This is a genomic window from Bacillus sp. OTU530 (genome assembly GCF_038440375.1).
Window position 1 is genome coordinate 1 of sequence record NZ_JASATP010000020.1, and the last position, 105,120, is coordinate 105,120.

Below are 105,120 nucleotides of genomic sequence, written 5' to 3' on the forward strand. Positions count from 1 at the left end.
GTCTTGTTAGCTAAATTGATTCAAATTTATAAATCTCAATCAGGAGATAACAAAAGTCTTACCTTTACAATTATCTCTTATAAAAAACTCATGAATTATATCGATATTACTGACCAAAGGACTTTTCGTGATTGTTTAGATAGATTGTACAAAAATGAATTGATTACAAATGAAATAACCAGATTGCCGAGGAACGGAAAATTGACAATCTCACTTTCATCAACCGTAATTCCTGATTTAAATGAAAAGCAGTTGTTTACACAACTTGAATATGGAGTTATAAGCATGTCGGTTATTGAAAAGGTAGGACATACGGGGGTCAGGATACTGTATTACCTAAAAAGTTGGATGAATTATAAAGTAAAAGGAAAAGACCACTGCTACGCTTCTGTAGAACGTATGTCAAAGGATATAGGTGCTTCCGAAAAAACATTTATCAAGTATATAGGAATTCTTGAAGCGGCTAAATTTATTAAGGTTGTAAGGCATAATATACATTCGGAACATCAAGCAGATAAAAATGGGAATGAAAATTTGTTGCTGGATCGATGGAATAATCACTACCACATAAAGCACGAAAATATAAAAAAGTTTATAGAAAAAAGTGTCTCATTAGTAGGCTAAAAACCCACTAAAACACCTACATGTAAAAAATGCATTTAACAAAGAAGATTATGCATTTATAAAATAAAAAATTGCGTTTACTGAAGAAAAGTTTGCTACATAATTTACACACCAGTAAGAGTAACAAGAAGATACAATAACATACAAATAACATAAATATAAGATACAGTATTTACAATTCGCAAAACAAGTTTGCTCATTGGGGCAATCATCCGTTTATTGTTTTGCTCATATTCGAATTTTACATAGTTTACTTTTTACATAGTTTCACAATTAATCAATTACACAGATAGGGGATAAATAATATGACAAACTACAAATTTATAGGGGATATTAACGAATCATACAAAAATAACTGGGCTGGAACAAGTAAATATTACATTTGGGATGAAATCGAATATGCTAAACTTGTCATACAAAATGGGAAGAACATTAGCAATCACATGTTTAAGGATGTTTTTCTCTTAGCTAAATATTATCATCATGTTGAGAAGGTAGATGATGATAAATTAATAAAAATAAGATTAGAGAAACTGATAAGGATTGAAAGGTTTCCATTTGATGTACGCTTGAAGTTTAAGGAACTGATAGATGGTGCTATTAGCGGATCTAAAAAACAGCTCATGAAGATTTGTCATGAAATTAGGATTACTGAAAATGAGATTGAATTAATTAATAACTTACCAGATAATACAACACGAAAAATTGCGTTTACAATGCTTTGTATGTGGAAAGCAAATGGAAATAAACCATATAGAGCATCTATTCATCAGATTGCCAATGAAATAAGCGTTAAAGCCAATGGGAAAAAGTTGGGTAGTATTTTTCATTATTTACTCACTGAAGGTTACGTCTATCGATACAATAAAAAAGCTGAACGTAGAAGACAGATATTAGAAAAAATGATTGAAGTAGATAGTCAATATGGTCAATTGTTTATCCCGTACGACTCGCTTAAATATGCTGAACACTTGTTTAGACCAACTAGGAAAAGTAGCATAGCAATATGGAGGTATGAGCAAGATTATTACGAAACGCCTTATTTAAAGCTCCCAAGTTATTATGAAAATATGACACCAGCACAGAAAGAGGAATATAAAGCCAATCGTTATAGAGTTATTAAACATGAGCATTACGGTGATGTTGAGTACGATGAGTTTTTTGATCGGATTGATCGGGCATTTATAATTGAAAATATTGAATTGATTACACATTGTTGGTTAAAGGATGACTTCGCACATCTTATAGGTGGAGATGTGTTTTACGAGGAGCATGGAGCACATGACAAAATAAAGGTATTGGTTGTTGATAGCGATTGTTCAGATGGGATATTGATTAATGTTAATGAGTTGTCAAGAGAGTATGATAAGTTGTTTGGAAGCAATAAAGTGATATTTGGTAATTGTACTGAATGTGGATGCAAGATCGTTAAGAGAAGTAACAAGACAAAATACTGTGATGAATGTAAGGGTAAAGTGCGTAATCATAAAGTCAAAATGAATATGCGTAACATGAGGAGTAAAGAAAAAGAAAATTAGTTAAAATGTTATCAAATAGAAGTATGTATTCTATAGGTGGATACCTATGGATGATGAAATAAACATTCAAAAATGTGTGAAAATGCAATAAAAAGTGTTCAAAAAACGGCTGAAAGCCTTGATACATAAGGGTTTTCACGGTGTATATATAGTAACAGATTAGAGCGTATTTATCTAGGTGATACCAAGAAATGTAACGCAGAATTGATGGTGAGTTACAACATGATTTTTAATATCCTTCAGAAAAGGTTGATATATCAAGGTTTATCGCATGGAGGATCAATTGGAGATAATAGTCTATAAGGGGAAAGGGAAATCCAAAGTTTAGAAAGTGGTCATAATTCCTTATCCATCAAAGGAATAAGAGAAAACAGCGAAAAATGTCCTAGTTTAGAAACCTAGCAAACCCTTGATATCACTACATTCTTCTCTAACTTTGCAAAACGTGAAACTCTACATCCTTAGAGCCGCAAGGGATTCAGTGATTTTTAATGAATCCCCGTTAAAGGAAAGAAAACTCGATGTTCCAGTTGTTCTTAAAAATCCTTTAATATCAAGGCTTCTAGGCTATGGAATAATTAGAGATAATCCCCTTTAAAGGAGAAGAAGTGGTCATTGCTCATAAATGAAGTTCTTAGCGTGACACATTTTCACACTATAAAGCGTAAACTCTTGATATACAAGGCTTTGTGAGGTTTATATTTAAAAAATGAGATAATCCTCTTTTTAGGAAGAAAAAAGAATATATATTGCAATGGGTCTCATCCACCCAGTGTTAGTAGTGCTGACTACAGTCTAATTAGACTGTAGTCTTTTTTGCGTTACTAATATTTTGATGAGGCTGATTGGAGTGTATAACCAGATGATTATGCACTACTAACAAAAATAAAGGATGGATATTGATGAATAATAAATCACCAAAATACGAAGATGTAAAGCACGAAATGTTGCCACTTAGAGGATATAGTATTTATGCTGTTCACCCATATTTAGGGAAAATTTATAATAAGAAAACGAATAGATGGTTATTATCTAAAAACCCAAAAGGTGTAGGTGATAAGGGGTATTTACTAACAAAATTATTACATGATAACGGAGAATGGATTCCTCTATATGAGCATGAAGTTGTTTACGCTGCTGTTTGGGGTGAAGAAGTTAAGAGCTGGCGACTGTACGGTGAAAAACTAGAAATTGACCATATTGACAAGGACGTAAGGAATAATAATATCGAAAATTTACGATTAGGGACATCCGAGGATAATAAAAAGAATCGCAGTTATGATGTTGAAAAGAATAGGCTAACATTAGAAAATGCTCAAACGGTTAGAGATGAATTGGCAAAATGGAAAGGTAAAAAGACTGATTTCTATAAAACTATGGCTGAACGTTTTAATGTAACGAAAAGAACCATTCAGAATGCTGTTTTATCAGTTACTTACACGGTAAATCCAAATGAAGGATAATACTTACGAAAACAATGATGAATACATAAGTGGTACAAAAAAGGTTAAGAGTTACATAGTCAATGGTTCTGGAGTAGTTATAATTGTTACATACGAGGATGAAGAAAATTAATACATAATTTACATAATACCTCATAGGTCTTACACTACTTATGAGGTGATTTATTTTGGATGATAAGACAATACTTAGAACAAATGAACTTGAAAATGCAATTGATTACTTAGGAAAAGCTGCTTATTACTTCAATAATCGTGAAGATAGTTATTGGTTTAAATGGCTGATGATCTCATTACATGGTGCTCTGTACGGTTTTGGTGTTTGTGCTATTAAAGGGACTAGTCCTAGTTTGAGGGTTTTAGATAAACCGAGTACTAAGAAAATAAAAGAACTTATACCTTTACTAAGTGAGCGATCTTTAGGTATGGAAGATCCTATTCCTAAAGATCATCTTGCGGTATTAGCTGATGAACATTTATTATCAGTCATTAATATTCTTGCTGAAAATAACTTGAATAAAATATGGGACATATTAGATAAATGTGAAAATCCAGACTATATGATTCAGTATACTGATAGCAAAGTCTTAAAAAGAACAGATCTACAATCAGAAGCAATTCAAAAGATGGTTGATTACAGAAATGATTTTGCTCACTTTAAACCAAAAGGTTTATCGATATTGATTGAAAGTGAAGAATGGATTGCTAAAGAAGTTGTAGATGTGATTAAGTTTCTTGCATTAGAATCAGGAAATGTTAATTATTTTGATGAGGGTAATCTTGATAAGGTAAAACTACTCTTTGAAAAGTTTTAAGCAGGAAGATCCTTTTGTATATCGAACTATAGGGATAGATGGGAGGTGGAATTATTGAATTTATTTTTAATTAGATATTCCAACGATAAGTATGTTGTAGAAGCCGATACAGCACAAGAAGCAATATCAGCTTGGATTGATACAAAAAACAAAGAAGAAGCAGATGTTTATGAATCCAAAAGAAAATTCAAACCTAATAACTTTAGCGTTGAAAGAATTGGAACATATCATGGAGTTATTAAAGCATCCGAATAGCATCGGGTGCTTTTTATTTTTGTATAGGAGTCGATATCTATGTACGAAGAAACAAAAGCCCATGTTATTAGGGATAAAGCTTATGAGGCTATAAAGAACGGAGAAAAAGTTTATAAATCAATATTCACAGAAGAGTATGCTGCTCTTGACGAAGACGAGAAGGCTTATGTGGCTGGTAGTATCATGTCTGATTTTGCATGGGATTTCAAGGGTTTTGTGGATTTGTGTATCAGTGAACGTACAGGTTCATCTTTATCAAGTACTTCTGTTGTTGTAAAGTAATTAGCGCGTTAGACAGTAATTGTTAAGAAATAAAAAGAACCTAGCTTGTGCTAGGATTAAAGACGTTCTCCGTACAGATTCTTCTCTATAGTAGGATGATTAAGAGCAAAAGACTGTGCGCAGAATACGAATCTTTCATTGACAGCAAACCCTGACTTGTTGAGAATTTCCAGTGTTCCGCGTGGTCCTTCACCGGAATATCCGCAGGTACAGCCTGTTAAGTGTAGTTGGTTACCTTTGTCATCTACAAGGATGAGATAATCGTTCCTGTCTGCATCTTCATTAATTATAGGGTTCTGAAAGTTTCGATCGTCGATTTTAGCTTCAATGAATTTGCTAAAGTTATGTTTTGTCTTTCCATAGAGACTAATACTTTCACGTGTTATACCTCGGTCATATGGGATATTACGAATGACAAAATAACCTCTTTTTAGATGGTCATCATATAGCTGATACTCTTCATACTTTGATCCTTCTACTTCACAAACAAGAGGTATTTTTGCGTTCTCGGATTGTGATTTTGAATTTCTGAACATGGTTATTCCTCCTTAGGCTAAGACTAATTAAGTTTATTGTTCTTTTTAATGGATTATTACAATTTTTAATACTTAAACTTGGTTACTTTTAATCTTGTAAGGCAATTAGCGATGGGGGGTGTGAGGCAATGTTAAAGAGTTGTAGTTATTGTGGAGGTATTCATGATAAGAAACATCAATGTACTAAGAAACCAGTAAGAAAGAAGAATACAACAGAAGTAGATAGGTTCCGAAAGCTTAGTGCATGGAGGCATAAGAAGCAACCGTACATTATGGAACGTGATAAGAGATTGTGTGTAGTATGTATGAGGGAAGGACGTTATACATTTAGAGATATACAGGTGCATCATATTGTACCATTGGTGGAGGATATGTCTTTGGGATTGGATAACTACAATCTTATTTCATTGTGTAGAGAGCACCATGAGGAAGCAGAGTGTGGACGTATATCAAGAGAAAAATTACAAGAATTAGCCAAGGAACAGGAAGATAAATATTCTACTATGTAAAACACATCCCCCGGTAGATTGATATCAAAATTTCTCAAACTTTTGCGACCGACGGAATTCCCTCATTCATGAAGTATTCCGAAATGGGTAGTTTTAAAGATGTTTACAAATTAAGGAAAGGTAGGTGATATTGTGGCACGAGCATCTAAACCAGTTGATTTACAAACAGCACACTTAACAAAAGAAGAATATAAACAAAGAAAACAAGCTGAAGAGAAATTGAAAGGTAATGATGGCTTAGTGTACAAGCCACCGAGTCACCTTTCCAAAGAAGAGAAGAAAGTATATAAGTTTATTGTTGAGGAATTAAGGTCAAGTCAAATATTAAATAACTTAGACATTACTATCCTTGAAACTACAGTTGATGCGGTTGTAAGGATGCAAGAATGTAAGAATATAATTAATGAACATGGACTTGTAACAATCAAGGAAGACGGTACATTAGTTAGGAATCCTGCAAGTATTATCTATAAAGATTACAACGCCATTTTTAATAAATGTTGTATGGAAATTGGCCTAAGTCCTTCTGCGAGATCTAAATTGGCAGTATTAAACGTTAAAAATGAGCAAGATAAACAAGATCCACTGTTGCAACTTCTTAGCGGAAGTGATGTAAATGGATAGTGTTAAAGATAGTAAAGCTTATCAATATTGCAAATGGTGCATCGAAGAAGAAAATAACTATGTAGGTGTATACGTCAAAAAACAAGCTAAAGCATGGCTGGATATTGTGGACGGTAATAATGATGAAGCCTACATAGATGAATCCATGTTTAATAAGGTATGTGGAATCCTAAAATTAATGGTACATCCAGACCTAAGCTGCTCTATCTATGAAGGCATGGAGCGCTATCAATGGTTCTTTGTTATTGCCACATTGTGTACTTTAAGTAAAGCAGATGGAAGCAAATATTATGAGACAAGCCTCTTGGAAATTAGCAGGAAGAATTATAAAACTTTTGGTAGTGCAATTGTATTTATCGTTGCTATGCTATTAGAGCCTAGATTTTCACGTTTTTTCAGTGTTGCACCTGATTATAAATTGTCCAGTGAACTTAAACTAGCAGTAAGGAAAATCATAAAATCTAGTCCATTGTTAGAGGGTAGATTTAAAGTGAAGCGTGATGTAATTGAATGTAAACTTACTGACTCTGAATATACACCTTTGGCTTACAGTAATGATGGTATGGACGGTAAGTTAGCAAACTTATACCTGGCGGATGAAGCTGGTGCCCTTGATGACTATCCCGTCGAAGCTATGAGAAGTTCGCAGATCACGTTGAAAAATAAACTGGGGATAATAATTAGTACACAGTACCCAAATGATAATAATGTAATGTTAACTGAAATAGACTATGCCAAACGGGTATTAGATGGGTTTATCGAAAATAAAAGATACTTTAGTTTATTATACGAACCTGACGAGAATATCAGGAAGCAATGGGAAACAAATGATTTGGTGATATACCAGTCTAATCCTGTTGCAGTAGACAATGAAAAAGTATTTCAAGCTATAGTTGATAAACGGACTATGGCTATTTTATATGAGTCCAAACGTGAAAATTATTTGTGTAAGCATAATAACATCATGTATAAAGGTTTGGGTGCAGATGGTTATGTTTCTAGTGATCAAATTAAGGCCTGTAAAGCATCGGAAGAATGGGACTGGTATGGTAAGAACGTTTGGATAGGCGCCGATGGAGCAGAAAGCTACGATAATTCATCAATTTCTATGATAGGGTACGATGAAGAAACAGGTACAGTACACTCAAAGACGTGGTGTTTTATACAAGAAGACTATGTGGACGAGAAAAGTAAGAAAGAAAAGTTTAACTACAGGAAGTCAGTTGAAGATGGAAACACGATAATTTGTGGTGAAACTGTACTTGATTATGCACAATTTGAACAATTTGTAGTTAATTTGCAAGAGGATTATGGAGTCAATATCGTTGCTATTGGCTATGACATTAGGAATCTAAGGAATTCAGCGCAAAAATGGGAACGAGAACATGGCTTATTAACTGTTGAGGTAAAACAGCATAGTAGTGTACTACATTCAACTATCAAGTGGCTTAAAGAGTTGATATTGGATAATAAATTCTCTTATTTTAATAATTTGGTTTATGAAAACAACTTTACTAACTGTAGATGTGTACAGGACAGCAACTTGAATCTCTATATTAATAAGAAAATATCCGTTAAAACAGCAGGAAAGGTCGATATGGTTTTTTCCACCATTAACGCTCTATACCTACTTCAACAAGACATTTACACTGGTGGCAATTGGGCTGCTCAGGTTATTTAAAAGGGGGTGAATAAATGGGATTACTACAAGCATGGAAAGAATTCAGACAGTATCAAAAACAAGAAGAAAGGGTAAGTACTCTTGAAGAAATTCTTTTAAGCGCAGGGATAACTGCTAATGAAATAACAAAGGAACAAGCATTAAACATTCCTGCTGTTAGTGCTTGTGTAGGTGTTATTTCGGATACAGTAGCAAGTTTACCTGTTTATCTCTATAAAGAGATTGATGGTAAAGTTACAAAAATAGAGGAAGATGTTCGAGTTAGCCTTTTAAACGATGACACTAAGGATACATTGGATGCCTTTCAATTTAAGAAGACATTAGTAGAAGATTACTTACTATGTGGAGCTGGTTATTCCTACATTAATCGTGAAAGGAACAACGTTAAAAGTCTTCATTATGTGAGTTATCCTAATCTTTCAGTCAATATTAACGCTGATCCAATCTTTAAAAGTTACGATATTTTGGTCAATGGAGATACTTATCGAGACTTCCAATTTATCAAATTGACACGCAAATCCAAAGATGGAATCACAGGTAAAGGTATAATCAGTGAAAATAACAAGATGCTATCTGTTGCATACAATTCACTTGTTTTCGAAGAGGTTTTAGTCAAAACAGGGGGTAATAAGAAAGGTTTCCTTAAATCAAATGGAAGATTAAGTAAAGAAGCAATAGATGAACTTAAGTTAGCTTGGAACAATCTGTACAAAAACAACAGTGAAAATGTTGTTGTTTTGAACAATGGATTAGACTTTCAAGAGGCTTCTAATACTTCGACAGAGATGCAGCTTAATGAGAACAAGAAAACCAATTCATCTGAAATTTGTAAGATTTTCCTTACACCTACATCAATTTTAGACGGTACTGCCAGCGATGAAGTATATAATAACTGGATTAAAATTTGTATACTGCCAATCTTAAAAGCTATTGAAACAACTTTAAACAAAGACCTGTTACTCGATAGGGAGAAGGGGTCTTTTTACTTTTCTGTGGATACGAGCGAATTGCTAAAAGGTGATATTGCTAAACGATTCGGTGCATACAAGGTGGCGGTTGAAGCTGGATGGATTAGCAAAAATGAGATTAGATACATTGAAAATCTCGAACCTATCGAGGGGTTGGATATTGTCACAATGAGTTTAGGTGAGGTCATTTACGACATTAAATCTAAAAAGTATTTCACTCCTAATATGGACAGTATTACTGGTGCTGGAATGACTAGTGAAAGTAACTTTAAAGGGGGTGAAAATGAAGATGAGAATCGAAATCCGACAGAACCAAGTATTACTTGATGGGTATGTGAATGCTGTTGAGCGACAGTCTCGTGTGCTTCCATCTGTACATGGGCGTTTTCGAGAAACAGTGAAAACTAAGACATTTGAGAAAGCATTATCGAAAGCTGATGATGTGGAATTACGCTTTAATCATGATCCTAGTAGGAAATTAACCTCCATTAAGGAAGGTGGACTTCAATTGTACGAAGACAACATAGGTTTACGTGCAATTGCAACTGTAACAGATGAAGAAGTCATTCAAGCGGCAAAAGAAAAGCGTTTGACAGGGTGGAGCTTTGGTTTCCGAGACAACAAACCGACATTTACAGATGGTTCAGACGGTATTCAACAAAGATATTTAGAGGATATTGACCTTTTAGAAGTGTCGATTTTGGACAAAACGCCAGCATACATAGCAACATCACTGGAAATGCGAGGTAATGATACTTACATAACCGAACAAAGAAGTGAAGAGTTTAAGGCTGAAATTGAAGATTTTACTACAACAGAAGCCGAAAAACGCGAGGAAAGTCAAATTAACTACTCAATTTACGAAAACGAAATCGAAATATTAAAATTAAAGAATGTGAAAGGTGGAAATTAACATGAAACAATTAGTAGAAAAACGTAATGATTTAATCGAGGAAATGGAAGGACTACTTAGCAAATCCAAGGCTGAAACACGTTCTTTTTCAGATGAGGAAAGTACAAGATTTGATGAAATTAAGAAAGAAATCGCTAAAATCGATAAAACTTTAGCAGCTGAAGAAGAGGCACGATCTTTTGAGAGGAAGGAAGTTAAAAAGGTTGCCGGAGAAGCTGAACAACGTGCTTTAGAAGAAGATAAATTCTTGCGTTTTATCAAAGGAGAACAACGTGCTTTAGACGTTGCTAACAATGGTGGTGTAATTCCTACTCATATTGCAAATAAAATCATTGAAAAGGTTAAAGAACTATCTCCAATCTATTCAATGGCTACTGTTTACAACGTAGGTGGTGATTTGGTATTCCCTGTTTATGATGAGTCTTCATCTTCTATCGGTGCTGCATACGTTGATGATCTTACAGAACTTACTGAAGGTACAGGTAAATTCACAACTGTTAAACTCGAAAACTTCATCGTGGGTGTTCTGGCTAAAGTATCTAAGTCCTTAATGAACCGTACTGACTTTGATCTAGTGTCTTTCGTTATTAACAAAGCAGCAAAAGCAATTGCTGAATTCTTGGAGAAAGAATTAATCGTGGGTACATCTGGAAAGATGGAAGGTTTATCTTCTACTACAAATCTAGTTACTGCGGCTTCAGCTACAGCAGTAACTGCTGACGAGTTAATTGATGTACAAATGACTGTACCTGAAGTATATCAAGGTAACGCGGTATGGATTGGTAACAAAGCAACTTTAAAAGCTTTACGTAAATTGAAAGATGCTGATGGTAATTATCTATTAGGAACAGCTTTAAACGGTTTCGGATTTACGCTGTTAGGAAAGCCATTCCATATCTCTGAAAGTGTAGATACTATTACTACAGGTAAGAAAGTATTGTACTACGGTGATATGAGTGGATTACATGTTAAACTTGCTCAAAATGTTGAGATCCAAGTTCTTATGGAAAAATATGCAACTCAACACGCAATCGGTGTAGTTGGATATGTTGAATGTGACAGTGCAATTGTTGAAACACAGAAAATTGCAGCACTAAAAATGGCTTAATAATTATTGAAAGGTGGACGGATTAACCGTCCTCTTTTTCTATTAGGAGGTGACAGTATGAAGGTAAAAGCACTTACTAGCTTCTCTGGAATTGTCACCATGACAAAAGGTGAAGAAGCAGAAATAAAAGACAAGGAAACTTATAATGACCTTTTAAACGCAGGGTATATAGAAGACGTTAAGTCTAAAAAGCAGGTGAAAGCTGATGAGAATTAGTGAGGTAACCGTTCAAGATTTAATAGAATATGCGCGTGAAGATATTGATGATCCAGAAGTAACTAAGTCATTTACTAATATCTTAGTAGCTTGTAAATCTTACATAAAGGGTTATACAGGTTTGTCTGATGAGCAAATGAATACTAAAGAGGATTTAACCATTGCTCTAATAGTTATTGCCAATGAAATGCATGAGAATAGAATTTTTACTGTTCGAGATGACAAGGTTAATGCGGTAATCAAATCTATTCTAGACATGCATTCTATTAATCTGTTGTAAATGTGGTGATAACAGAATGAATCCGGGGAAACTCAATAAACGTATTGTACTACAGAAACTAGCAACAGTAGATGATGGTGCAGGTGGTTCGGAAGAGAGTTGGCAGGATACTTCCAGTGTATGGGCGCTTATCCAGCCACTACAAGGACGGGAACTATATCAAGCGCAACAGATTAATACTGAACTTACTCACCGTATCACTATTCGTTATCGTGAAGATGTGAATGCAAGTATGCGTATCATGTATAATAATCGAGAATTTACAATTGATTCCATTGTTAATATTGAGGAGTCAAACCGTTTTTTAGAGATGACTTGCCGAGAGAAGGTGAAATAGTGGCGAAAGGAAATAAAGGTTTCTATGTTGATATGGACAAGGTGCAACTAGAAAATGCTATTCGTAAACTCGCATTATATCAGATTGAAAAACGGGAAGAAGTAAAAGAAATAGTCAAAGAAACGTCTAAAGATATACAAAAAACAGCACAACAACGGGTTTCTGTTGACGAAGGAGACACGAAACAAAGTATTAAACCTCGTTATTTTGAGGATGGTCTTGCTTCGACAGTGGGCCCGCGTTTACCGCTTGGATGGAAGGCACACTTTATTGAGTTTGGAGCCTATAACACATGGGCAAATCGTGAACTTCCTGCTCATCCGTTTATGACTCCAGCAGCCGAGCAACATCGTGCGGAATACCTACAGAAAATCAAAAAAGCATTGGGTGATGTTTGATGAGAACAGCCTTGTTTTCTCTACAGAAAGCTTTATATCAGCGATTAAAAGAGGATGTAGAATTACAATTGCGTGTAAAAGGTGTGTATGACTATGTGCCTGAAAATGCGCTATTTCCTTACGTGCGATTAGGAGAAGATACTGTTATTCCTGATGAAACGAAAACTTTTTATGGTGAGGAGATCACGCACACGCTTCACATTTGGTCGCAATACAAGGGTAAAAAGGAAGTAAAAGAAATCATGGATATCGTGTTGCAAAGTTTGCAAGATCCACTTTCATTGGAAGGTGGTTTTTCTGTTTCGTTCACACGTCCAGATTACATGGATGTTATTGACGAAGCAAGCGGAACAATACAGCACGGTGTAATTAGAATGCGTTTTAAAATTAAGGAGGGCTTATAATGGCAAGAGGAGTTAATTTTTTAATTTATGTTAATACTGGGACAACAGAAACGCCAGTTTGGACGAAAGTTGCAGGACAGCGCGGTGGTACGTTTAATCGTGATGTAGAAACGATTGATACAACTTCAAAAGATAGCACATGGTCTGAATTAGATTATGGTTTTGCAAGCTGGAGTATTGAAGGTGATGGCTTACTTGTGGAAAATGATGTGGCATTTGTAGAACTTGAAGATGCATTCATGAGTAAAACAATTGTTAAAGTTCGTTTTGAGACTGCGGCAGGAGCAAAATACGAAGGTAATGCACTTATTACAAGTCTACCAATTGAAGCTCCATATGATGATGCTGCAACATATTCTATTACATTAACTGGTACAGGCGCTCCTACAAAGACAGCAGCCTAATGAATGAAGAGAGTCGGATTTATGTCCGGCTCTTTTCTATTTAAGGAGGGAAAGTATGGCATATATCACATTAGACGATAAGTCGATGGATTTAAAATTTGGCTATGAATCTTATAAGAGATTACAAAAAGAGTTTCAAACAGATATTGGGGAACTGATTACACGTATATCTGCGCTTGATTTGGTTGCTACGGAAATCTTTGTTTGTTGCTGTCTAACTCAAGAAGCAAAGTATAAAACAGTCACATTAAAAGATGTAACGGGAATGATTGCAAATTCGATAGATAAAGGTGAACTTGGGATATTTTCGTTACGTGATTTAATTAACGCAACAATTGAGGAAAGTCATTTTTTAAAGCGGATGCTGGAAGAAATGCAGCAAATCATGGAGAAAGCGAAAAAAACGAAGGCAACGAACGTACAAAAGGAAAAATCGACTTCGACAAATTAGAAACATTTGCTTTCACAATGGGAATTCTTCCAGCAGACCTATATAAATTAACTCCTCGACAATTAGAGTTTTTATATGAGGGACAGAAGGTTAAAGAAATGAAACAAGCACATCATACACGCATGATAATGGTTGCACCACGTTTAAAGAAGATACCAAGCATAAAAGATGTTGCAGGGATACAAGACAAACAGCAAGCTAAAACGATATCTCCAGAGGAGAAACAGAAAGAACTTGTAGCATTAGAACAACTGTTTAGTGAGGAGGTGGAGAGAAGATGAGTGAAGTAGCTGAGTTATTTGTCAAAATTGGCGCTAATCTTTCTGACTTTGACGATGGCATGAAAGAAAGTCAAAAAGAACTTAATAAGTTTGGACGTAACATGACAAAACTTGGTCAGGAAGTTACACGAACAGCAAATGATAGTATGAAAAACCTGTCTAAAGAATTTGAAGTGTGGAGAAAGGAATCTGGTTTAGCTGAAGATAGTGTGGAATCACTTGCTAAAAAGTTAGAAATGCAAGAGAAAGCTTCAAAAGAATTAGAATCCGCAGCACGGACGCAAGAACAAATCTATGAACGTCTTGTTCAAGCATATGGAGAAACATCCAAACAAGCGATGAAACAAAGAGAGCGAGTGCTAGACCTCAAAAACGCTTATCAGGACTTACAAGAAGAGATCACCCAAACCAAAACTAAAATGGAAGGCGGCATGGATGCAAATGGCATCGAGGAAGCCGGAAATAAGTTTGAAGGGGTAAATGATGCTGTTACGGATTTGCTTGGGGATATCGAAGGGTTAGGTCAATTTGCAGGAAAAGGTGGCATAATCGGAGGGGTGGCACTCGCCATTGCAGGGGTTGGGCTTGCTGCTTTAAAGTCTGCTGATCAAGTACAACAAGCATCAGGAACCATTGAAGCGCGTTTAGGTGCAACAAAACAAGATTCTGAAGAACTCGCAGAAGCAGCAAAGGGCATTTATAAAGACGGATTCGGGGAGTCTTTGCAAAGTGTAGCAAAAGACCTTTCTATTGTTTCTGTGAACATGCGTAACATGCCTAAAGAGGAAATACAAAAGGTTACAGAATATGCTGAGACATTAGCAGAAACCTTTGACTCTGACGTAGTAGACAGCACCAAAACAGCAAACCAGCTAATGAAAACATTTGGTCTTACATCTGATGAAGCTTTTGACCTTCTTACAACCGGATATCAAAAAGGATTGGATTTTTCAGGCGAATTTTTAGATACCGTCAACGAGTATGCACCGCAATTTAAAGCGATGGGTATGAGCGCAGAAGACATGTTTAATGTCTTGATTGCTGGTTCTGAAGCAGGGGCATTCAACCTTGATAAAGTCGGTGATGCGGTCAAAGAATTTAATATCCGCGTGAAAGATGGATCAAAAACAACAGCTGAAGGATTCGGGCAGCTTTCCAAGGCAACCCAACAAGTTTGGAATGACTTCCTAAAAGGCAAGAAAACAGGGGAAGAAGTTTTCAAAACGGTAATCAATGAGCTAGCTAATATGGAAGATAAGGTAAAAGCAAATCAAATAGGGGTTTCCCTGTTCGGTAAATTGATAAAATTGTGCCGAAGTAAAATCGTTCAAAAACGGTGAAGGCTAAGTAAATTACAATAAATTCTAAATTTGTTATAATACACGAGAGGGTGGATAAGGGAGTCGTGAGCCTTATTGAAAGGTGTTTTCCCAAGCATTTCCCTCCATAAAGGCTATTGTAAAAGGTAAACCTATGGGAGGGTTTCTAAGTTATGCAAAAAATATGCACCCAATGTAAAGAGAAGAAAGAAATATCTGCTTTTTGTATAAATAAAAGCAGAAAAGATGGTTATAATTCTGCATGTAAAGAATGCATAAATAAAAAAAGGCGAAAGACACCTTTACCAAAAGTTTTTCCTACTCCAAAAGATGGTTATAAATCCTGTACAGACTGTGAAGAAGAAAAACCATTAGATGCTTTTGTTAAAGATAAAGGGAAATCAGATGGTGTAAGGAATAGATGCCAAAAATGTGAAAATCTTAAAAGAAGGAAAACGCCAATTCCACCAAATCCAAAGGATGGCTATAAATTCTGTGCAAAATGCAAAGAGGAAAAGTTATTGACGGAATTTAACACTCGTTTTCTTACAAATATAAGGAAATATAAACCATTCAGCTACTGTAAACCATGTGAACATAAATTGAATAACAATCGGTACGAACATAATTGCGAAATATGCGGAAAAGAGTATAAAAGTGGAAAAAGGGATTCGAAGGTTTGTAGTGAATGCCATACGAAGCATATTTTGTTGCCTAATAGTCCAATTGTTAAAGGAGAACTTGATTTTAGTGGTGAAAACAATCCAATGTTTGGAGTTCACAGGTTTGGTAGAGAAAATCCAAATTACAACCCAAATAAAACAGATGAAGAAAGAGAAATAGGTCGCTTGCTTGAGGGGTACGGTACTTGGAGAGAAATGGTTTTTAAAAGAGATAACTATACCTGTCAATGTTGTGGAGATAATAAAGGTGGAAATTTACACGCACATCACTTAGATGGTTATAATTGGTGTAAAGAAAAACGAACGGATGTAAACAATGGCGTTACTCTTTGTAATGATTGCCATACTAAATTTCACAAAATATATGGACTTGGAAATAATACAAAACAACAATTTTTAGAATTTATGAAAAAAGAGCACTTAGCCTAGTGCTCTTTTTATATTGTAATTTATATGTCGATACCGTGGTAAAGCACACTTTAAAAGGTGTGGCTCACCGTAACGCATAGGAGTTGAAACTGCCCAGCAGAATAAAATACTCCCACGAGTGAACGACAATCATTTTTTATGATTGAAAATGTATGCTGAACCGGGTACGAATTAACGTACTATCATGCGGCGAAAGCCTCGGAAGTAGAGGATAAAAAGCCTTTACGATAACAAGATTGACACAATGGGAAGACCTTGAAAAAGATGTTATTGCGGCAATGGGTACATCTGAAGATAAACTCGGTGATTTTGAAGGAGCAACAAAGAAAGTTGGTGATGCTCTTCAAGACAACCTAACTGCAAAATGGGAAGTTTTTAAACGGGAATCATCCGATGCTTTAGGGCAATTTGCTCAAAATATGCTGTTCATGAAGAAGGATAGTGCTGACTTTTGGAATGCAATGAGTAAAGCAGATCCTGGTAATGGTTTTTCAAAGTTTATGGCTGTGATAGGGAATATAAAAGGATTATTCACGGAATCCTCGCTCGAAGTAAAAGCTTGGAGTGCTACCTTATCCGAAAGCCAACAAAAAGCATTGAACAGCTACACAGAGCTTTCAAACGGTGCGACATTGGCTATACAAACCATGTTCATCAATCAAACTGCGTTAACTTCAGAAAACACTGAGAAAATCAAGGGCATGTACAGTCAAATGAATAGTGCCATATTAACAAACCTACAAGATAAAAATAATAAAGAGCTATCTATGATGCAAACCATGTTTGCGACTACCTTCACTCTAACAGACCATCAAGAAGCAACCATACTCCAAAAGATTGTCGAAGGAAATGCAAAGCAAACGCAATCCATCCAAGAGCGAGAAGCGAAAATACAGGAAATCTTAACGACTGCATCTAATGAAAAACGTGCTTTGACAGAAGCTGAAAAGACACAAATCCTTCAGTTAACTAACGAAATGAACCAGCAAATGGTTGATGCAATTGCTGTAAGTGTCTCTCAACAAAAGGTACTTCTTGAGGATTTAAAGAACAACGCTGGAGTTATTACAGCTCAACAAGCTGCTACAGTTGCACAAAATGCAGCAAAGCAACGTGATGACACAATAGCAGCTGCACAAGCACAATATGAGCAAGTTGTGGCAAATGCTATTTATCAAAGAGATGAACGTGGAACCCTTTCTGCCGATGAAGCAGCGCAAGTTATTCAAAGTGCTGAAGAAGCTCGTACAAAAGCAACACAAGAAGCTAACGGCACTTATACTGAGGTTGTTGATTTGGCAAAGAAACAAGCAGGAGAACATGCATCAAAGGTTGATTGGGAAACAGGTCAAGTTAAATCGAAATTCGAGGATATGAAAACCGATGCTGTTCAAAAAGCAGGGGATATGCATGACGAGGTTACATCAAAAGCAAGTGAAGCTGGAAAAGCAGTCGAAGCTATGGAATGGGTTTTTGGTAAGTTTATTCTCCCTAAGATACCTCAATTCAAATGGATATCCCGTACTATTGATGCTGTCTCAGGTGCTCTACCTCAAATAGGATTCGATTGGTTTGCAACCGGTGGTGTTTTTACGGGTCCCTCAGTTGTCGGATTAGGCGAGAAGGGTCCCGAAGCAATCGTTCCGTTACAAGGACACAGAATGACTCCATTTGCTGAAGCCATTGCCAGTGAGATGCCTAACAACGGTAAAACAGAACAGTCAGCTCAACAAAATGTAGTAATTGAAAATGTAATCCTAATGGATGGATACGAAATAGCAAGAGCAACTACACCACATATTGATACAATGCAGGGTAAGAATTTTACGTTACAAAACTACATGAGAGGAGGGAAGGAATGAATACAACAGTTGTAAGATTAGACGGTACAACATATGACTTGGCACAACTCGGCATAATGACACGGGATTTCAATCCTTCTTCTCCTTCTTATGAGCATGTGACGGAAAAGATAGAGGGACAACATGGTGAGATTAGTACCATGACAACTATTGGAACTCGTACTATTTCATGTTCTTTTTACTTGAAAGCTGTTAATTCAGAGGATTATGCATTATTTCGTGATGAGGTGTTTGCAATATTCCACAGTGAAGAAGCCTTTTACCTTATTGATAGTCGAAATCCCGGAAAACGATGGAAAGTAAAGGGGAATAGTTCATTTAGTGTAGAACAGACATACAAACATGGCTTCTTTGATGTGGAGTTTGTTGCCTTTATGCCATTTGCTGAGTCAGTTGGTACAACGCAGGATGATTTCACCTTTGACAGTGAGCTTTGGCAAATCGGGCAAGGGTTGTTAGTGGATGAAGAATCACAGAAGTACACGTTTGATAGTTCATCTTTTCGTGTTTATAACGCTGGAAATGTAACTGTAAATCCAAGGGAACTACCTCTGACAATTACGTTTACAGGAACTTCTAGTACACTCAAAATTAAAAATACTACTACCAATGAAGAATGGCAGTATACAGGAACTACAGTGAGTGGAGATACAGTTAAATTAGATGGTGTGAAGTCACTAAAAAACAATGGCAGTATCTTTAAAGATACAAATTATCAATTAATCACCTTAAAACCGGGTTGGAATAACTTTGAAATCACAGGCGCTTCAGGCGCTTTTTCTATTTCATTTTTATTTCGCTATTACTACTTGTGAGGAGGTGTATAGATGCTGATTATTAAGAGTCTTAACGGACAAGAGGAAATGTTAACAGACTATACACCCCCAGAGCGAAAAAGGCGTGTGAATGGTGATAACACCCTTTATTTTAGTGCTATTGATACAGAGAGGAATAGTCATTCTTATCCTCTATGTGAAGAAGAAGCGGTTGTTATGATTGGTTCCGATGAGTATAAAATCAAGTCGGTAAGGAAATCAAGAACAGGTCGTAAACAAGTCGATTGCGTACATATCTTCTTAGATGACATGATTAATGCATGGCAGTATGACAAAATAAACGGCTATACAAACTTTGTACAAGCTCTTAATCATGTATTTGCTCCTACCTCGTGGGAATGGGTAAACCAAACCGCGACAGTAGCGACAGAGTTTGAGAATTGGGGCGATGATAATTGTTTATCCTTACTGCAAACACTCCTTGACCGCTATAAGGTTGAGTTTGAAATAGATAATGTGAATAAGCAAGTGTATTTCAAAACAGCAATCGGTACAGAAACAGATGCACAGTTTAGATGGAAACACAATATCAAGTCGTATGAGTATGAAGTGGATACGAAAAACCTTTCTACCATTATCAAAGGTTATGGAAAAGATGGTATTACCACAACATACCGTTCTACCACTGCTGATCTATACGGTGAGAAACATGCCAAGCCGCTTCGGGATGAAAGATATACAACTGTTGAGACGTTACTACAAGCCTGTAAGGATTCTCTTATTGATGTACCAGAACTGCGGTTAAAAACCGATATTGTACAGCTTTATGAGAATGGATTACCGGTACATAACTATGATGTTGGGGATTATGTATTTGCACTCATTGATCCGATTGATTTACAAGTGAAGATACGAATTATTGAAATAACAGATTATCCACTCAATAAAGAAAAATCCCCTATTGTAGAACTGAGCAACCTTCATTTGCTCCGAAAAGGTATTACCTCGGTCATGACAAACTTTGCACAGGTACAAAAGAATGTGAAGGATTTGTTAGACGAAAACGGGAATCTGCAACTTAGTATCAAGAAATTGTACCGCAATAGCAATCACTATTCAGATAATACAGGTGATTGGTACATCAGTGAGGATGATCCAAATGCCTTTGTTCACATTGGAGCTGGCGGTTTAGATATCCATAAAGGTCTTGTGAGAGTGGAGCGTGACGATGGTTATGCAACAATTATTGGTGGAAAGTTGCAACATGGACTTGCGATACAATCCAGTAATCCTGCTTTCCAGACAACTGGCGTTGAGAAATTCGGTTCTTGGTATCGCACATTATCGACAAGTCGATTTGAGAACGTTGACCGCTACACGTTGAAGCACGATAGTAGATACGTCCATGTAGTTGTCGATATGTTTGTTGATGGTGGAATTACTGGCTATATCACATTCGATGTTATTGAAGAAGATGAAAGTGGTGTTGAAACAGTAATTTCATCTTCCACTGTTACAGAGACAAGGCACAGTACAAACCAAGGATACAAAAAGGATATTCTAATTGATTTAGGTGTTCCAACAGGTAATTTGAAGACAATTTATTGGCGGCAATATGGAAGCGTAGATACTTATTATGTATATGGGAATGTTCGCTTTATAGAGCAGGAAGGGTGATAGTATGGGTGCATTGTTCTTTTGTAATGTAGACGAAAACGGGGGAATTATTGAGAGTTTAGTCGGTGAACGAGTGATACCAACAAAGCAGTATGAATACTTTTTCTACTTGGCTAATGCCAACACAGAAGAAGTATTTACAAATATACCGCGATATCGCGTAATAAATCGAGAGCTTACATTAGTGTAGCTCTTTTTTTATTTGGAAAGGAGGGTAATTTCATGGTAAAGACACTCGGCACAGAGTTAAATCGTGCTTTCCTAAACGATAGCAATGATAACTTCACTGAGCACGAAACTGAAATTGGTGGATTGGAAGAACGGGTTACCACACTTGAGGAACAAGTAGGGACACCCACACCGGGAAGTGTGACAACAGAAAAGTTAGCGCCTGGATCTGTCACGTCAGAAAAGGTTGCTGTAATGACAAGCGGCTCTGTCACTTATAATGCAAGTGGTCAAGTCGAGACAGAAACAGAGACAGATGAACACGGGACGCAATACGTTACAACCTACACCTATACGAACGATGTATGCACTAGGATTACTCGAACAGGTGGAGGAAGAACCATCGAAGAGGATTTAACGTATGAAAGCGGACGATATAAATCTTCCGTAACAACAATTCTATAAGGAGAGATGATTATGCCAGGGTTCAATATTCTTAACCCATTCTTTAAAACAAAACCGATTGACGATACTGGGAACCCTTTATTTACAGTAGGGAATCCCGGTAATGTTAAAACAACAGCGAAAAATGAGTTGATTTCAATTTTTAGGAATCAATCAATCGCGGACACAAACCCAATTTCAAGTGGAGTTATTGACTTGTCACCCTACAAAAGAACATTGTTCCTTGTGTCCAATGCAACTGATCAACCTGTAAAAGTTACGCCACTTCTACAGCTTTACGCAGGTGATGGGGCAAAAAGTTTCTTTGAATGGGATGGAGAAAGCTTTGTCGAGAGCAATACAATTACTATTCCATCTAATACATTAGGAAAATACTTTTCTCTAAATTCATACTTGGACATACTCAACATGCCTTTAAGAGAAGTTAAATTCTCTATAAAAGCGGACGTTGCGCCAACCACTGGCGTTGTTAATGTCCAAGCCTTGGGAGGTCAATAACATGAATTGGTTGTACGTATTGGGGAACAAAGCGAAGAAATTAGCACAAGCTACTGACGGACGTTTAGAAATGTACAAGATTAATAGCATGGACAAGTTACTACTCATCAATGCTGTTTCTATTCGGGATACAGCGTCGGTAACAAGTGCTATTACTGACCTCTCGCAATATGCAGAAGTTTATTATTGGGTGATTAATAACACAGATCAGGATATAAAAGTTACGATTCAGCCCGCTGTTGAGAATGATGTCTCCGCAGCCACACCGCGAATTTTTGATGGTGTCCAATGGAAAGATGCTGATAGTCTCATTATTCCACCTGATTCAAACAAAAAGCCATATCTTTTAAACACGGTTGGTGGCCTTTTTGATATATCTTATAAATTAGTGCGATTTTCAGTTAAATCGAATGGAGCTGCCCCAACATTAGGTGCAGTTTCAGTCATTGTGTTTGGGGTGAAGCGATAATGTTTAACAAAAACTGGTTTCGTGTAATTGGAGATTCAGGGAAAGTAATAAAGCAAAATGCAAATGGGCAATTACAAGTTGAGGTTGCAAACACTTTAAATGCAACTGTAGCGCAGACTCCCAAATATCCCACTCCTGCACGGGTAAATCCGAATTTAACCCTTGTGACAAATGGAAAGTTTCCAAAATACATGGATCAAAAAACAGGTCACATGTACGGAAATCAAAGTGCGGCAGTTGTGAAAAGTACGGATTATTGGGAAACGACAACAACTCTGTTTACTATCACCAATAACTACAACCGTATTGAAGCAGTATTTGTGACAGAGAGTGGAAGAGTAGTAGTTTGTCACCAATTAGCAAACGGGCAGGGGGAAGTTTATGTTTCGGATGTGAACCAACAAAATTTCGCAATAGCGTTCACATTTACCACTGGCTTTACTTCTTATCAAATGGGTTTTAGAGTGTGTGGTGAAATTGTTCTTATGACCGCATATGGAACTGGCGGGAAAGAAGTATATATGTCATCTGATAGCGGTGCGACTTGGAAAAAGATTTTCACATACGGAACAGTTACGGATGTCGGTTCAAACAATCACATTCATGACGCTGAGTATGATCCGTATAGTGGTAGAATCCTTATCGCAACTGGAGACAACGGAAATGCTAACCTCTATTATTCCGATGATATGGGGAGTACTTGGACTAAAGTTGCGGCAACAAACGCTAGCTTCTTCCAATACACGCAAATCATCTCTTATGCTCATGGTGTTGTATTTTGTACCGATGGAAAGCCTGATGGGTTCCGTTACTGGAAGCGTCCTTCAGGGCAAACACGAGCGCCTATTTTAGAGGCTGACATTGTTAACTTGAAACTGTTAGACGGTAGCGACGTATTTAAATTCTTTGCAAATAAGTACTCAAAAGTCGACTCTGATACATTGAAAGCAACTCTTGTACCGTGGTGTAGAAACGGAGGCAACGGGGAAGGCGGTGCACTCCTTTACGCTTCGGAAAACGGTACAGATTGGTATGAAATCTGGCGCATGGAAACTACAGGCGGTAACTACGAAGGATTTTATAATATCCTCGGCCCACATGCAGCTGATCCACAGCGACGTATATTTGGTCGTCTTCAAAAGAATAATGGCGGAGCAACTGAGTTGTATTTATTCCAGGCTAGTTTACCTAAGTTCATTTAGGAATCTCAATCGAGGTTCCTTTTTATTTTGAAAATTGACTGATAATATGGATAAACTTATCATAAATACAAAAGTAAGAGAGCGTTGTTCAAGGGTAGGTGACTTTATTGGACGAACTGAAAGTATGGAGAATTGATTACGATGGTTTTTGTCGACATTGTTATCGTAGTTTTAAAGAGGAAGAGGGACTTTATAAAATAGCTGAAACAATACTGTGTTTTGAATGTGCTAAAGATATAAGAGATGCCTTAAATCGTTTAATAGAAAATGGTGAGTATGAAGTATAAGGGTGTTATTTGTTAACAGACTAAATGGTTTTGATTATAGTACAAAAAACCTCTCAATGGTATAGTAATAATAAGTTACGTTTGAGAGGGGATAAAATGTGATTCCTAAAAGTTTAGACGAATGGAGCATTGATGTAATAAAAGAACTACTAATAAAGGGATATCGAGAAACGGAATATTTTGATTTTAAAGAAATGCTCCCTCATCCTAGGGAAGAAGCAGGGAAAAAACGATTGAGTAAGGCATGCTGTGCTTTTGCGAACAGTTCTGGCGGATTTCTAGTTTTCGGGATTTCAGATAGAGGTGAAGTTGATGAGCGTTTAGTTGGAATACCGAAAGATGTGGATTTCCCTGAACATTTTGGCAACTATCCTAATCGTTGTCGCCCAATGGTCGATTGGCAATTTAAGAATCCAGCAATTGAATTAGAAAACGGAAATGTAATTCATGTCATACACATTCCTAAAAGTTGGAACGCTCCACATTGTTATGGGGATGTTGAGTCAGGATGGTTTTTTGCCAAGCGAACAAATAAGGGTGATGAAGGTATGAGTCCAGAGGAAATTAGAACTTCTTACTTAGGATACTATGAGAAAAAGCTTAAGCTTCAACTGTTGAAGGCTGAACTTTATAACATACAAAGTGATGCATCAAGTATGATAATGCCTGAGGAACAAATAGGAACACATTATTCACTCAGCAAGTATGAATTAAGTGTTTTGGAATCAGTATTGAGTGATACCTATACGATTTTAGCTGATAGTGTAGATTTGTTATCTCAATTGTCAATTCTTCGAAAAAAATGTAGAGTCGCGAATACGCAAATCGAAATGTTTCACTCAAAAATGGTTATACCAATTACCAATAGAAGTGAAATTGTTCGAGCGCACAATCTTGATATTAGAGGGAGAGCAGAGGAAATACTAGAGCTTTGCCATAACACATTAGAATTGTTATCTGAATTATAATAAATTTGCTAATGGGTACTTTAATCAGTAAGCCAGTAATGGCTAGAACGGTTATCACCACATATCATTAAAGAGAGCTATCCCTAAGGCTCTCTTTTTGTTTTGTCATAAATAGGTCTATCCGAGAGAGCTTATTGTAGCGCTCTTTTTCTTTTATAGAGAGGAGGGTTCATTATGGATCAAAAGGACTACGAGCGTCTTGCGAAGTTAGAGACGCAGATAGAGAACTTAACAACATTAGTTATTGAATTAAAAACTCAAATATCATCATTTACTCAGAACTTTCCTACACGGCTGGAAGTAAACGAAATGTTCCGTAGTCGTGACCAAGATATTCAAGAGACAAGAGAAGAATTAAAAGAATTGAAGAACGACAAACGAGCAAGTGCAGCACAAGTTGCATCATGGGCAGGTATCGGGGTTGCTATATTGGCTCTGTTTGTTTCGTATTTCAAATAAGAGGAATTGCAATGAAACTTACAAAAAAAGAAATTATTAAACGCCTTCGCAACTGGAAAACAATTGTAGCTATCTTCTCTTTGATTGGTTTAGTGTTAAAAAGTTTAGGGTATGCAGATTTAGAAGGTCAACTTGGACAAATTCAAGATGCAGTTTATACTGTTGGTGCAGCACTTGGTATTTGGACTAATTACCCTTCTACAGACAACATGAAAGAAGGTACTGAATAATGACTTTTACAATGACATATGACAAGCGGAATAGAGAAAACTTAGATAAACTTGCACCAAATACAAAAGCGGCTGCTTATAAGTGGTATCAGTGGTGTATTGATCATGAGATTGATATTTTGATTTATGAAACAATCCGTACAATTGAGAAGCAAAGAGAAAACGTTACAAAAGGTGCTTCTCAGACAATGAAATCATACCATTTAGTAGGTCAGGCTTTAGACTTCGTACCTATTATTAATGGTAAAGATGTTTGGGAAAGTTCAGCCTATAAGAAGGAACCGTTCATTTCTGCCATTCGCTATGCACAATCTATTGGCTTTGAATCAGGACTATTCTGGAGTGGTTTCATTGATAGCCCCCATTTACAATATAATTATCGAGGGTATGGCACAGATAAGGTTTTAGATTCTCCTACACCTGAACCTAAACAGACATTACCTAATGGTATTATTGGGGTTGTTCGTGTAAAAGTTGATGGGCTTAATATTCGTACGGGTACTGGTACTCAATACCCTTCAATTGGTAAAGCGGTAAAAGGTAGAATGTATAACGTAACCGCCAATGTACATGATTGGCACAGGGTTCTTATTGACGGTGTGGAAGAAGCGTGGGTATTCGGAAATGATGGAAAATACTTAGAGTTGGTTCGTTAAAGTAAAAAGCTACTTCATACGGAGGAGGGGTTCTTCTATTCTTATATATTCTTATAGTACTTCTTTAATAATATTGTCATAGCAATCTAATAAATTTAAATATCAGGAAAAACAGTCAGACCCTCCTTTTGTTGTGGTAAAATTTAACTGCCGCATAATAAAGGAGGGAAATGAATGAAGAATTTCTTTTTACTCTTAGTATTCTTATCTATCTTTGCTGTTGGATGCAGCTTCAATCAAACATCTAATTCTAATGCCTCAGTTCAAGGGGAGACTGAGACTCCGAAAAAGCTTGCTACTCTTTCTGAAATTACTCCTCTCGTTAAAGTTGGAATGGGAATGGAAGACATTCATAAAGCAGAGGATAAGTTAAAGGAAAACTCAAAACACTTGCGTGAAATCAGTGATGGATATAAATTATCTGGGGACATCTGGAAGGCTAAAGATGGTTATCTTGTTCTTTTTTATGAAGCAAATGTTGTAAAAGAAATCAAGACGTTCACATCAATTGATGAATTAAATTCTTATGTACGGGATTTAGAATTAGCAGCAGTGCAACAAAAAACAGTAGATACACAAACTAGAACTTGGAATCCCCAACCTGTTTCAATTGGTATGACTAAAGAAGAAGTTTTAACAGAAGGATGGGGTCAACCAAACAAAATAAATCGTACAACAACTGCTAATGGTGTTTCTGAACAATGGGTTTATGCTGGATACAGGTATCTTTATTTTGATGAAACTGGAACCTTAGTAACTATTCAAGATTAATAATTTTAGGTTTCCTAAATAAAAAACCGCTCCATTTCGGGGCGGTTTTAAATACGTTTGAAAACATTAATATTCTATAAATATTATCTTTATCATGTAATATTTAGTTTTTTTGTCGTGAATCTAGAGTTTCAAATTGCTATAATTGTTATATAGTGAAAAAATGGGAGGTTATGGTTATTGAAAAAGGTGTGTGGGGTTTTATTTTTTATTTGTATGGTATTTGTTTTATCGAGTTGTAGTAATGAGACATTCGATAAGGCTGTGGAGAAGGGGAAACTTGCTTTAATTGATGAAGATTATTCTAAGGCAGTGGCATCTTTTGAACTAGCATTAGAAGAAAAGAAAGATAGTAAAATACAAGTTCTACATAAACAAGCAAGTATGATGGTGAAAGCCTTGGAACTTTCTAAACAAAAAAAGGTAGATGAAGCTATTGCTACATACGAAAGGGCATACGAAGTAAAGAATGGTTCATCTGTTGTTGTTCGTGATGCAAAAGAGAGAAAACAAGAACTTATTCAATACAAAGAGAATACGGATAAGATTGGAAAAGAACTTGTTAGAATCCAAGAACTCATTACAAATAAGTCATTTGCGGAAGCCGAAACAGCATTAAACACTTTGCAGCAAGAAACTACTAAAGATGAATCTTTACAAGAAGAAAATCAAAAAGTAAACCAAACAATGGAAAGCTTAAAAACAGAAAAAACTAAATTTGAAGAAGAGCAAAGAAAACAACAAGAAGCAGCGCAAAAAGCAGCGGAGGAGGCAAAGAAGGCAGAAGAAGCAAAGAAGGCAGAAGAAGCAAAAAAGGTAGCGCAGAGTAATAACGAAGAGAACAATAATACTTCTAGTGGTACAGGGAATATTACAAAACAGCAAGCTGAAGAAAATGTAAGAAAATATTTAAATTTACCAGATAATCCAAATGTATTTGTAGAATATGATCATGATTCAGATGAAGGAAATTACATTATACACGCATACCAAGTTGTAGTGGATGATCCTAAGGAAGGTATTGGGCACACTGCAACGTATGGTTGGTATGGTGTTTATCCAAACTCAGGTATTGTTTATAAGGTTGAATTCTAATGTTTAGTTTTCTTCTTGTGTCTCACACAGATAATCTACTTTACATTTAAATAAGGCATAAAGCTGGTGCATATTTGGAGATGAATCACAATTTTTACTAGTGAATCTCTTTCTTGTTTGGTAAAATAAGGTTATCCAAACTTTAGGGGGGCGATACTATGTTACATTTTGCAGGTGATCCAAATCCCGGTGGTGGAATAATTTCTGTTTCAGGCGACCCAGATCCAGATCCGGGTTGTGGAATAGTCTCAACTTTAGGTGATCCAGACCCGAATCCGGGCTGCTAATTCATTGAAATAAACATTGCATAACATGAAAAAACCGCCTCTGATAAAAGGAAGCGGTTTTTTCATGTTATTATGTAATTTTTATTTGTTAGTTCTAATAACAATATGTCCTTCTAATTTATAATCCGTCTCACCAGTTTCAATCTTTTCGTCATATACATTAATCTTATACTTACCGCCTTTTAAGCTGACATCGAGGTAAAGGTTTTCTTCGTTTGAAATTTTATTTAAGATATATGCCTTGCCTCTTTTAAAATTCTGCTGGGGTACGTATCCAACATGTAAGCCATAGATATACACAGCAATGGCTTGTGGATCATGTTCGTTTTCTGGTTCAGGTTGCAAAGAACACTCAGAGAAGGTATCAGTATTATCGTATTGGAAAATGCGCTGGTCAAAGGTCTCTTCTAGAATCTCTTTATTTGTCATTCCTTGATATTGCTCATCAAAAGATATTCCGCCCTCTTGCTCCAACTTGATTGCTTTCTTGATTTCTTTTTGTCTAAATGCAGTACCCGCTATGTAAAAATCAATATACTCAACATATGCATTCTCTTCCTCGTAAGTTCGAGAATAAGATGTTTCAGAAACTAGAACAGGGGCTTTTCTTTTTTGCACTAAAGCTTCTGAATTGACTTGCGATTCTTCTTTACTCACTGGTGCGCTCTCTTGAGTGATGATTTCTTCTTTCACATCTTCGCGAACATTAGTAATAGGATTTTTAGTAACTTCAGATTTAGTTGTTATATTCGTAACAGTCTCAATAACAGGTTGATTGGTAATACTTTTAACTTCTTTCTCCTTATTTTTTTGCTGTTTCTTATACTGCTTAAATTCTTGTTTTGTGACTCTAAATTTTTCACCGGTCACAACATTTTTAACTAAATAAGTTTTTGCAACACCTTCTTTGATAGCTAAATAAATGAAAAATAACCAAAAGGATATTGTAAGAGTGGGAAGAAATAATAAAATTGCAGCTACTGCCAACCCAATATCTAGTCTAGAGAACTGCCGTTTTAAAACTAATCTCTTTCCAGTGGCAGTTTCTGCTTGTTGTATTTGTTGCATCCCGATAATATCAAAACTCACTCGAATTCCCCCTTATATATTGTGATATTAAGTATAACAGAATAAAAAGGTAAATTTTACATGTTTTTGATATTTTACTAGAGATAACAAAAAAAAGGGGAGTTACATTTCTGCACCCCCTTTGACGTAGTTCTCATTTCCCCGAAAAAGAAGGGAGGAGGCAAGTGTTTATGTTGGTTGCTGTAAATCACATTTACGTTCGACCTCCGTTTTTCTGTTCGGGAGGATTAACTATATTGATTATTTTATGACCTAGGTCATAATCTATCTTTGTATTATCATGTCTAGTATTTGACAAAAGAATGACAAACATTTTTTTATTCCAATTAAAGGTATTCAGTGAAAGCATTCCTGAGATTACTCCTGCATTATAATAACGTTCGGGGATAATATAGTAGCCCATTCCATACGTGTGTTTAACAGGTGTAAACATAAGTGCAATACTTTGTGGGGATAACAATTTTCTGGTAATAATAGCTTTGTTTAACTTATACATATCATGCGTCGTCGAATACATGTTTCCGCATCCATATGCCCAAAGGTCTAAAGGAGCACCCATCGAAACAAGTCCCTTTTCTGTTCTTACATATCCTTTGGAGATATTTAGAACATCTTTTTCATTTGTTAAAATCCCAGAATTAGTCATTCCAGCAGGGGTGAAAATGTGTTTTGTTACGTATTGCTTTAATGATTCACCCGATAGCTTTTCCACAATTGAAGCTAAAATAATATAATTCTTATCACTATATAACCAATCTGTCGATGGAGGAAATGCGAGATTCTGCTCCCCAATCCATTTCACTAAATCCGAAATAGAACTTGGCTTAAAAGATTTCTCACTAGAATTATCCCCCTTTATTCCTGATGTGTGAGTCAACAATTCAAACAAAGAAATATTTTTATCTTCTGGGAAAGAGGGAAGGTACTTGTGAACATTATCATAAATATCTAGCTTTTTTTGTTCCTGAAGTTGCAAAATGGATACGGCTACGACCGTTTTTGTAATAGAGCCAATATAATACTTTGTTTGTGCTGTATTTTGAATTTTTTTCGTAAAGTCTGCATAACCATATCCTTTATCAAGTATCGTATCACCATTCTGAATAACAAGAGCGGTACCATTAAATTTTTGACTTTGCAAATATTCATCAATTTTTTGTGTAAGTTCCTTTTTCCTCTCAGCTGGCGGTTTAATGTCGTCAGCCACACCAGCTGCACTTATAATATTGCCTTTATTTTTGGAATATGTGAGATAACTAGGGAATTTAATAAAAAAACACAAAGTGGCTACTACTAATACAAATATGGCACCTGAAATACTGACTATTTTGTTCATGAGCGTTTTCTCCCTTTGCAACTTATTTGTATCTTTTATATGGGGATAATCTTAATTATAATTTTTTACTTTGGATGTACATAAATGATTATAATATAAAAAATATTGCCCTCATAACGTTTATTAAATATTTTGAGTGACAAAGGATAGTGGAAGTTCTAGAAAATAAGTAAGATAAGCTATGTTGTAGCTTCTAAACTAAGGTGATCCTTATGCTCTTTTAGAGAGGAGTTGCATGTTCCAACATAAAATAAACTAAAGAATTATAAATCAAGGCATAGTCAGTTAGTAAATGTCTATAGTTATTTTTTTATTGCATGAACAAAATCTTTGACATATTTTTAATTTCTCTTACCGATGTGTAAAATACGTTAATTATTGAGAAAATTGATAAAGAGGATGAGAAAGCTAAGACTGCAAGTAATTCTCTTCCCTCCGTAGTTGATGAATTGATAAAATTAAACGATTTAGTAGAACAAGGTATCTTATGTGAGGAAGAGTTTAAAGTACAGAAAGAAAAGTTGATGCCTATCATAGTTTATAAAAACAAAAAAGGAAACGATATACGGGGACGTGTATTTCTTTCTTCTTTGTTTTGTGTATTTAGACTCTATTTATGTCATTTATAAATTAATGTATGTTTATTAAAGACGATAATTTAAAGACAGTTAAAGAATTACCATGCTATTACAACCTCTATAAATGTCATTATTAATTAGATAAATACCCTATATGACTAGTATAAATCGGTTTCGCGCTTAAAAATTGTACCTGAGGAGAGATATTGGCGCTATGTGTGTTTAAAATTCGGGTGATTAAAGTCTAATTTCTGTACTTATCATATAATTTATTTATAAAAAACAGAATATTTTGACAATTTAAAACTCATGTTATACAATGCCTGTGTACCATATTTATTTAAGGAGGATATATCATGGCAAGGAAACCTTGGAAAAAACCTGAGGAGGAAATTTTAAAAGAATATTTTGCTAATGAAGAATGGGAACAGCTTTTAAAAAGATTGCCTAATAAAACAGAGAAACAAATATTAATGAAGGCAGATAGAATGGGACTAGAAAGGGAAGATGAACTAATTGAGATCTATTATGACGAAGAGAAAACTGCGTGGGTTGAATCAAAGAAATCTTATTCAAGCGATCGTATTTGGCGTACAGATTTAATATATCCGTGTAGCAAGGGTATGTCGTTTACTGAAGTACAGGAACTTTTTGCTCTCCATGTACAAAACGTATTTTATGATCGTCTCGTTAAAGCAGAGTACATGAAGCTGCTACAACTCTTTAATGTTGATCGGGACAAAGAACTATTACAGTTTGTTTGGGACGTAGTGCTTAGGAACTTTGTAGGTAAGGAACTTGAAAATCATGAGGAACGTCTAGAAAAGGTTATTGAATCAATTAGAGCAAGGAAGAAAGAACTAAAAGAAGAAGCAGAACGAATGAACAATAATGTATAAATAATGAAATATCATATAATTTATTTAATAGAAATTTAAGATGTTACTACTTAAGATATTTCTAAAGGGAGGGGTATCTGTGAAAAACAACATTGAGTATAAGATTAAAGTGGAACCTGCTGAACCTGATCCTAAGACTGGTGAAGTTCCAACTTTTGAAGATCTATTGAATAGTGATGAATTTAAAGAAATCGTCAAAAAAATAATCTTTAGTTGAGGTATAGTACCACTTTCTTTTTAGCAAAGAGTTAAATTGAAACGGGAGGAAATAGTAATGACTAAAGTAAACAAACCAACTGAATTTATAATTAAACCATCTTCTAATTCAGCCAATTATCAGAGATTAAGAAATATTGTTAAATTTATGATCATCGAGGATATTAAAAGAGATTTGGCAGAGGAGAAAGAAATGGAACGGAGGAACAACAATAAACAAGATAATATCATATAATTTATTTAAATAAATTTAAGAAGATCATCACAGATGTGTATGGTCTTTTTATTTTTCATTTTCATTCTATAAGTATCAAATATTCTTTTATTTAGAAGGTGTTATAAACAAGTTGTTCAAAACCTCATAATATAAATGCAATAAATAATAAAAGACCACTAGGATTAATGTTCTTAGTGGTCTTTTTGTTGCTGTATATGGACTATTACATCTTCAATACTACAATTCAATGTTTCACAGATATCATCAATAACCTTCATTGATATAAACTCATCTTTGCTGATTTTAGCGATTGTAGCAGAGGAAACATTAATTAACTTTTGTAGATCAGTTTTTGACATCTTTTTTTTATGAAGAGTAGCCATTAACGGGGCATAAGAGATCAAAACACCAACCTCACTTTCTATATAGATTATATAAGTAAAACCTTTAGAAAAGTATACTATATCTTTAGAAAAATAAAAATATGGTATTGACATGTGTGTTAGCGAAAGTGTATTATATCTTTAGAAAGTTAAAGGTTACTTCTGTAAAAATAAATATAAGGGAGAGGTTGGAATGGAGAAAACTAAATCCGTTAGAAACAGAGGTTCTGTCTACAACTTACATTTGGTGGAGCTAGGTAAGGAATTCGAAGTATATGCGGATATTACATTGCCAATTTCAATCAAGGTACACGCTAAAGATCATGAGAATGCAATGGAGAAAGTTATGTTAGAACTAGATGACGGCTTCATTACACATGCAATGCTCACGTTAGTTATGGCTGGTGGCAAAGTGATTACACCTAATGTTCATGATGCCAATGTAGAATTTAGCAGCGTGGAAACAAGCGTGTTCTCAGAAGAGGATTAATTAATACTACATAGTGGATTATCACAAGTTTAGGGTACATCTTTGAAAAATCAATAAAGATGTACCTTTCTTTAACTATGCTCAAATTCAGGGAAGGGAGGATATCAAAATGAAGCCGGGACATATTGAACAGTTTGAAGAGTTTTCACAATTCCGTGACCTTAAAAATTTCAATGACCATATTGAAATGTGGATGACAGATATAAAAACAGAGTTTACAAAGTCTGAATTAGTGGCTTTAAAACGTCTTATTCGATTCTGTGCAAAAGTAGCTGGTGTATGCAACGCTAAAATCCAGACAATTGTAGCTGCAACCCATAAAGATGACGTAGGCATTTCTAGATCATCATTTGAGCGTATGCTTCGGAAGGCAAAGAAGTGTGGTATGGTCACGATTCATAACACTTTTTTAAAAGGGAAACAAACTCATAATGTATACGTGTTTCAACCTTATCCAGTAAAGGAAAATCCTCATTCTATTCACTCTGACGTACAGAATGCAGAGAAAATTGAAGGAGCAGAAACTAGACATCTTTCTAAAACTAACAACCAAAATATTAATAAACGTAAAGAGGACGTTCCTGTTCACAATAAATCAGGAAATTTAGAACATGCAGAACTAAATGCTGAATTTGTTTCTGATCGAGTGCCTAAACAATTTGTGGACTTAGCTAAATGCTTTTGGAACAACGCTAAGACAATTGAATCATTGTGGCAACGTGTAGAGGTTTGTGCTTACAAAAATGCGTATGAGCATGATATTGATGTGAAGGTTGATACGGGTATCCAAAGCCTGAAACAAATGGTGAGAGGGCTTAAAATAAATGCTATTAGAGGTGATTACAAGGGATATTTCTATGGGATTATGCAGAAGAAGTTTGAGGAGCGATATTTCGAGGATATATGGGAAATGGAGAATAGTTGTGCTTGAGTCGTGAAATAAAAAATACCACTGCTGAATTTTACCTCAGAAGTGGCATGTCAAAAGGGTATATGGAAACCTTAGACAACTCCAATAACCTTATTTTGCGGTCACAAAAATGATCACAAAATGCTTATAATTGCTTTAGTAACGCTGTTTTATTGGTCACAAAATTGGTCACATTTTAGGTCACTAAAGCTACTTTTGAGTGCCCCGAAACCCTTTAAAATCAAGCCCTCCGTGTATGATGCGTATACCGGACAAACGCGCGATGTAAAAACACTATCTGGCGGCGAAAAGTTTAACGCATCTCTTTGTCTGGCGCTCGGGATGGCAGATGTGATTCAATCTTATGAGGGAGGCATTTCCATCGAAACGATGTTTATTGATGAGGGCTTCGGATCTCTTGATGAAGAATCGCTTGTAAAGGCAATCGACACGCTAATAGACTTACAAAAGTCGGGTCGTCTGATTGGTGTAATTTCCCACGTGCAAGAGTTAAAACATGCGCTTCCAGCTGTTTTGGAAGTAACAAAACAGCTGGATGGCTGTAGTCGAACACGGTTTGTGATACAGGTATAGTCATATGCAACAGAGGTACACAACTAGACCGCACAACAGTTTAATAAGATATTTACTACTCCTGGGAATTCGTAATGTTCGATGAATAACGAATAAAAAACTTTATCCATCTTGTAAATGAATCCTTCTTTTGTCTATGTTTTGTTTTTTAATTAGAAATAAGATGAACCTTGCCATTAGTTGGCAGGGTTTTCTTCATCTATCCATATATCCTCCATATGCATTTCTAATGCTTTAGCAATACGCATACATATAATCAATTCAAAATACACTAGTGTGAATACTTTATACAACTCCATAACACATCAAAGGGAGTGCATCTTATGAAAAGAACTGCTGAACTTGTTACTGGATTGATTGGTGGAATTTTAGGATTACTTATAACGGGATTCTTATTCTTAATGCTTATATTTGACCCGTACATTTATTCAAATGATGCCGATACTCAATTTGGTGTGCTAATTCTAATTTTTGTGTATTTTATAATGCAATCTGCCTCAATAGTTTTAAGTTGCTTTGTCAACAGAATCAACAATGTTGTTTATGGAATCATTATGATTGTAATTGGTACGATATTATTGATTTTGTCTATGTTCGTTATGTTCATCCCATCATTACTACAGATTATTTCTGGATGTGTAGCATTTAGGACGTTGAGAAATAAGGAGAATTCTAATGATATTCAGTATTAATTAAGTGAATAAGGCTTACAAAAGTCGGGTCGTCTGATTGGTGTAATCTCCCACGTGCAAGAGTTAAAACATGCGCTTCTAGCTGTTTTGGAAGTAACGAAGCAGAAGGATGGCTGCAGCCGGACACGATTTGTTATACAAGTATAATCATACTGACTTACGTAACCGCTTATCCCTAGAATGGATATTATTAAAAGGAAACAAATCAATAAAATCAATTACTATTTGGTAGGCAAGAAATATTAAATGAGGAATGAGTTTACAAATCATTTCTAACTGATTACTCAGGAGTAGTGCTTCTCTGGAGCTCATCGATGAATCCTGCCGTCAAACCTAATTTCAGCAATACGCATACACACAATCAACTCAAAATACTCTATTCCAGACTGATAATTTCTTGTCGTTTCATATATCAATATATAACTTGTTTTTCAATGTTACACTAGAGATTGGCAGAAGGATAAGGTATGCTGAAAGAGAGTACAGCCTTTTTATATTTAATGATTGATGTTATTTCATAGACAGTATTTAAGAAAAGCACCTTACTTTTTTACGCTTTAAGAAAGTATAAATTCCCAGCTAGAAGTTCATTCGACGCAGTGAGGAATTTTAGGAACAAAGTATAAGTGCAACTACGCCTCTGTCTTCGCCCGAGAACAGGGTTCGCCAATCGACGAGTTTTCTTTACACTGTAAGAAAGTATAAATTTCTAGCTAGAAGAGCATTCGACATAGCGAGAAATTTTAGGAATACAGTATAAGTGCAACTACGCCTCTGTCTTCGCCCAAGGGCAGGGTTTGCCAATCGGCGAGTTTTCTTTATAACAAGATAGTGAAGGACGAGGGCTGCGGTATTACAAAGGAAAAATTGAGTCGTCTTGGGGAACCATTTTACTCAAATAAAGAAAAAGGTACAGGTTTAGGTCTTATGGTATGCTTTAAAATTATTGAAGAGCATAAAGGGAGAATAGAAGTTGACAGTGAGGTAGAAAAGGGAACGACGGTTACGATACATCTGCCAATAGAAGGAATGAATTCTATAAGGGAGAATTAGAATTCAGACATTGTATCTGTAGCCGAACAAGGTTTGTTATATACATGAAAGAAAAGACTTTTAATTATAAACCGTATGTATATGTAACGTTACTATTTACTTATTGCGAAACTCCTTGTAATCTTATGTTTGAATCATAAAACTTTTAAGAAAAACAAAAGAAAGAGACAGGAGTATACGACGATGATTAAAGCAATCTTTTTTGACCTTGATGATACGCTTCTTTGGGATCAAAAGAGCGTAGCGGAAGCTTTTAAGGCAACATGCCAAGCCGCACAACAAAAATACGGAATCGATCCTGAGGCGTTTGAAGAAGCGGTTCGCAAGGAAGCAAGAGAGCTGTATGCCTCTTATGAAACGTATGAATTTACACAAATGATTGGTATTAATCCATTTGAAGGACTATGGGGGAACTTCCTAGACGATGATGATAATTTCCGTAAAATGAAGGGAATTGTTCCGACATATCGAAAAGATGCGTGGACGAAGGGACTTCAAGCATTTGGGATTAATGATCCTGCATTTGGTGAAGAGCTAGCGGAAATGTTCCCTGCACAGCGCCGTAAGAGTCCGTTTGTATATGATGAAACATTCCAGGTGTTGGATGAGCTAAAGGGAAAATATCAGCTACTATTATTAACAAACGGCTCACCGGATTTACAAAATACAAAGCTTGATATTACGCCTGAGTTGGTTCCTTATTTTGACCAGATCGTGATCTCTGGTGCTTTTGGAAGAGGTAAGCCAGATCCATCCATTTTTGAGCACGCCTTAGAATTAATGGGTCTTCAAAAAGATGACGTGATTATGGTTGGCGATAATTTAATGACAGATATTCTTGGAGCGTCTCGCGTTGGAATTACGTCCGTTTGGATTAATCGTCATGATAAAGAGCGAAACGAAGTAATCCCTAGCTATGAAATTAAGCATTTAGAGGAATTGTATCCTATTCTTGCTGAGCTTAATAATAAATAAAAAAACGAAAGGACGGACAGGCTCGGCAACTGTCCGCCTTTTTGTTTTTCTATTTTACACTGTAAGAAAGTATAAATTTCTAGCAGGAAGACAGTTTGATGTAGTTGGAAATCTTAGAAATCAAGTGTAAGGGCAACTACGCCTCTGTCTTCGCCCAAGGGCAGAGCTCGCCAATCGGCGGGTTTTCTTTATCCAGTTCGCTTTTTGTCTAGCTCCTGAAGTCTTGACACTAGCTGTTCAAATAACAATCTATCATTTTTGTCTAAGGCTTCGTCAATTTGCCGCTTAACCCTTTCTATTTCCTGCTCATGTGAAATTTTTTCAATGAGGGCTTCAGCTGCTCTTGCGTGACGTTCTGATTGCTCGTACAAATGAATGGAATCAGCTTCAGGAGAGTCTAGCATTTGTAAGTAACGATGATTTAATAATTTTCCGTAGAAATTTAAAATGAGATTTACCTTTTCAGATGGATTGAGCGTTAAGTCATGTAAAGCTTGTGATGCATCTTCTGTTTTTCGATAACGGTCGTAAAAGGCAAAGCCGCTTTCATCTGATTGCATACTTGAAACAACTATTGTTTTTTCGCGAGGCTTTATTTTATCAACAAAGGAGAGGTTCTCCAAAAGATGAGGACGGTGTATGATAAATTCCAATATTTTGCGTGCGTCCGTAGATTTCAGGCGATGATTGTCTAAAAACCATTTTAAGAAATTGCGCTTTTCTGTTATTGATATCCATTTTCTCATACAAAATTCACCTGCTTTTTTAGTTTGAATGATAGCTGCAAATAGGACTACCTAAAATGATACCATAAATTGGTGAATTTCGTGATGGAAAAGTGAGGAATAAAAAGTGCTTTGTTTCAGTACATTGTTGGCCCGGTGCAGGGGAAAGGTCCTCCGAGCAATGAAGTAAAAGCAATTCATCGTTCGGAGAACTGTCCTCGTTTGTTTACACTGTAAGGGAGTATAAATTTCCAACTAGAAGTCATTCGACGGAGTCGGAAATTTTAGGAATATAGTGTAAGGGCAACTACGCTTCTGCCTTCGCCTAACGGCTCGCCAATCAGCGAGTTTTCTTTACTGAATCAGCTGTGATCCTATCGTGCCATTTATTGAATAGCTAACCGAAATATCCGCGTTCAGTGAATGGGAAACAGAGCAATATTTATCTTTTGATAATGTAATAGCCCGCACTACTTTTTCTTCGGGCAGCTCTCCTTCAAGCGCATATAAAATATGAATGGTTGTAAAGCGTTTTGGATGCTCCTCTGCTCGTGTACCATCTATTTCTATACGGAAGGAGCTCGGGTTGAGACGCATTTTTTGCAAAATAGAAATAATATCAATGCCGGTGCAGCCGGCTACTGCATGTAAAAGGAGTTCTGTAGGCCTCGGACCGCTGTTTTGTCCTCCTATGTCTGTTGCTGCATCCATTTTAATTTCATGTCCTGATGGAGCACTGCCAGAAAAGGACATTTGCCCAGTCCAAGTTATGTTCATTTTCATGTGATTCCCCCTGTTACACTACGTAACATAGTGCTTTACTTTCGATTTCTGTCTGACCGGAGAATCTCGCTGTTTGTAGGTGCGTTCAGAGCGTAATTGCCGTTATTATCGATTGTCACCGTCTTTTTATCATATTCACCGTCTGCATGCTGCTTTTTCTTTACAAATGGATCTTGATTGTTTCCCATGTGTATCACCTCCTGTAATACATAGTATTTGTCAATCATATGTAAGTTTGTCAGGTGAAGATGGCGTAAAATATGGAAGTATTCTCCGTAAACAAGTACAATAATAAAAGCTAATATAAATAAAGGAGATAAATTCATGGTTAAATTTGGTTTAGTTGGTACTAACTGGATTACAGAGTCGTTTCTGCAAGCGGCGAGTCAATTGGATGATTTTTCCCTGACTGCTGTGTATTCCAGAACGAGTGAGCGGGCGACGGAATTTGCCGCAAAGTATGGCGTAACATTAACATTTACTGATTTGGAAAGCATGGCAAAAAGCTCAGAAATTGATGCAGTATATATCGCTAGTCCTAATTCATTTCATGCAGAGCAAGCTATTCTTTTCATGAATCACGGCAAGCATGTATTATGCGAGAAACCAATCGCATCGAATGCTTTTGAAGTAAAAGCTATGATTCAGGCAGCAAAGGAAAACAATGTGCTGCTTATGGAGGCGTTAAAATCTACGCTTGTTCCGAATTTTAAAACTGTGCAGCAGCATATACATACAATTGGAAAGGTTCGCAGGTATGTGGCGAGCTATTGCCAATACTCTTCTCGGTATGATGCGTATAAACAAGGTGTTGTGTTGAATGCCTTTAATCCAGCATTCTCAAATGGTGCTTTGGTAGACATTGGGATTTACTGTATCTATCCGCTCGTTGTATTATTCGGTAAACCGCTTGCGGTACAAGCAAACGGGCTGCTTCTTGAATCGGGTGTTGATGGCGAAGGCAGTATTTTGCTGAAGTATGAAGAGATGGAAGCCGTTATTATGTATTCGAAAATTACAAACTCCACAATTCCTTTTGAGATACAAGGAGAAGAAGGAAATATAAGAATAGATAAGGTAAATACACCAGAACAAGTGGAAATTTATTATCGAAATGGAACAGTAGAGAATATTACACAACCGCAAAAAGGTGATTCAATGTTTTATGAGGCAAAGGAGTTTATTGAACTGATTCAAGCAGGGAAGCTGGAATCTTCCACAAACTCTCATGCTAATTCGCTTGCTGTGATGGAAATTATTGATGAAGCCCGCAAGCAAATTGGTGTTGTGTTTCCGAGCGATAAGAAGGAATAGCTTTATGCTATTCCTTTTGTTTTGAATAGACAGGTGTTTTATTTGCCCGGCAGGGATAGATACGGCGCTGGTTCGTACAAAAAGTGCAGCAGACATTTTGGTTTATACCGTATATATGTGTACGATACTATCTAGAGAATATATCCTTCTAGGTCGCTTATATGAGAAGCTAGGAGCTCTTTGGCTAAAACTGCAGTGATAGGATTAAAAAGAAACGATACACCGTACGGAGTTATATGTCGGAGGGATTGTATGAGAACTTTTTCCAAACCAATAGTTGTAGTAAGTAAGTGTCTAGAATTTGATGCATGTCGTTATAATGGCGACGTTATCTCAGATCCAATTGTAAAAAGTCTAATGCCGTATGTGCGGTTTATCCCCATTTGTCCGGAGGTGGAAATCGATCTCGGAACACCACGGGAAACCATTCGCATTGTGGAGGAGAAGCAGAGTGGGATGCAGCGGCTTGTGCAGCCATCAACTGGAGAAGATGTAACAGATCGGATGCAGCAGTTTGCAGAACGTTTTTTAGGCTCTTTGCCTGATGTAGATGGCTTTCTTTTAAAAAATCGCTCCCCAAGCTGCGGTACACGCGATGTTAAAATATATGCTGGAAGTAATAAATCTCCCAGCAACGGCAAAGGCAGCGGCTTGTTTGGCGGAAAGGTTATAGAGCGATTTGGCCATCTTGCGGTTGAAGAGGAGGGAAGGCTCAAGAATTTTACACTTCGGGAGCATTTTTTTACGAAGCTCTTTACAATTACTGAGTTTAAAGTCTTGAAATCGCAACCAACTATGAAGCGTCTTGTGCAGTTTCATGCGGATCAAAAATATTTGTTTATGGCATATAACCAGACAAAGCTAAAGGAAATGGGTCGAATTGTCGCAAATCATGAGAAGCGTCCGGTGGCAGAGGTGTTTGCTGCTTATGAACAGGCTTTATATGCACTATTAAAGCGAGCGGCGCGTTATACATCCAATATTAATGTTTGTCAGCATATTTTTGGGTATTTTAAAGATTCGCTTAAGAAAGAGGAAAAGGAGCATTTTCTGTCGCTTCTCCAAAAGTATCAGGAGAAGAAAATTCCGTTAAGCAGCGTGTTGACTTTGCTGCGGTCGTGGGCTATTCGGTTTGAAGAACAATATTTACTGAGACAAACATATTTCGAGCCGTATCCTGAGGCGTTGGTGGAAATTACTGACTCCGGAAAAGGACGCGACTACTAAATAAGAAGAGTATCGTCCTTTTAAGTAATCCTGCATTGTTGTAGAACAATGTAGGATTTTTTTTAGACTATTGTACTAGCATACGCTTTACAATAAACTAAGGACATTTTTGCTCAAATTATCTGTGTTGGGGTTCGTTATCATATGCTGTTATGCAGAAATGATAAGGGGTGTGAACGATGGATTTTTCATTAACGAATGAGCAGCAAATGATTCGAGATATGGTTCGCGAGGTTGCGGCAAAGGAGATTGCGCCAAAGGCAGTATACTATGATCAAACGGGTGAGTTCCCGCAAGAGACGTTCCAAAAGTTAGGGGAGCTTGGACTGCTGGGGATTCCGTTTCCTGAAGAATACGGTGGTTCTGGCGGAGATATGATTTCTTATGCGCTCGCAGTAGAAGAAATCGGTCGTGCTTGTGGTGGCACAGGACTCAGCTATGCGGCTACGATTTCTCTCGGAGCAGCTCCTATTTATTATTTTGGTACGGAGGAGCAAAAACAAAAGTATCTGGTTCCAATGGCATTGGGCAAAACCTTGGGGGCATTTGGATTGACAGAGCCTAACGCCGGGTCAGATGCAGGAGGGACACAAACGAGGGCGGTTCTGACTGGTGATGAATATGTAATTAACGGAGAGAAGTGCTGGATTACGAACGCAGAGTATGCCGGGACTGTTATTGTAACCGCTGACAGCGGTGTAGACGAACGAGGGAAAAAACGGATTTCCGCCTTTATTGTGCCCACGGATAGCAAAGGATTAAAGATCTCAAGTCCGTACGACAAAATGGGAGTTCGCGCTTCTAATACTTGCGAAATTATTCTCGACAATGTACATGTGCCGAAGGAAAACATACTGGGAGATCCGTTAAAGGGCTTTAACCAATTTTTGTATACACTAGATGGCGGACGTATTTCAATTGCCGCATTGGCCGTCGGTATTGCGCAGTCTTCTTTTGATAGGGCACTTCAATATTCGAAGGAGCGAAAACAGTTCGGAAAAAGCATTTCAACATTTCAAGCGATTCAGTTTAAGCTGGCGGACATGGCAATGGAGATTGAACTTGCACGGAATATGGTATATAAGGCAGCTTGGCTGAAGGACCATAATAAGCCGTTTGGAAAAGAAGCGGCAATGGCGAAGCTTTTTGCATCAGAAACTGCAAGCCGGGCTGCGAATCAAGCGGTGCAAATTCATGGAGGATATGGCTACATGAAGGAATATGAGGTAGAACGCCATATGCGCGATGCTAAGCTATTGGAAATTGGAGAAGGGACGTCGGAAATTCAACGCTTGGTTATTGCAAGGCATCTCGGGTGTCGATAGGAGGGATGGAGATGTTTTCTAAGCTTCTCATTGCGAATCGGGGTGAAATTGCTGTTCGGATTATCAAAACATGCAAGCGTCTTGGGATTACCACCGTGGCTGTGTATTCAGAAGCAGATGTATCCGCTATGCATGTGAAGCTGGCAGATGAAGCGTATGAAGTTGGAGGGGCGCGTGTACATGAGAGTTATTTAAATCTTGAAAAAATCATTGAGATTGCCAAAAAAACGAGGGCCGAGGCGATTCACCCTGGTTATGGATTACTGTCGGAAAATCCAATCTTAGCCGAGCGCTGTGAGGAAGAGGGAATCGTCTTTATTGGTCCTGCTGCTGATGTGATAGCACAGATGGGAAGCAAAATTGAATCACGCAAAACGATGATACAGGCGGGCGTTCCTGTCGTACCAGGTATCGTTGCTCCTATTCCTACAGCGGAGGAAGCGAAAGAAATTGCAAAATCGATAGGGTATCCCCTTATGCTAAAGGCATCTGCCGGCGGGGGAGGGATTGGAATGCAGGTTGTAGACAATGAACAAATGCTTATCCAAGCGTTTAGAAATAATCAAACACGTGCAAAAAATTTCTTTGGAAACGATGAAATGTACATGGAAAAGCTTGTGACAAATGCGCATCATATTGAGATACAGGTGTTAGCAGATTCATTTGGAAATACTGTATACCTATGGGAGCGCGAATGCTCGGTGCAACGCCGGAACCAAAAGGTGATAGAGGAAGCTCCATCTCCGTTTGTCAGCGAGCAAACGCGGCGTAAGATGGGAGAGATCGCTGTCAAGGCCGCAAAGGCAATCGGCTATAAAAATGCAGGAACAATTGAATTTTTAGTCGATGAGCAGGAAAACTTTTATTTTCTTGAGATGAATACGCGTCTGCAGGTGGAGCACCCCGTTACGGAAGCAATTACAGGTTTAGATCTTGTGGAGCATCAGCTTCGCGTTGCATATGGAGAAGCCTTATCCTTTACGCAGGGGGAAGTAGACAGAAACGGTCATGCGATTGAGGCGCGCATATATGCGGAAGATCCAAAGACGTTTTTTCCTTCACCTGGTGAAATTCAGTTTCTTCAACTGCCGTCATCCCTTCGTATTGACCATTTCCTAGAAGAAGGACTAAGAATTACACCATTTTACGACCCGATGATGGCGAAAGTGATTGCACATGGCGCAAATCGAGAAGAGGCAATGCAGCAGCTGCGAGCGGCTCTTGAAGAAATAAAAATAGAAGGAATTAAAACAAATATTCCGATGCTTTTGCAAGTCTTGCAGGACGAGGTGTTTAAAAGCGGAATATATACAACAAGCTTTGTTTCGAAGCGACTTATCCAAAAATGAATCTATTGAACCGCCCCATTTATAGATGGGGTGGTAAAGCCTATTTTGATTTGAAGAGGGGGTACAGTATGGCAAAGGTATATGCACCAATGGCAGGGAGTGTATGGAAAATTGTTGTAAGTATCGGAGATAGGATCGAAGAAGGTGAGGATATTGTCATTCTGGAATCTATGAAAATGGAAATCCCGATTACTGCGGAGCAATCTGGCAGATTGGTTACATTATTTGTAGCCGAAGGGGATTTTGTGAATGAAGGCGATGTGCTAGCAGAGCTCGAATAGGCAGGTGATAGAATGCTTGGATGGCAGAATATTCGTTTAGACTACATTGCGCCGCATATCGCAACGATTACTCTGAACCGGCCGCAACAGGCAAATGCGTTGTCGATCTCCCTGCTAGAAGAACTGCAGGCTGCCTTGGGACAGGTGAAAGAAGAACGGAAAATTCGTGCTGTTATTATAACAGGGACCGGAGAGAAGGTATTTTGTGCCGGCGCAGATTTAAAAGAAAGAGCTAGAATGAATGAAGAACAGGTACGTCAGGCAGTTTCGATGATCCGCTCGTCTATTAATATGATAGCTTCGCTTCCGCAGCCTGTGATTGCGTCAATTAATGGGATTGCATTAGGCGGGGGATTGGAATTAAGCCTCGCGTGTGATATTCGCATTGCCTCCGACACTGCAATTCTCGGACTTACTGAAACTTCATTAGCCATTATTCCAGGAGCTGGGGGCACACAGCGTTTGCCGCGTTTAATCGGACTTGGCCGTGCAAAGGAGCTTATTTATACTGCAAGACGGATATCGGCAGAAGAAGCTTATCAATACGGATTAATAGAGCATGTTGTATCTTTGGCAGAACTCGAGCAGAAAGCAATGGAAATCGCCGAAAAAATTGTCATTAACGGCCCGATTGCTGTCAAAATGGCGAAACGTGCCATTTCCCAAGGAATCGAAACGGACTTACAATCTGGATTGGAGCTGGAGCGAGAGGCGTATGAAGAAGTAATTGGGACAAAAGATCGGGTAGAGGGACTGCGAGCGTTTAAAGAAAAGCGAAAACCGTTGTATAAGGGGGAGTAGCACATGCTAGAGCAGCAAAAACAGATGACGCTGAAAGAACGAATAGAGAAAACGAAGCAAGGCGGTGCAAGTAAGTACCATGAACAAAATAAGGAAAAGGGAAAACTATTTGTTCGTGATCGGCTTGTATTATTGTTTGATGATCAGGATTTTACAGAAGATGCGATGTTTGCAAACTGCGATAGTGAAGATCTTCCAGCGGACGGTGTTATTACGGCAATTGGAAAGATTCATGGTCGTACTGTTTGCGTAATGGCAAATGACTCTACTGTCAAGGCGGGTTCTTGGGGATCTCGTACAGTGGAAAAAATCTTGCGTATTCAAGAAACAGCAGAGAAGTTGCGTGTTCCTCTTCTTTATTTAGTTGATTCTGCTGGGGCGCGTATTACAGATCAAGTCGAAATGTTTCCAGGTCGACGAGGTGCAGGACGTATTTTCTATAACCAAGTAAAGTTATCAGGTAAAGTGCCGCAAGTTTGTTTGTTATTCGGCCCGTCTGCAGCAGGAGGCGCATATATCCCTGCGTTTTGCGATGTCGTCATGATGGTCGAGGGCAATGCATCAATGTACCTTGGATCTCCGCGTATGGCAGAGATGGTTATCGGCGAAAAAGTAACACTTGAAGAAATGGGAGGCGCACGTATGCATTGCTCCGTATCTGGTTGCGGTGATGTGTTATGCAAAACGGAAGAAGAAGCGCTATCACTCGCCCGCCAGTATATTGCGTATTTCCCAAGTAATTATTTGGAAACAGCACCGTCAGTAGCTCCCCAAGATTCGAAAATATTTGAAAAAAACCTTGAGCAGATCATTCCACAAAATCAAAATGCTCCTTTCAATATGATGGACCTCATTCACCGTATTATAGATGAAGATACATTTTTTGAAATTAAAAAGCTGTTTGCGCAGGAACTTATTACAGGCTTAGCACGAATTGATGGAAAACCGATTGGAATTGTAGCGAATCAATCTCGCATAAAGGGTGGTGTACTGTTTCAAGATTCTGCGGATAAAGCTGCTAAATTTATTGCGCTTTGTGATGCATTTCATATCCCTCTTTTGTTTTTGGCTGATGTACCAGGATTTATGATTGGTACGAAAGTAGAGCGAGCGGGTATTATTCGACATGGTGCCAAAATGATTGCCGCTATGAGCGAGGCAACCGTGCCGAAGATCTCAATCATTGTCCGTAAAGCGTATGGAGCCGGGTTATATGCGATGGCCGGTCCTGCATTTGAGCCAGATTGCTGTTTAGCTCTTCCGACAGCATCGATTGCCGTGATGGGGCCAGAAGCAGCTGTAAACGCTGTGTATGCAAACAAAATTGCTGCTCTTGGAGAGGAAGATCGAGCAGCTTTTGTAAAGGAAAAACGAGAAGAATATAAAAAAGATATTGATATTTATCATCTTGCATCTGAGATGATTGTTGATGGCATTGTCCACCCCAACCAACTGCGAGAAGAGCTTATTCGCCGTTTTGATGTATATAGGAGCAAATATCAAATATTTACAGAACGTAAGCACCCAGTATATCCAGTATAAGCAAGTCCTCTCTCCGGACTTGCTTTTTCACACTATAGGAAAGTTTAAATTTCAAGCTAGAAGTCATTCGACATAGTCGGAAATTTTAGAAATACAGTGTAAGTGCGACTATGATCTAATGGCTCGCTAATTGGCAAGTTGTCTTTAAAGGAGATGGGGAAATATGAATAAGGCTGTTTGGTTTCCGACAGAAGAATACAAGTCATCCACTCGCTTACATCAATGGATGACATCACTTGGGTTTACTGATTATGAGACGTTTTATAAAAAATCGATTGAAGATATTTCTTGGTTTTGGGGGGAAGCGGAGCGAGCCATTGGTTATCGTTGGATGAAAGCATATACTGAAGTGCTGGAGTTAGAAAATGGTATTCCTTTTCCAAAATGGTATGTAAACGGTACGTGCAATGTTGTGGAATCCGCGCTAGACCGCTGGATAAAAGACAATGGAGTAAGAACAGAACCTGCACTCATTTGGGAAGGAGAGGGCGGAGCAAGTAGAACCTTTACCTATGAAGAGCTGGATGAGTGGGTGAGTCGTGTTGCTGGCGGCCTGCAGCAGCAAGGAATTCAAAAGGGTGACCGTATTACAATTTATATGCCGATGATTCCAGAAACGGCTGTTGTGATGCTGGCTGCTATGAAGATTGGAGCGATTGTGTCTCCCATCTTCTCGGGGTTTGCGGCAGCGGCAGCGGCAGCACGCGTACAGGCAGCAAAGTCAAAGATGATTGTAACAGTGGATGGCTTTATGCGCCGGGGAAAAGTAATACCATTAAAGGCTGAAGTGGATCGTGTTTGTGAGCAGTGCGCAACAGTAGAAAAGGTTGTTGTTGTCCGGTATGCAGGAAATGTATGTCCGCCCAAAAAATATGATCTATTATGGAATCAATTAGAGAACGCAAAGCCCTTGCGCCAGTCACTTGAGATGAAAAGTGATGATCCGCTTATGCTGATTCATACATCCGGTACAACTGGGAAACCGAAGGGGACGGTGCATACACATACTGGCTTCCCTCTAAAGGCGTCCTTCGATGCTGCATTTGGCATGAACGTGCAAACAAGAGACCGTCTTATGTGGGTAACAGATATGGGATGGATGATGGGCCCTTTCCTGCTGTTTGGTGCGCTTATAAATGGAGCGACAATGGTGATGTATGATGGAGTGCCAGATGCTCCTGCAGACCGTCTGTGGGAAATGACGGATCGCCATCGAATTACGCATTTAGGCATTTCACCGACCTTAATCCGTTCTCTTATGGCAAAGGGAGATGAGTGGGTCATGAAGTATTCTCTAGCAAGCTTACAGGTAATTGCTTCTACCGGTGAACCGTGGAACTTGGATCCTTGGATTTGGTTATTTTCTACTGTTGGAAAAGGAAGACTTCCGATTTTTAATTACTCAGGTGGAACGGAAATCTCTGGTGGTATTTTCGGCAATGTTCTTGTAAAACCGATTGCACCGATGGGATTTAACTCACCACTCCCAGGAATGGCAGCCGTAGTATTAGATGGAGAGGGTCGCCCGCTTGTTGGCGAGGTAGGGGAGCTTTGTATTGAAAAGCCATGGGTGGGCATGACAAAGAGTTTTTGGGAGGATAATGAGCGGTACATCCACACGTATTGGTCCCGGTACAAAAATAAATGGGTGCACGGTGATTGGGTGAAATTTGACGGAGAACAGTACGTTATTACCGGTCGTTCTGATGATACGCTAAACATCGCTGGAAAGCGGATCGGACCAGCGGAATACGAATCTGTTCTCGTGCAGCATGCCGACGTAGTGGAGGCAGCGGCAATTGGGGTACCAGATGAAAGGAAGGGAGAGGTGAGTCATTGTTTTGTCGTACTGAGCGAAGGAGCCATTTATACAAAGAAGTTACAAGAAGAGCTGCTGTTTCTTGTCAGCACGCACATTGGTAAGGCGCTTTGTCCGAAGGTGATCCATTGCATTGCTGATCTGCCAAAAACACGCAATGGAAAAGTAATGCGCCGCGTTATTAAAGCGGCATTTTTAGGAGAGGCTCTTGGGGATTTGTCCACCCTTGTGAACCCTGAAATTGTTATAGCTATTCAAGCTTTAGCAGTGCAAAGAAAGAAATAGCGGGCAAATGGGATAGCAATCCGGCATTTCTGGACTTTTGTATTCATAAATTTATCCAAAGATATTTGCAAAAAGATATTTCCGTCAGTGTAATGATATGAGATGATAAGAATAAGATAGGAGTAAGAAATAAGAGGGGGATTCTTAATTGGGACTTTGGGATAGGTGGTTTGGCAGTAGAATGTCTAACACCGTTATTGTGCACACGCTTCATCTTTGTCACGGGTATAAACAGCGGATTTGGGAAATTGGTAAGGACGTTGATGCAAACGCTATTAGCAGCAAGGCTGATAATAACGAATTGTACGTGCTTTATTCCTATATAGACGGCGAAGAAGTGGAACACATTACAACAAAGGAATTATTTAAGGCCGCGCTCGATCAGTATGAAGAGATTGAACAAGGTGTGGAAGAATCGATTCAACAAGCTTTTCACTAAATAGATGCTGACCTTTGGAAATAAACCCTTGCATAAGCAGGGTTTTTTGTTTTGCACTGTAGGAAAGGATAAATTTCCAGCTAGAAGTGAATGTGCCGCAGATGGAAATTTTAGGAATGTAGTATAAGTGTAACTACGCCTTTGTCTTCGCCCAAGTGCAGGGCTCGCCAGTCAGCGAGTTTTCTTGAATGCTTACAAGCTGTAAAAAGCCTGTTGCAAACATTTGTACAAGCACCTAACAAATAGTGATTTTCTCTAAAGAAATAAGAATTTATTGTTTTTGCGCATGAATTGGATTTTATATGGAAACATATGTTGGTATGCATACGGTTTGGAACACTTTATCTTTCTGCTGTGAAAGGAGAATATTGTATGGAAAAAATTGAAGTAGGCGAAATTTTTACTCTTAGCGATGAGGATGATCAGGAGCAGGAATTTGAGGTTCTGGGAATTATGAATGTCGAAGGAATGGAATACGTGGCTGTTGGTCTTGTGGAAGACATTCAACAGGAAACAGGTGAAGACATTGATATCTTCTTTTTTAGAGTAGAAGAAGATGGGAATTTGTCACATATTGAGAGTGACGAGGAGTTTGAACAGGTGTCTGCTGCGTTTGAGGGGAGTATGGATGAGTAAGATGCCTACATGTTATACATTACACCTAAAAAACCTTGCTGCGTAGCAGCAAGGTTTTTTAGGTTATCTAATCAGGAACATTTGAATGACTTTCCCAATAAATCTCCTATTGTAGCACTCCGTCAAGGCTTCCTTGTTAGATAGAAATGTTAACTTATTGTATAATCCACCAACAAACGTCAACATAGAATCATTTTTGCTTTGAGAGTATGTAATTTTTTTAGGTTGATGGTCTAATTTTTAACTTAGCCCTATAGGATTATCAAAGATTTTCTTATGAATTGCACTATGTAAAAGTTCATTTTTGTTGTAACACAAAAAAAATAAAATTAATTTATAAAAAAGTTAGCAAGAAGCTGACGATAAGTTTTTGGGAGGTGGCTATAGCAAGATGAGCAAGGAACAGGGGGATGCATCAGTGAACTTAATTGCACAGAATTATACTTCGTTATTTTGAGCAAGCAGAAGCTGAAAATAAGAAATTCCAATCAGCATAGTAAGCTTTTATAAAGTGAAATAATAGAGAATGGAAAGGTGTGTTTCTTTATATGCAAAGGATGAAAGCGTTATAAAAAATTACGTTGCCCTAAACCTATATATTACTCAGTATTTTGAAAATAGCTAAATTTGAAGAAATATAAAGAGAGAATATTATATTATAAACTTTTCTTATATAATTTTTTGTTTCAGTTTATGAATAAATTACATTGTTTACAAATCGTAATGAACCCGGAGAAACATTGATATTAAGGTATTGTAAATCGTAATGAAAATAATAGATAGAATATTGACAATATTTTTTACCTTTGCTAAATTATCCATGTGTTTAACGTTATGTCCCAGTAATGACACTATAAGGTATTGGTTTTTGGCATTCTCATATTGTTATAAAACTAATATCTTTTGGTTGTTATAATAAAATAATTAAAATCAAGGGGGACTTGTTATGAAAGAGGTTCGCACCGTATTAGAGAGCTTGAATAACGTTGGAATCGATCCGGTCAAGGCTGTAATTGGATCTGTTTCTGACGTATTTCAATGGGAGGAACAAAAAGTAAACGAAATGAAGGGTTACTTGCTGTCAGAGAACTTCAGATATCATTACGAACACAATGCGTATTATCGAATGCTTTGTGACGACAACAATATTACCCCAGCGGACATTCAAGACTTCAAAGACCTACATAAGATTCCTCTGATTCCAGTCACCAGTTTTAAAAGACCAGATTCTCATCTTTTATTATCTACTTCATTAACCAACATTGAATTTGAAATGCGCAGTACAGGCACAAGCGGTATTCCTAGTATTTCTCGCCGTGACCGTGAGACAGTTGACCGAAGTATATTCAGCCTCTATGCGATGTACAGGGACATCTTTATGTTTTCCAGGGGCGCTGCTTTATTTTTGTTCCCTTCACCAGAGGAAATACCAGAGATGGGAATGGTGAAGGCTTTAAACATGCTTTCGGGTCTATTCGATGCGACAAAATGTCTAGTAAAGCGTGCTTCATTTAAGCCGCAAGAAGCTATTGAAGTCCTGGAACGATGGGAGAATATGCATACCCGTCATATCATTGGCCCTCCTTTCCTTGTGTATAAACTTGTTAAGTATTTGAAGACAAATGCTATCCGCTTAAAGCTTGATAAAAGAACCATGGTAATAAATCTTGGAGGGTGGAAGAAGTTCTCTGGTATGGAAATTCCTCGTTCACAGTTTAATGAAGACTGTGCCGAGTATCTAGGCATCCCTAAGGAAAATGTCCGTGATATGTACGGTCTTGTTGAAGCCAACTTATTAGCAATTGAGTGTGATAAGCAATCTAAACATGTACCGCCATGGGTTCATTTTTCTCTTCGTGATCCAAAGGATTTAAGCAAAGAAGTTCCGCAAGGCCGACGCGGTGTTCTGGCAATTATGGATCCAACATCTTTGTCATATCCGGGGTTCATTCTAACGGAAGATCTCGTTTATTTAGAAAAAGAAAATACATGTGAGTGCGGTCGGAATGGACAAAAGGTTGTCTACATTACCCGTGTGCCAGGTGCTGAAATTGGTTGCTGTGCCATTAACCTAGAGAAGCACATGGATGAAGTAGAAGCTCAAAAAACTACTGTTGCACCTTAGGAGGTGAAAGAGGATGTATAACCCAACCATTGTAGCTCATTTCAGTAATCCTAAACATTCAGGTGAGTTGCCAAATGCGAACCAGGAATTAAAAATTGGCAATTCAGTTTGTGGAGATACGATTTTTTTAAAGTTACGCATTGTCCAGGAAAAAGTGGAGGATGCAAAATTCACTGCATACGGCTGTGCTACATCTCTTGCCACAGCAGATATTTTTGCTCATTATATCATCGGAAAGCAACTATCAGAGATTATAGCCACACCTATTGATATACGTGAAGCAATGCTAGGGGAACTAGAGCCTCCGCAAATGCATTGCCTGTACATTCTGCACGAATTGTTTACTCAACTTGAACAAGTGGCTGTGTAGGAGGCTCTCGTTATGATTGGCAAATACTTTGATTACAATGCCACCACTCCTCTTCGTGAGGAAGTGGTGGATGTTTTAAAAGAGCATATTGGTACATTTGGGAACCCCTCTAGCATTCATTCTCTTGGCCGAATAGCTAAAAGCAAAGTGCAAGAAGCGAAATTACAAGCTTGCAAGCTAATTGGTGCAGGGGAAGACAATCAAATTATTTTCACATCAAGTGGAACAGAGGCGGTTAACTTTGCTTTGAAGGGATATTTGCATGCTTTTGAGGAGGAAAATGTCCATATTATTACTACGCAAATTGAGCATCCAGCTACTTTAGAAGTGTGCCGCTTCTACGAGAATAGAGGAGTAGAGGTCACATATTTACCTGTTAACCAAGAAGGTATTGTTCAAATTGAAAGCTTGGAGCAAGCAATGCGTCCGAATACGGTGTTGGTCTCAGTTATGATGGCAAATAATGAAACGGGGACTATTCAACCTATTAAGCAAATGCTTCAAACGATAAAGGCTATCAATCCCCATGTTTTCTTTCATGTAGATGCGGTGCAAGCTGTTGGGAAAGTTCCTGTACATGTAAAGGATTTAGGAGTTGATGCGCTATCCTTTTCTTCTCACAAGTTATATGGACCGAAGGGGGTCGGTGCTTTATATATGAAAGACTCGACATCCTTGCAGCCTTTAGTACATGGGGGAGGTCAGGAGAATGGCTGGCGTGGCGGAACGGAAAATGTGCTGGGGGCCATAGGATTTGGAGTTGCTTGCAGCTTGGCGTATGCGGAACTGCCTGTACAATACGATAAGATGATAGAATTGAAGGCTTATTTGTTGGAGAGGTTGCAGACGTCAATAGCAGATTTCGATGTAAATGGAACAATAGACACCGGTCATAGCTTACCAGGAACGTTGAATGTGGCATTTGCTCATATCCGTTCCGAAGCATTGGCGGCAATTTTGAATGAGATATACGGCATAGCAGTTTCTGTAGGATCCGCTTGCAGTTCAGAGAAAGTAAAGCTGTCCCATGTTTTGCAGGCATTAGGACATTCTGAAGATAGAATTAAATCATCGCTGCGAATCAGTTTTGGAAAGTACACAACACGAGAAGATATAGACTACCTGATTCGAAGTTTATCTCAGTCTGTATATACGCTGCGACAGATGCTTCCGCAAGTAAAGGAGAAGGTGTAGATGTTAGACCAATTAAAGCTTGTTGCGCCTGTACGATCCAAGTTTATGCTGCAGGAAATGTTAGAAGCTGGAGTTGATGAAATTTATGTCGGTGTTCGACATCCATTGCTCCAGCAGCTTTCTTTTGATAATCGTTTCCAAACCGTCGCTGGATATCCAGCGCACTTTGAAAACTGGGAATCGCTTCAAGAAGTGATGGATCTTGCCAAGAGGAAAAGCGTTCAGGTTATCTTTATGGCGAATGCATCATATATTCCACGGGAACTTGAGCAGCTATACATAGGGCACGTGGCCCAAGCTGTTGAATTGGGAGTGGATTTTGTGACTGTCTCTTCGTTTCAAACGCTGGAACTTTTAAAGGGCTTTCAAAAGCGTGTAGCCTTCATTTCTGGATCAACGATTGCTCCCGTAAATAAGTACGCAGTCCGTATGCTTCGCGAAAAGGGGATTGCTCGTATTACAGTAGGGCATAGTACAACGCTTGAAGAAATAAAGCGCTGGAAACAAGAAGGTCTTGAGATGATGATAACCGGGAACTTTGGTACCGGCAGCGTGCCGGCAGCATGCCGGCTGTGGGAGAGTCCTAATAATGCTGAAATAGGCGAAGGGATACGATCTGGTTATCGTGTAGAGTTTCCAGGCGGCAGTATAGTGAGTCAGATGACGTTACTTGATAGTGCAACAGACTGCAGTTTGTGCAATTTGGAAGAACTTGTGGAGGCTGGTGTACGCGCCATTAAATTTATAGGCAGAGAAGCCCCAAACCCTGTTTCTCTTTCTCTTGTAGTAGATGTATTCCGGCAATGGAAAGAGCTTGGACTTGAGAGCGTTTCTATTGCAGGCAAGAAGGAAGTCATGGAGCAGGAACAATTAATGTGGGTTATGAAGTGGGTACCGAGGTTTTGTGAAAAGTGCCGCTGCACATATCTTCCTACGCGCACCAATCAAATGTATGTATAGGAGGGCGAAGCTTGAATACTTCCAAAAAAGAACTCAGAGTTCATCATGATCAGCTGTATACATTATCGAGTCTTTTCCTTGAGGATTATGACACTATTTGCTTGGGACATTCGGGTTGTATTCATAAGATGGCGGGATTGACCGAAGAGCATATTCAATATATTTTACAACAAGGGAAGAACGCTAAAATTGAACTCCCTATCTTGTTTGAAGCCCATTTTGGGCGTGTAATGGAAAAGGTTCAGCAACTCTTTCATCTTCCTCTTAACATTGTAGTCAATGACTGGGGAACACTTCATTATTTGGTGTCACAACAAAATCCGTCGCATGTTTCTTTTTCATTGGGAAGACAGCTTGTATATAGCTTTATAAATTGCCCATGGTACGAGGATATTTTACAAAACGAAACTGCTGACATTAGGCAAATGTATTTTCAAGTAAATGTGGACTCTGATTCAATTATAGTGTTGCTCCAGCAATATGGAGTGCAGGAAATTGATCTGGATATAGGACCGGGAATGCAGGAGTCTATTCAATCGCTTCGCAAGGAAGGCATTGCTGTTAATGCTTTTTTAGGCTATGCGATGGCATCAATGTCCCGTTCTTGTCATACAGCCCGTGCTTATAATGAAACTGTCGGAAATTGCGGTCATTTATGCAATGAAGCGATTTACATTGAGCCTCGTCAACGGTGGAATAGATTTGAAGATACTATGATACGAATTGCAAAAGAGAATCGCCAAAGGTTGGGTGAACTGATTGTATACGGCAATATCGTGGTACAAAACAAAGAATGGGCTGGAGAGGAGTCGTTTGAAGTTGACTCCATTTGCGATGATTTTCGCTTTTCTCCAAAACAAATTAGACAGGAGGCCGTAAAGTGAAGACACAGGAATTGCAACAGTCACTCTCGGATATTCTGGAAAAAGTGGACGATGTTGTAGTGGATTACCTCATCCCTAATGCGAAAAAGTGGGATACGGAACGAGCATTTCCAAGAGAAAATCTGGCTGCGTTGGGAGAAGAGGGGCTTTTAGGTCTTATGATTCCAAAAGAGCTTGGAGGAATGGGAGGGACTCCTCGTATATACAAAGAAGTTGTAGTAAAGCTAGCACAAGCATGTGCATCGACAGCCCTTGTTTATGTGCAGCATACATCAGCCGCGTCTATCATGTTATATGGTAAGCAGCAGCCATATATATCAGAGCAGCTAGGGCTTATGGCACAAGGGAAACGTTTGGCAACCATCGCTTTAAGTGAAGCGGGTTCTGGATGTTATTTTTTCCTACCAGTCAGTCAGGCAGAAAAGATAGATAAGAATTTCCGGCTAAATACGAATAAAACAATGGTAACAAGTGCGGGAGAGGCTGATATATACGTAACGAATTCCAAAGCCACTTTCGCAAAGAATTCTATGCAAAGCAATTTTTATGTGATTCCTAAGGAACATCCTGGTATTACCTTAGGGGGGATTTGGGAAGGGATGGGATTGCGCGGAAATCAAAGTGCTCCGATGACTATTGATTGTCAGCTTGATGAAGAGATGCTCATTGGAAAAGAGGGAGAAGGATTTAAAATCGTAAGGGAATCTCTGCTTCCGATGGGACAAATCGGTATTTCTGCGTTAAACATCGGAATTGCGAAAGCAATTTATGAAGAGTCCGTATCCTACGTCAAGAAACGTTTTTATGCGCATATTAATACGAATCTATCAAATTTTCAAAGTATCCAGCAAATCGTGGGAGAAATGAAAATTATCTGTGATCAGGCGGAAAAAGCGTTAGATACAGTAGTGCTGAAATTAGAACTAAATCAATTGGATATGGTAAGTACATTGGAAATCAAGGTAATGGCTTGTCAAGCTGCCATGCAATTGGCTGATTTAGGGCTAAAGGTATGTGGTGGGTACGCGTACTCAGCGCATTCTCCGATTGAACGCTATATTAGGGACAGCAAAGCAGGTTCTGTAATGGGCCCTACACCTGAAGTGTTAAAGGAGCTTATCGGTAAGATTGTATTGGATGTTCCAACGCAATTGTAAAATGGAGGGGAAAGGCTATGACAAATCAACCGATAGTACAATACGGTGGTTTGAAACAGGTATTCGCAGTCAGTCTTGGCTTATTTCTTGTGTTCTTGGACAGCACAGTCGTAAATATAGCGTTGCCAACCATTATTGAAGATTATGGTATCACTCTAAGTGTGGCATCTTGGATCATCAATGCGTTTGTTCTTACATTAGCAGTTTTACTGGTTACCTTTGGGAAGCTTGCGGATATGTTTGGAAGGTCGCGTTTCTTTTTGATAGGACTTGTCATTTTCACGATCAGTTCCTTTTTTTGCGGAATTGCACCAAACGAAGAAGTTTTAATTGTCGCCCGGGTGCTTCAGGGAATTGGAGGGGCTATGATAATTCCTGCTAGTATGATGCTTGTGCGTACAGCGGTGCCGCCAGAAAAAACAGGCTTGGCAATGGGGATTTGGGGAGCGGTAGGAGCATTGGCAGTCGCTGTTGGACCGAGTCTAGGCGGAGTAGTAACCGAATATATCAACTGGAGATGGGTTTTCTACATTAATGTTCCGGTTGTCGTTCTATCATATCCTTTCATACGGATAGCATTTAAGGGGCATCACGATGTGCGGACACCGTTTAGCCTTGATTTTTGGGGAATAGCGACACTTAGTGCAGGCTTATATTTTCTTACTTATGCGATTCTCCAAGGCGAAGAATTAGGATGGACTTCTCAAGTAATTTATCTGTATTTTGGGATAAGTTTAGTGTCGGCACTATTATTTGTATTAATAGAAAGAAAAGTGCGTCAGCCCCTGGTAGACTTCACAATTTTTCAAAATCGGCATTATGTCGGAGGAATTCTGTCTAACTTTTTGGGTGGTGTACTCTTGATGGGAACACTTATCCTGCTGCCAATTTATTTTACGCAAGTCAAAGGATACGACACTTTACAGTCTTCCTTTCTGATTACACCACTCTCGGCCGTTATGCTTGTGGTAGCACCTATGATTGGCCGTTTGATTGATCGCATTGGTTATTTTATGCCAATGGTTTTGGGATACATATTTACAGTTGCAGGCTTTGCATTGTTAGTTAATTTGGATGCGAATGCATCCCTGAAACATCTTGTTTTTGTAATGATAATGCTCGGTACTGGGTTAGGTATTATCATGGTTACGAGTGTGACAGTTTGTACGGCTTCTGTATCAGACAAACACGTATCGTTAGGTTCGGGCATTTTTGCAACATCACGAAATATGGGAGGCGCAATCGGAGTATCGTTATTTGTATCTCTCACCCTGAGCTTTTTAAATACCTACTCTTCTGAAATAGTAGATCAGGGGATAACACGTTTCCAAAAAGCAGAGTTACCTTCTCAAGTGACAGAGCAAGCCATTGCAAGACTGGAGAAACAAAGAAGCAACTTCTTTGAAGAAGCGAAAAAGCTGGGGGAATTTAAAATATCAGCTGAATTGCGTCAACAGACTATTGTAAAGAAAAAACAAGAAGTTCTGCAAACATTGCCACAAGGAACTCAGCTGCCACCACAAGCGGAAAAGGAAATTGAAACAAAAGTGGACGCGGAACTGCAGAGTATTGAAAAGGAAGTAAATGATATTCAAGGTGACATAAGAGATGATGCGGAAACATATTTAGTAAAAGCAATGACGAAGGCCTTTTGGAGTGGCTTAATATTGGCTGTTGTATGCAGTGGAAGTTTGTTGTTTTTACGGAAGCGTGCTGTAGATGCAGCGCTAGATACAGCAGTAACAGAATAATCCATCAAAGATCGGTGAAAGCCGATCTTTTTTTACAGGATAAGAGAGTATAACTTTTCGGGGTGGTGTCTAGCTCCCAAGGCCCAAAATGGCAGCGTAGGACTGAACCTCCACAAAAGGAAAAAAGCGCCTTTTACTCCGGCCCACCCCTACGCTGCCATAAAAGGCGGACCTTGTCTTCTTTTCTTACACTTTAAGAAAGTATAAATTTCTAGCAGGAAGACAGTTCGACGTAGTTAGAAATTTTAGGAACAAAGTATAAGTGCAACTACGCCTCTATCTTCGCCCAAGGGCAGGACTCGCCAATCGGTGAGTTTTCTTTAGCGGTCTCGTACAGCTGCATTAGTAATTGAAATCCTAATTTTTGGTCGAAGGAAGTCCTTTTGAAGAAAATGAAGCTAGATAAGCGAGTTCGAGTATTCTGGGAACAGTGAAATTAAATGCATGTCACAAGTATCCCTCACATATATTGGGATAAGCAGAGGATTAGGAGGATGTTATGGAAGATGTATACATAGGAATCATTGTATCTTCTATATGTACTATATTAGGAGCTGTTCCTGCCGTGTTTTTACAAAACATTTCGCATCGTCATAAAGATAACTTGTTAGCTTATACAGCTGGAATTATGGTGGCTGCCGCTACGTATGGATTAATTCCTTCTACACTAAAAATTTCTAATTTATTGGTACTTTCAATCGGGATTATTTTAGGAACACTAGTGTTGACACTTTTAGATTATTATCTTCCTCATATAGATTTAGATCACTCATCTACTGTATCATTTCAAACAAGTGCACCCTTGTTATTTATCGCCATAGCTCTTCATAACGTACCTGAGGGTCTTTCCGTTGGTGTAAGTTACGCGAGTGATTATCAAGATTTAGGACCGGTTGTTTCCTTTGCAATTGCACTGCAAAACATTCCGGAAGGGTTTTTAATAGCTTTATTTCTTATATCAAATTATGAGAGCCGCTTTAAAGCCTTTCTATATACTGCTATCACCGGGTTAATTGAACTTATTTCGTCAATGATAGGCTTTCACTTTACTGGTGCGTTTTTATTCATTGTTCCTTATGGACTAGCTTTTGCTGCAGGTGCAATGCTATTTATTGTATATAAAGAGCTGATTCCAGAAAGCCATGGGGATGGAAATGAAACAACTGCAACCTTTTCCTTTATTTTTGGCTTACTTTCTATGATAACATTAACAAATTGGTTTCGATAATATCTGAAGTGAAGTTATTTTGTTAGGTACTCTTGTCAGATTTTCCTGAGGAGCACTTTTACTTGTCTGTAACAAAACCAGCCTCTCTCATTCCTTATAAAGGGGCTTGGCATAATCGAAAAAGAACATAGAAAGGTTTCCTATGCTCTCTTTTCTCCCGCCTCTTTGTCATTGTTCTGTTGAGAAGGCTGCTTATTGTTCTGTTTAATCGGTTTTTCGCGCTTGTCAGTTTGAGAAGATTGCTCATGGTTCTGTTTTATTTGTTTTTCAGCTTTGTTCGTTTGAGAAAGCTGTCCATTGTTCTGTTTAATCGGTTTTTCGTACTTGTCAGTTTGAGAAGATTGCTCATGGTTCTGTTTTATTTGTTCTTCAGCTTTGTTTGTTTGAGGAAGCTGTCCATTATTCTGTTTAATCGGTTCTTTGTGATTGTCAGTTTGAGCAGATGATTCATGGTTTTGTTTTATTTGTTCTTCAGCTTTGTTCGTTTGAGAAAGCTGTTCTTTATTCTGCTTAATCGGTTCTCCATGCTTGTTATCTTGGTACGATGATTCTTTTTCCTTTTTCACCTGTTCTTTTTCTGTTTCTTCTTGGGTATCGGAATCGTGCCGTTCTTCTGAAGGAGAAGGTGCTTTCGGGATGAGCAAAGGAGATTTCTCAGTTTGCTCTTTTTTCATATAAGTACCGGTGCTCATGTTTGATTCCTTGGCGTTTTCCCTCATTTGAATAGTCCCCTCTTGGTGCACTATCGATACACTTTCCTTCGCATACTTTGTTCTTACCGTTTGTAAAACGGGTTCCAGCTTTTGTTGAAACGCCTTATTATTGTCGGCTACAACAGAGGTAAGGGCAACCTGTGTCCCTTTTCTTAGATATCCATCTAGTTGGCATTGATTTATAACCTGTTCAATAACATCAGATAGCGGTTGCTTTTGCCAATTTGTAAGCTCTTTTAGAACTTGTTTACCCTCTGCATTATAAGCCTCTAAGCGGAGTACGCGAAGCTTGCTATCCACGCTTGCTTCCACACTTGGATTTATATCGACAGATACGTAAGCCATAACTTTATCATGCTCCCCGTCATAGAAAAACAAAGATGAAGTAAGGAAGCAACAAATTAATATAAATATGGGTTTCAAAAAGGGGGAGCTGAATAAATGTGTTCTGTTTGGCAGCAATTCTTCCTCGGTAAATATAATTTCTTGCCCAATCGCATAGCTTCCTTGCTTTTTTGTGCATTTCACAAACCTTCCGTCGCGAGTAAGGAGCAAAATATTTTTCTTTTGAATCTCTAGCACAGTTCCTTTATTCACTATTCATCCCCCCTTTTACATACTCCTTAATGTGCGTGTAATCGCTGCTGGAAATAATACATATAGCAATGATATATTTCCTATGTCGTTCCAGCGTTTTTCGGCTGGCTCGTACCCGACTTTCTAGTTGTTTTAACGGGAGCCTTTTTTTTTGAAAGAGTTCTTGTAGCATTTGTTCATCCTGTACAATTGTTTGAGCAATTTCTATTAAATGTTCCCTTGTATCGCTGTGCTTCGGCGAAACGCTTACAAGATCTGTAAAGGAAATGCGGAATTCCTCCAATACCTTTTGAAAATGAAAAATTTCTTCTTTCCGGTTCTCATTCTCTAAGTTATTTAAATATTCGGAAAAAGAAAATTGTGTATCTATCAAGTTCTGCTCTTGCTGATCTTCTTTTAAAAAGACAAGATTTTGACGCAATTCTTTTCGTATGTAGTCAATCACATCTCTTTTTATAAGAAGCCCAGCAAATGCAAGAAATGATTTTCCCTTCTTATAGGAATATTTCTCTATAGCTTGATGGAATGCAAACAAACCAATACTATATGCATCATCCTGTTCCGTTATGTAACGCTTGCAAACATTAGAAACGACTTTTCGAACGAAAGGCTGGTACTGAGCTATAAATGCGTTGCTGTCACCTTCTCCTGTTTGAAGGCGAAGTACAACTTCCTCTATTCTTTCTTTGGGCTTAATAGCTTTTAATAGTAGGGTTAGCACAAACTTTCTCCTCCTTTCTTTGCTTTATATAAAATGAAAAAATAATCTCAGTGCTGATTTTTTTTGTAGGGTATGACTATGGCGCTTGTGCGTTAGATTAAGAAGATGAACCACTAAACATAATATCAGTTACTTAGATTGGATTTCAAGGTTAATAGCGGATTGTTAGGAATGAAACAATAGTGTCACAATAGATGAAGGACAATTTACATAGATTGATAGCCTAGCTATGTGTCAGTGCCCTATGTCTAGAGATAGTTGTACTTGATAAACATGCTGTACACACACGCTGCATATACTGTACAAGCAAGGAGAGAGCATCGCGGAGGAAGGGAGTGCTATATGAACTGGCTAGAAGCTTTTTTGCTTGGGATCATTCAGGGATTAACGGAATTTTTACCCATTAGCAGCACGGGTCATTTATATTTAGGTCGCCATCTGTTTGGATTGGATGAAGCTGGTCTATTTTTAGATACAATGCTTCACATTGGGACATTAATTGCTGTGTTTGCTTATTATAAACACGAATTTATCAAGATTTTACGAAATCCTTTTAGTAGGATGACCTATTTATTAATAGTTGGGACGATTCCGGCGATAGTTATAGGCTTGTTGTTCAAGGACTTTTTTGAGGAAATTTCTAAAACGGGCATTACAATCGGATGGGAGTTTATAGCGACAGGCCTTTTTTTATATTTAGCGGAAAGAGGAAAAAGTGGAAAAAAGAAAATGGAGGATCTTACATATCAGGATGCTTTGTTTATTGGTGTTTTTCAAGCTTTTGCAATTTTTCCAGCAATTTCTCGTTCCGGTATGACAATTACGGCAGCTCTTTGGAGAAAGCTTGACAGGGAAACGGCAGCTTATTTTTCTTTTCTTTTGTCAACACCAGCGATTGTTGGAGGGATCATGTTGCAGTCCGTTGATGTACTTAAAGGAAAGGCTGAGACAATTTCAAGCACATCTCTCGCTGTCGGCGCAATCTCTGCAGCTTTTTTCGGTTATATCGCAGTTTCGTGGATGATTTCATATTTAAAGCATCATTCTTTAAAAATATTTGCGTATTATGCGTGTGGACTTGGGGTCATAATACTTATGTTGCAATTTGCAGGCATATTCTGAACGATATGCCTGTTCTCTATTTTTAAAATTTTTCTCATTTTATGTATGTGCTGTATATAAAGGTTGTCATGGCGGCTTTTACCATGATACTCTTGGTTATATGCTATAAAAGAGCAGAGGATGGATAGAGAGTTGAAGAAAGTGATAAGAGAGGCGTGGAGTTGGATTAGTTCTTTTGCGGTCGCTTTGGCGCTCGCTATCGTAGTAAGTGTTTTTGTTGTTCAACCCTATAAGGTGGAGGGACATTCTATGGACCCTACTTTGGCGGATCAGGAACGAATTATTGTCTCTAAATTACCGCACACCTTCTCACGTGAGCCTGATTACGGTGATATCGTGATTATTGATAGTCGTGTCGACAGGGAGCGCACAGTTAAGGATGATTTTCTAGAAAACCCGCTGTTGCAGTTTTTAGCTTCAGAAGATGAGGGGCACGCTCTTTATGTGAAACGGGTGATCGGAAAGCCGGGCGATGAACTGGAAATTAGGCAAAATAAGCTGTATCGAAACGGACAAGAGCTGCATGAATCGTATATTAAAGAGGCTATGTATGTTGGAGTTAACGAAAAATGGGTAGTGCCAAAGGACAGTGTGTTCGTGATGGGAGATAACCGAAATAATAGCCGTGATAGTCGACAGATTGGATATGTTCCCTTAGATCATGTGCTTGGGAAAAAGGTTTTTGAAATTTCCTGGACAAAATAACTATGCTGTTTTCATTTTGTATTTATTCCAAGTTGAAAAGGGTGTTTCAAAGTCGTCTTTTGAAACACCCTTTTTAACATTGTAGGAAAGTATAAATTTTCAGCTGAAAATCATTCGACGTGGCAGGGAATTTTAGGAATACAGTGTAAATGCAACTGCAGAGAATCTTCTCATTGCGGTCATAAACCAAAATGTGTGGAGAAAAGGAAAAAGCTTGAGTATAAGCTGGAGTTGCTGTATGATGACAAACAATATAGGATAGTTTCATTAAGATATTTACAGATCAAACTATCACGGTGCAGATAAGCGAGATGTAATAAGGAAAGCTACATATCAAAGAGGTGGAGAAATGAAAGCAATCGCATGTAAAGAGAGTAGAGCAGTTAAGACAAGTCGTGTATTCCCAAACGACACAAACAACCATCAAACGTTGTTTGGCGGCAAGTTAATGAGTTGGATAGATGATATAGCTTCTATCTCAGCTGCTCGCCATTCTCGAAAATCAACTGTGACAGCCTCAACAGATTCTGTCGATTTTCTGCATCCGATTACGCAGTCTGATTCGGTATGTTTAGAATCATATGTCACGTACACGGGAAGAACATCTATGGAGGTGTTCGTTAAGGTAACAGCAGAGAATTTGCTTTCAGGAGAGAGAAAGATTGCGGCTACTGCATTTTTAACCTTTGTTGCCTTAGATGAACAAGGGAGGCCGGTAACGATTCCTTCAGTTTTACCTGAAACAGAAGAAGAGGTGTATTTGCACCGAACGGCCCCAGAACGGACAAAAATGCGCAAGGAACGAAAAAAACATAGTAAAGAATTAGCTGCTTTTATGACAACAACCAAACCGTGGGAAGCGTAAAAGGTTTGCAATAGACGCCGGGCACAATGCATGGCGTCTATTGCTGCGGGTTTACATTGACTAAAATGGGGAGCCTAGCTTATTTCACACTAAAACAGAAAGTATAGAAGCTGGTACGTATGGTCTTTGAGACTAACCTAAAAATTGATGTTAAGCAAGCCCTCAAAATAGCCTTTAACAAAGTCGTAAAACAGCTTTTCAGAAGGGGCAAGCTCTCGGTGCTGCGGAGAAATTAAACCTACCTTCCGTGTCACCTCTGGATCGCGGATTTGTATCCTTACCGTATTTTTCGGGAGCGTCTCATAAAGCGTAACCTCAGGAAGCAGGGTAACACCAATCCCCGCAGAAACCAAGCCTTTAATGGCATCCAAATCTTCTCCCTCAAATGGAACAGATGGATGGAAACCTGCTTGCAAACAAGCGTCTACTGCCAGCTTGCGGAGGATAAATCCGTTTGGGAAAAAGATAAAGGAATCATTTGCAAGCATTCGAAGAGAGATATGTGTTTGTGCTGCTAAAGGATGTGTATCTGGGAGCAGGGCAACGATTTTCTCTTTGAAAAGAACATCCACGCGCAAATCAGGATCACGTGTCGGTGCCGGCCCGATAAAGGCTAAATCAATGTCGCTTTGTTTAATAGCATCCATGAGGAAATGGTTCGAACCCTGCCTCAAATGAAAGCTAACATTTGGATATGCTTTTTTAAAGGCTGAAATGACTTCAGGAAGTATGTGACTAGCTAGGCTAGAAGGAAACCCCACTCGGACTGTTCCTCGTTCCGGGTCTAAGTACTCATCAATTTTCTGCTTAGCATTGTCGATAGCTTGTAAGGCGATTATTGCATGCTCCGCAAATAACTTCCCAACAGGTGTGAGCTTAATATTGCGGCCTTCCCTCTTAAGTAGAGGGATCCCCAGTTCCTCCTCTAAATTAGAAATTTGTCGACTTACGGCGGATTGTGCAATATGCAACGCATCTGCAGCCTCGGATATATGCTCTCGTTTTGCTACCTCTACAAAATACTTTAATTGCCGTAATTCCAATGTTGGTTCCCCTTTCATATCAAAATGAGATGAATATTATCTTAATTATATATTGTTTATATCGATAAGGGAAATTACAATGTAGATATTCAGTGCGATAAATAGAGAATAGAGCGGTAGAGAAGGGGGACATCGGAATGGAGAGAAACTTCCAACCACAAGGACTATATCATCCGGATTTCGAGCATGATGCTTGCGGAATCGGTATGTATGCTCATATAAAAGGTAAAGCAACACATGAAATTGTTGAAAAAGGACTACACATGCTTTGTCAAATGGAGCATCGTGGCGGACAAGGCAGCGACCCGGAAACTGGAGACGGTGCCGGTATCATGCTGCAAATTCCTCATGAATACTTAAAAGCAGTATGTGCTGATATTACTTTCCCTGAAAAAGGACGCTACGGCGTAGGGATGATTTTCTTCCCGCAGGACGAAACAGCGCGTCAATTTTATCAAAACACACTACAAGAAATCATTACGGCAGAAGGCCAAACTTTGCTTGGATGGAGAACGGTTCCTGTCAACCCTAATGCAATCGGTAAAGCAGGAAGAGAAAGCCAACCATACATCCAACAAGTAATCATTGGCGCAAGTGATGGGGTAGTAGATGCAGCATTTGAGCGGAAGCTTTATATCATTCGTAAACAACTTGAAAACATTGCGAGCAATGAAGAAATTGGCCTTTATATCCCAAGCTTTTCAAGTCGTACAATTGTTTATAAAGGGCTTTTAACACCAGAACAGCTTCGTGCTTTCTATTTAGACCTACAGGATGAGCGTTTTGAGTCAGCATTCTCATTAGTGCATTCTCGTTTTAGTACAAACACATTCCCAAGCTGGGAGCGCGCGCATCCAAACCGCTATCTAATCCATAACGGTGAAATTAACACAGTTCGTGGAAATGTAAACTGGATGAAGGCAAGAGAAAAACAGTTTGTTTCAGAAGTGTTTGGTGAAGAATTGAGCAAAGTCGTTCCTGTAGTCGATACAAACGGAAGCGACTCCTCTATGCTGGATAACAGCTTCGAATTTTTTGTGCTAGCTGGCAGAACGCCTGTGCAAGCAGCAATGATGATGGTTCCAGAGCCTTGGATTCATGATGAGCAAATGAATGAAGATAAAAAAGGCTTTTATGAGTACCACAGCTGCTTAATGGAACCATGGGATGGTCCTACTGCGATTTCCTTTACAGACGGAAAACAAATCGGTGCGCTTCTTGACCGAAACGGACTTCGCCCGGCACGTTACTACGTAACGAAGGACGATTATATCATCTTGTCCTCTGAGGTAGGCGTTATCGATGTAGAACCAGAGAACGTAGCATACAAAGATCGTTTAAGCCCAGGCAAGATGTTGTTGGTTGACTTAGAAGAAGGCCGCATCATTTCTGACGAAGAAATTAAGATGCAAATGGCAACAGAAAAGCCTTACCGTCAGTGGGTAGAAGAACAGATGGTAACGGTTGAACAATTGCCTGCAGTACAAAAAGAAAAAGCATCTGACCTAGACTTATTAAAACTTCAAGTTGCTTTTGGCTATACGTATGAAGAAGTAACGAAAAATATCGTGCCTATGGTCCAAGAAGGAAAAGATCCGATTATTTCCATGGGTAATGATGCACCGCTTGCTGTATTGTCCAATCAATCGCAATTATTGTTCAATTACTTCAAGCAATCCTTTGCGCAAGTTACGAACCCGCCAATCGATGCGATTCGTGAGCATGCAGTAACAGCATCTTTAACGTTCTTAGGAGCAGAGGGTAACTTATTGCATCCGGATGAAAAAGTAGCGAGACGTATTCGTTTAGAAAGCCCGATTTTATCTAAGGGAGATTTCGAACGTATCTGCAATAACTCATATCCGGAATTCCAATCAGCTACACTATCTATTCTATTCCAAGGTAATTTAGAACAGGCGATGCAAAACCTATTTGCTGCAGCGGACGAAGCGATTGAATCTGGTGCAAGCCTACTTGTACTATCTGACCGTGGTCTAGACAAAGATAATGCAGCAATTCCATCACTTCTTGCTGTAAGTGGATTACACCATTATTTAGTAGACAAAGGTACACGTACAAAGGTAAGTTTAATTGTTGAAACGGGCGAAGCGAGAGAGGTTCACCATTTTGCGATGCTAATCGGCTATGGAGTGGATGCAATTTATCCATACCTAGTATTTGAAACAATCAAGCATTTAATTCAAGACGAGGTTCTTTCCGGTAGCCAAGAACAAGCAGAGAAGAGCTTCCTTGTTGCTGCGACAGAAGGCGTTATAAAAGTAATGTCCAAAATGGGTATTTCTACTGTACAAAGCTATCGCGGTGCGCAAATCTTTGAAGCAATTGGTATTGGGAAATCTGTAATTAATAAATACTTCAAAGGAACAGCTTCTCAAATCGATGGTATTGACCTAGATGTAATTGAGAAAGAGACGTTTATGCGTCATGAAAAAGCGTTCCAAGAGTCTGTGTATGAAGAACAAACATTAGAAGCAGGAAGCGATTTCCAATGGCGTAAAAATGGGGAGCACCATGCTTTCAATCCTGGAACGATTCATTTGCTGCAAAAAGCATGTCGTACAGGTGATTATGAGTTATTCAAGAAATATTCTGAATTAGCTAATGAAGAACAAATGGCGTTCTTACGCAACTTGTTCACATTCAAAGAAGGACAAAAAGCAATTCCGTTAGAAGAAGTTGAATCGGCTGAATCTATTGTACGCCGCTTTAAAACAGGAGCAATGTCATATGGTGCTCTAAGTGAAGAGTCTCATGAAGCTCTTGCAATTGCGATGAACAGACTTGGTGCGCGCAGCAACAGTGGAGAGGGTGGAGAAAATCCAGCTCGTTATACTCCTGATGCAAATGGTGATTTCCGCCGCAGCGCAATCAAGCAAATTGCTTCTGGTCGTTTTGGTGTAACAAGCCACTATTTAGTAAATGCAGACGAAATTCAGTTGAAGATGGCACAAGGTGCGAAACCGGGTGAAGGCGGACAGCTTCCAGGACAAAAAGTATATCCTTGGATTGCTGATGTTCGTGGCGCAACACCAGGTGTAGGCTTAATTTCACCTCCACCTCACCATGATATTTATTCAATTGAAGACTTAGCGCAGTTGATTCATGATGCGAAAAACGCAAACCCTGCAGCACGTATCAGCGTAAAGCTTGTATCAAAAGCAGGTGTTGGAACAATTGCTGCCGGCGTAGCAAAAGGTGTAGCTGATGTTATTGTAATCAGCGGTTTTGAGGGCGGAACAGGTGCTTCTCCGCGTACAAGTGTTAAGCACGCAGGTATGCCATGGGAGCTTGGATTAGCAGAAACACATCAAACATTATTGATCAACGAATTACGTGATCGTGTAGTTGTGGAAACAGACGGAAAATTAATGACAGGCCGTGACGTAGTACTTGCAGCGCTTCTTGGAGCAGAAGAGTTTGGCTTTGCAACGGCTCCTCTAGTTGTATTAGGATGTATTATGATGCGTGTATGTCATAAGGATACATGTCCAGTCGGCGTAGCGACGCAAAATCCAGAGCTTCGTAAAAAGTTTGCAGGAAACCCTGATGATGTAGTGAACTACATGATGTTTGTTGCAGAAGAGGTACGTGAGCTAATGGCTGAGCTTGGATTCAGAACACTTGATGAAATGGTAGGAAGAACAGACGTGTTAACAGTAAGCGAGCGAGCTGCTTCCCACTGGAAAGCGAAGCATTTAGACCTATCTCCAATGCTTTACCAACCGGAAGTTGCAGAAGGCGCATCACGTACATTCAAGCATCCGCAACAGCATAAGTTAGAGCAATCGCTTGATATGCTTCAAATTCTTCCGTTAGCTGAAAAAGCATTGAACGAGAAGGAACCTGTTGAGATTTCTGTCTCCATTGGCAATACAAACCGTGTTGCTGGAACAATTCTTGGCAGCGAAGTAACGAAGCGCTACGGTGAAGAAGGTCTATCAGAAGATACGATTACATTGAACTTTACAGGCTCTGCAGGTCAAAGCTTTGGTGCATTCGTTCCGAAGGGGATTACGCTTCATTTAGAAGGCGATGCAAATGACTATGTAGGAAAAGGTTTGTCTGGCGGTAAAATTATCGTTCGTCCACATGCAGAGGCAAGCTTTGCTGCGGAAGATAATGTTATTGCAGGTAACGTAGCATTTTATGGTGCTACATCCGGAGAGGCTTATATTAACGGAAAAGCAGGGGAACGTTTCGCGGTTCGTAACAGCGGTGTGAATGTTGTTGTTGAAGGTGTCGGCGACCATGGCTGTGAATATATGACAGGCGGACGTGTTGTAGTCATTGGTTCTGTTGGTAAAAACTTCGCGGCGGGTATGTCTGGCGGTATCGCATATGTGTTAACAGAAGACAAAGAAGCATTTATTGCTTCTTGCAACAAAGAAATGGTGCTTCTTGAGGACGTAGTAAGCGAAGCAGACGTAAAAGAATTAAAAGATTTAATTGTAAATCATTACGAATATACAGCAAGTTCTAAGGCTGCATATGTATTGGCAAATTGGAACGAAGCGGTGACTTCCTTCGTGAAGGTCATTCCGAGCGATTACAAACGTGTAATTGAAACAATCGAAGAACTAAAGGCTACAGGAATGAGCGAAGAAGAAGCAGTCCAAGCAGCGTTTGAAGTTAACACCGGTCAAACGAAAACTGCGAAACAAACAAAGAAAACGGTTTTGGTGTAAGGAGGAGCGGTCATGGGAAAAGCAACCGGATTTATAGAATACGCACGGGAAGAAGCACAAGAACGTGATCCTCTTGCCCGTCTTCAAGACTGGAAAGAATTTTCTGTCAGATTATCTGACGAATCATTAAAAGTACAAGGAGCCCGCTGTATGGATTGCGGGACTCCTTTCTGCCAGATGGGTACGGAGATTCGTGGATTAACGTCCGGATGTCCGGTACACAACCTTATTCCAGAGTGGAATGATCTTGTGTATCGCGGCCGCTGGAAAGAAGCGTTGGATCGTTTGCTGAAAACAAATAACTTCCCTGAGTTTACAGGACGTGTATGTCCTGCACCTTGTGAAGGATCATGTACAGTATCAATTGCAGATCCAGCGGTAGGAATTAAGAACATTGAGCGTGCTATTATCGATAAGGGCTTTGAAGAAGGCTGGATGACGCCGCGTATTCCAAAAAGCCGCACAGGGAAAAAGATAGCAATCGTTGGTTCTGGTCCGGCTGGTCTTGCGGCTGCTGACCAATTGAATCAAGCAGGTCATTCTGTTACAGTATTCGAGCGTGCAGATCGAATTGGCGGCTTGTTGATGTATGGAATTCCAAGCATGAAATTAGAAAAAGAAGTTATTGAACGCCGTGTGAAACTGCTTGCAGAAGAAGGCATTCAATTTGTGACAAATACAGAAATCGGAAAAGATATTACAGCTGAGCAATTAAAAGCAGATTTTGATTCCGTTATCCTTTGTACAGGAGCACAAAAGCAACGTGACCTTGTAATGGAGGGACGTGAGTTTGAGGGAATTCATTTTGCAATGGATTATTTAACGCTTGCTACAAAAAGCTTGCTTGATTCCAATTTTGCAGATGGACAGTTCATTGATGCAGAAGGAAAAGACGTTATCGTAATCGGTGGCGGTGACACAGGAGCTGACTGTGTTGCGACAGCACTTAGACAAAATTGCCGCAGCGTAGTACAATTCGGTAAGCACCCAGAGCTTCCAGAGGATCGTGCTTATGATAATCCGTGGCCAGAATATCCGTTAACATTTACTGTGGAATATGCATATGAAGAAGCAGAAGCAAAGTTCGGATCTGACCCACGCATCTATTGCATCCAAACGAAAAAAATCGTTGGTGATGAGCAAGGTCGCGTGAAGGAACTTCACACAATCCAAATGGAAAAAACAAAAGACGAGAACGGAAAAGTTGTATTTAAAGAAATTCCTGGAACTGAGAAAGTTTGGCCAGCACAGCTAGTATTTATTGCAATCGGTTTTGAAGGAACAGAGCAAAAAGTGCTTGACCAATTTGCAGTTGAGAAAAACGGAAACAAAGTAAAAGCAGCTTATGGCAAATATACGACATCTGTTGATGGTGTATTTGCTGCTGGAGACGCAAGAAGAGGCCAAAGCTTAATCGTTTGGGCTATTCATGAAGGCCGTGAAGCTGCACGTGAAGTAGATCGTTATTTAATGGGAGCTTCTAACTTACCATAATGTCAGAAATATAGATAAAAAAGCTAATCGTCTTATATATAGAGATGATTAGCTTTTTTTTTTTGGTTATTTATCCTTCAAAATACTAGTTTTTGTTCCTTTCTTTCGGTACACTAAAAAAGAATTATACAGCCAAAGAGGGTTTATTATGAAAGACATAGGATTGGTTTTAGAAGGCGGAGGAATGAGAGGACTATATACTGCAGGCGTATTAGAATATTTTATGGAGCGAAATCTCTTTTTTCCATATGTAGTTGGTGTTTCCGCAGGCGCTTGTATGGCAGCTTCCTATTTATCTAGACAACAAGGCAGGAATAAGAAGGTCAACACCGGGCTTGTAAAAGATCCTCGTTACTTGTCGCTACGCAATTTATTTCTGAAGCGACAGTTGTTTGGCATGGATTTTTTATTTGACGAAATTCCAAATAAAATCATTCCGTTTGACTTTAAGACATTTTTAAGTGAGAGTGAACAGTTCATCGTAGGTACGACTGATTGTGAGACTGGGGAAGCAGTATATTATAATAAACAGGAGCATGGAGCTGATATGCTTACTATTATTCGGGCTTCTAGCTCGCTTCCCTTTATTGCCCCTCCTGTTGAATACGATGGCAGACAATTGCTTGATGGAGCGATTGTAGATCCAATTCCGCTTCAAAAAGCAAAGCAGGATGGATTTCATAGAAATATTGTCATTATGACAAGACCGTCTGGTTATCAAAAGCCAGCTAGTAAGCTGTCTTCTCTTGTGCGGATGATGTATCGAAAATATCCACAGGTGGCTTCCCTGTTAGGCGAACAGTATGAGTTATATAATAAAACGCTATCGTTTCTCAATTCTGAGCAGACGGCAGGGAACTGCTATCTCATTCAGCCGAGCGTCACCTTACCTGTCAGTCGAATTGAGCGAAATGAGAAAAGGCTAGTCGATTTGTATGAATTAGGCTATCAGGATGCCAAAAGGCATGAAGATGACATACAACGTTGGGTATACCGATAATATTTAGTCATTGCAACACTCCTGTTAACAGGAGTGTTCTTTTTTGTATAAAAAAGGAACCAAAGGGCTCCTTGAAAATTGGGGTATATCTTTTAGTAATCGTCGGTTGAATCAGAGCGTTGAAGCAAGATAAATCCACTTACACTAGTAGAGCTTCCTTTACACTCCACTTCAAAACCATATTTCAGCAAACAGTTCACCGCTTGTCGAAGTGAGCCTCCCGGTTTAATTACTCCGAAGCAAGGCTGTGTACTTCCAATTACACGTGCATCTGTGATCGTAAAGCCTGAGCTTGAATCTAAAGGATTTTTTTCAAAAGTAAGAAGCACTAAATCTGTCGATCTTGGAATAGATACGTCCAATGTTCATTTCTCCCTTTTTTTTATATTACTTATATATAATGCCTGTCCGGTGAAATCGCTTGTTTCTTTGTCATGGTTTTTAGAAAATGGGAAAACTATCTATGTACAACAAGATAGCAGGAGGCTAATGTATGAAACACATTCCAATAGGAGTATCAAACCGCCATATTCATTTGAAAAAGGAGCATGTAGAACAGTTATTTGGAGAAGGCTATGAACTAAAGGTTTTCAAGGAACTATCGCAGCCTGGGGAGTTCGCGGCAGAGGAAACTGTGACGATCCGTACACAAAAATCAGAAATTCAGCACGTCCGTATTTTAGGTCCGATTCGCAGTTTGACGCAGGTTGAAATCTCAAAGACGGATTCGTTTGCTCTTGGTGTGAAGGCTCCAATCCGTTCATCCGGTAATATTGAAGGAACACCGGGCATTACAATTATCGGCCCAAGGGGAGAAATGAATGTTGACCACGGTGTCATTATAGCAGAGCGTCATATTCATATGACAACTGATGACGCAGCAGCCTTTGGTGTGAGAGATGGGCAATATGTAAGTGTGAAGGTCCTAGGAGAAAGGGGACTTATTTTTAATCAGGTATTGATTCGAGTAAAGGATACATATGCTCTAGATATGCATATTGATACGGATGAAGCGAATGCTGCCGGCTTAAAGTCTGGCGATACAGTAGAATTACTCCTATAGTTAGGATGCAGGGGCCTTTTGCCAAACAAGCAATAGGCCCTTTTTTGCACTGTAGGAAAGTATAAATCTCCAGTTAAAAGCAAACGCGGTTTTTCACCATTAACTGTAGTTGACAAATACATACTTATATAGATTACAATAGGGGACATTTTCAATGGTTAAACTTTTATGAAATGAAAATGATACCTACCGTGAAGAAATGATCAGATGAACCGTAAACTCAACGCAGCAGGAAATTTTATCAACAAAGTGTAAGTGCAGCTATGTTTCTGTCTTCGTAAATTGGTGAGTTTTCTTTATTAATGGTAATAAAAAGGGAGCGATGCTATGTGTTACAAATAGTTAGATGTTGTATACTCTGTTTTACTGTTATTTTTACCTTACCTAATCTAGACAAAGCTGCAGAGCTATATGAAAATCAACAAATTCCAGCCTATGCAAAATGGGGACTTCTGGCTATGCAAAAAACAAAAGAACGATATCCAAAGGCAAACATCATTGATTATCTTCATATCGGACGTGAAACAAAAACTGCTAATGTAGCAGTGGAAAGATTTAAATTATGGTTACAAGAGAATGGGAGGGAATATGGTGTATTGATTGAGATTGAATTTGAGCTTCAAACAGAAAAAGTTCTATATATTACCTTTACAGAAACAGACAGATAGTGCTTAGCTGTTTGTTTTCTTTTCTAAAAATTTCATTTACTGTAATAAGTGATAAAAAATACTTTTCATGGATTTTTCTTCATTCTTTACATAAAACAACATTCTTTACAAAAAAATAGTTATAAAACATTGATGTTCCTAGGGAGGTTTCTATATGTTCGCTAAAGCTTTCTTCAAGCCGCAGCTTATATGTTCGTTTTTCCTTGCTTTTGTTTTAGTAAGCAGCGTTCATGAAAAGGAAGCAAAGGCTTTCTCAAGTCAAGTGATTCAAAGAGGTGCGGTTGGGGATGATGTGATTGAATTGCAGGCTCGTCTGCAATATATCGGATTCTACAGCGGTAGGATTGACGGTGCATTTGGCTGGAATACGTATTGGGCCGTTCGCAATTTTCAATCGAAATTTGGGTTACCTGTTGATGGGATGGCAGGAGCAACAACAAAGCAAAAGCTGACAAACGCATCCAAGTATAATGAGCAATTTGTAAAAGAACAAATACAGAAAGGAAATGAATTTACGCATTACGGCGGGAAGCCTCTGGAGCAGCAGGTAAAAAGCAGTGGAGGGCAAGCAAATGGTAATGCAAGTCAATCTCAAAGTGCCAATAATCAGCCAGTGAAGACGACTGCTTCTAATGTGCCGAGTGGATTCTCACAAAATGATATTCAATGGCTTGCAAACGCAGTATATGGGGAGTCGCGCGGTGAACCGTATATCGGACAGGTCGCGGTAGCCGCAGTCATTTTGAACCGGGTGAGCAGTCCATCCTTCCCGAATACAGTTTATGGCGTCATTTTTGAACCGCTTGCCTTTACAGCGGTGGCTGATGGACAAATTTGGTTAACACCGAATGAAAATGCAAAAAAAGCGGTACTGGATGCGATTAATGGATGGGATCCAACTGACGGAGCAGTATATTATTTTAATCCGGAGACCGCAACAAGTAAGTGGATTTGGGGGCGTCCTCAGATTAAAAAGATTGGCAAACATATCTTTTGCCGATAGGATGGAGGGGATAAAATGTTCAGAGCATTACTTATTACGATTTTATCAATCGGTGCTATTAGTACTGCTTATTGGGGGTATCGAGAGCATCAAGAAAAAAATGCTGTACTGATTCGTGCCGAGAATAACTACCAGCGAGCGTTTAATGATTTGACATATGAAATTGATTTGTTACATGACAAAATCGGTGCTACTCTTGCTATGAGCACGCGTACGTCACTTTCTCCCGCTCTTGCAGAAGTATGGCGGCTCACTTCAAATGCTCATAATGATGTTGGTCAGCTGCCGCTTACATTGCTGCCATTCAATAAAACAGAGGATTTTTTAGCGCAAATTGGTGATTTTAGTTATCAAACAGCTATTCGTGATTTGGAGAAAGAACCGCTTAATGAAAAAGAGTATACATTACTTGAGCAGATGTATAAAAGGGCGGGAGACATCCAAAACGAGTTGCGCGGTGTCCAGCGTCTTGTATTAAAGAATAATTTACGATGGATGGATGTAGAGCTTGCACTTGCTGCGGATAAGAAGCCGCTTGATAATACTATTATCGATGGTTTAAAAACGGTGGAAAAAAATGTAGCGTCTTACGCTGAAACAGATTTCAGCCCAACGGCTACAAGTATGGAAAAGGACGAGAAAGGATTCTCTCGTTTAGAGGGCAGAGAGATTTCCAAAGAGGATGCCAAGAAAATTGCCAAGGAATTTCTTGGGCTTAAGGGAACGGAACAAATGTCTGTCGAGCAAAGCGGGAAAGGGGCAAATAATCGCTTTTATAGCGTCTCTATCCAGCAGCCAAAAACGAACAGCATAACATACATGGATATTACCAAAAAAGGAGGATATCCAATTTGGGTTATGAACAATAGGCAGATTCAGGGGCAAAAAATCAGCCTCAATGATGCGGGGGCAAAAGGTCTTCAGTTTTTAAAGGAACATAAGTTTGAAAATATGGAGCTATATGATAGTGCACAGTATGACTCTATTGGAATGTTTACATATGTGACAAACATCAATGGGGTTCGGATTTATCCAGAATCCATTCAAATGAAGGTTGCCCTTGATGATGGGGGGATTGTCGGTTTTTCCGCAAAGGATTATTTATCGTCCTATAAGAAACGTACTATTGCAAAACCAGCTATAACTGTAGAAGAGGCAAGAAAACGCATTAGCAAAAATGTGAAGGTGATGGAGGAACGGCAGGCAATCATCGTGAGCAATCTTAAGAAAGAGGTGTTATGCTATGAGTTTTTAGGTGTCTATGGTAAAGATACGTATCAAATTTTTATTAATGCACAAAGCGGTATTGAGGAAAAGGTAAAGAAATTGCAAAACGTGGAGCCAGTGTATGAGTGAGAAGGAGATGAAGAGCATGCGGAGCATTGTCTATCTATGTATGTTGCTTTTCTTTTTGACAGGCTGTGTAAAAGCTGATTATCGCGCCAGTAATGATAAGGAGAAAACGCAGGTTTCTGTACAAAATACGGCAGCTCGTAAAGAGAATTACCGCTCAAATGAAAAGGTGGCTAAGCATTTGAGCAGTTTAGCTGCAAGCATACCGAGTGTGAAAGATGCAACAGCTATTGTTATCGGTCCATATGCAGTGGTAGGTATTGATGTAGATGCAAACTTAGATCGTTCAAGAGTAGAAACAATCAAGTATTCGGTAGCGGAAAGCCTGCAGCATGATCCAAACGGAGCAAAAGCAGTTGTTGTAGCAGATCCCGATCTGTATGAAAGATTACAGGAGATGAGAAGACAGCTTCAAAGTGGCAGGCCAGCAGGCGTAATGGAGGAGCTGGCAGCGATTGTTGGGCGTGTAATGCCGCAAGTTCCAAATGATATATTGGAAAATCAGAATATCCGTTCTACAAGACAAAATGATGACCAAATGCACAAGAATGAACAGCAAAAATTAAAGAACGAACAGAATGAGCAATCTAATTCTCATATGAACACGAGGTAAAATGAGGAGTGAAATCTCCTCGTTTTATCCAAATTATATTGACGTTGAATAATATTTTAGATAAAATATACAAGTGTCGAGAGTAGAGTTTTTAAGTGAAAGATGCAATTAGGGAGCTAATTGCATTGGTAGATACTATCATGCGGTCGTGGCGGAATAGGTAGACGCACCATCTTGAGGGGGTGGCGGGCATAGCCCGTGCGAGTTCGAGTCTCGCCGACCGCATCCAATACGCGGAAGTAGTTCAGTGGTAGAATACAACCTTGCCAAGGTTGGGGTCGCGGGTTCGAATCCCGTCTTCCGCTTTTTATCATACAGTCTTGAAATATATTTACTTTCGGTTAAAATTTCAAATAGTACTGTAGATAACGGGGCCTTAGCTCAGCTGGGAGAGCGCCTGCTTTGCACGCAGGAGGTCAGCGGTTCGATCCCGCTAGGCTCCATTTTTATTTTGTCTTCCTAGCCAGTATGAATCATATAATAAAAACCCTTTCCTATCGTGTGAAAGGGTTTTTATTATATGATGGATCCGTTAGTTTATCTTGCAGATGTATATCATTTGGTATATAATGTAAATACATACGTACGATTTACTTTTATTCCAATTCACATATTATCAAGCGTCGAAGGGGGATATGCACTACCTATGATGTTTTATAATGTGTGAATTCTTTATTTTTTTCTGGGAAAAATAAGAACAGCATATTATATTTATCTGTCAAGGAGGAACAATATAATGCAAGCAACAGGTAAAGTAAAATGGTTTAATGGCGAGAAGGGTTTTGGATTTATTGAAGTGCCGGACGGAAACGATGTATTTGTACATTTCTCTGCTATTCAAGGTGAAGGCTTTAAAACGCTTGAAGAAGGTCAAGAAGTAAGCTTTGAAATTGAGCAAGGCAATCGTGGACCGCAGGCAAAAAATGTTGTAAAGCTATAATTGACATCCAAAAAAGGCTGTTAACAGGTAACGTTAGCAGCCTTTTTTGTTCCTGCTTCCTGCAGGATCGAGCAATAGTCTACTACATCTCTTAAAGGAGGCAGCAAACTATGAACTGGGGTAAAAAGAAAGAGGCTTTTCAACAGGAACGGGAGCAAGTACCTGTTGCTGTGTGGGAATGTGAATCAGACGATTGCATAGGATGGATGAGAAAAAATTTTTCCTTTGGTGATCATCCCGATTGTCCACTATGCGGAATGAAGATGAAAAGTGGAGAGCGCTTGCTATATACGTTACCTGACTAATATTTGATAAAAGGCTAAGCTATTTCTTCATTACAGCTTGGCTTTTTATTTTACTCAAGATTTTGGCAGAGTCTTTAGTTTATCCAAGAAGGTAAAAATGGCGATAATCCCAATGTTGAGCAATTAAACAGAATACGGGGTGAGATGATGGAAATAGAAAGAGTAGCAAAAAAGTTGCAAAACCGTGTTCCTGATATTTTAGGGAATGAAGATTTTTCAAAGTTTGCGGTTCTCTTACCGCTCATCAAAAAAGAAAATGAAATTCACATTCTATTTGAAGTGAGGTCTCTCCAATTACGAAGGCAGCCTGGGGAAATTTGTTTTCCTGGCGGGAAAATAGATCAAACCGACCGGGATGCGGAATATACGGCAATACGGGAAACATCGGAGGAACTTGGGATATCCTTGGCAAGTATTACAAATGTATTTCCTTTAAATTATATGGTTTCTCCTTTTGGGACCATCATTTATCCGTATATAGGGTTCCTTGAGAACATAGAACAAATGCAGCCTAATCCTTCAGAGGTTGAAGAGATTTTTACAGTTCCTTTAGACGATTTACGGAATATCCAACCCGAAATTTATAAGCTTCATTTTAAAATAGAGCCTGAGGAGAGTTTTCCTTTTGATTCAATTGTCGGTGGTAAAAATTATAACTGGCAGGTGCGAGGTCTGGATGAATATTTTTATTACTACGAGGATCGTGTAATTTGGGGGTTAACGGCTAGAATTCTTGCACATTTCTTGGAAATATTGGATGAGAAGTGAGTCCGAGTCGGTAATTTTGAAAACTTTTTAAATTATTTCTTGAAAACTTGACATATTTAATCTATGATAGGAATTATTAAATCATAAAATGTTAGAAAATTACATATTTTGTTATAACTCAATAGGATAAGATGCCAGAAGGCTTAAAAGGGAATTCGGTGAGAGTCCGAAGCTGTCCCCGCAACTGTAAGTGTGGACGAAATGAGCAGACCACTATATAAGAATGCTTCTGTAAAAGAGGGGCTTATATGGGAAGGTTCAAAGTAGAGTGATACACAAGTCAGGAGACCTGTCTTATCTTATAAAGTTTCAATTTCTTCGGGGATGGAGAATGGGAAGCGACGATGCAAGGGACTGGTCTCTATTTGCCTTTTTGTGTCCACTTCATCCGCTCAAATTCCATTGGGCGGATTTTTTGCATTTTGTTAGCTCCTAGTTCTTATCGTTCGAATTGTTTTCCTAAAATTGTATTTTGGGATGGAAAGAAAAATTATATATGACTCGAGTTAGGTGCACAGCATGTGTTGTGTTTAAAAGGGAAGCACGGTTAAAATCCGTCACGGTACCCGCCACTGTATAGGGGAGTTTTTTTGCATATTATGTCACTGAGTTTGATTGGGAAGGCGCAAAAAAGCAAAGATCTGAAGTCAGGAGACCTGCCTAGCATGATTTGTTTCACGAAACCTACGGGCTTATAGGGGAAGTGCAATATCGCAGCATTTTTTCTTATGCGCATATTCTGCACCCCTATCTGATAGAGGTGCTTTTTTATTTTATTAGGATAAGAGGAGGCGTTAAGATGACAACTTGGAACTTACGGGGAACAAAGCATCATGTGCTGATTTGTAATGGAAGCAGTTGTATGAGAAAGGGCGGGGAGGAAGTTACAAATGCAGTTCGTGACGAGATTGCCGGTTTGGATTTAGATACGGTTGTACATACAACGAGAACACGCTGTAATGGGCGCTGCAAGGATGCTTGTGTGCTGATTGTATATCCAGAAGGGACTTGGTATCAGGCTGTTACGCCAGAGCTGGGGACGGAAATTGTAAGGCAGCATTTGGCTGGAGGACAGGTTATAGAAGATGCGATTATATATGAGTATAACGATGCTGGTTTTGTGGCACCAGAGCAAACAGACTGTATTGTTGGAGTATCAAAACCTGTAAAGGAGAAGATCTAAATGGAATTTGCTATATTAGCGATTTTGATAGCGATCCGATATGGCATGGATAGGGATCAGGCGACTGAGATTGGAACTTTTATTTCCGCCATATTTATCATGTTTGGACTTTTGTGGAGACCTATAAAGGCTAGACTTTGTCCTGTAATGGATTCTATCACAGGGGTGTATGGTCTTAGGGTTTGAGGATGTTTATGTTACTGAAATGCCGGAGGGAGGCGCTTAATGATGAAAGGAAAATTACTTGTAATTGGCTTTGGTCCAGGAAGCTTTGAACATATTACCGAACGGGCAAGAGAGGCACTACAGGAAAGTGATGTTATTATCGGCTACAAAACCTATGTGGACTTGATTGCAGGGTTATTAACAGGACAACAAATTGTCAGTACTGGTATGACAGAAGAAGTAAGTCGTGCTCAAGAAGCGGTGAAGCTAGCTGAGCAAGGCAAGAAGGTTGCTGTTATCTCAAGCGGTGATTCCGGTGTATACGGAATGGCAGGTCTTGTGTATGAGGTGTTAATTGAACAGGGATGGAAAAGGGAAACAGGCGTCGAGGTTGAAGTTGTACCGGGGATTTCTGCTATTAATTCTTGCGCTTCTTTATTAGGCGCTCCTGTGATGCATGATGCATGTACCATTAGCTTAAGTGACCACTTAACACCGTGGAGCATAATTGAAAAACGAATTGAGGCTGCAGCTGCAGCAGATTTTGTAGTTGCACTCTACAATCCGAAAAGCGGAAGAAGAACGAGGCAAATTGTAGAAGCGCAAAGAATTTTACTTCAGCATCGTTCTCCACAAACTCCTGTTGGATTAGTGAAAAGTGCGTATCGCGACCGTCAAGAGGTTACGATTACAAATTTACAGGACATGCTAGAGCATGATATTGGGATGCTTACAACTGTTGTAATTGGGAACTCTTCCACGTTTTTATATGAAGATTTGATGATTACACCGCGCGGATACCAAAGGAAATATACGCTAGGAAAAACAGAGCAGCCTTTAAAACCGCATCAACGTTTACAAAGAGAAGCGGAGCCATGGGCGTTGGAACAAACAATCGCGATCAAGCAGGAGCAAAAACCGCAGGCAGTTTCATCAAGGGACATAGCTGAGCAGGCACTTCTGGCTGTTACGGGTGGAGAATATAAAAATGAAAAATCTATCCTTACACAAGCGGTTCTTTCTATTTTTGAGGTTGCAGTCAGCCCAGGGGTTGCTAATAAAACATTTACCCCAGCACAAATGATGGCAATTGCCGAAGCTGCGGGGGAGAAAGGTACCATTACATATACGCCTGATCACTATGTAAAGCTCCAGGTTCCAACCGATAACCCGCAGAATTTAGTAGAAAAGCTTACTGCTAGAGGTTTGGTGCTGTCTCCAATTGGTGAAGTAGCAACAGTGAAGGCGTGTGATTTTTGTGATGGGGAGAAGAAGGATTCCATTCCGTACGCTGAAGCGCTCCAAGAGAGCTTAGGTAGTATGGAGCTGCCAAAGGAACTGAAAATTGGTTTTAATGGTTGTGCGATGGCGTGCTACGGAGCAGTGCAGGAGGATATTGGAATTGTGTATCGTAAAGGAGCGTTTGACTTATTTTTAGGCGGAAAAACGATCGGACGAAATGCACATCCTGGTCAATTAGTTGCAGAGGGGATTCCAATGGATCAGCTTGTAGATGTAGTAGAAACTATTGTTCATGAATATAAAGAGACAGGGTACCCAAATGAGCGTTTCTTTAAATTCTTTAAGCGCAAAAAAACCCTGCAAGGATTTCAACATGAGGATGTCACGCCAAAGCTACAGATAGAGCCGGCTGCATGTGGGGATTAACAGAAACAAAATCTTTTCTATATAGGAGGAAATAAGATGCAAGCAGTTTTATTTGTCGGACATGGCAGCAGAGACCCGGAAGGAAATAAACAGGTAAGGCAGTTTATTGAAAATATGAGCTCCAGCCTAGACAATTCATTATTAATTGAAACATGCTTTTTAGAATTTGAGCGACCAACAATGAGTCAAGGAATTGATACATGTGTAGAGAAGGGCGCGGAGCATGTGATTCTGATTCCAATTATGCTGCTTCCGGCGGGACATTCGAAAATTCATATTCCAGCAGCAATTGATGAAGCAAAGAAGAAGTATCCAAATATTCGATTTACGTACGGCAGACCGATCGGAATTCATGAGGAAACGTTTGAAATTTTAAAAACAAGGCTGCAGGAAATTGGAGAGAATATAGAAGAAGCGCCAGAGGATACGGCTGTTATGCTTCTTGGTCGAGGCGGCAGCGATCCGGATGCAAACAGTGAATTGTATAAGATCGCAAGATTGCTATGGGAAAAGACGAATTATAAATTAGTAGAGCCAGCCTTTATTGGTGTTACAAGCCCTCTTACAGATGAGGGAGTATCGCGCTGTATCAAGCTTGGAGCAAAGAAAATTATTATTCTTCCTTATTTTCTATTTACAGGCGTTTTAATCAAGCGTTTAGAAGAGATGACAGAGCAATTCCGCCTCGAATACCCAGAGGTTGAATTTCAATTAGCTGGATATTTTGGCTTCCATTCTAGATTGCAAACGATTTTAAAAGATCGTGCAGAAGAGGCGCTGCAGGATGAAGTGAAAATGAATTGTGATACATGTCAATATCGTCTTGGCGTGATGGAGCATATACATCACCATCATCATGATCATGATCACGATCATCACCATCACGATCATCACCATCATCATGACCATGACCACGACCACCATCATGATGCGGATGAAAAGGCGGGAGTGCGATGAAGATATTTTTGCTAGCAGGAACAAGTGATGCCCGTGCGCTTGCTTTAGAAATTCAGCAGACTGGTTACGATGTCCTTGCGACAGTGGTAACGGAAAATGCAGCCTTGGAGCTACGTAACTCAGGATTGAATGTACGTACGGGACGTTTAACTAGCGAAGAAATGGCAAGCTTTATTTGTGAAAATGAATTTTCTGTTGTGGTAGATGCAAGTCATCCATTTGCGGAAGAAGCTTCTAAAAATGCAATAGATGCCGCAAAGCAGTGCGGAGTGCCTTATATCCGTTACGAACGTGATTCTCAAACATTCGCATACGAAAACATGACGGTCGTAGATAGCTACGAGGAGGCAGCTGAAGTAGCAGCAAAGAAAAAAGGCGTTATTATGCTAACAACCGGCAGCAAGACACTTGATATTTTTACGAAGAGATTGCTAGAAGTGCCGGATACGAGATTGATTGCCCGTATGCTTCCACGTGTTGACAATATGGAAAAATGTGAACGGCTCGGACTTCCTCAAAAGAATATTGTTGCCATTCAAGGACCGTTTACGAAGGAATTTGATAAGGCACTTTATAGGCAATATGGCGTAACCGTTATGGTTACGAAGGAAAGTGGACGTGTTGGTTCGGTTGACGAAAAGGTGGAAGCAGCAAAGGAACTGGGAATCGATATTATTTTAATTGGACGTCCAGTAATTGATTACGGAACGGTGTATTCTGAGTTTTCAGATGTTATACAAGCTTTACAAAAAGCTAGCCTATGAGAATAAAAGAAGGAGTGAGGATAGATGGATTTTTTAACAGAATTTAAGCCTCTTACTGTACAGCCGGAGCAAATTGAAGAAAAAAGCTTTCAAATGATTGATGAGGAAATTGGAGAACATCCCTTTACGCCTGAGCAATATCGTGTTGCGCAGCGTGTTATTCACGCTTCCGCTGATTTTGAATTAGGGAAAAGCATGCTATTTCATCCAAAGGCGATTGAAGCAGGTATACAGGCGATTCGGAGCGGAAAAAAGGTTGTAGCAGATGTGCAAATGATTCAAAGCGGTGCAAATAAAACAAGAATTGAGAAATATGGTGGAGAAATTAAGGTTTATATTTCTGATCCAGATGTTATGAAGGAAGCAAAGCGCTTAAATACAACACGTGCGATTATTTCTATGCGAAAAGCAATTAAAGAAGCTGATGGCGGCATTTATGCAATTGGAAATGCACCGACTGCATTGTTAGAATTAATCCGTTTGATTAAGGAAGGGGAAGCAAAGCCTGGATTAATCATTGGAATGCCTGTAGGGTTTGTATCAGCTGCCGAGTCTAAGGAGGAACTAGCCAAGCTCGACGTTCCGTTTATCACCAATATCGGAAGGAAGGGCGGCAGTACCGTTACAGTTGCAGCGTTAAATGCGATTTCTATTCTTGCAGATCGGGTGTAACAAATGGAAAAGGAAACCAAGCTGAGGGAAGGGTATACGACAGGTGCATGTGCTACTGCTGCCACAAAGGCTGCGCTGACTGCGCTAATTACTGGAGAAATACAAACAGAGTCTACCATTTATTTACCTGTTGGCAGGTTTGCAACCTTTTCGATTGAAAGCTGTGATACCACTGGCGGCTCTGTAACGGCAAAAGTGATAAAGGATGGCGGTGATGATCCGGATGCTACGCACGGAGCCGCCATTCTTGCAACTGTTACATGGCAGGAGCAAAGCGGTATTGTGCTAGATGGTGGAATTGGTGTCGGGCGCGTCACGAAGGAGGGGCTTCCTGTTGCTGTTGGGGAAGCGGCCATTAATCCCGTGCCGCGTCAAATGATACATGAAGCGGCAGAAGAAGTGTTACGGCATTATCATGTGGACAAAGGAATACAAATTATCATTTCTGTGCCAGATGGCGAAGAAATCGCAAAAAAAACATTAAATGGACGCCTTGGCATACTTGGCGGTATTTCTATTTTAGGAACACGCGGCATTGTTGTTCCCTTCTCTACAGCTGCTTATAAGGCAAGCATTGTGCAGGCTATTCGCGTAGCACGGGCGAGTGGCTGTGAGCATGTTGTGATTACAACCGGCGGAAGAAGTGAAAAGTGTGCGATGAAGCAATTTCCTTCTTTACCAGAGGAAGCGTTTATTGAGATGGGAGATTTCATAGGATTTACGTTAAAGCAATGTAAAAAGCAGGGTGTGAAGAAGATTTCCATGGTCGGAATGATGGGGAAGTTTTCAAAGGTTGCACAAGGCATTATGATGGTACATTCGAAAAGTGCGCCTGTTGATTTTTCGTTTTTAGCCCAGATGGTGAGGGAGTCAGGCGCTTCTGACGAATTAATAGAGAATGTTCGGCAAGCGAACACTGCTTCACATGTTGGAGAAATGATGCAAGCGCAAGGAAACCTGAAGTTTTTCGAAACGCTTTGTACGTATTGCTGTCATGCAGCTTTAGAGGAAATAGGCGGAGGCGCAGAAGTAGATACCTCTTTATATACAATGAAGGGGGAATTTTTAGGAAAGGCGGTGCAGAGCAGATGGGATTGAAATTGATTGGAATCGGTGACGATGGAATTCAAAGTTTGCTGCCGATGTATGAAACATGGATTCAGGAGAGCGAAGTGCTAGTAGGAGGAAAACGCCAACTTGCGTTTTTTCCGGATTACGAAGGAGAAAAGGTTGTAATCGAGGGAAAGCTTTCCGCTCTTGTTGAGCGTTTGAAGGAGGAAAAGAGAGAAGCTGTCGTATTAGCATCAGGAGATCCTCTATTCTATGGCATTGGCAGTTATTTAGCGCGAGAGTTGGAGATTGAGGTATATCCGTATGTAAGCTCTATTCAACTTGCATTTGCGAAAATAGGAGAACGGTGGCACGATGCGTATGTAACGAGTGTACACGGAAGAAGCATGAAAGGGTTGGCGCAAAAAATTGATGGCAAAGAGAAAATTGCGCTCTTAACTGATGCAGAACATTCTCCAAATCGGATTGCATCATATTTGTTGTCATTTGGAATGACAGAATATAAGGCATTTGTTGGAGAAAATCTTGGCGGGGAGCAGGAGCGGTGCCGTTGGTTTTCTCTTGAAGAAATGGAGAAGGAAGAGTTTTCTCCATTGAATGTTGTCATATTGAAAAAAACAGCAGAGGGCCCATCATGGTCAATTGGCATTGAGGATGAAGAATTTGCTCAGCGGAAACCGGATAAGGGCTTAATTACAAAGAAAGAAATTCGGACTTTGAGCTTGAGTGCAATGCGATTAAAGGAAAACAGCATTGTTTGGGATATTGGTACATGTACTGGATCTATGGCGATTGAAGCAGCAAAAATTGCCTGTGAAGGCCAGATATTTGCCATTGAAAAAAATGAAGCGGATTTAGAAAATTGCTTAGCAAATATGAAGAAATTTCGCACGGATTTTATAGCCGTTCATGGTAAAGCGCCGGAGCGGCTCGAGGAATTTCCAGATCCTGATGCAGTTTTCATTGGCGGTACGGCAGGAGGGATGGAGGATATTCTCTCTATTTGCTGCAGTCGGCTAAGAGTGAATGGAACGATTGTTTTAAATGCAGTAACGATTGAAAATTTAGCGGAGGCAGCAGCAATTTTTAAAAAGCTCGGGTTTCAAACAGATATTACACTTGCGCAAGTTTCAAGAAGTAAGCCAATTTTGAATCTAACGCGCTTTGATGCGCTCAATCCCATTTATATTATTGCTGCAAAGCATAAAGAAGGAGAATAACTATGCTCGGTACATTATATGGTCTCGGTGTTGGTCCGGGAGATCCAGAATTATTAACAGTAAAGGCATTTCGGAAATTAAAGGAATCCCATGTCATTGCATATCCAAAAAAGCAAAAAGGAAGTAAAAGCTACGCTCAAAAAATTATTGATGTATACGTACAGCCAGGAGAGAAGGAAATGCTCGGGCTTGTGTTTCCGATGACAAAGGATCCTGTCATCTTGGAACGAAAATGGAGCGAAACGGTTGAGAGTGTTTGGGAAAGGTTGCAAGAGGGGAAGGATGTTGCATTTGTGACAGAAGGAGATCCTCTTTTATATAGTACTTTCATTCATATGATGCGTCTCATGCAGGAGCGTCATCCAGCAGCAGCCATTGAGGTTGTGCCAGGAATTTCATCCATGAACGGGGCGGCTTCTAGGCTCGGACTGCCACTGGCGGACGGCGATGATCATGTCGCTATTATTCCAGCTCGTGATGACTACGATGCGATGAAGCGAGCGATTGAGGAGCATGATTGTGTGATTTTTATTAAGGTTGCAAAGGTCATCGACTTAATGCTTGCTGTGCTCAAGGAGCTAAACTTGCTGTCAAAAGCATCCGTTGTAACAAAGGTCACATCAGATGAAGAAATTATTTGGAAAGCAGATGAGTTGCAAGGAGCAGAGTTAGAATATTTAACATTAATGGTGGTGAGAAAATGAAGCTTTATATTATTGGCGCTGGTCCCGGAGATCCGGATTTAATTACCGTAAAAGGATTAAAGCTGCTAGAAGACGCAGACGTTGTTTTGTATGCAGATTCCCTTGTGAGCGAAGCATTAATTCAAAAATCAAAGGAAAGCGCAGAGATATTAAAAACTGCCGGGATGCATTTAGAAGAGATGGTAGACATTATGGTCGATCGAATTCGCCAAGGGAAGAAAGTTGTACGTGTACATACAGGAGATCCAGCTGTGTATGGAGCTATTATGGAGCAAATGGTTTTATTAAAACAGCAGGGTATTGAGGTTGAAATTGTACCAGGCGTAAGCTCTGTATTTGCGGCAGCGGCAGCGGCACAGGCAGAGCTGACGATTCCAGATTTAACGCAAACGGTTATTTTGACAAGAGCTGAGGGACGCACACCGGTTCCAGAATTTGAGAAGTTAAAGGATTTGGCAAAGCACCATTGTACGATTGCTCTTTTCCTAAGTGCTACCTTAACAAAAAAGGTCGTAAAAGAGCTAATAGATGCGGGCTGGGCTCCAAGTACACCTGTTGCGGTTGTCTATAAGGCAACATGGCCTGATCAAAAAATTGTTCGTACGACAATTGAGAATTTAGATGAAGCAATGCGTCAAAACGGTATTCGTAAGCAAGCGATGATTCTAGCTGGCTGGGCGCTTGATGAAAATATTCATGATAAAAACTACCGTTCTAAACTGTATGATCAAACATTTACACACGGATTCCGCCGGGGGGTGAAGGGGTGATTATCACTTTGCAGGAAGGACAGCTGTCTGACGTTCAGCAGCGCGGTGACTATGCGATTGTTGCTATTACAAAACATGGGGTACAAGTTGCAAGAGAGCTCGAACGTTCTTTCCAAAATGCGGATTTGTATTATATGAGCAAGTTTGAGCAAGGTGATGAACAGGAGAAGGGGATTCAACTGTTCACTGGAAGTGTGCGATTGTTGCTGCCATCTCTATTCAAATCCTATAAGGGACTTATTATTATTATTTCCCTTGGCGCAGTTGTTCGGATGATTGCACCTCTCCTGCAAGATAAAAAAACAGACCCTGCTGTAGTGGTGATTGATGATAAAGCTGAGCACGTGATTAGCGTATTGTCCGGACATATAGGTGGAGCAAATGAGTTGACGAAGGAAGTTGCAGCTATATTAGGAGCGCGTCCTGTTGTAACAACAGCCTCTGATGTACAGCAAACGATTGCGGTTGATTTATTTGGGAAACGATTTGGCTGGACGTGGGAATCAGCTGAAAAACTGACTCCTGTTAGTGCTGCGGTTGTCAATGAGGAAGCTGTTGCTGTTGTGCAGGAATCAGGTGAGAAGTCATGGTGGCAGTATGATAGATCTTTGCCAACACATATTCGCACGTATTCCTCAATTGATGAGGCGCTTGCTCAAGCTCCAGCTCCAGCTGCTGCACTGGTTGTCACACATCGAAATCTATCAAACGAAGAATCTCAAATTTTACATAATGGCGTATTATATCGACCAAAGGTCATTGTCCTCGGAATGGGTTGTAATCGCGGTACATCATCGGAGGAAATTGAGGAAGTCATTCAGACAACGCTAGACGAACTACATTTTTCTATGAAAAGCGTAAAAGCTATTTGTACGATCGATTTGAAGAAGGATGAGCAGGGGCTGCTGGCCGTTGTAAAGAAATACGGCTGGGAGTTTATCTACTACTCTCCTGAACAATTAAATGCTGTTCCAATGCAGCAGCCCTCACAAACAGTGTTTCAATATACAGGGGCGTATGGTGTTAGTGAGCCGGCTGCTCTTTTATATAGCGGAGCGGAAAAGCTTGAGCTTGTGAAGAAGAAATCAGGAAATGTTACGATTTCTGTTGCAGTAGTGCCACATTAAGCGGAGGGAGGAGAGAGCGTATGGAACATCGCAGACTTGTAATTGCAGGAACTGGGAGCGGCGTCGGAAAAACGACGCTTACAATCGGGCTTATGGCAGCATTTCAAAAAAAGGGTTTCACAGTACAAGGATTTAAATGTGGACCAGACTATATTGATCCTACCTACCATACCGCTGTGACTGGAAGGCCGTCCCGGAATGTGGATAGTTGGATGTTATCACATGAAATGGTACAAGAAATTGTACAAAGAGGCAGTGAAGGAGCAGATGTTTCTATTATTGAGGGAGTAATGGGGTTTTTTGATGGAAAAAGCCCAACGAGCAATGCGGGAACAACAGCGGAAATTAGCATGATTACGAAAAGCCCGGTTATCCTTGTTGTGAATTGTGCCAGTATGGCGCGCAGTGCTGCTGCAATTGTGAAGGGGTTTCAATGCTTTGCAGAAGGACCAAATATTGTTGGTGTTATTGCAAATCGCGTTGGCAGCGAGGGGCATTTTCGACTGGTACAAGCAGCAATTGAGCAGGAATGCGGCATTCCAGTTGTCGGTTATTTAAAAAGGGATGAAGAGCTTGCAATTCCAGAGCGGCATCTCGGACTTGTTCCATCGATCGAACGCGGGGAACTAGATTCATTTTTTCAACGATTAGGAGATCTCGTATTAGAAACAATTGATATAGAAAAGCTATATGAACTAGCGAAAGCACCTCAGTTGTCTGTTTCACATTCGCAATTTCAAAGAGGGGGAACCAAAAGCAACAGCGTACGTATTGCAATTGCAAAGGATGCAGCCTTTAATTTCTACTATAAGGAAAATCTGGAACTCTTGCAATCATGTGGAGCAGAGTTGGTGGAATTTTCACCGCTTAAGGGAGATGTTCTTCCTTCCAATATACATGGCTTGTATATTGGGGGTGGGTTTCCAGAAGAGTTTGCAGAGGAGTTAGCAGGACAAGAGGCAGTGAAGCAGTCGATACGGATAGCGATCGAAAATGGTGTTCCCACTTTAGCCGAATGCGGCGGTTTTATGTTTTTAACAGAAGCCATTGAGGAAACAAACGGCAGAAAACATGAAATGGTCGGTATAATTCCCGGAAGTGTGAAAATGCAAAATAAATTAGCTGCTCTCGGGTATCGTGAAATTACAGGAGCAGAAGGAAACTTTTTACTTGAGCAAGGTGTGAGTGCCAAAGGGCATGAGTTTCACTACTCTGTGTTTCAGCCAAAAGGAGAGATTCCATATGCATATGAAACAAAGGGAATGCGCGGTAAGAAGAGGGAAGGGTATATGAAGGAGAATCTAATTGCGGGATATACGCATTTTCATTTCGGATCCTGTCCGCAAATGGTTGAAAGCTGGATTCGGCAATGTAAGGAGATAAACTATGAGTAAAGCCCTTCCGGTTATGTTTCAAGGAACGCATTCGGATGCGGGAAAAAGTGCAATTGTCACAGCATTTTGCCGCATTTTTTATCAGGATGGATTTAAAACCGTTCCGTTTAAATCACAAAATATGGCCTTGAATTCCTATATAACGGTAGATGGAAAAGAAATTGGAAGAGCACAGGGCGTGCAGGCTGAAGCAGCTGGAATTATGGCAACGACGTATATGAATCCGATTTTAATTAAACCGACCCGTGATAATGAATCACAGATTGTTGTACATGGAAAGCCTTATAAAAACATGAAAGCTACTAGTTATAGATCGGAATTTTTTGAAACTGGACTACAGCTTATTCAGGAATCTCTGTCAGTTCTTTCTCATTCTTACGAGAGAATAGTGATTGAAGGTGCAGGCAGTCCTGCAGAAGTCAATTTAAATGATAGAGAAATGGTAAATATGCGCATTGCTCGCATGGCGAACGCTCCTGTTGTGTTAATTGGGGATATCGAAAAGGGAGGGGTTTTTGCCAGTTTAGTAGGAACACTTCAACTGCTTGAGCCGCAAGATCGTGACCGTGTCATCGGCGTCATTATCAATAAATTCCGGGGAGATATGAGTCTGTTAGAGCCAGGACTTAAGTGGTTTGAGGCATATACAGGGAAGCCGGTACTTGGTGTTGTTCCATATTTGCATCATTTAAATATAGATGCAGAGGATTCGGTTATTTTACATCAATATACAGCGCTGCGTAATACTGATAAGGAGCTGGATATTGCAGTCATTCAATATCCGAAAATCTCAAATTTCACGGATATTGACCCGTTTTTTGTAGAGTCGGATTGTGATGTTCGCTTTGTAACAAGAGCAGATCAACTAGGAGAACCCGATCTTATCATTTTGCCAGGGAGCAAAAATACAATCGAGGACTTTTTGTTTATGCAAGAGAGCGGCATCGCGGATAAGGTAGTATCCTTATATAATAGAAGAAAGTCTCTAATCTTCGGTATTTGCGGCGGGTATCAAATGCTAGGACAACATATTCATGATCCGTTTGCTGTAGAATCACCGGAATTATATACAAAAGGTCTGGGATTGCTGCCCCTTTCGACAACTATTACGCAAGAAAAAACAACCGTATTATCAGAAGGTACCTTGAAGCTTTTCAATAAAGATATAAGTGTAACAGGCTATGAGATTCATATGGGAGAGTCGGAAATCCATGATATGTTTGAAGCTCTTATTCAAACAAAAAATGGCAAGGAAGGCTGTAAAAGTCCTGATGAACAAGTAATAGGTACATATTTTCATGGCATATTTCATAATGATGTATTTCGTGAACTGCTGTTAAACCGTATTCGCGAGAAAAAAGGGCTATCGCTAATATATGACCGTGTTTCGTTTAATAGGCTGCGCGAAGAAGCGTTTGACCGATTGGCTGAACATGTCAGAAACCATGTTCAAATCGATGTGATTGAACAAAAAATGGAGGAATTTCAAAGAAGGGGGATAGAAGTACAATGAACGTTACAGCTCACATCCAACCTGTAGATAAGGAAAAGGGCTGCCGTGCGAGGGCTTATATTGACACATTAACAAAGCCCCAGGGAAGCCTTGGCAGATTAGAAGAACTAGCGGTGCAACTTGCTGAAATAACAGGCGAGGATTTCCCTCTTGTTACGCCTCCGGGAGTTATTATATTTGCTGCAGACCATGGTGTTGTCAAAGAAGGTGTTTCTGCTTTTCCGCAAGAGGTGACTGCGCAGATGGTAATGAACTTTGTAAACGGTGGTGCGGCTATCAATGTGTTCAGCAGACAAATCGGTGCGATGCTTGAAGTTGTAGATGTTGGAGTTGCTGCAGATATAGCTGCTGACGGTATTGTTCATAAAAAGGTACGATATGGAACTGGGAATTTTTGTGAAATAGATGCGATGGCACGTGAAGAAGCAAAGCAGGCACTTCATATCGGGTATGAACGCGGAGAAGCGATGATTCATCGTGGCGCTAAATGCCTCATTTTAGGGGAGATGGGGATTGGAAACACGACGGCAAGTAGTGCGATTGTGGCTGTACTAAGCGGAAAGGATGTTGCCGACCTGGTTGGTCGCGGGACAGGCATTGGTCAAGAGACGATTGCCCATAAACAGAAGGTTATTCAACGAGCAATTGAAGCGCGAAAGCCGGACCGAAATGATCCAATCGATATACTCGCGAAGCTTGGAGGACTAGAAATTGCTGCTATCACAGGTGCGATACTGGCGGCGGCAACGCATCGTGTTCCGATTTTGATTGATGGTTTTATTTGTACGACAGCTGCTTTATTAGCAAAGGAAATGTGTCCGGATGCAGTGGATTATATGGTGATTGGACATCGTTCTGCTGAAATTGGACATGAAACAGCGGTACATTTGCTGGGAAAAAAGCCGATTTTAGACTTAGGATTTCGCCTAGGAGAAGCCAGCGGTGCTGCTGTTGCGTTTCCTATTCTGCAGTCGGCATCTCTCATGCTTAAAGAGATGGCAACATTTGATTCAGCAGGGGTATCCAATCGAAAATAAAGATAAAGAGCGGTGATATATAGTGGAAAAAGGTACGGTATATCTTGTCGGAGCGGGACCTGGCGATCCTAAGCTTATTACAGTGTATGGGATGGAATGTATTCAAAAAGCTGATGTCATCTTATATGACAGACTAAGCAATGAAAAGCTTTTACAGTATGCAAAGAAGGATGCAGAGTTGATTTTTTGCGGCAAGATGCCAGGAAAGCACGAGGTTGTGCAGGAGAAAATCAATCAATTACTTGTCGAAAAGGCATTGGAGGGGAAGGCTGTTACACGTTTGAAGGGCGGAGATCCATGTGTGTTCGGACGTGTTGGCGAAGAAGCGGAGGTATTGGTGCAGGAAGGGATTCCATATGAAATTGTCCCTGGGATTACGTCAGGAATTGCAGCCCCTGCGTATGCTGGTATTCCTGTTACACATCGAGATTATGCTTCCTCCTTCGCGATTGTAACGGGACACGGTCGGTCTGAAAAGGGAGAAGACTATATTAATTGGGCAGCTCTTGCGCAGGGAATCGATACCATCGCCTTTTATATGGGAGTCGGCAATTTAAAGTATATTTGTCGAAAGTTAATTGAACATGGTAAACGTCCAGATACAGGGGCTGCGCTCATTGAATGGGGAACAACGGAAAAACAAAGGACTGTCACAGGGACACTGGAGACAATTGAGAGTAAAGCGGAAGCTGCGCAGATCACGCATCCTGCTATTGTTCTTGTGGGGGACGTTGTGAAGCTAAGACCAAGATTACAATGGTTTAAAGAAGGCTGTGCAAATACCGGCGATTTGTTTATAGATGCTCTTGAGGAAGCAGCAATAAAAAATTAGGAAAGCATTTGCACAAGCCTCCTTTGTGAGGGAAATCTGGTGCATGTATAAGGGGGAGGAAAAATGGGGGCTCAAAAGCAACGTGGGCTGACGCTTATATATACAGGCGATGGAAAAGGCAAAACAACTGCGGCTCTTGGACTTGCTATTCGTGCGACCGGACAAGGAAAGCGGGTATTAATGATTCAATTCATTAAATCTCCTGACAGGATGTCTGGTGAAAAAAAGATGTTTCAGCAAATTGGTATCGAGATGCATCAAACAGGGATTGGTTTTACTTGGACAAAAACACCTGAGGAGCATCGGGAGGCATTGCGGCAGGCGTGGGAGTTTACGAAGGAAAAAGTTTTTTCAGGTGTGTATGATGTTGTAATTTTAGATGAATTAAACAATGCCCTTGCGATTACAGGATTTCCAGTCGAAGACGTGCTCCCGTTGGCGGAGGTAATGCATCTCATTCAAACTCGCCCGGTCTCTATGCACCTTGTGATAACGGGACGCTCTGCTAAGGATGAAATTGTGGAAATTGCCGACCTAGTAACAGAAATGAAGCCGATTAAGCACTACTATGATGAAGGTGTTCCGGCTGTGAAAGGGATTGAATTTTAGTGGCCTGGATTGAAGCTCATGGACATGGCGGAGATATGCTTACCGCAGCAAGCGTATTCGGGCTGGAAGATAGGGCGTTTCTTGATTTTAGTGCAAACATTAATCCGCTTGGACCACCGCCGCGGGTGATGGAGCTGCTGCGCGACCAGCTTTCAGCAATTGTACACTATCCAGATCCATCTCAAAGGCTGCTAAAAGAGAAGCTTGCTGAGAAGCTGCATATTTCATCTGAACATCTTGTAATTGGCAACGGTGCTGCAGAATGCATGGCTGTTATTCTTCTTGCCCTGCAGCCGAAAAAGGTTGGAATTGTAAATCCATGTTTTTCTGAATATGCCCAGCTGGCAACGGCATTTGGTGCACAGGTTGTTTCGTGTGAGGGGAGATGGGAGCGTCATTATCAGCCTCATTTACCTGATTTATTTCAGCTGCTTAGTGAAGCTGATCTTGTATTTATTGGCCATCCGAACAATCCGACCGGTGTTGTATATACGAAGGAAGAGCTGACTCAAATCGCTGAGCAGGCAGCGAAAACAAATACATACTTGGTTGTGGATGAGGCATTTCTTGATTTTCTGCCCCGCAGTGAACAAGTCACGTTGCTGCCGAATTTAAATATGCACAGGCATGTGATTCTCGTTCGCTCTATGACAAAGTTTTATGCCATTCCTGGACTTAGGCTCGGTTATGCAATCGCGCACCCGGAGCTAATCGGGCAAATGAAGGGCAAACAAGTGACGTGGAGTGTGAATCAATTAGCCCTTGTGGCTGGTGAAGCTTGCTTAGAAGAGCATGGATACGAAGAAAAAACGATTGGGCTTGTACGTAAGCAAAGGGAGTATTTGAAACAACAGCTTGAGGAGCTGGGGTTATTTGTATTTCCAGGACAAGCAAATTTTTTGCTAGTGCGTCTTCAAAATGGAAGAACCGCCGCTGATGTGCAGTGGGATATGGGAAGAAGAGGGATCTTAATCCGGTCTTGCGCCATGTATCCCGGTTTAACAGTGGATGATTTTCGGATTGCTGTTCGTACGAAGGAAGAAAATGATCAGCTTTTGCACGTTTTGAAAGAAATTTTGTAGGGGGAACAATATATGAGCTTCGTCTTGATTACAGGAGGCGTGCGCTGTGGAAAAAGTGCATTTGCTGAGCAGCTTGCTGCTATGCAATCAGATTCTGTTCTCTATGCGGCATTCGGGGTAGTAACAGACGAGGAAATGAAGAGTCGTATCGATGCGCATAAAGAGCGACGCCCTAAGCATTGGGGGGTATGGGAAGACACGGATAGTCTAATCATTCCGAACAATATTTTTTCTGGGTATCATGTAGTTTTAGTAGATTGTTTATCAACTTGGCTCGCCAATCGCTGCATGCAAATCCCTGAATCAGAATATAAGCAGCCATTCCATAGAGAATGTATACGAGAGGAAGTTCGGGAATGGCTGAAATGTATAAAGCAGTCCAATCAGCATATTATTGCAGTATCGAGTGAGGTTGGACTAGGCGGGGTTGCAATGTCACCGCTAGGACGTTTGTTTCAAGATCTGCTTGGGGAAGTCAATCAGTTGGCCGCAGAGCAGGCAGATGAGGTGTATGCTGTATTATCGGGTATTCCATTGAGGTTAAAAGGATGAAGGCATTTTTAAGCGCACTTATGTTTTTAACAAGAATCCCTGTTCCTTATATAAGTGTGACGGATCGGGACTGGAAGCGGAGTTCTATTCATTTTCCGTTCATCGGTTTGATCATTGGAGGCTTGTTATATGCTGAAGCAACGGTGTTAAAGCAAGTATTTTCCCCTTCTGTTTCGGTCTTTTTTATTATACTTACGTGGATTTGGATTACTGGGGGACTGCATATAGATGGATGGATGGATTTAGCGGATGGGTTTGGCAGCAATCGAAGCAAAGAGCGGATGCTTGAAATTATGAAGGATAGCCGCGTCGGTGCAATGGGGGTCATTGCCGCTATTTGTTTGATTGGCGGAAAATTTATAGCTGCGCATGACCTTTTTCAGGAGAATCTTTTTTTTGTTTTGATTGTTTCTCCGTTATATGCGCGATTGGTTCTCATTGGTGCGATTAAACTTTGGTCATATCGCAAGGAAGGCGGTTTAGGAGCAGGATTGCGAGAGGAGATTACGCTGCCCATTCTTTTGTTTCATTTCGTATGGATTGCAGGTATTACCTATGTCATGCTAGGCGCAAAAGGAATTCTGTTATTTCTAAGCACCATCGTACTTGGCAGCGGATTTACGGCGAGTATTTATCGGAGATTGCAGGTGCTCACGGGAGATTGCTACGGAGCCATCGTCGAGTGGTGTGAAGTAACATCTCTTTTTCTTGCTATTGCGATATGGAGGTTATTTTCATGAAAATCATATTTGCGAGACATGGAGAAACTGATGAAAATGCAGCCCGTCGCTATCTTGGCCATTTTGATGCACGCTTAAATGAAACAGGCCGTCAGCAAATCCATCGTTTGGCGAAGCATGTCAGACAGGTGTACGGTAAGGAAATCACTCGTATTTACTGCAGTGACCTGTCTAGGACAAGGGAAAGCGCAGAAATTATCGGAAGTTACTTGCAGCTGCAGCCTGTTTCTATACATGCGTTACGCGAGCTGCACTTTGGAGATTGGGAATGTGAAACATACGATAGCATTCGTGAACGGGAATTATTGCAAGAATGGATACAAAATCCCTTTCAGATTGCTCCTCCACACGGTGAAACATTGCAGCAACTCGGGAATCGAGTCGATACTTGGTTGTCCCATATATTGCTTCATGAGAAGGAAGATGAAACCATTCTCGTTATGAGCCATGGAGGACCAATCCGCTGGGTTTTGGCGAAATGGATTTTGAGAGATCTGCAGGAGTTTTGGAATGCAGAAGGAGTCAAACATGGCAGTAGTCTTGTAATAAAGCTTGGACGTGACGGCAATTCCTGTGCCATAATAGATAGAATGACATGGAATGAATGATGGAGGACAACAGGTGCAGCCGTTTCAACATAATAATTACTATACTTCAAGTGTGTGGCCGGAATTATATATATACAAAAAAGGGGATCATTTGTTGATTCCTTTTCCATTTTTATTAGAAACAATTAGCAGTGCAGTACATAGAGGGGGCTTCGGACAAGCAAGCCATTTTATAAACTGGCAAGTTCCGCTTGATTATAGCGCTGTTGACCCAATCGGGCATATGGGGCAGCAAGTAGAAGAATGGGGATATAATCCGGAGGAAGCAGTGGCATTGCAAACAGCAGCGAGAATTGATCTTGCTTCTGTGCAGGAGGAGAGCGGAGACGGATTTCGGATGGTTTGCTGCGTCACAGCAGGGATTGGAAACCGTGCTAGAGCAGGGAAACGGAGGCGAACGTTTCCGGCATATCAATGCGGGACGATTAATACATTTTTATTTATCGACAGCTGTTTAACTCCCTCTGCGATGGTAAATGCAATCATTACAGCGACAGAAGCAAAGGCTGCTGCGCTGCAGGATTTACATGTTAGGGATGAATCAGGCGAGTTTGCAACGGGCACGACAACTGATGCGGTTGTGATAGCTGTTAGTCAAAACAGACAGGAGTACCCAGTCCATCAGTTTGCTGGAACTGCTACTACAATCGGAAATGCAATCGGTCGTCTCGTATATGATGCACTTTATGAGACAGTGCATAACTTAGGAAGGGGATAGAGAGTGTTTACAAATTGTATATGTATTGGGCTTGCGTATATTGTGGACCGTCTTATTGGAGATCCACGTGTGCTTCCTCACCCGGTTATTATGATTGGGAAGTGTATAGCCCTATTAGAAAAGATTATAAGAAGGCTGGTTGTACAAGAACGAATGCTCAAGCTAGCTGGAATTTTGTTTCCCCTTCTTATTGGCGGAGGAGCTTTTTTCGTCGTTACATTATTACTCGACATTCTCCGGCTATGGAGCGGTTGGCTTGCGTTTGCGGCAGAGGTTTGGATCGTGTCTACGACGATTGCTGTGAAGGGGCTGGGAGATGCGGCAATGGAAGTTTATCGTCATTTGCAAAACGGTGATTTCCAAAAAGCGCGGCATAGCCTGGGGATGATTGTTGGACGAGACACAGCTGATTTGGATGAAAGTGAAATTTCACGCGGTGCTGTAGAAACGGTGGCCGAAAATATTGTAGATGCTATTATTTCTCCGTTATTTTTCGCACTCATTGGCGGAGCGCCTCTTGCGATGGCATACAGAGCTGTAAACACGCTCGATTCTATGGTCGGATATAAAAATGAAGCATATCGTAACCTCGGCTGGGCTTCGGCGAGAATGGATGATGTGATGAATTATATACCTGCTCGTTTAACAGGTGTACTCATTATGGTAACCTGTTTCTTTATGAGGTTAAATGTGCGGCGTGCATGGACAGCGATTCGTCGGGATGCGAAACTTCATCCAAGTCCAAATAGCGGGATTCCAGAGGCGGCTGTTGCAGGAGCGCTGGACATTCAGCTTGGAGGTACAAACTTTTATCAAGGAATCCCATCCCATCGAGCAAAAATGGGGGAGCCTCTTAGATTGATACAAAAGCAAGATATTATCCTTACTGTTAGGATTATGAATATAGCGGCAACAATATGTGTCGCTGTTTTATGTGTGATTGGCGTACTATTTGTAATATGAATGGAAAAGAAGGAATAGAGGTTTAGTGATATGAAGATAGGGAGTGGAAGTTGCAGTGGAACATTTGGCGAGCTTGTGCAAGGTGTGATAGAGGAACGCCCTTTTTTAATTACACTGCCAGTTAAGGAGTTAAAAAGCAGTGCTTTGTTTGTGCCAGATCAGAATGCCATTGATATTGTAACTGTACGAGGTAGACAAAAGGCAAGAATGGCGTGTGAAAAGCTTTTAAAAACCTTTGGTATCAAGATAGGGGGATATTTGCACATTCACTCCAATATTCCAATCGGAAAAGGGATGGCTAGCAGTTCTGCTGATATGATAGCAGCAGTGCGAGCGGTATCCGATAGTTATTCCCTTCCTGTAACAGAGGAACTTATTTCACGCATAGCCGCAGAAATTGAGCCTACGGATGGCGTGATGTATGAAGGTGTAGTTGCTTATGATTACCTAAACGGGCAGTTAATTGAAGCATTTGCTTCGCTCCCTCCCTTTACTCTGATCGGTTTTGATGTAGGAGGGAGTGTTGACACAGTAGAGTTTAATCAACAAAAGAAAGAATATAGCAAGAAGCACAAGAAGAAATTCCAGCAAGCATATGAGCTTGTAACCGAAGGAATAAGGAGCGGAAACTTTGCTTATCTTTGTGAAGCCGCGACAATAAGTGCACGTATCAATCAGCAGCTATTACCAAAGCCGTACTTTGATGAGTTAGAGCAGCTGGCCCAGCAGTACAATGGAGGTGTGGTTGTCGCCCACAGCGGCACTGTGATCGGGATTTTACTAAATGCACAGCTGCCTAATATTCAAGCGATTACTCGAGAAATTAAACAGAAGATCCATTTTTTAATGGGAACCAGTATATTGCAATTTTCTTAAATTATCTAAGGAATCCAAAGGAGGACGAGCTTGTGTAATGCTCGTCCTATTTGCTAACGACGATGCTCTACAAGGTCAATTACCCCTAGTACAACGTGAGCGAGTCCAAATCCAAATACAGTGTTTGAGACCATAGGGCTTACTTTCCGATTTTGCTTCAGCGCATAACCAGTAGCAGAAACTGCTGTACCTAATACAGTTGGAATTAAACCTTCGCGAATGTTCAAGGTATTTCCCTCCCCGTCGGACTTAACAAATGTATGGCAACCCATGTCTGAGTACCAACATTAGTTTTTGTTTATTGCTTAAAAACATAAGTGTAGGTTATTGGAAGTACTTTTTCAGGGACTATCTAGATGAAATTGGAAGTGCCTATGAGCAGAGAGCAGGAAATAATAAAAGCGATGACTTTGAAAGGAAGGAATGCTGTATGTCGTTAGAATGGTTTGACCGAGTTACTGGAGAGCTGCAAGATTATTTGGAATCCGTTTGTGATAAGTACGATCAAGTTGGTCATATGACAATCGATAGAGGTGCCAAACATCCGAGAATTGAATTTTTTGTTGAGATGGAGGATAACGAGCGCGACTATTTTTGCACCCTTTTCTTCGATCCGTATAATGAGGAATTCTATATGGAGTCATTAGACATAGAGTTTGATCAAACGTCCAGAACGATTTTCAAGGATATTGAAGACATTGTTGATGCTGTTCATGAGAGTTTTCATCAGTATGTAAGCGAGGATATAGATCTAGACGAAGATGAGTATATGGTTATGGAAGATGATGAAAACGACCTAGATGATACGGACATGTACGAGGAAATAGATGCCGAGATGTATGAGGAAATTGACGTGAGGTGGACAACCCCTGAGGTAACTGCTTACGCTCATGAAGATGATGTAGAGATTACGTATCAATTTGGGATTGTAGAGGAAACAGGGGATGGAGTACTCCGCCGTGTAAATCGTTTAATAACATCTGACCGCGAGTTAATTGAGGATGAAACGAATTTTGTTTTCAGCAAAGAAGAGGCGAGCACGATTATTGCAATGATTGCGAGTCATATGGACTCTTTAAGTGAAATGGATTATGAACACTAGATAAAACGGAAGCAAGGCTTTTTTAAGAAACAAGTCGGTATTTTGGACCTTCATTTGAAGGTCCTTTTTTCGTGTTCACTAGTGTTTGAGTAAACGTATCAAAATCAAAGTATTTGCAGAGTATTGCAAGCCTTAATCCTTTTCACTACTTCAATTTAGTAATTGGAAGATGGAAGTAAAAGATTAAAAAAGCAGTGCCTACAAAACAAAGCAGCCATGCCCACAGAGGTCTGGTGTGATGGATACGGAACCCGATAAACATAAACACCCAAACAACAATCGACCACCAAATATTCCAACCGTTGTGATAAGTTGTTATCTTCGTACATACAAACATCCATTCAATTAAAGAAAACACTACGACCCAAGAGATAAGATAAGTTAACTGCCTGGGCAGTCGTGAGTTGTAAGGATATCGTGAAAGATATAGTAAGACAATGGCGGGGTAGTTTAGAAATTTCATAAAAATATCAGCTAGTACATGATTGGGAATGAATAATGTTTTTTCGAAATGCCAAAGCGAATGATTATAAGTTAGTATGGTGATGAGAAAGTTCACAATTACTGTAAATAGTATAGTCGGGTAATATTTTCTCCAATCTCTCCAATTACCGAAACGCCAAGCTGCAAATATGGTTAAGAACGCAACTACTAGCGTCATATAGGAACCAATTATATGTAACACCAACTGTCCCCCAGTCATCATAACCACTTTTGATTTAGTATTTACAAACATTAACATGTTTTATAAGGCTAAGCGTCTCAGTAGAGTATGATTTAGTTTTAAAATTAAGAATGCTCCTTTTATTAACGTCTCTTCTAATAATGAATGGTTATGGTAAACTGACATGTATGAAATATGCATCATTTTTAACCTATATTTGTAAAATTAAATAAGGACACACTTAAGATAAGAAATATGATCTTAAGAATTGAGGGTGACTAAAATTAAAAATAAATTTTCAATTGGAGAAATGTCAAAACTGCATAATACTACAATTAAAACTCTGAGATATTATGATGAAATTGGGTTGTTGAAGCCGATTCAAATTGATGAAAATAACGGATATAGATACTATTCAACGGAACAATTTGAACAACTGAACACGATTAACTATTTAAAGGATTTAGGCTTTTCTTTAGGAGAAATAAAAGTACATTTAGAACATAGAAATATTGATGATTTTTTAGAATTGTTAGAGAAACAAAAAGAATTAACGGAAAATAAAATTAGAGAATTACAAAGAATCAACAACAGATTTCAAAGTCGAATTGAAGACATTCAGCATGCAAGGAGAATTCGAGAGTTAGGGATTGCCATCATCAAGGATATTAAAGAAAGGAAAATAGCACGGTTATTAGAAACAATCAGCTCAGAACCAGAGCTGGAGATTTCCTTGCGGAGACTAGAAAATATGTCTAACATGCATTCTTCTGTATTTATTGGAGGAGTAGGACTAACCATTGATAGCCGTCAGATAAAAAATGAAAAGTTTGATGAATATAACTCAATATTTATTTTAGTGGATAAAGATGACATCCGAAATGAATTTGTAACAACTCTTCCACAGGGGAAATATGCTTGTATTTATTATAGAGGAAATCATAGTGATTCCCCGGAGTATTACAAAATCTTATTAAGTTACATAAAAGAAAATGGCCTTCAAATTATTGGCGACTCAATAGAAAGAACGATAATTGACCATTATATTTCAAAAAATAAAGAAGATTATCTTACTGAATTACAAATACCAGTAATCTAATTGACTCTCCCCTTACAGGAGGGTTTATATTTATTTGTAACGGAAAAATTGAAAGGAGTTCTCTAAATGTTTGACGCAGCAACAATATTATTATTTATCGGCACATCCATTATCCTAATTGTGATTCCTGGACCAGACCTGATTTTTACGATTACACAAGGAATGACCAATGGAAGAAAAGCTGGGATTGTCACCGCAATGGGATTAAGTTTAGGAAACATCGTACACACTTTAGCAGCAGCACTCGGTCTGTCGCTTATTATTAAAACTTCGGCGGTAGTATTTACTATCTTTAAATCGTTAGGAGCAATTTATTTGTTTTATCTTGCTTTCCAAGCGATAAAACATAGAAAAGAAGCGATTCATCTTCATTCTGAAAGCAACAACGAGCCAAAAGATCTTTTTCTCAGAGGATTATTAATGAATATTTTGAATCCAAAAGTAGCGATTTTTTATCTCACCTTTCTGCCTCAATTTATAAACTATAAATTATCCAATGTTCCCTTGCAGATGTGTATGTTGGGATTGATTTTTATTGTTTTAACTGCGATTATATTTAGCTTATTAGGATACTTTGCAGGAAGTTTTCGTGACCGATTATTACAAAATCCACGTTTTAGTGAATACATGAATATGACAGCCGCAGTTATTTTTATTGGATTGGGAGCAAAGCTTATCACAACTGACATATAATGAATCATTTTCAGATGTATGACAGCCGACCATGTGATGCATTATATTTGTAATTGGTAAATACCTTGAGGGATGTCTCTTAAGGTATTTTTGTTTAAGGCGAATTCGCTAATCACCTTAATTATAGACAAGCATACAATTTACGCTTGTGAAGAGGGAAAGCTATATCTACATAACAAGAAAGGAGAGATAATGAATGGAGCAGGGAAACGAGTATACAATTGTCGGTACGGATATAAAAGAAGTGAAGCGTCTCAATGCCCAGTCCGGTCTTAGTTATAAGCAGGTAAAGGAATTATTAGCCCAAACTGGAGGGCGCGGAACGGCAGTTTACAGCAATACAAATATGGAAGAAGTTAGAAAATACTTGGAACCGAGGAGCAGGCATTAGAGAAGTTTCGAAAACCATTTTCTTATGACGGCTTATTAATTAAATGTTAGAGCGGAAGAGTTGTCTTGCTTCAATTGACTGATTATAGAGTGCTTGGTCCGTTGAAGTAAACACTCTTCGGTTCAAGAGTTGTTTTTGAGGAAGTGATCCGGTGTGATAGGAACTTATAAAGTTTTTTGCACCAGAAAATATAAGTTTCTAGCTAGAAGCGAATTCGACGTAGTCGGAAATTTTAGGAATACAGTGTAAGTAGGG

Annotated in this window: 116 protein-coding genes, 3 tRNA genes, 2 pseudogenes and 2 riboswitches; of the genes and pseudogenes, 108 read left to right on the forward strand and 13 right to left on the reverse strand. The window is 39.5% G+C overall.

From position 1 onward, the window contains the following. From AAHB12_RS15795 to AAHB12_RS15820, 6 genes are all read left to right on the forward strand, one after another. Positions 1-624 (forward strand): hypothetical protein (locus AAHB12_RS15795; RefSeq protein ID WP_342045969.1); only part of this gene is annotated, 624 nt, incomplete at its 5' end. A gap of 305 nt (positions 625-929) precedes the next feature. After that, positions 930-2,162 (forward strand): hypothetical protein, encoded by a 1,233-nt coding sequence (locus AAHB12_RS15800; RefSeq protein ID WP_342045970.1) that lies wholly within the window; start codon positions 930-932, stop codon positions 2,160-2,162. Positions 2,163-3,064: 902 nt separating this feature from the next. Further along, positions 3,065-3,625, forward strand: coding sequence for an HNH endonuclease (locus tag AAHB12_RS15805; RefSeq protein ID WP_342045971.1), 561 nt, complete (start codon positions 3,065-3,067; stop codon positions 3,623-3,625). A gap of 167 nt (positions 3,626-3,792) precedes the next feature. After that, positions 3,793-4,437, forward strand: coding sequence for a hypothetical protein (locus AAHB12_RS15810; protein WP_342045972.1), 645 nt, complete (start codon positions 3,793-3,795; stop codon positions 4,435-4,437). A 54-nt stretch (positions 4,438-4,491) separates the two neighbouring features. Then, complete coding sequence (locus AAHB12_RS15815) at positions 4,492-4,692, forward strand: hypothetical protein (protein ID WP_342045973.1); 201 nt, start codon at positions 4,492-4,494, stop codon at positions 4,690-4,692. A 39-nt stretch (positions 4,693-4,731) separates the two neighbouring features. After that, the gene (locus AAHB12_RS15820) at positions 4,732-4,974 is read left to right on the forward strand and encodes a hypothetical protein (protein WP_342045974.1); all 243 of its coding nucleotides are present in this window, start codon (positions 4,732-4,734) and stop codon (positions 4,972-4,974) included. 56 nt (positions 4,975-5,030) lie between these two features. Here the strand turns inward: AAHB12_RS15820 and AAHB12_RS15825 are convergent, their stop codons facing one another. Continuing rightward, positions 5,031-5,510 carry a hypothetical protein gene (locus tag AAHB12_RS15825; RefSeq protein ID WP_342045975.1) on the reverse strand — a complete coding sequence of 160 codons (480 nt, stop codon included), beginning with the start codon at positions 5,508-5,510 and terminating at the stop codon, positions 5,031-5,033. A gap of 128 nt (positions 5,511-5,638) precedes the next feature. Between AAHB12_RS15825 and AAHB12_RS15830 the strand changes: the two genes are divergently transcribed. From AAHB12_RS15830 to AAHB12_RS15990, 32 genes are all read left to right on the forward strand, one after another. Continuing rightward, complete coding sequence (locus AAHB12_RS15830) at positions 5,639-6,019, forward strand: HNH endonuclease (RefSeq protein ID WP_342045976.1); 381 nt, start codon at positions 5,639-5,641, stop codon at positions 6,017-6,019. Between the two features lie 132 nt (positions 6,020-6,151). Then, positions 6,152-6,643, forward strand: a complete 492-nt coding sequence (locus AAHB12_RS15835) for a phage terminase small subunit P27 family (RefSeq protein ID WP_342045977.1) — start codon at positions 6,152-6,154, stop codon at positions 6,641-6,643. Then, entirely contained in the window at positions 6,636-8,324 is a 1,689-nt protein-coding gene (locus AAHB12_RS15840) for a terminase TerL endonuclease subunit (protein ID WP_342045978.1), read from the forward strand. Before AAHB12_RS15835 ends, AAHB12_RS15840 begins: the two co-directional genes overlap by 8 nt. Before the next feature lie 14 nt (positions 8,325-8,338). Next, complete coding sequence (locus AAHB12_RS15845; RefSeq protein WP_342045979.1) at positions 8,339-9,619, forward strand: phage portal protein; 1,281 nt, start codon at positions 8,339-8,341, stop codon at positions 9,617-9,619. After that, positions 9,582-10,205: an HK97 family phage prohead protease gene (locus AAHB12_RS15850; protein ID WP_342046055.1), complete on the forward strand. Its 624-nt coding sequence runs from the start codon at positions 9,582-9,584 to the stop codon at positions 10,203-10,205. The genes AAHB12_RS15845 and AAHB12_RS15850 overlap by 38 nt, the downstream gene beginning before the upstream one ends. Position 10,206: 1 nt before the next feature. Further along, positions 10,207-11,313 carry a phage major capsid protein gene (locus AAHB12_RS15855; protein ID WP_342045980.1) on the forward strand — a complete coding sequence of 369 codons (1,107 nt, stop codon included), beginning with the start codon at positions 10,207-10,209 and terminating at the stop codon, positions 11,311-11,313. A gap of 57 nt (positions 11,314-11,370) precedes the next feature. After that, positions 11,371-11,529: a hypothetical protein gene (locus AAHB12_RS15860; RefSeq protein WP_342045981.1), complete on the forward strand. Its 159-nt coding sequence runs from the start codon at positions 11,371-11,373 to the stop codon at positions 11,527-11,529. Next, positions 11,519-11,809, forward strand: a complete 291-nt coding sequence (locus AAHB12_RS15865; RefSeq protein WP_342045982.1) for a head-tail connector protein — start codon at positions 11,519-11,521, stop codon at positions 11,807-11,809. Before AAHB12_RS15860 ends, AAHB12_RS15865 begins: the two co-directional genes overlap by 11 nt. Positions 11,810-11,825: 16 nt before the next feature. Continuing rightward, entirely contained in the window at positions 11,826-12,146 is a 321-nt protein-coding gene (locus AAHB12_RS15870; protein ID WP_342045983.1) for a phage head closure protein, read from the forward strand. Continuing rightward, a complete protein-coding gene (locus AAHB12_RS15875) occupies positions 12,146-12,544 on the forward strand; it encodes an HK97-gp10 family putative phage morphogenesis protein (RefSeq protein WP_342045984.1) in 399 nt (132 codons plus the stop codon). Before AAHB12_RS15870 ends, AAHB12_RS15875 begins: the two co-directional genes overlap by 1 nt. Further along, a complete protein-coding gene (locus tag AAHB12_RS15880; protein WP_342045985.1) occupies positions 12,544-12,948 on the forward strand; it encodes a DUF3168 domain-containing protein in 405 nt (134 codons plus the stop codon). The genes AAHB12_RS15875 and AAHB12_RS15880 overlap by 1 nt, the downstream gene beginning before the upstream one ends. Continuing rightward, complete coding sequence (locus tag AAHB12_RS15885) at positions 12,948-13,352, forward strand: phage major tail protein, TP901-1 family (RefSeq protein WP_342045986.1); 405 nt, start codon at positions 12,948-12,950, stop codon at positions 13,350-13,352. The genes AAHB12_RS15880 and AAHB12_RS15885 overlap by 1 nt, the downstream gene beginning before the upstream one ends. Before the next feature lie 55 nt (positions 13,353-13,407). Beyond that, a complete protein-coding gene (locus AAHB12_RS15890) occupies positions 13,408-13,803 on the forward strand; it encodes a hypothetical protein (protein ID WP_342045987.1) in 396 nt (131 codons plus the stop codon). Positions 13,804-13,901: 98 nt separating this feature from the next. Then, a complete protein-coding gene (locus AAHB12_RS15895) occupies positions 13,902-14,084 on the forward strand; it encodes a hypothetical protein (protein WP_342045988.1) in 183 nt (60 codons plus the stop codon). Further along, positions 14,081-15,424, forward strand: coding sequence for a phage tail tape measure protein (locus AAHB12_RS15900; protein WP_342045989.1), 1,344 nt, complete (start codon positions 14,081-14,083; stop codon positions 15,422-15,424). Before AAHB12_RS15895 ends, AAHB12_RS15900 begins: the two co-directional genes overlap by 4 nt. A 152-nt stretch (positions 15,425-15,576) precedes the next feature. Next, positions 15,577-16,515: an HNH endonuclease gene (locus tag AAHB12_RS15905; RefSeq protein ID WP_342045990.1), complete on the forward strand. Its 939-nt coding sequence runs from the start codon at positions 15,577-15,579 to the stop codon at positions 16,513-16,515. Positions 16,516-16,751: 236 nt separating this feature from the next. Beyond that, a complete protein-coding gene (locus AAHB12_RS15910; RefSeq protein WP_342045991.1) occupies positions 16,752-18,377 on the forward strand; it encodes a hypothetical protein in 1,626 nt (541 codons plus the stop codon). Next, entirely contained in the window at positions 18,374-19,192 is an 819-nt protein-coding gene (locus tag AAHB12_RS15915) for a phage tail family protein (RefSeq protein ID WP_342045992.1), read from the forward strand. The genes AAHB12_RS15910 and AAHB12_RS15915 overlap by 4 nt, the downstream gene beginning before the upstream one ends. Positions 19,193-19,204: 12 nt before the next feature. Next, positions 19,205-20,830 (forward strand): phage tail protein, encoded by a 1,626-nt coding sequence (locus tag AAHB12_RS15920; RefSeq protein ID WP_342045993.1) that lies wholly within the window; start codon positions 19,205-19,207, stop codon positions 20,828-20,830. Between the two features lie 4 nt (positions 20,831-20,834). Next, positions 20,835-21,020 carry a hypothetical protein gene (locus AAHB12_RS15925; RefSeq protein WP_342045994.1) on the forward strand — a complete coding sequence of 62 codons (186 nt, stop codon included), beginning with the start codon at positions 20,835-20,837 and terminating at the stop codon, positions 21,018-21,020. A gap of 32 nt (positions 21,021-21,052) precedes the next feature. Next, complete coding sequence (locus tag AAHB12_RS15930) at positions 21,053-21,463, forward strand: hypothetical protein (RefSeq protein ID WP_342045995.1); 411 nt, start codon at positions 21,053-21,055, stop codon at positions 21,461-21,463. Positions 21,464-21,475: 12 nt separating this feature from the next. Then, a complete protein-coding gene (locus tag AAHB12_RS15935; RefSeq protein ID WP_342045996.1) occupies positions 21,476-21,961 on the forward strand; it encodes a hypothetical protein in 486 nt (161 codons plus the stop codon). Between the two features lies 1 nt (position 21,962). After that, positions 21,963-22,430, forward strand: a complete 468-nt coding sequence (locus AAHB12_RS15940) for a hypothetical protein (RefSeq protein WP_342045997.1) — start codon at positions 21,963-21,965, stop codon at positions 22,428-22,430. Then, the gene (locus AAHB12_RS15945; protein ID WP_342045998.1) at positions 22,430-23,632 is read left to right on the forward strand and encodes a hypothetical protein; all 1,203 of its coding nucleotides are present in this window, start codon (positions 22,430-22,432) and stop codon (positions 23,630-23,632) included. Before AAHB12_RS15940 ends, AAHB12_RS15945 begins: the two co-directional genes overlap by 1 nt. A gap of 107 nt (positions 23,633-23,739) precedes the next feature. Beyond that, positions 23,740-23,919, forward strand: a complete 180-nt coding sequence (locus AAHB12_RS15950; RefSeq protein ID WP_342045999.1) for a hypothetical protein — start codon at positions 23,740-23,742, stop codon at positions 23,917-23,919. A 98-nt stretch (positions 23,920-24,017) separates the two neighbouring features. Then, positions 24,018-24,887 (forward strand): AlbA family DNA-binding domain-containing protein, encoded by an 870-nt coding sequence (locus tag AAHB12_RS15955; protein WP_342046000.1) that lies wholly within the window; start codon positions 24,018-24,020, stop codon positions 24,885-24,887. A gap of 174 nt (positions 24,888-25,061) precedes the next feature. Further along, positions 25,062-25,346, forward strand: a complete 285-nt coding sequence (locus AAHB12_RS15960) for a hypothetical protein (RefSeq protein ID WP_342046001.1) — start codon at positions 25,062-25,064, stop codon at positions 25,344-25,346. An 11-nt stretch (positions 25,347-25,357) separates the two neighbouring features. Further along, complete coding sequence (locus AAHB12_RS15965; RefSeq protein ID WP_342046002.1) at positions 25,358-25,576, forward strand: hypothetical protein; 219 nt, start codon at positions 25,358-25,360, stop codon at positions 25,574-25,576. Beyond that, positions 25,576-26,232, forward strand: a complete 657-nt coding sequence (locus AAHB12_RS31830; RefSeq protein ID WP_446715571.1) for a M15 family metallopeptidase — start codon at positions 25,576-25,578, stop codon at positions 26,230-26,232. Before AAHB12_RS15965 ends, AAHB12_RS31830 begins: the two co-directional genes overlap by 1 nt. Before the next feature lie 174 nt (positions 26,233-26,406). Next, the gene (locus AAHB12_RS15980) at positions 26,407-27,003 is read left to right on the forward strand and encodes a hypothetical protein (protein WP_342046003.1); all 597 of its coding nucleotides are present in this window, start codon (positions 26,407-26,409) and stop codon (positions 27,001-27,003) included. 180 nt (positions 27,004-27,183) lie between these two features. Further along, positions 27,184-28,098, forward strand: a complete 915-nt coding sequence (locus tag AAHB12_RS15985; protein WP_342046004.1) for a hypothetical protein — start codon at positions 27,184-27,186, stop codon at positions 28,096-28,098. A 158-nt stretch (positions 28,099-28,256) separates the two neighbouring features. Continuing rightward, a complete protein-coding gene (locus AAHB12_RS15990) occupies positions 28,257-28,385 on the forward strand; it encodes a hypothetical protein (RefSeq protein ID WP_342046005.1) in 129 nt (42 codons plus the stop codon). A gap of 81 nt (positions 28,386-28,466) precedes the next feature. On the opposite strand, the gene AAHB12_RS15995 is transcribed toward AAHB12_RS15990, so the two are convergent. Next, a complete protein-coding gene (locus AAHB12_RS15995) occupies positions 28,467-29,474 on the reverse strand; it encodes a hypothetical protein (protein WP_342046006.1) in 1,008 nt (335 codons plus the stop codon). Between the two features lie 193 nt (positions 29,475-29,667). After that, positions 29,668-30,810: a serine hydrolase domain-containing protein gene (locus tag AAHB12_RS16000; protein ID WP_342046007.1), complete on the reverse strand. Its 1,143-nt coding sequence runs from the start codon at positions 30,808-30,810 to the stop codon at positions 29,668-29,670. A gap of 934 nt (positions 30,811-31,744) precedes the next feature. Between AAHB12_RS16000 and AAHB12_RS16005 the strand changes: the two genes are divergently transcribed. From AAHB12_RS16005 to AAHB12_RS16015, 3 genes are all read left to right on the forward strand, one after another. Continuing rightward, the gene (locus AAHB12_RS16005; protein WP_342046008.1) at positions 31,745-32,287 is read left to right on the forward strand and encodes a hypothetical protein; all 543 of its coding nucleotides are present in this window, start codon (positions 31,745-31,747) and stop codon (positions 32,285-32,287) included. Between the two features lie 79 nt (positions 32,288-32,366). Further along, entirely contained in the window at positions 32,367-32,504 is a 138-nt protein-coding gene (locus AAHB12_RS16010; protein ID WP_342046009.1) for a hypothetical protein, read from the forward strand. Positions 32,505-32,561: 57 nt separating this feature from the next. After that, entirely contained in the window at positions 32,562-32,738 is a 177-nt protein-coding gene (locus AAHB12_RS16015) for a hypothetical protein (protein WP_342046010.1), read from the forward strand. Between the two features lie 173 nt (positions 32,739-32,911). Here the strand turns inward: AAHB12_RS16015 and AAHB12_RS16020 are convergent, their stop codons facing one another. After that, positions 32,912-33,217 (reverse strand): helix-turn-helix domain-containing protein, encoded by a 306-nt coding sequence (locus AAHB12_RS16020; RefSeq protein ID WP_342046011.1) that lies wholly within the window; start codon positions 33,215-33,217, stop codon positions 32,912-32,914. A gap of 79 nt (positions 33,218-33,296) precedes the next feature. Here AAHB12_RS16020 and AAHB12_RS16025 point away from each other — a divergent pair, with 79 nt between their 5' ends. The 6 genes and pseudogenes from AAHB12_RS16025 (at position 33,297) to AAHB12_RS16050 (ending at position 37,817) form a co-directional block, all read left to right on the forward strand. Continuing rightward, positions 33,297-33,593 carry a hypothetical protein gene (locus AAHB12_RS16025; protein WP_342046012.1) on the forward strand — a complete coding sequence of 99 codons (297 nt, stop codon included), beginning with the start codon at positions 33,297-33,299 and terminating at the stop codon, positions 33,591-33,593. Positions 33,594-33,702: 109 nt separating this feature from the next. Further along, positions 33,703-34,524: a hypothetical protein gene (locus AAHB12_RS16030; protein WP_342046013.1), complete on the forward strand. Its 822-nt coding sequence runs from the start codon at positions 33,703-33,705 to the stop codon at positions 34,522-34,524. A 231-nt stretch (positions 34,525-34,755) separates the two neighbouring features. Next, positions 34,756-35,097, forward strand: a pseudogene (locus AAHB12_RS16035) (SbcC/MukB-like Walker B domain-containing protein); the annotation flags it as partial. 323 nt (positions 35,098-35,420) lie between these two features. Further along, on the forward strand, positions 35,421-35,789 hold the full coding sequence (locus AAHB12_RS16040; protein WP_129726459.1) for a hypothetical protein: 369 nt from the start codon (positions 35,421-35,423) through the stop codon (positions 35,787-35,789). An 837-nt stretch (positions 35,790-36,626) separates the two neighbouring features. Beyond that, positions 36,627-36,842 (forward strand): annotated as a pseudogene (locus AAHB12_RS16045) (ATP-binding protein); the annotation flags it as partial. A 183-nt stretch (positions 36,843-37,025) separates the two neighbouring features. Then, positions 37,026-37,817, forward strand: a complete 792-nt coding sequence (locus AAHB12_RS16050) for an HAD family hydrolase (protein WP_129726458.1) — start codon at positions 37,026-37,028, stop codon at positions 37,815-37,817. Between the two features lie 188 nt (positions 37,818-38,005). Here the strand turns inward: AAHB12_RS16050 and AAHB12_RS16055 are convergent, their stop codons facing one another. The 3 genes from AAHB12_RS16055 to AAHB12_RS16065 form a co-directional block, all read right to left on the reverse strand. Beyond that, complete coding sequence (locus tag AAHB12_RS16055; RefSeq protein WP_342046014.1) at positions 38,006-38,563, reverse strand: YpiB family protein; 558 nt, start codon at positions 38,561-38,563, stop codon at positions 38,006-38,008. Positions 38,564-38,896: 333 nt separating this feature from the next. Then, positions 38,897-39,325, reverse strand: a complete 429-nt coding sequence (locus AAHB12_RS16060; protein WP_342046015.1) for an OsmC family protein — start codon at positions 39,323-39,325, stop codon at positions 38,897-38,899. 35 nt (positions 39,326-39,360) lie between these two features. Continuing rightward, the gene (locus AAHB12_RS16065; protein WP_165350687.1) at positions 39,361-39,513 is read right to left on the reverse strand and encodes a hypothetical protein; all 153 of its coding nucleotides are present in this window, start codon (positions 39,511-39,513) and stop codon (positions 39,361-39,363) included. Between the two features lie 136 nt (positions 39,514-39,649). Between AAHB12_RS16065 and AAHB12_RS16070 the strand changes: the two genes are divergently transcribed. From AAHB12_RS16070 to AAHB12_RS16155, 18 genes are all read left to right on the forward strand, one after another. Further along, positions 39,650-40,639 carry a Gfo/Idh/MocA family protein gene (locus tag AAHB12_RS16070; RefSeq protein WP_342046016.1) on the forward strand — a complete coding sequence of 330 codons (990 nt, stop codon included), beginning with the start codon at positions 39,650-39,652 and terminating at the stop codon, positions 40,637-40,639. A gap of 252 nt (positions 40,640-40,891) precedes the next feature. After that, complete coding sequence (locus AAHB12_RS16075; RefSeq protein ID WP_342046017.1) at positions 40,892-41,866, forward strand: YbgA family protein; 975 nt, start codon at positions 40,892-40,894, stop codon at positions 41,864-41,866. A 179-nt stretch (positions 41,867-42,045) separates the two neighbouring features. After that, positions 42,046-43,191, forward strand: coding sequence for an acyl-CoA dehydrogenase (locus tag AAHB12_RS16080; protein WP_129726453.1), 1,146 nt, complete (start codon positions 42,046-42,048; stop codon positions 43,189-43,191). A gap of 11 nt (positions 43,192-43,202) precedes the next feature. Continuing rightward, entirely contained in the window at positions 43,203-44,540 is a 1,338-nt protein-coding gene (locus AAHB12_RS16085; protein WP_129726452.1) for an acetyl-CoA carboxylase biotin carboxylase subunit, read from the forward strand. 68 nt (positions 44,541-44,608) lie between these two features. Then, positions 44,609-44,821 (forward strand): acetyl-CoA carboxylase biotin carboxyl carrier protein subunit, encoded by a 213-nt coding sequence (locus AAHB12_RS16090; RefSeq protein WP_342046018.1) that lies wholly within the window; start codon positions 44,609-44,611, stop codon positions 44,819-44,821. A 12-nt stretch (positions 44,822-44,833) separates the two neighbouring features. Then, on the forward strand, positions 44,834-45,622 hold the full coding sequence (locus tag AAHB12_RS16095) for an enoyl-CoA hydratase (protein ID WP_342046019.1): 789 nt from the start codon (positions 44,834-44,836) through the stop codon (positions 45,620-45,622). A 3-nt stretch (positions 45,623-45,625) separates the two neighbouring features. Continuing rightward, positions 45,626-47,164, forward strand: coding sequence for an acyl-CoA carboxylase subunit beta (locus tag AAHB12_RS16100; RefSeq protein WP_342046020.1), 1,539 nt, complete (start codon positions 45,626-45,628; stop codon positions 47,162-47,164). A 163-nt stretch (positions 47,165-47,327) separates the two neighbouring features. After that, positions 47,328-49,268 (forward strand): AMP-binding protein, encoded by a 1,941-nt coding sequence (locus AAHB12_RS16105; protein ID WP_342046021.1) that lies wholly within the window; start codon positions 47,328-47,330, stop codon positions 49,266-49,268. A 148-nt stretch (positions 49,269-49,416) separates the two neighbouring features. Next, positions 49,417-49,707, forward strand: a complete 291-nt coding sequence (locus AAHB12_RS16110; protein WP_129726447.1) for a hypothetical protein — start codon at positions 49,417-49,419, stop codon at positions 49,705-49,707. A gap of 372 nt (positions 49,708-50,079) precedes the next feature. Beyond that, positions 50,080-50,343, forward strand: coding sequence for a DUF1292 domain-containing protein (locus AAHB12_RS16115; RefSeq protein WP_129726446.1), 264 nt, complete (start codon positions 50,080-50,082; stop codon positions 50,341-50,343). Positions 50,344-51,289: 946 nt separating this feature from the next. Continuing rightward, a complete protein-coding gene (locus AAHB12_RS16120) occupies positions 51,290-52,468 on the forward strand; it encodes a LuxE/PaaK family acyltransferase (protein WP_342046022.1) in 1,179 nt (392 codons plus the stop codon). A 13-nt stretch (positions 52,469-52,481) separates the two neighbouring features. Further along, the gene (locus AAHB12_RS16125) at positions 52,482-52,838 is read left to right on the forward strand and encodes an iron-sulfur cluster assembly scaffold protein (protein ID WP_342046023.1); all 357 of its coding nucleotides are present in this window, start codon (positions 52,482-52,484) and stop codon (positions 52,836-52,838) included. Positions 52,839-52,850: 12 nt separating this feature from the next. After that, positions 52,851-54,032 (forward strand): cysteine desulfurase family protein, encoded by a 1,182-nt coding sequence (locus AAHB12_RS16130; protein WP_342046024.1) that lies wholly within the window; start codon positions 52,851-52,853, stop codon positions 54,030-54,032. Continuing rightward, complete coding sequence (locus tag AAHB12_RS16135) at positions 54,033-54,992, forward strand: U32 family peptidase (RefSeq protein WP_342046025.1); 960 nt, start codon at positions 54,033-54,035, stop codon at positions 54,990-54,992. 11 nt (positions 54,993-55,003) lie between these two features. Beyond that, a complete protein-coding gene (locus AAHB12_RS16140; RefSeq protein WP_342046026.1) occupies positions 55,004-55,876 on the forward strand; it encodes a hypothetical protein in 873 nt (290 codons plus the stop codon). Then, positions 55,873-57,033, forward strand: coding sequence for an acyl-CoA dehydrogenase family protein (locus tag AAHB12_RS16145; RefSeq protein WP_342046027.1), 1,161 nt, complete (start codon positions 55,873-55,875; stop codon positions 57,031-57,033). Before AAHB12_RS16140 ends, AAHB12_RS16145 begins: the two co-directional genes overlap by 4 nt. 17 nt (positions 57,034-57,050) lie before the next feature. After that, the gene (locus tag AAHB12_RS16150) at positions 57,051-58,784 is read left to right on the forward strand and encodes an MFS transporter (RefSeq protein ID WP_342046028.1); all 1,734 of its coding nucleotides are present in this window, start codon (positions 57,051-57,053) and stop codon (positions 58,782-58,784) included. A 499-nt stretch (positions 58,785-59,283) separates the two neighbouring features. Then, positions 59,284-60,012 carry a ZIP family metal transporter gene (locus tag AAHB12_RS16155; RefSeq protein WP_129726438.1) on the forward strand — a complete coding sequence of 243 codons (729 nt, stop codon included), beginning with the start codon at positions 59,284-59,286 and terminating at the stop codon, positions 60,010-60,012. A gap of 140 nt (positions 60,013-60,152) precedes the next feature. Here AAHB12_RS16155 and AAHB12_RS16160 read toward each other — a convergent pair whose 3' ends face one another. Continuing rightward, positions 60,153-61,322 (reverse strand): anti-sigma factor domain-containing protein, encoded by a 1,170-nt coding sequence (locus AAHB12_RS16160; RefSeq protein WP_342046029.1) that lies wholly within the window; start codon positions 61,320-61,322, stop codon positions 60,153-60,155. Then, a complete protein-coding gene (gene sigI / locus AAHB12_RS16165) occupies positions 61,315-62,043 on the reverse strand; it encodes an RNA polymerase sigma-I factor (RefSeq protein WP_342046030.1) in 729 nt (242 codons plus the stop codon). Before sigI ends, AAHB12_RS16160 begins: the two co-directional genes overlap by 8 nt. A 342-nt stretch (positions 62,044-62,385) precedes the next feature. On the opposite strand from sigI, the gene AAHB12_RS16170 reads away from it, so the two are divergent. The 3 genes from AAHB12_RS16170 to AAHB12_RS16180 all read left to right on the forward strand — a co-directional run bounded on the left by AAHB12_RS16170 (position 62,386) and on the right by AAHB12_RS16180 (position 64,735). After that, on the forward strand, positions 62,386-63,165 hold the full coding sequence (locus AAHB12_RS16170) for an undecaprenyl-diphosphate phosphatase (protein WP_342046031.1): 780 nt from the start codon (positions 62,386-62,388) through the stop codon (positions 63,163-63,165). 132 nt (positions 63,166-63,297) lie between these two features. Further along, positions 63,298-63,870, forward strand: coding sequence for a signal peptidase I (gene lepB / locus AAHB12_RS16175; protein ID WP_379948326.1), 573 nt, complete (start codon positions 63,298-63,300; stop codon positions 63,868-63,870). A gap of 349 nt (positions 63,871-64,219) precedes the next feature. Continuing rightward, complete coding sequence (locus AAHB12_RS16180) at positions 64,220-64,735, forward strand: acyl-CoA thioesterase (RefSeq protein WP_129726433.1); 516 nt, start codon at positions 64,220-64,222, stop codon at positions 64,733-64,735. A gap of 137 nt (positions 64,736-64,872) precedes the next feature. Here AAHB12_RS16180 and AAHB12_RS16185 read toward each other — a convergent pair whose 3' ends face one another. After that, the gene (locus tag AAHB12_RS16185; protein WP_342046032.1) at positions 64,873-65,778 is read right to left on the reverse strand and encodes a LysR family transcriptional regulator; all 906 of its coding nucleotides are present in this window, start codon (positions 65,776-65,778) and stop codon (positions 64,873-64,875) included. 137 nt (positions 65,779-65,915) lie between these two features. Here AAHB12_RS16185 and gltB point away from each other — a divergent pair, with 137 nt between their 5' ends. The 3 genes from gltB (at position 65,916) to AAHB12_RS16200 (ending at position 72,978) form a co-directional block, all read left to right on the forward strand. After that, positions 65,916-70,484 (forward strand): glutamate synthase large subunit, encoded by a 4,569-nt coding sequence (gene gltB / locus AAHB12_RS16190; RefSeq protein WP_342046033.1) that lies wholly within the window; start codon positions 65,916-65,918, stop codon positions 70,482-70,484. Positions 70,485-70,496: 12 nt separating this feature from the next. Then, on the forward strand, positions 70,497-71,978 hold the full coding sequence (gene gltD / locus AAHB12_RS16195) for a glutamate synthase small subunit (RefSeq protein WP_129726430.1): 1,482 nt from the start codon (positions 70,497-70,499) through the stop codon (positions 71,976-71,978). A gap of 148 nt (positions 71,979-72,126) precedes the next feature. Further along, positions 72,127-72,978: a patatin-like phospholipase family protein gene (locus tag AAHB12_RS16200; protein WP_129726429.1), complete on the forward strand. Its 852-nt coding sequence runs from the start codon at positions 72,127-72,129 to the stop codon at positions 72,976-72,978. 92 nt (positions 72,979-73,070) lie between these two features. On the opposite strand, the gene AAHB12_RS16205 is transcribed toward AAHB12_RS16200, so the two are convergent. Next, positions 73,071-73,340: a hypothetical protein gene (locus tag AAHB12_RS16205; protein WP_129726428.1), complete on the reverse strand. Its 270-nt coding sequence runs from the start codon at positions 73,338-73,340 to the stop codon at positions 73,071-73,073. A 131-nt stretch (positions 73,341-73,471) separates the two neighbouring features. Between AAHB12_RS16205 and pduL the strand changes: the two genes are divergently transcribed. From pduL to AAHB12_RS16370, 33 genes are all read left to right on the forward strand, one after another. Beyond that, the gene (gene pduL, locus AAHB12_RS16210; RefSeq protein ID WP_129726427.1) at positions 73,472-74,041 is read left to right on the forward strand and encodes a phosphate propanoyltransferase; all 570 of its coding nucleotides are present in this window, start codon (positions 73,472-73,474) and stop codon (positions 74,039-74,041) included. A gap of 302 nt (positions 74,042-74,343) precedes the next feature. Continuing rightward, the gene (locus tag AAHB12_RS16215; protein WP_446715572.1) at positions 74,344-74,709 is read left to right on the forward strand and encodes a DUF3889 domain-containing protein; all 366 of its coding nucleotides are present in this window, start codon (positions 74,344-74,346) and stop codon (positions 74,707-74,709) included. A gap of 154 nt (positions 74,710-74,863) precedes the next feature. Next, complete coding sequence (gene sleB, locus AAHB12_RS16220; protein ID WP_129726425.1) at positions 74,864-75,712, forward strand: spore cortex-lytic enzyme; 849 nt, start codon at positions 74,864-74,866, stop codon at positions 75,710-75,712. Positions 75,713-75,727: 15 nt separating this feature from the next. Then, on the forward strand, positions 75,728-77,068 hold the full coding sequence (ypeB, locus tag AAHB12_RS16225) for a germination protein YpeB (protein ID WP_342046034.1): 1,341 nt from the start codon (positions 75,728-75,730) through the stop codon (positions 77,066-77,068). 16 nt (positions 77,069-77,084) lie between these two features. Continuing rightward, a complete protein-coding gene (locus tag AAHB12_RS16230) occupies positions 77,085-77,678 on the forward strand; it encodes a YhcN/YlaJ family sporulation lipoprotein (RefSeq protein ID WP_342046058.1) in 594 nt (197 codons plus the stop codon). A gap of 142 nt (positions 77,679-77,820) precedes the next feature. After that, positions 77,821-77,903 (forward strand) — tRNA-Leu (locus AAHB12_RS16235). 8 nt (positions 77,904-77,911) lie between these two features. Then, a tRNA-Gly gene (locus tag AAHB12_RS16240) sits at positions 77,912-77,983 on the forward strand. A 65-nt stretch (positions 77,984-78,048) separates the two neighbouring features. Further along, positions 78,049-78,121: transfer RNA gene (locus tag AAHB12_RS16245), tRNA-Ala, on the forward strand. Between the two features lie 293 nt (positions 78,122-78,414). Next, on the forward strand, positions 78,415-78,618 hold the full coding sequence (cspD, locus tag AAHB12_RS16250; protein WP_129726423.1) for a cold-shock protein CspD: 204 nt from the start codon (positions 78,415-78,417) through the stop codon (positions 78,616-78,618). A gap of 110 nt (positions 78,619-78,728) precedes the next feature. Continuing rightward, a complete protein-coding gene (locus tag AAHB12_RS16255) occupies positions 78,729-78,923 on the forward strand; it encodes a cold-inducible protein YdjO-related protein (protein ID WP_129726422.1) in 195 nt (64 codons plus the stop codon). Between the two features lie 147 nt (positions 78,924-79,070). After that, positions 79,071-79,691: an NUDIX hydrolase gene (locus AAHB12_RS16260; protein ID WP_342046059.1), complete on the forward strand. Its 621-nt coding sequence runs from the start codon at positions 79,071-79,073 to the stop codon at positions 79,689-79,691. Positions 79,692-79,803: 112 nt separating this feature from the next. Then, positions 79,804-80,002: riboswitch (cobalamin riboswitch) on the forward strand. Positions 80,003-80,182: 180 nt separating this feature from the next. Further along, positions 80,183-80,369: riboswitch (cobalamin riboswitch) on the forward strand. Positions 80,370-80,490: 121 nt separating this feature from the next. Further along, positions 80,491-80,874, forward strand: coding sequence for a (2Fe-2S) ferredoxin domain-containing protein (locus AAHB12_RS16265; protein ID WP_342046035.1), 384 nt, complete (start codon positions 80,491-80,493; stop codon positions 80,872-80,874). 228 nt (positions 80,875-81,102) lie between these two features. Further along, on the forward strand, positions 81,103-82,707 hold the full coding sequence (gene cobJ / locus AAHB12_RS16270; RefSeq protein WP_342046060.1) for a precorrin-3B C(17)-methyltransferase: 1,605 nt from the start codon (positions 81,103-81,105) through the stop codon (positions 82,705-82,707). A 36-nt stretch (positions 82,708-82,743) separates the two neighbouring features. Next, positions 82,744-83,664, forward strand: a complete 921-nt coding sequence (locus tag AAHB12_RS16275) for a sirohydrochlorin chelatase (RefSeq protein ID WP_342046036.1) — start codon at positions 82,744-82,746, stop codon at positions 83,662-83,664. Continuing rightward, positions 83,661-84,428: a precorrin-6A reductase gene (gene cobK / locus AAHB12_RS16280; protein ID WP_129726418.1), complete on the forward strand. Its 768-nt coding sequence runs from the start codon at positions 83,661-83,663 to the stop codon at positions 84,426-84,428. Before AAHB12_RS16275 ends, cobK begins: the two co-directional genes overlap by 4 nt. Before the next feature lie 24 nt (positions 84,429-84,452). Continuing rightward, a complete protein-coding gene (locus AAHB12_RS16285) occupies positions 84,453-85,100 on the forward strand; it encodes a precorrin-8X methylmutase (protein WP_129726417.1) in 648 nt (215 codons plus the stop codon). Between the two features lie 3 nt (positions 85,101-85,103). After that, complete coding sequence (locus tag AAHB12_RS16290) at positions 85,104-86,198, forward strand: cobalt-precorrin-5B (C(1))-methyltransferase (RefSeq protein ID WP_342046037.1); 1,095 nt, start codon at positions 85,104-85,106, stop codon at positions 86,196-86,198. Next, positions 86,189-87,391: a precorrin-6y C5,15-methyltransferase (decarboxylating) subunit CbiE gene (gene cbiE / locus AAHB12_RS16295; RefSeq protein ID WP_129726415.1), complete on the forward strand. Its 1,203-nt coding sequence runs from the start codon at positions 86,189-86,191 to the stop codon at positions 87,389-87,391. The genes AAHB12_RS16290 and cbiE overlap by 10 nt, the downstream gene beginning before the upstream one ends. A 2-nt stretch (positions 87,392-87,393) precedes the next feature. Further along, positions 87,394-88,095: a precorrin-2 C(20)-methyltransferase gene (gene cobI / locus AAHB12_RS16300; protein WP_342046038.1), complete on the forward strand. Its 702-nt coding sequence runs from the start codon at positions 87,394-87,396 to the stop codon at positions 88,093-88,095. Further along, positions 88,092-88,865, forward strand: a complete 774-nt coding sequence (gene cobM, locus AAHB12_RS16305) for a precorrin-4 C(11)-methyltransferase (protein ID WP_342046039.1) — start codon at positions 88,092-88,094, stop codon at positions 88,863-88,865. The genes cobI and cobM overlap by 4 nt, the downstream gene beginning before the upstream one ends. Next, positions 88,865-89,992: a cobalt-precorrin 5A hydrolase gene (locus tag AAHB12_RS16310; RefSeq protein ID WP_342046061.1), complete on the forward strand. Its 1,128-nt coding sequence runs from the start codon at positions 88,865-88,867 to the stop codon at positions 89,990-89,992. Before cobM ends, AAHB12_RS16310 begins: the two co-directional genes overlap by 1 nt. 20 nt (positions 89,993-90,012) lie before the next feature. Next, positions 90,013-91,386: a cobyrinate a,c-diamide synthase gene (locus AAHB12_RS16315; RefSeq protein WP_342046040.1), complete on the forward strand. Its 1,374-nt coding sequence runs from the start codon at positions 90,013-90,015 to the stop codon at positions 91,384-91,386. Continuing rightward, the gene (locus tag AAHB12_RS16320) at positions 91,379-92,899 is read left to right on the forward strand and encodes a cobyric acid synthase (protein ID WP_342046041.1); all 1,521 of its coding nucleotides are present in this window, start codon (positions 91,379-91,381) and stop codon (positions 92,897-92,899) included. Before AAHB12_RS16315 ends, AAHB12_RS16320 begins: the two co-directional genes overlap by 8 nt. Next, entirely contained in the window at positions 92,896-93,936 is a 1,041-nt protein-coding gene (gene cobT / locus AAHB12_RS16325; protein WP_342046042.1) for a nicotinate-nucleotide--dimethylbenzimidazole phosphoribosyltransferase, read from the forward strand. Before AAHB12_RS16320 ends, cobT begins: the two co-directional genes overlap by 4 nt. A gap of 22 nt (positions 93,937-93,958) precedes the next feature. After that, on the forward strand, positions 93,959-94,768 hold the full coding sequence (cobA, locus tag AAHB12_RS16330; protein WP_342046043.1) for a uroporphyrinogen-III C-methyltransferase: 810 nt from the start codon (positions 93,959-93,961) through the stop codon (positions 94,766-94,768). A 63-nt stretch (positions 94,769-94,831) separates the two neighbouring features. Then, complete coding sequence (gene cobO / locus AAHB12_RS16335; RefSeq protein WP_342046044.1) at positions 94,832-95,377, forward strand: cob(I)yrinic acid a,c-diamide adenosyltransferase; 546 nt, start codon at positions 94,832-94,834, stop codon at positions 95,375-95,377. 35 nt (positions 95,378-95,412) lie between these two features. Then, complete coding sequence (gene cobD, locus AAHB12_RS16340) at positions 95,413-96,459, forward strand: threonine-phosphate decarboxylase CobD (protein ID WP_446715573.1); 1,047 nt, start codon at positions 95,413-95,415, stop codon at positions 96,457-96,459. 12 nt (positions 96,460-96,471) lie between these two features. Then, positions 96,472-97,011, forward strand: coding sequence for a bifunctional adenosylcobinamide kinase/adenosylcobinamide-phosphate guanylyltransferase (gene cobU, locus AAHB12_RS16345; protein WP_129726407.1), 540 nt, complete (start codon positions 96,472-96,474; stop codon positions 97,009-97,011). Next, on the forward strand, positions 97,008-97,751 hold the full coding sequence (gene cobS / locus AAHB12_RS16350) for an adenosylcobinamide-GDP ribazoletransferase (protein WP_342046046.1): 744 nt from the start codon (positions 97,008-97,010) through the stop codon (positions 97,749-97,751). Before cobU ends, cobS begins: the two co-directional genes overlap by 4 nt. Then, positions 97,748-98,359 carry a histidine phosphatase family protein gene (locus AAHB12_RS16355; RefSeq protein ID WP_342046047.1) on the forward strand — a complete coding sequence of 204 codons (612 nt, stop codon included), beginning with the start codon at positions 97,748-97,750 and terminating at the stop codon, positions 98,357-98,359. Before cobS ends, AAHB12_RS16355 begins: the two co-directional genes overlap by 4 nt. Further along, positions 98,352-99,077, forward strand: a complete 726-nt coding sequence (locus AAHB12_RS16360; protein ID WP_129726404.1) for an adenosylcobinamide amidohydrolase — start codon at positions 98,352-98,354, stop codon at positions 99,075-99,077. The genes AAHB12_RS16355 and AAHB12_RS16360 overlap by 8 nt, the downstream gene beginning before the upstream one ends. A gap of 3 nt (positions 99,078-99,080) precedes the next feature. After that, positions 99,081-100,040: an adenosylcobinamide-phosphate synthase CbiB gene (cbiB, locus tag AAHB12_RS16365; RefSeq protein ID WP_342046048.1), complete on the forward strand. Its 960-nt coding sequence runs from the start codon at positions 99,081-99,083 to the stop codon at positions 100,038-100,040. A gap of 30 nt (positions 100,041-100,070) precedes the next feature. Next, positions 100,071-100,916, forward strand: a complete 846-nt coding sequence (locus AAHB12_RS16370; protein ID WP_342046049.1) for a GHMP family kinase ATP-binding protein — start codon at positions 100,071-100,073, stop codon at positions 100,914-100,916. Positions 100,917-100,969: 53 nt separating this feature from the next. Here the strand turns inward: AAHB12_RS16370 and AAHB12_RS16375 are convergent, their stop codons facing one another. Next, the gene (locus AAHB12_RS16375) at positions 100,970-101,143 is read right to left on the reverse strand and encodes an asparagine synthase (RefSeq protein ID WP_129726401.1); all 174 of its coding nucleotides are present in this window, start codon (positions 101,141-101,143) and stop codon (positions 100,970-100,972) included. Positions 101,144-101,346: 203 nt separating this feature from the next. Here AAHB12_RS16375 and AAHB12_RS16380 point away from each other — a divergent pair, with 203 nt between their 5' ends. Continuing rightward, positions 101,347-102,018 carry a hypothetical protein gene (locus AAHB12_RS16380; RefSeq protein WP_342046050.1) on the forward strand — a complete coding sequence of 224 codons (672 nt, stop codon included), beginning with the start codon at positions 101,347-101,349 and terminating at the stop codon, positions 102,016-102,018. A gap of 145 nt (positions 102,019-102,163) precedes the next feature. On the opposite strand, the gene AAHB12_RS16385 is transcribed toward AAHB12_RS16380, so the two are convergent. Continuing rightward, complete coding sequence (locus AAHB12_RS16385) at positions 102,164-102,703, reverse strand: CBO0543 family protein (RefSeq protein ID WP_342046051.1); 540 nt, start codon at positions 102,701-102,703, stop codon at positions 102,164-102,166. Positions 102,704-102,956: 253 nt separating this feature from the next. On the opposite strand from AAHB12_RS16385, the gene AAHB12_RS16390 reads away from it, so the two are divergent. The 3 genes from AAHB12_RS16390 to AAHB12_RS16400 all read left to right on the forward strand — a co-directional run bounded on the left by AAHB12_RS16390 (position 102,957) and on the right by AAHB12_RS16400 (position 104,865). Further along, positions 102,957-103,781, forward strand: a complete 825-nt coding sequence (locus tag AAHB12_RS16390; protein WP_342046052.1) for a MerR family transcriptional regulator — start codon at positions 102,957-102,959, stop codon at positions 103,779-103,781. A 66-nt stretch (positions 103,782-103,847) separates the two neighbouring features. After that, entirely contained in the window at positions 103,848-104,474 is a 627-nt protein-coding gene (locus AAHB12_RS16395; RefSeq protein WP_342046053.1) for a LysE family translocator, read from the forward strand. Between the two features lie 196 nt (positions 104,475-104,670). Beyond that, positions 104,671-104,865, forward strand: a complete 195-nt coding sequence (locus AAHB12_RS16400) for a gamma-type small acid-soluble spore protein (RefSeq protein WP_342046054.1) — start codon at positions 104,671-104,673, stop codon at positions 104,863-104,865. The last annotated feature ends 255 nt before the right edge of the window (positions 104,866-105,120 follow it).

What these genes read in the sequence shown, in the direction of transcription:
- AAHB12_RS16135 (WP_342046025.1), top strand. Translation starts at nt 54,033, where the DNA reads ATGTTAGACCAATTAAAGCTTGTTGCGCCTGTACGATCCAAGTTTATG.
- AAHB12_RS16215 (WP_446715572.1), top strand. Translation starts at nt 74,344, where the DNA reads ATGGTAATAAAAAGGGAGCGATGCTATGTGTTACAAATAGTTAGATGT.
- AAHB12_RS16085 (WP_129726452.1), top strand. Translation starts at nt 43,203, where the DNA reads ATGTTTTCTAAGCTTCTCATTGCGAATCGGGGTGAAATTGCTGTTCGG.
- cobT (WP_342046042.1), top strand. Translation starts at nt 92,896, where the DNA reads ATGAACGTTACAGCTCACATCCAACCTGTAGATAAGGAAAAGGGCTGC.
- AAHB12_RS16275 (WP_342046036.1), top strand. Translation starts at nt 82,744, where the DNA reads ATGCAAGCAGTTTTATTTGTCGGACATGGCAGCAGAGACCCGGAAGGA.
- AAHB12_RS31830 (WP_446715571.1), top strand. Translation starts at nt 25,576, where the DNA reads ATGACTTTTACAATGACATATGACAAGCGGAATAGAGAAAACTTAGAT.
- AAHB12_RS15890 (WP_342045987.1), top strand. Translation starts at nt 13,408, where the DNA reads ATGGCATATATCACATTAGACGATAAGTCGATGGATTTAAAATTTGGC.
- AAHB12_RS16025 (WP_342046012.1), top strand. Translation starts at nt 33,297, where the DNA reads ATGGAGAAAACTAAATCCGTTAGAAACAGAGGTTCTGTCTACAACTTA.
- cobU (WP_129726407.1), top strand. Translation starts at nt 96,472, where the DNA reads ATGAGCTTCGTCTTGATTACAGGAGGCGTGCGCTGTGGAAAAAGTGCA.
- AAHB12_RS16120 (WP_342046022.1), top strand. Translation starts at nt 51,290, where the DNA reads ATGAAAGAGGTTCGCACCGTATTAGAGAGCTTGAATAACGTTGGAATC.
- pduL (WP_129726427.1), top strand. Translation starts at nt 73,472, where the DNA reads ATGAAACACATTCCAATAGGAGTATCAAACCGCCATATTCATTTGAAA.
- AAHB12_RS16115 (WP_129726446.1), top strand. Translation starts at nt 50,080, where the DNA reads ATGGAAAAAATTGAAGTAGGCGAAATTTTTACTCTTAGCGATGAGGAT.
- AAHB12_RS15930 (WP_342045995.1), top strand. Translation starts at nt 21,053, where the DNA reads ATGGTAAAGACACTCGGCACAGAGTTAAATCGTGCTTTCCTAAACGAT.
- AAHB12_RS15935 (WP_342045996.1), top strand. Translation starts at nt 21,476, where the DNA reads ATGCCAGGGTTCAATATTCTTAACCCATTCTTTAAAACAAAACCGATT.
- AAHB12_RS16400 (WP_342046054.1), top strand. Translation starts at nt 104,671, where the DNA reads ATGGAGCAGGGAAACGAGTATACAATTGTCGGTACGGATATAAAAGAA.
- AAHB12_RS16000 (WP_342046007.1), bottom strand. Translation starts at nt 30,810, where the DNA reads ATGAACAAAATAGTCAGTATTTCAGGTGCCATATTTGTATTAGTAGTA.
- AAHB12_RS16060 (WP_342046015.1), bottom strand. Translation starts at nt 39,325, where the DNA reads ATGAAAATGAACATAACTTGGACTGGGCAAATGTCCTTTTCTGGCAGT.
- AAHB12_RS15860 (WP_342045981.1), top strand. Translation starts at nt 11,371, where the DNA reads ATGAAGGTAAAAGCACTTACTAGCTTCTCTGGAATTGTCACCATGACA.
- AAHB12_RS15820 (WP_342045974.1), top strand. Translation starts at nt 4,732, where the DNA reads ATGTACGAAGAAACAAAAGCCCATGTTATTAGGGATAAAGCTTATGAG.
- AAHB12_RS16070 (WP_342046016.1), top strand. Translation starts at nt 39,650, where the DNA reads ATGGTTAAATTTGGTTTAGTTGGTACTAACTGGATTACAGAGTCGTTT.
- cobS (WP_342046046.1), top strand. Translation starts at nt 97,008, where the DNA reads ATGAAGGCATTTTTAAGCGCACTTATGTTTTTAACAAGAATCCCTGTT.
- AAHB12_RS16255 (WP_129726422.1), top strand. Translation starts at nt 78,729, where the DNA reads ATGAACTGGGGTAAAAAGAAAGAGGCTTTTCAACAGGAACGGGAGCAA.
- AAHB12_RS16370 (WP_342046049.1), top strand. Translation starts at nt 100,071, where the DNA reads ATGAAGATAGGGAGTGGAAGTTGCAGTGGAACATTTGGCGAGCTTGTG.
- AAHB12_RS16155 (WP_129726438.1), top strand. Translation starts at nt 59,284, where the DNA reads ATGGAAGATGTATACATAGGAATCATTGTATCTTCTATATGTACTATA.
- AAHB12_RS16065 (WP_165350687.1), bottom strand. Translation starts at nt 39,513, where the DNA reads ATGGGAAACAATCAAGATCCATTTGTAAAGAAAAAGCAGCATGCAGAC.
- AAHB12_RS16005 (WP_342046008.1), top strand. Translation starts at nt 31,745, where the DNA reads ATGGCAAGGAAACCTTGGAAAAAACCTGAGGAGGAAATTTTAAAAGAA.
- AAHB12_RS16030 (WP_342046013.1), top strand. Translation starts at nt 33,703, where the DNA reads ATGAAGCCGGGACATATTGAACAGTTTGAAGAGTTTTCACAATTCCGT.
- AAHB12_RS16320 (WP_342046041.1), top strand. Translation starts at nt 91,379, where the DNA reads ATGAGTAAAGCCCTTCCGGTTATGTTTCAAGGAACGCATTCGGATGCG.
- gltB (WP_342046033.1), top strand. Translation starts at nt 65,916, where the DNA reads ATGGAGAGAAACTTCCAACCACAAGGACTATATCATCCGGATTTCGAG.
- AAHB12_RS15980 (WP_342046003.1), top strand. Translation starts at nt 26,407, where the DNA reads ATGAAGAATTTCTTTTTACTCTTAGTATTCTTATCTATCTTTGCTGTT.
- AAHB12_RS15905 (WP_342045990.1), top strand. Translation starts at nt 15,577, where the DNA reads ATGCAAAAAATATGCACCCAATGTAAAGAGAAGAAAGAAATATCTGCT.
- AAHB12_RS15865 (WP_342045982.1), top strand. Translation starts at nt 11,519, where the DNA reads ATGAGAATTAGTGAGGTAACCGTTCAAGATTTAATAGAATATGCGCGT.
- AAHB12_RS16360 (WP_129726404.1), top strand. Translation starts at nt 98,352, where the DNA reads ATGAATGATGGAGGACAACAGGTGCAGCCGTTTCAACATAATAATTAC.
- AAHB12_RS16040 (WP_129726459.1), top strand. Translation starts at nt 35,421, where the DNA reads ATGAAAAGAACTGCTGAACTTGTTACTGGATTGATTGGTGGAATTTTA.
- AAHB12_RS15915 (WP_342045992.1), top strand. Translation starts at nt 18,374, where the DNA reads ATGAATACAACAGTTGTAAGATTAGACGGTACAACATATGACTTGGCA.
- AAHB12_RS15900 (WP_342045989.1), top strand. Translation starts at nt 14,081, where the DNA reads ATGAGTGAAGTAGCTGAGTTATTTGTCAAAATTGGCGCTAATCTTTCT.
- AAHB12_RS16315 (WP_342046040.1), top strand. Translation starts at nt 90,013, where the DNA reads ATGGAACATCGCAGACTTGTAATTGCAGGAACTGGGAGCGGCGTCGGA.
- AAHB12_RS16260 (WP_342046059.1), top strand. Translation starts at nt 79,071, where the DNA reads ATGGAAATAGAAAGAGTAGCAAAAAAGTTGCAAAACCGTGTTCCTGAT.
- cobJ (WP_342046060.1), top strand. Translation starts at nt 81,103, where the DNA reads ATGAAAGGAAAATTACTTGTAATTGGCTTTGGTCCAGGAAGCTTTGAA.
- AAHB12_RS16080 (WP_129726453.1), top strand. Translation starts at nt 42,046, where the DNA reads ATGGATTTTTCATTAACGAATGAGCAGCAAATGATTCGAGATATGGTT.
- AAHB12_RS16050 (WP_129726458.1), top strand. Translation starts at nt 37,026, where the DNA reads ATGATTAAAGCAATCTTTTTTGACCTTGATGATACGCTTCTTTGGGAT.
- AAHB12_RS16150 (WP_342046028.1), top strand. Translation starts at nt 57,051, where the DNA reads ATGACAAATCAACCGATAGTACAATACGGTGGTTTGAAACAGGTATTC.
- AAHB12_RS16090 (WP_342046018.1), top strand. Translation starts at nt 44,609, where the DNA reads ATGGCAAAGGTATATGCACCAATGGCAGGGAGTGTATGGAAAATTGTT.
- AAHB12_RS16125 (WP_342046023.1), top strand. Translation starts at nt 52,482, where the DNA reads ATGTATAACCCAACCATTGTAGCTCATTTCAGTAATCCTAAACATTCA.
- AAHB12_RS15845 (WP_342045979.1), top strand. Translation starts at nt 8,339, where the DNA reads ATGGGATTACTACAAGCATGGAAAGAATTCAGACAGTATCAAAAACAA.
- cspD (WP_129726423.1), top strand. Translation starts at nt 78,415, where the DNA reads ATGCAAGCAACAGGTAAAGTAAAATGGTTTAATGGCGAGAAGGGTTTT.
- AAHB12_RS16285 (WP_129726417.1), top strand. Translation starts at nt 84,453, where the DNA reads ATGGATTTTTTAACAGAATTTAAGCCTCTTACTGTACAGCCGGAGCAA.
- AAHB12_RS16015 (WP_342046010.1), top strand. Translation starts at nt 32,562, where the DNA reads ATGACTAAAGTAAACAAACCAACTGAATTTATAATTAAACCATCTTCT.
- AAHB12_RS15925 (WP_342045994.1), top strand. Translation starts at nt 20,835, where the DNA reads ATGGGTGCATTGTTCTTTTGTAATGTAGACGAAAACGGGGGAATTATT.
- AAHB12_RS15870 (WP_342045983.1), top strand. Translation starts at nt 11,826, where the DNA reads ATGAATCCGGGGAAACTCAATAAACGTATTGTACTACAGAAACTAGCA.
- AAHB12_RS16230 (WP_342046058.1), top strand. Translation starts at nt 77,085, where the DNA reads ATGCGGAGCATTGTCTATCTATGTATGTTGCTTTTCTTTTTGACAGGC.
- AAHB12_RS16170 (WP_342046031.1), top strand. Translation starts at nt 62,386, where the DNA reads ATGAACTGGCTAGAAGCTTTTTTGCTTGGGATCATTCAGGGATTAACG.
- AAHB12_RS15840 (WP_342045978.1), top strand. Translation starts at nt 6,636, where the DNA reads ATGGATAGTGTTAAAGATAGTAAAGCTTATCAATATTGCAAATGGTGC.
- cobM (WP_342046039.1), top strand. Translation starts at nt 88,092, where the DNA reads ATGAAGCTTTATATTATTGGCGCTGGTCCCGGAGATCCGGATTTAATT.
- AAHB12_RS15830 (WP_342045976.1), top strand. Translation starts at nt 5,639, where the DNA reads ATGTTAAAGAGTTGTAGTTATTGTGGAGGTATTCATGATAAGAAACAT.
- AAHB12_RS16130 (WP_342046024.1), top strand. Translation starts at nt 52,851, where the DNA reads ATGATTGGCAAATACTTTGATTACAATGCCACCACTCCTCTTCGTGAG.
- AAHB12_RS16380 (WP_342046050.1), top strand. Translation starts at nt 101,347, where the DNA reads ATGTCGTTAGAATGGTTTGACCGAGTTACTGGAGAGCTGCAAGATTAT.
- ypeB (WP_342046034.1), top strand. Translation starts at nt 75,728, where the DNA reads ATGTTCAGAGCATTACTTATTACGATTTTATCAATCGGTGCTATTAGT.
- cobI (WP_342046038.1), top strand. Translation starts at nt 87,394, where the DNA reads ATGCTCGGTACATTATATGGTCTCGGTGTTGGTCCGGGAGATCCAGAA.
- AAHB12_RS16355 (WP_342046047.1), top strand. Translation starts at nt 97,748, where the DNA reads ATGAAAATCATATTTGCGAGACATGGAGAAACTGATGAAAATGCAGCC.
- AAHB12_RS15965 (WP_342046002.1), top strand. Translation starts at nt 25,358, where the DNA reads ATGAAACTTACAAAAAAAGAAATTATTAAACGCCTTCGCAACTGGAAA.
- sleB (WP_129726425.1), top strand. Translation starts at nt 74,864, where the DNA reads ATGTTCGCTAAAGCTTTCTTCAAGCCGCAGCTTATATGTTCGTTTTTC.
- gltD (WP_129726430.1), top strand. Translation starts at nt 70,497, where the DNA reads ATGGGAAAAGCAACCGGATTTATAGAATACGCACGGGAAGAAGCACAA.
- AAHB12_RS15805 (WP_342045971.1), top strand. Translation starts at nt 3,065, where the DNA reads ATGAATAATAAATCACCAAAATACGAAGATGTAAAGCACGAAATGTTG.
- AAHB12_RS16100 (WP_342046020.1), top strand. Translation starts at nt 45,626, where the DNA reads ATGCTAGAGCAGCAAAAACAGATGACGCTGAAAGAACGAATAGAGAAA.
- AAHB12_RS16395 (WP_342046053.1), top strand. Translation starts at nt 103,848, where the DNA reads ATGTTTGACGCAGCAACAATATTATTATTTATCGGCACATCCATTATC.
- AAHB12_RS15800 (WP_342045970.1), top strand. Translation starts at nt 930, where the DNA reads ATGACAAACTACAAATTTATAGGGGATATTAACGAATCATACAAAAAT.
- AAHB12_RS16020 (WP_342046011.1), bottom strand. Translation starts at nt 33,217, where the DNA reads ATGTCAATACCATATTTTTATTTTTCTAAAGATATAGTATACTTTTCT.
- AAHB12_RS15895 (WP_342045988.1), top strand. Translation starts at nt 13,902, where the DNA reads ATGAAACAAGCACATCATACACGCATGATAATGGTTGCACCACGTTTA.
- AAHB12_RS16105 (WP_342046021.1), top strand. Translation starts at nt 47,328, where the DNA reads ATGAATAAGGCTGTTTGGTTTCCGACAGAAGAATACAAGTCATCCACT.
- AAHB12_RS15880 (WP_342045985.1), top strand. Translation starts at nt 12,544, where the DNA reads ATGAGAACAGCCTTGTTTTCTCTACAGAAAGCTTTATATCAGCGATTA.
- AAHB12_RS15990 (WP_342046005.1), top strand. Translation starts at nt 28,257, where the DNA reads ATGTTACATTTTGCAGGTGATCCAAATCCCGGTGGTGGAATAATTTCT.
- AAHB12_RS16180 (WP_129726433.1), top strand. Translation starts at nt 64,220, where the DNA reads ATGAAAGCAATCGCATGTAAAGAGAGTAGAGCAGTTAAGACAAGTCGT.
- AAHB12_RS16265 (WP_342046035.1), top strand. Translation starts at nt 80,491, where the DNA reads ATGACAACTTGGAACTTACGGGGAACAAAGCATCATGTGCTGATTTGT.
- AAHB12_RS15855 (WP_342045980.1), top strand. Translation starts at nt 10,207, where the DNA reads ATGAAACAATTAGTAGAAAAACGTAATGATTTAATCGAGGAAATGGAA.
- cobO (WP_342046044.1), top strand. Translation starts at nt 94,832, where the DNA reads ATGGGGGCTCAAAAGCAACGTGGGCTGACGCTTATATATACAGGCGAT.
- AAHB12_RS15960 (WP_342046001.1), top strand. Translation starts at nt 25,062, where the DNA reads ATGGATCAAAAGGACTACGAGCGTCTTGCGAAGTTAGAGACGCAGATA.
- AAHB12_RS15885 (WP_342045986.1), top strand. Translation starts at nt 12,948, where the DNA reads ATGGCAAGAGGAGTTAATTTTTTAATTTATGTTAATACTGGGACAACA.
- AAHB12_RS15940 (WP_342045997.1), top strand. Translation starts at nt 21,963, where the DNA reads ATGAATTGGTTGTACGTATTGGGGAACAAAGCGAAGAAATTAGCACAA.
- AAHB12_RS16290 (WP_342046037.1), top strand. Translation starts at nt 85,104, where the DNA reads ATGGAAAAGGAAACCAAGCTGAGGGAAGGGTATACGACAGGTGCATGT.
- AAHB12_RS16055 (WP_342046014.1), bottom strand. Translation starts at nt 38,563, where the DNA reads ATGAGAAAATGGATATCAATAACAGAAAAGCGCAATTTCTTAAAATGG.
- AAHB12_RS16200 (WP_129726429.1), top strand. Translation starts at nt 72,127, where the DNA reads ATGAAAGACATAGGATTGGTTTTAGAAGGCGGAGGAATGAGAGGACTA.
- AAHB12_RS15850 (WP_342046055.1), top strand. Translation starts at nt 9,582, where the DNA reads ATGAGAATCGAAATCCGACAGAACCAAGTATTACTTGATGGGTATGTG.
- cbiE (WP_129726415.1), top strand. Translation starts at nt 86,189, where the DNA reads ATGGGATTGAAATTGATTGGAATCGGTGACGATGGAATTCAAAGTTTG.
- AAHB12_RS16095 (WP_342046019.1), top strand. Translation starts at nt 44,834, where the DNA reads ATGCTTGGATGGCAGAATATTCGTTTAGACTACATTGCGCCGCATATC.
- AAHB12_RS15825 (WP_342045975.1), bottom strand. Translation starts at nt 5,510, where the DNA reads ATGTTCAGAAATTCAAAATCACAATCCGAGAACGCAAAAATACCTCTT.
- cobD (WP_446715573.1), top strand. Translation starts at nt 95,413, where the DNA reads ATGCTTACCGCAGCAAGCGTATTCGGGCTGGAAGATAGGGCGTTTCTT.
- AAHB12_RS15920 (WP_342045993.1), top strand. Translation starts at nt 19,205, where the DNA reads ATGCTGATTATTAAGAGTCTTAACGGACAAGAGGAAATGTTAACAGAC.
- AAHB12_RS15945 (WP_342045998.1), top strand. Translation starts at nt 22,430, where the DNA reads ATGTTTAACAAAAACTGGTTTCGTGTAATTGGAGATTCAGGGAAAGTA.
- cobK (WP_129726418.1), top strand. Translation starts at nt 83,661, where the DNA reads ATGAAGATATTTTTGCTAGCAGGAACAAGTGATGCCCGTGCGCTTGCT.
- AAHB12_RS16075 (WP_342046017.1), top strand. Translation starts at nt 40,892, where the DNA reads ATGAGAACTTTTTCCAAACCAATAGTTGTAGTAAGTAAGTGTCTAGAA.